This window comes from Leuconostoc fallax (assembly GCF_004354645.1).
Lineage (GTDB): Bacteria > Bacillota > Bacilli > Lactobacillales > Lactobacillaceae > Leuconostoc_B > Leuconostoc_B fallax.
The window spans coordinates 1-115,343 of record NZ_PUFI01000015.1; the positions used below are offsets into that span (position 1 = coordinate 1).

Here is a 115,343-nt window from a genome sequence, read left to right on the forward strand (position 1 = left end):
GACATAAGCCTTAGGCGCAACTTATATGCCACTATAAGTGCTCATCTCATCGGTCTTATGATTTTCTTCAACACAGTACCAGACTTTTCTCTCTGTACCTGCGCTTGATTGATCGTTGATAATCATATAAAATTAGGTTATTGAAAATAACTTTAAATTTTGATTCTTATTAATAACGTTGTCGAAGGCATTATTTTATCAATCAAGAGTATATTTAGTTTTCAATGTACTGAAACACAGCTAGTAAATCTAGTTGTGTTTTTTTGTGCTGATTTTTAATGTTAATACTTTCTTAATGAATACTCGTATTTGACAAAAAGAATAAGCACAAGGAATGTTACAGAAGTATTTCAACTCCTGTTTCACACCTTATGCTTATAAGTTTATACTTTAAGTTGCTACAAAAAACTTGTATTATCTCCTAATTACCGTCACTTTTCCAATCATATGTCCTAATTCTATATGAATATGTGCTTTTTTCATTATCCGCAAATGAGTTTTTAATTAATTATGACAAGCTTTCCAGCAACACCTCTGTAGATATCGCTCAAAAGTTTTAGAAATAATTGCTCATTTTTACCACACCAAAATATATTAGTATTAATCTATCTTAGTATTTCTATTTTTTTAATCTTCTGGAGTTCAAACATGAAAATAATTTCTTTTACAGAAAATAAAAACAGTTTAGCAATAACGACATCTGAAAAAACAATTACATACAATACTCCGTCAGATCTGGCAGTTTTACTCATCGACTTATTAGATGCAAATTTTAGTCTGAACATATCGTCTAAGTTAAACAATACAATCGAAACAATAACTGACTATATTCTTTTAACTATATACTCGTTAAACAATATAGAAAACATTGAAAAACAAGAAGATTTGATAGTTGACGATTTTTTCGACGATGAACAACAGCCTGTTCAACCTCATAAAGTGTTTATAAAAAAGCCGTTCGACGATTACATGACATATATAACTGGTTGTTACTCTAATTTATACGTCCTGCATAACTCGATGAAAAAAATAATAATGCAACAAAAATGGAACGGTACGAAGGAATTATCAAGTATCTCTGATTCAATTAAAACTTTTAAAATTATCAGGAACAAACTTTTAGTACACCCTGAAGATAACGGGGTATTACTTTATGATGATGACGGACTAGTTCGCTTGTCCCTACATTCATTAAAAAAAACAATTACAATTAATTTTGTAAATACTGAAAATGAAGTAATGGAGTTTGAACTGGCTTCGACATACAAAACCATACTTACAGATTTTTTGATTTCTTTTATAAAGATACTTCTTAATAATAACTTAAATCAAATTAATGGTTATGAGGACGAAACGATTTTCAGAACTTTGATGTAACTAAATAAATATTAAAGGAAACTTTTTCAAGATACTTTCAACTTAAAAAACAAACCTACTTTATGGCATTTTTTAATCTTTTTAACATTGAACATTGATTTTATGCAACGGTGTTTTCGTCTGAACATGAAAACGGTTCTGCAAAATAGCTATATTCTTGACTGCCAATCAAGAAAAGCATAGTCTCTTTAGAGCTACATAACGAAAGCCAATAAGCACAACTTCTGATGCTCATGGTTAGATAAAGTCCAACGGTATCGCTGTTATTTTTATCTGTCTCCACAAGTGTTTTTTTATAGCCACCTAAATAAGCCTGCAACTCTAACTTTCTAATTAATTGAGTTGCTACACCAATGCCCCTTCTAAACTGTAAGCAACATAGGCATTAGATGCTAATTACTTAAAAAAGCACATCGCATAAGTCTGCGTCTGTGCTTTTTGTCTATTGCTATTAATTAATAATTTAAACCAATACTAATTTATCTTCTACTAAATAACCATACCCACCTACAAATACGCCATCAATAACATCATCATGAGTTGTTAAATTAACAACAATTCTTGATGGATTATTAAGATTGTACCCCTGCTCAAAAATATATTGTGACTTCTTTTCCACATATTTAAATAAATAGCAGGCCAAAGCACAGTTAGATGTACCTGTTGCCGACTCTTCATCAATATCATAAAGAGGTGCAAAATTTCTACAAATTGCAGTAATTTTGCTCTCGCTCTCTTCAAGTGAAAATGCATGAACACCAACCACATTTTGCTCTTTACTCAAGGCAGTCATAGCTTTGAAATCAGGTTTTAATTCTTGAAGTGTTTTACTTGAACTTACTGGTAAAAGAATATCCCGCAATCCTGTTGATACAATCTGAATTGGTAGTTTTGAGTCAATTGAATTTGTATCTAAACATTTATTAAATGAATCTGATGTAAGCGTATTAGAATAAGTAGGAACATTTTGTTCCATAAATACAATGCCGTCTGTGTCAATTTTCATGGACAAAATACCCGATTTTGTTTCTATTGTATAGTCACTTTTCGATAATTTATTTGTCAAGTTCAGAAAAGCGAATGTTGCAATGGTAGCATGTCCACAAAGCGGCACTTCTTCCGTAGGTGTGAAATACTCTAAACGAAAGTCTGCTAATTTTGATTCGGTTATAAAAGCCGTTTCAGCATATCCCAATTCTTTGGCAATTGCCATTTTTTGAACAGAAGTTAAATCGGGTCTATCAAAAACAAGACCAGATTTATTACCGCCAGCATTATCTTTACTAAAAGCACTTACAACATGTACGTCAACCATTATTATTTGTCTCCATTCAATATTACTTCGATTGTAACTTTGTTCTGATTAGTATACGGATTTATTGAAAAAAATTACAATCACTATTGTTTAAGCTCAAAGTAATTTGTTAACTACCAGCTTCACGTAGTTGTCTTTTATCGTGATATAATTGTTCTTCAATTTTATTTAAGCCACTTTTTTTGTCTGATTTTACATTGATGCGCTCAACTACATGTATTAAATTTAAACTAAATAATAAATAAAAATTAGTTAACAGATTTTTGTCTTAAATATTCAATTATTCCAAGTTTATCCCACTGTAAACTCGAACGATTATTTGATATAAATAAACTTTTTATTTTTTTATTTAAATCTAAGTTGCCCTTTACTAACCATAATTTAGAGAGAGGCAACCACCATTTAGATTGGGATACTGTTTGCCAATTATTAATCTGTTTTACTATATAATCTTGTATTTTCCTATTTGCTTGTGAGCTTTTATTTTTTAGCAAAACAGATAATACAATTACACTAGAATTTTCTCCAACACTTTTCAGGTATTTGTTAACTACTTTATATGTTTCATGTGCGGTTCCGCAATTGGCTAAAGTATAAAAATACCAAGATTCTAAATCAGTATCAGAATAATTAGCAACGACTAATTCTATTTCTCTGAATAGTATATTCCAGACTTTATTTCGATATTTAGAACTCAAAACATTACAAATCTCATTCATTAATTTATATATTTGCATATTAATTATTGGACAAACATAAGTAGTTTTTATTAAAAATTCAATTAAAGAAGTGATTAGTGAACTATCTTTAATTTTTATTTGCTTATTTTTAATTTTTTTAGCTAATATGGTCAAAATAGACTTTGTGGTTGGTACATCCTGTTCACGTATTGCTTGTGACAAAATTTCACGAAATAACAAATAGTCATCGAAAGTAAGTTGAATATTTTTACCTCCAGTTATTCTAATAAGTCTAGGATAGTGATCTAAATGCGCTTGCTTTTGCTGTTCAAATCCTTTATAAAGTTGAATTTTACTTTCATTAAAAGATAGTTCATGCTGTCTAAATATCTTAATAAGAGTATTTTTCAGTAATTCTAAATCTTTTATATTTCTGCCGAAAAATCGATAGTCATCAACATATCTAGTAAAACTAACATCTAATTTTAATTCTGAAATTGCTTTTTCGAGCTTCTGATCTAATGATAATTGTAAAAGTTCAGCAGATATTTTTGATGATATGGGACCTTGAATTATGCTTTTTGTGTGATTATTATTAATTTTTTGGTTATATTCGTCTAACCACTTTAAATAAGTTGAAAATACTATTATATTTTTTTGTGAAATAAGGGTTTGAGGTTTAATTTGAGCAAGTAGATGTGTATAAATATTCTCAAAGTATTTGCTGATATCTAAGTGAAGTATATAAGGGTAAGTTGCTTCTATTCTGTAACGTTGTAATTTGCTTTCTTTAAAAAATTTATTTTGATTATTGTAGCCTATAAAGCCGACTGAATCCATGTGTCCTTCATCAATATCGTCAAATAATAATGGTTCAATTTCTTCATACAGCATTCTTGAAAAAAATCCATCTCGACCAATAATTGGTGATTCAGAGTGTTTAGTTACACCTTGAAGTCGATTCTCTTTATCGTACATTTGATTGAATGTTGACTTTGCAACAAGTAAATTGTTGTAGGCAAACATAACACCATGTTTAATATTAGGAATAGCCATTGGACGCCATGATTCATCAATTTTTAAAGTATAAAAAGTAATCTCCTCTGTTGCCCAATTACCTCCAAAAATATTTTCCGGTGATTTAACTCCTTTAACAAATCTAGTTAGTAAATTTGTTTTTGGATCAATTTTAAACAAATTCTCTTTCGGATACTGAGCCAATTCTTCAATCAATGCTGATGAAGATTCAGCAGATATTATCTGATTAAGCAATGGTGGTAATTGAGTTGCAAACATCCCGTTTAATAGTACATAGGCATCATCGATTTCATGTCCAAACAAAAGTGTATTGTCAAAAATAATGTTTCCAGGTATGTCATCACTTGCTTCCCAAAAATTATCATTTTTGAATAACTCAACAAGTTCGTTCAGTTTTAATATATCTACTTCATCAACTTTGTTAACAAACTTATCATATATTTCACTATTCTGTAGTAACTTTGTAATTAATTCTGGTGTATAAAGTTCTAGATGATTAATTATTTTATCTCGATCCCAGTCTCCAATGTCAGTGCGATATTTGCTTCCAAATTGATTTAGAACCCCTTTTAAATTCTCTATAATATATGGTACAGCTGACATTTTTATTCCCTCACAAATAATATTATGTTTAGATGTCGTCATTATATCATGTAATAGTTTGTGAGTTTAATCGTGTAAAACCTTTTATATTATTGTTTATGAATAATTTTTATCCATATCAATTTCGTTGAAATTATTCACCTCATTGTAAAAAGCACAGCTAGTAAATCTAGTTGTGTTTTTTTGTGCTACTTTTTAATGTTAATGCTTTCTTAATGAATAATCGTATCAAATAGTCTAAGAGTTTGATTCTTGCAATCGATGAACAACTTCATCATTTTCGATTACTAATTATTAATAGCTTTCTCAAGTATATCTCCGTATGTTTACACTTGTAATTATATGGATACGTTTAACGTTGTTTGTAAATTTGGCGTACCAAATTTAAACTGAAATCGAGAAATTATAAATTTATAAATTTGATTGAGACCAGTACATAGAAAATTCAAGCTCACCCGTCTCTGTATCAATTTGTTTTGTATTAACTACAAAACCATTCTTTTCATAAAAATGCAATGCTCTAGCGTTGTTTTCATAGACAGATAATGTCAACTCGTTATTTACTTGCTTAATATAATCAACCAGCTGTCTACCAATACCTAATCTTTGAAATTTTCTGTCTACAAATAGTCCTGCAATATAGCCATCCACTTCACCCAAAAAGCCAACTATATTTTCAGAATTATCATAGTATGCATAGATGTTACTTTGTGGCAGTAGCTTTGCCACAACTGCTATTTTACTCTGCCAATACTTCTGGGGAATAAAATCATGCCCATCAATATTCCCTTCTAACCATAAATTCAATATTTTGTCTAAATCAGAACCTTTAACATTACGCAACAATTTAATCATCATCAATCTCCAAATCTATTTTTAATACCATTATACATACTTCTATTTATTTTCTTTAGTATGTTTTGTACCTTATGTCTATTGCCACATATCTGAATAGAACACCATTTACGTCGTCCCGATTCGTCAACAAAAAGCAAAACACATTTAGGATTAGCAGGTTGTCCTAATGACTGGTTGGCACTTTTTATGGAACCTAATTTATTCTACTTCTTGACTAACACAATCATATTTCATCAATTTTTTATCAATCATTCTAATAGATTGATGTAACTATTCTTCTTATTCCAAAATGTCCTGCCTATGCTCTAGTAACATTTTTCCGCCTTAACGGCATAGTTGATATATCAAATTTCATTCGAGCGAATTGTTTTATTTTATCAATAAATACAGTAAATAATAAAATTCGAGTCCATCATCAGATAACTTTTTATGCGATATTCTATATGTGTCGCATATCTGTGATAAACTTATTTAACTCACTATTTCTAAAGGAGAAGCATCATATTAAAACTCAGTCCAATGAAACCTAAAGCGTTTCAAGAGTATATATCATTTGCAGTTAATGAATATGCCAAAGAGAAAATTGAAGTCGGGTCATGGTCAACCAAACAGGCTCAACAAAATGCTCAAATGACCTATGACCGCTTATTACCTAAAGGACTTAACACGCCTCATCATTTTTTATACTCTATTTACGATGACACAGTTATAGTTGGTTATATTTGGTTTGGGGCTGACAATGAGAATCAATCCAGGGCATTTATTTTTGATTTTGAAATCTATCACGATTACCAAAATAATGGTTTCGGATCACAAGCACTAAAACTCGTTTCAAATGAAGCCAAGAAAATGGGATTTGATACGATTGGACTACATGTTTTTGGTAATAATGATAAGGCGATACATGTATATCAAAAAAGTGGCTTTGGCATTACAGATATAAAAATGCAGAAAAAGATCTAATATAAAGGTCTTTTTTACTTTGCCAAAAGATTTAGTTAGTCTCATGCATTACCAGTTCAATAGGTGAAAGCGTTCTGGTTTTATAATAAATATCAGTAATCTCCTCGACACTTCTCGGATATTGTTCAAAAACCCAAATTTTTATGATTGAAATTGTTGAATTTAATAACAGTGTTTGCGCATACTTTTGAGGAATTGTTATATTAAACTCATTATTGGTTTGGATGAAGTCACTAATCAGTTTCTCAAATTGCTTCAAAAAGACATCATCTAAACTTACTATCTTAAAAGATTGCATATGATTAAATATAAATTCAAATATTTTGGGAATACCTTTACCTAAACCGCAGGCTACTAGATCCGAAATCAATAATTTATCAAGTTCAGCTAACAGTTCCCTTTCAACGGAAATAATGAAGTCATTAAAATCATCATAATTCAAATAAAAAGTACCTCTGTTTAATCCTGCTTTTATTGTTAATTCTGATACTGATATTTTATCCAGTGATTTTATTTTGGTTAATTCATACAAAGCAAATATCAGCTTATCTTTTGTTTTTTCTTTTATCTTCATAAATCAACATTATCATTTCTTTTGTTCATTGTTATATCACTCATATGCTATATATTATAGTTATGAAAATACTAATCATATATACCTATCCTCATCACAATAGTCTTAACGGTGCAATTTTTGATGCTGTTATACAAAACTTAAATAACGAACACGATGTTAAAATTATTGATCTTTATCAAGAGCATTTCAACCCCGTATTAAATTTCGATAAAAATAATAAGCGTCGTGATTTGTTTTTATCTACTGAAACTAAAAAGTATAGAGAAGCTATTTCTTGGAGTAATCACCTTATTTTTATCTTCCCTATTTGGTGGAGTAGCATGCCTGCAATTTTAAAAGGCTTCATAGATAAGGTATTTGCACAAAATTTTGCCTATTCTTATGATTCGAATAAAATAATACCTCACAAACTATTACACGGAAAAACAGCTAGTATTATCGTAACGCATGATACGCCACAATTTATCGCTAAGTATATACAAAAAGATTATGGGAAAATACTCAAAAAGCAAATTCTTGAAAATATGTGTGGCATTAGAGTAAACGCCTTAATATCGTTTCCCAATGTTAGAAAAAGTAGTCTAAAACGACGTGCTAATTTCTTAAATAAAATAAAAGTGTACGCCAAAAAACTCTAAAAATAAAAAAGCCAATTATGCTAATAATTGGCTTTTTGCTATGCGTTAGTCCGCTTGTCTATATATGTTTTTATTTATTAATAACAATATCAAAAATATTAAAATAAGCGTTACCGTATATAGCGGAAACACAAGTATGCGCCCGTTATGAAGCAAACTCATTATAAATGTTAGCATACTAATCAAACAATAATACATTAATCCGAATATTCCACTTGCTAAGACAATAACATCTGTGTAAGCATAAAGTGAACTTTTTAAAATAACAGGTAATGCAATATTAATACCTAGGAAAATACCAATTAACATACTTGGTTTTCTACCATATCTATCGGATAACATTCCCCATATCAACACACCTAGATCCCCAACTGAAATATTATATTCGTACATCAGATGACTATTTCATCCAACTTAAATATGTCGGCTTAAAACGTCGGCTAATTCTTCCACTTCTTCTTTTTCAACTGCTCCAAATCGATTTAAAATAGGTGAGTCAATATCAATTACACCATAAGGTTCACCATTCCGATATATTGGAACCACTAACTCTGAATTGCTATCAGCATCACAGGCAATATGCCCAGCAAATGCATGCACATCAGGCACTACAAGACTCTTGCGCTGTGAAAACGCACTACCAACAACGCCTGATTCAGGTTGAATATGCATACATGCTACTTTACCTTGAAAAGGTCCTAAATCTAACGTTTTAGTGTCTGCATTATAGATATAAAAGCCAGCCCAATTAACATCCCCATAATTATGGAAAATTAATGCAGCTGCATTGGATAAATTTGATACTGAATTGGTTTCATTTTCCAACAGTGCATTTAATTGTTGCCCAATCAATGTATTCAATTGCTTCATAAGATACCTCGCTTATTATATAATGTCCACTCACAACTGCGAATATTTAACCTGTTGTTCAATATCAGCTGAAATTTTAGGTTCTGGCTTATATTTTGCCTCCCATTCTTGTGGTTTGAGCACTTTGTTGGTGATTGGGTCGCGATGTGGCTGACCATCAGGAAATAACTTATGCATATTAGCCGAATGGATTGCTGATAACGTATGCGTTGGCTCAACGTCCATTAATACATAACTACCAAAAGCTAAATAAATGATATCTCCCAATGAATCAACCTGTTGCACAATAGGTAAGTTAGTATTATCTGCTTTATTCAATAACTTTTGTTTAGCAGAATTGAGACGCTCTGTCATCTCAGTAAAAACTTGATTTATTGATTGTTCTGTTTGACAATGACTAACGGCTAATTCTGTTAGTTCTTCTAAAATAAAACCAACACGATTCATTAATTCTTCCTGATTTAAAGCCGTTGGTTGCTCGGGTTGCCGGTCATCAAAAACTTGGTGAAAAGCTTCTGCTTGTTGATAAAGATGTTCTGTCATAAATTCCAACTCCTCATCGATAATATTCATTACATCATTCATATTATTCTAGCTTAAGATGATATTTCATACAATATTTTACACTGTGATTTGCTCATCAACATCAATCAATTCCAAGAGAGATAGTGCGACCTCTGCTCCCTTATTACCTGCCTTTGCGCCAGATCGGTGTTGTGCTTGTACCAATGTGTCAGTCGTTAACACACCGAAAACCACGGGCTGCATCGTATTGAGCCCAACTTGTAAGATGCCATTTGCTGCACCATTAATCACTAAATCATAATGATCCGTATCACCTTTAATCACTGCCCCCAGTGTGATAATCCCATCATACTTTTGCATTTGTGCTACTTTGTTAGCCATCATAGGTAATTCAAAAGCACCTGGTACCCAGATAACATCAATATTTTCTTGTTGTAAACCGTGCATGGTAAGAGCTTCTGTTGCCCCTTGAATTAATTGTTCCACAATTAAAGTATTAAATCGACTTGCAATGATTGCAATATGTCTGTTTTCATGTTGTGTTAGGTTACCTTTATAAATCATCTGATTACTCTACTTTCTTTATTATTACAGCATGTGTTTGAACTTATTTTTCTTAGTCGCCATGTATTGTTGGTTTGTATCATTGATTCCTGTGATAAGTGGCACACACTCAACGACTTCAATACCATATGCTATCAAGGCTTTCATTTTTTGTGGATTATTGGTTAATAAACGTATTTTGCTCATCCCCGCTGCCTTTAATATTTCTGCTGCTTGGCGATAATCACGTGCATCTGGTTGATGGCCTAAAGCAACATTAGCATCATAGGTATCATATTGATTTTCTTGCAAAACATATGCTTTTAACTTTTCATGCAAACCAATCCCACGACCTTCTTGACGTAGATAAACAACAGCGCCACCCTCTTGATTGATTATCTCCAATGCTTTGTGTAATTGTGGGCCGCATTCGCAACGTAATGAACCAAATATTTCACCGGTCAGACATTCAGAATGAACACGGACTAATGGTATCCCAGTGCTCAATTGACGGCTTTGCATCAGTAAATGTGGCTTACCATCTTTTCCTCGGTATTCCGTTAAATTAAAATCCCCATAAGTACTTGGTAAATGTACAGTTGTCTCCTGTTTAACTGTATATTGTGATGCGACCTGGCGATAAATTATTAAATCCTGAATTGACAACTGTGTTAAATGCTGTGTTTGTGCTAAATCAGATAATGCTTGTTCTCTCGCCATTGTGCCATCTTGAGCTAAAATTTCGATAATATAGGCAATTGGCGGTACACCGGCAATTTTAGCTAATTCTACAGCCCCTTCTGTATGTCCTTGGCGTTTTAGAACACCACCGTCTTCGGCCACTAATGGAAAAATGTGTCCAGGTGTTTCAAAATCAGCAGCTGTCGTACTTAAATTAGCTAATTGTTTAATTGTATGTGCTCGCTCATATGCAGAAACCCCAGTTGTACTACTCATGTGATCCACACTAACTGTAAACTTTGTACCAAATTTTTCTGAATTGTGTGACGTCATTTGTGCTAAGGCTAATTGTTCAGCGCGTGCTCTGGTCATTGGAACAGCTAACACGCCACGCGCAATACTTAAAGCTCGATTAATCGCTTCCGGTGTTACAAAAGAAGCTAAACCAACCAAATCACCTTCATGTTCACGATCCTGATCATCAGTCAGAATAATGAGTTCCCCCTGCTTTAATGCATTAACTGCTATCTTTACTTTTTCAATACTCTCTTCTGTCGTCATCATGCATCCCCTTTTGTTAGATATTTAGCTAAAATATCGGTTTCAATATTCACTAGGTCATTAATTTCTAACGTTCCTAAATGCGTATGAGTCACCGTATGCGGAATAAGCCCTATTTGGAAAGTGTCCTTTGATGTGTTAATGACGGTTAAACTCACACCAGAAATAGCAATCGAACCTTTAGGCACTATCTGCGACATTAAAGTCGTGTCCGCCACAAGAAAAGTAAAGTAGACTGTTTCTTCTAATCTTTTCTTTTGTATAACCCGTGCTGTTGTGTCGACATGCCCCAAGACAAAATGGCCATCAAAACGTTCTGTTGCTAAGATTGATTTTTCAAGATTAACACTTTCGCCAATCTGGTAGTGGTTAACAATTGTCGCTTTAAAAGTGGGTATCATAATGTTAAAGAATGCATGGTGTGGCTCAAATGAAGTAATGGTCAAGCAAATGCCGTCTACCATGACACTTGCACCGACCTGACTATCACTAAAATAATCCTGATTAGTAGTAATGCCTATTCGTAAAGTATGATCATGACGATGTTCGATATGATCAATTTGTCCAATTTGTTGTGTAATCCCAGTAAACATCATGACACCCCTTTTTCTAAGTGATTAAAATAACGTAACTTAACCGCATTACCAATAGTTAGCATCTCATCTGGATTTTGTTGCAATGTCACGCTTGCTAAGCCGCTGTCCAATAATAATTTATCGGTTCGATATATCAAATATTCGTTCCATAAATCTTGTGCAATAAAAGATTGAATCAAGCTGGGGCCGCCTTCAACCATTATTGATTGAATCTGCTGTTGTTGCGCGAGGTCATTAAGCACACCAATTAAGCCATTATGGCTTTCTTTAACGTACGCATGCTTTTCGGCAAATGCGTGATTTTCAGTATAAATCAACCAACGATTTGAAAAATCAAACTTAATGTTTTGTAATCTACCACGCCTATCTAACACAATGCGTAATGGTTGGGGATGATGTAATGCTAGATATCGCACGGTTAAACTCGGCCAATCAGTGAGAAAAGTCTGGCTACCAATTAGAATGGCGCTTTTACTTGCGCGCTCTTGATGCACATCAATATCAGCTTTGTGGTTCGTTAATTTGATACGTGTCTTAGCATTGTCCGACACAATACCATTCTTAGACGTCGCTAATTTAAGTTGTACATAGGGCAGCCGATGCTCAAAGTAATAGTGAAATTCAGGATTAAGTCGACGACTATGTTCTGTGTTGAGTACATCAACTTGAATACCTGCCTGTTTCAAAATGGCTACCCCATGACCATTTGTCGATGGGTTTGGGTCAATACTGCCAATCACAACACGCCTCAATCCCCACTTCGCCATTGATTGTGCACAAGAACCAACTTTTCCGTGTGTCGAACAAGGTTCTAATGTCACATACATGGTTGCATCAATAACCTGTGCAGGATCTTTCAGCTGATGAAAGGTATTCATTTCTGCATGTTCTTGGCCAAATTGATGATGATAACCTGTCGCCAAAACAACATTATCTTTCACAATAACCGCACCTACTCTGGGATTTTCAAAAGTTAAATCTTTATTGGCTTGAGCTGCTGTTTTTCCAGCCAAAGCCATGAGTGTTAAATCATTCATCTGTTTTCCTCCTTTTTTGGAGCAAAAAACCCGATGTGTTAATCACATCGGGTTTCATTATCAGATTAATTTAAAAAACTAGTCAAAAAAGCCACTAAACGCGACACTAAAAACTAGATAATTTTAAATCTTCTCCCATCCAGACTTTAACTGTCGGTCACAGAATTTCACTGTGTCAACTACATATTCAATATGTAGGTCACGGACTAAGGTAGCATTGTACCATTACCGTCGGTCGGGAATTACACCCTGCCCCGAAGATTAATTATTTAACACTTAAAAATTTAGCATTTAAAAAAATATTTGTCAAATCAATAATCATGTCAAAATAACAAGCAGTCATTCAATTATGCTTCTATCACTGCTTATCTAATGATTATATTGAAGCTTCATAAAGAGCCACAACATCAGCAACAGCCATTGGGACAAAACCATGATCCAAATGGCCCACACTCACTGCGCTTGTAGCCATTGCTTCAAAGTGTTCATTATTCTCAATGCCAACACCTGTCAATGTCATCGGTACCTCTAAACTAGAAATCCATTCTGCGGTAGTATCAATGGCTGCCTGAGCTATCGTGGCATTATCGCCATCAAGTTGCCAGACATGACGACCAAAATTAGCAAACAATGACTGAGTATCCGCATTTAATGCAAAACGCATCCAATGTGGCGTCAAAATCCCCAAACCCACACCATGCGTAATATCATAGTAAGCGGATAGCTCGTGCTCAATCGGATGAACTGTCCATTCATTCGCATTACCTGTTCCTACAAGGCCATTTAATCCCAACGTTGATGCCCACATTAAATTAGCTCGTGCATCATAGTTATTGGGATCTTTCAAAGCAACTGGCGCCCATTTAATGACTGTCCGCATCAAACCTTCAATCATACCGGATTTCACGTCATTATTTTGGGCAGTATCAAAATACTGTTCGGCTAAATGGCTGAAAATATCAATAGCACCGGCAGCTGTTTGCCATTTTGAAACTGAATATGTTAAAGTCGGGTCTAAGAATGATACTGCGGGGGTATTAGGACCAAAAGTATCTAACTTTTGGTTGGTATCAGGATTTGAAATAACCGAACCTGCATTCATTTCAGTTCCCGTCGCTGAGAGTGTCAAAATATCAACCACTGGTACCTGTGGCATTTCAAATCGCTTGCTTGAATCTAATACTAAGTCCCACGGATCTGATGCATAAAATTTTGATGAGGCAATGAGTTTTACAGCGTCAATAACAGAGCCACCGCCAACGGCCAAAATAACATCAATATCATTGTCTTTAGCAAGCTGTTGACCATCTCGTACTGACTCAATTTTGGGATTTGGTTCAATACCAGACAATTCAACAACATTTAAGCCGTCTAATGCTTTAATAACACGGTCATATAAGCCTGACTTTTTAATTGATCCGCCCCCATACGCAAGCAAAATATTCTGTCCGAATTGCGACACGGCATCACGAAGTTCACTATCTATCCGATTCGCGCCGAAACGGATGTCTGTTGCATTTTTAAATGTAAAATTTTCCATATTAAATATTTATTTAACCTTTTCTAAATGATAACCAGTATCTTGTTATTTAAAAATTCTGGTACTTATATTTTAACAGTAAATAAGACGCTGAACCATTTGTAAACAAGGTTTTATGTAAAGACATCAGGATCTTACTGTGATGATTCTGCTGATGATGCATCTACTTCCCAAAACAATGTATTCAGATCGGTTTCTAGTGCATATGCTAGTTTCAGGCACAATGCCAATGAAGGATTATATTTATCATTTTCAATTAAATTAATGGTCTGCCTAGCAACACCAATACGTTGTGATAATTCGTATTGCGACAATTTTTTCTTTTGACGATATTGTTTGATTCGATTCATAAACAACTCCAATGACATCTATAAATTACTTTTATCATATCATTATTACGCCTGTATTCATTTTTAAAGCTAATAAAAAATTACCTTTACTATGTCAAAGCAAAGGTAATTTTTGATATATCATTATTCGTATTCTTCTAACGCTTTACGTAATATTTGCAACGTAGCTGAGTAATGAGCTATGCCATAATCAACGGTTATTTTTTTGGTATCTGACATTCCTTGCTTACGCCACCCATCCAACTGAGACTCTAATTTACTCAGCTTAGATTGCTTTCGTGCTATTTCTTCTTCGATAAATTGCTTTATCGTTTGAGCATCTAAGTAATCACTAAAATACATACGCATTAAAAAGTCCGATTTTAACACATCATCTGTAGTAGGTTTTATCAATGCCTCCAAAAAAACATTTTCCCCTTGCTTTGTTATCGCATACACATTTTTGTTGGGCTTATCATGTTGTGTTATTTGTTGTTTTGTTACTAAGCCATCGTGCTCTAACTTTTTTAAAGTTGGATAAATCATACCAAAAGTACCATCAAAGAAGTGGTTTAAACGTTCTTGTAAAATATCATTAATTTCATAGCCAGTATGCGAGCTATCCTTTAGAATACCTAAGATAATCTCTTTACCTTTCATTGTCATCAATACACCTTCCATTTTTAAGTCACTAGCCATTATACACTACTATTAATGGACCCATACCCCGCTAGATATGGGAATGTAACTTTAAACAATGAAACAATATTATAAGTACTTATTTTTTAAAAATAAACTGATCAACACACCTAACAACAAAAATGGAATGGATAATAAGTACAATTTTTCAAAGGCTTTTGTTAATTGGTTCTTAGCATATTGCTCCGTCTCCAAAATATACGTTGATAATGTTTTAGGTAAATGTGATGTATCCGTGGGTAGAAAAACAGTTTGAGTCATTTTCATATTAATCGTTTTTAATATATTATCTTGATTTTTTTCTGATATATTTAATGATTTAATGCTTTGTTGAGCATATGAGATAGAATGCTCTCGAGCAGTATTCAAATTGCTATATAATCCTGTAATAAAAATAGCCACAGCCAACATTGCACCAACTTGACGCAAAACACTGGTAACACTTTGCGATGCCGTTAACAATCTACCTGTAAAGTGACCTGCTGAAATAATTAAAATAGAGCCTGTAATCATACCATAACCCATTCCCACTGCAATACCGGCTACTATCGTATCATTTTGATGACGTAATGCCCCATTTGACAACCAAAAATAGCCCAAAACCATTATTAAAAATCCAGCAGCTAGCAACCATTTAGAACTTATATTCTGTCTCATAAAACCAGATATTGGTGAAAATATAAAAATAGAAATAGATATCGGTGCAATCAAAAGAGAAGCATGTAGTGAATCAAAGTTTTCAATATTTGTAAAATAACTAGGCAAAATAACAGTTGTTGCAACCAAAAATAAATTACTCAAAATAATAATAACTGCAGAAAGACTAAATGAAGGATTAGCAAAAAGTTGTAATGGTATCATAGGATTTTTACTTGTTTTTTCTGTTATCAAAAACAGAATAAAACCACCCAAACTAATTATAAAGCACAACACTGTTGGCCAAGATAACCAGCCCCAATTTCTCCCTTGTATCATACCTAAAGAAAGACTAAACAAAAATACTAAACTCAGCACCGCACCCAAACCATCCATCGACTGTTTGGCATTCGTTTCTTTATCAAAAGTTAACTTAGCGATACCTAAAATAATAATCACAATTGTTATTGGTACATTAATCAAAAAAATCCAGCGCCAGCCCAAAAATTGTGTCACGATACCACCAATCGTTGGCCCCAAAGCTGCAGCTAGTCCCTGTGTGATACCCAAAATAGCTATCATTTTCGTTCTGCTACTTACATCTACTAAATTAATGCCCAATGTCATAGACAGAGGGAACACAAATGCCGCACCTATACTTTGAATGGCACGACCAATTAATAATATATGTAACCCACTAGCGCACGCTGATGTGAGAGACCCAATTGCAAACAAAGATACGCCGATTAAAAACCATTTGTGAATACCATATAATTCAGCAAATCTCGTTAAAGGTATCGTCAATGAAGCAAATAAAATAAGATATATGTTCAAAGCCCAGGATAGTGAATCTAACCCCGATTTTAAATGAATACTTATATTCGGTAAACTAACATTCATAATTGTTGTATCCAACATACAAATGAATATACCCAAAATAAATATTATCGGTAATGTCAATTTTTTCATTTCTTCCCCTTTTAATATAAACATCATTAATATTAATAATGTTTATATTAATTGATGGAATATATTTTGTCAACTCAAATTCTAGTGTATATATTTCTTAAATAATACGATAACAATTTAAAAAGGCTTTCCAAATTATTAATTTGAGTAGCCTTTTACAGTAAACAAAAAATCTTGAGTTGGCCCAGTGCGCATCATCACACCATGTCAATCTCAAGATTTTTATGAATCCACTAAATTATGACTTATTCAGGATCCTTTATTCATTAAATTCGTACAGCATTTCCTTTATCATCAAATGAATAATTCGTGCCATGACTACCATCTAAGTTAGATTGTTTTGTTTGAATACCCGTTACTTCATCAAAATGTTGCAAATAACCATCAATTGAAATAAATCCTTTCACACTTTGATAATTCTTATCAGCATAGTACCAGTTATCTTGGTAGTAGTAATAATCATTTTTTACAGCTGCACCTTCAGTACCATTAAAATAATAAGATAGCTGAGTATTTGGATCAGTGACAATACCATCTTTAACTTGTTCACCATTCGCATCAAAATACTTTAATTGATTATTTTGCGTGATAAAGCCTTTAACCGCTTTTCCATTATCATCAAGATATAACCATTGACCATTAGACTTTCTCTGATATTGGTTACGTAGCATCACACCATCATTACCGAAAGTATAAACTTCACCATCAATCGTTTGTACACCAGTTACAATATGCCCATCAGTAGGATCAGTGTACAATGTCTGTCCATCAATATTGAGGAAGTTGCCTTTACTCTGATGACCATCTTGATAAAAATACTTATTCATGCCATCAATCGTTCTCATACCAGTTACGGCAACACCATTAGCGTCAAAATAGAACCATTGGCCGTCCTCATTTTGCATATAGCGCTGTGTTACAAGATTACCATTACCTGATTGTAGATAATAAGCACGTCCTTTATCATCACTAATCATTTCGCCTTTAACTTGTACGCCATTTTGATCGAAATATTGCTTATGCCCATCAATGGTAGCAAAACCGTCATCTAGCATATTACCAGCATCATCAAAATAGTAGGCAATGCCATCTTGATCAACAATATATTGACTAAATACTTGTTGCCCATTCTTACCAAAATAAATCGTTGATCCATCTTCTTTTTGTAAGAAACTCTGAACCAATTCAATACCGTTTGGTAAAAAGAAGTAATTATGATTCTTAATATTTTGTAAGCCTGTAACTAGGTGTCCAGTATTATCAAAGTAATAATAATTACCATTATCATCTTGTACAAAGGCATTTTGCGCTCTATAACCGCTTAATGTGTAATAGATAATGCCTTTATTGTCATGCGTAAATCCTGTTGATGATAGATCATCTGTTAATTGTTTAGGCAAAAAGTTACCACTACTATCATTAGATGTTACCTTGTAATATGCATTAGAACCACTATCTTTCAAGACGTAGCCTTCACCCTTACCTTGAATATTAGAACCATTAAAGTATTTAGCTGACCATTCTTTGATTTTAACAGTTGGATCAATTGGTACGCCTGTTGAAATCTGTGCTGTTTTAAATAATGATGGATAAAGTGTTCGTAGTTGATCTAAGAAAGCACCACCATAACGGGCTTGATACTCACCACCACCACGGCTTTGGACAACATATAGGGCATTATCTATATCTGAGTTCGCATCATCATCCCCGAAGGAATTTGTCCGCGTTACTGTCGCTAATTCTTGTTCAGGCAAATTATAAATTTGATCTGGAACCCAATCAGCAATAGCTTGAATGCCACTTGTATGCAACGCTTTAATAGCATCACGTAATTGCTCATCAGTACCATACTTAGTTGGCGTTTTATAACCTACATCATAACGGTCAGTAAACGCATAGCCATTTTGAATGATTGAATCTAAGAAACTCGTATCCGTGCTTGAACGGTATTGTGGTGCTAATTGGAAACTTGTGATACCCCACTGTTTAAACAAGTCACCATTCTGTGCAATCACAGCGTTTGTAAACTCATTTTCCTGTGTGGCAAATGCTTGGAAATTAGAAAATCCTTCGTAAATCACTTGTGAGTCCAAGCCGGCATTGGAATGGAATACTTTACCATCAGTGCTTGCTGTTTGATCTGATGCTGTACGAGCATCTTGATTGGCATCAGCTCCTAAAGGCACCCATACAGATAAGAATCCTGAAACTTGCGGATTCTGTACACCGTAAACATCTCGGGATCCAAAAATCAAATCACCGTTGCCATCGGTATAACGTATTGGTGCACCATTATCGGTATCATAGTAATTCAAGCCAGATTCAGTGGTAGAAAGCAAGGCGCGATACGCTTGATTCTTATGCGCTGCACCCATATGCAAAATCACATTTTCACCAGTATTAAGTTTCACATCTTTATTATTGCTAACAATTGTACCGATACCCTCATTGCGTGTCTCTGAAGTACCATTATCAGCGCTAGTCATTGCGCCTTTGCCGTAGCGAACACTTGTTAGAATATCATGCTGATCAACCGACATTGACTGACCACCTGCAACATATTTAACGCGCGCTTTAAGTAACGTATTAATCGCATCAAAATATGGCGACTTTGTTGCCATGTACTGACCATCATCGGTATATAAATCACCATAATAAACACGTGGTACAGTATCTTTATTCGTTAATAACATAGCATAGGCACTAGCCATGTTATATTGTGTATACTTTTTATCAGCTAGTTTTTGATCTTCATTATAAATCTTGAAAGCTGCAGCGAGTTGCTCTTCAGTTGGTGCTAAGCTATTTTTAACATCAGGATACAAATCAGAAACGATTTGCGCAATAACTGTCTGCACCTCACTATCATGTGCTCGTACAAAACTATAATTTGGTATCGCCTCATTTTCAGTATGATCATCCTTACGATTAACCATATAATAATCAACAAAGCGTTGCATCGTGCCACGAATATCAGATGACTTTGTTAGCGACCAAATCAGTTGTGTATGCAAATAATCATCCATTGTTAACTGATTGTTTCCCTTATCGGAAACATACAATGGGTCATTGTGACTCCAGTCTTCTAAAATAGAAAGATGTTGATTAGCTGTTGCATCATTTTTATCTACGCCATAAGCTAACTTAAAATAGTCAGCAGCAATTTGGAGTAAATCAGCATCAACATTATCCACTGCATCTACTCGGATACCGTCAAAATTAGCTGTATCGTCATTGGCTGTTATTGAGCCAAAGTTCATTAAGTAGTGTAACCAATTCAATTGTTCTGCTTGAACAACAGGATTAGAATTATCAACATCGTTAGCTAACAATAGCTCGAAGCCACCTTTAGAATTATCTAAATTATAGGCTTGTGTGCCTGTCTGATTTGTTGGTGTACGATTAAGCAATCTAAAATTAGAATTAGCATCTGGTGTTAATGGGCTATTCACATATGTCAATGCACCATTTTGCAAATGGTCATTCTTAGGATCTTCACTGCTTTGATTCCATTGTGGTTGCGTCACAACAAAAGCTGAGATTGCTTCTTTTAACCAGTCGACACTCTTTTTCAAACTAATCTTAGTTTCGATTGATTTCTGAACATAATTTGCAGCTTCATTTAATGAAACTTGATCATCTGTTGTCTTAAATTGGTTATCATTACTAACCAATTTCATGTCTGACATATAATTCAAATAGTTAACTTGTGTTTGTTTATCCGGCCACCAAACGGATAGAATTGGTCGGAAATCATCTGCTTTAGATGCTTCCCAATGTGTCCCATCACGTAAAATATCAGTGGGACGGTACCATGATGTGGCCGTTAAGTAACCATCAACATTTTCAAAATCTGCTTTATCTGTACTATGCGCAGCATTGTGCTGTGTATAATCAGTATTTTGTGACACTAGGCCCTCTTTTATTTGTGAAGTATTTGCTGAAACTTCTTGCCCAGTAGCCTTATCAAAGTACAGTACTTTACCGTCAAATACACCTGAAAAGCCTTTCTTAATTTGACCAAGGCTATCAAAATAGTAATTGTGACCGTCAATAGTTTTCAAACCAATGGCTGCCTTACCTGTTTCATCTAGATAGTAAGTGGCACCATTGGTGTCTTGATAGAATTGATCTGTTACTTGTTCACCTGTGGTATTGAAAACCGCAACTTGATTATCAATACGCTGAACACCAGTGACAGCATCACCTGAATCTGGATCAAGATAATAATTCTTGCCTGCAACTGTGACAAGTTTCCCCTTAACTTGTACGCCGTTGTTATCAAAATATTGCGTATGATTATCAATTTTTGTTAAACCTTTAGCATTTTCACCATTACTAAATGCATAAGACCATTGACCATCATTTTCGACATATTTACCGTTAGTGGTTTTAGTCTGAACTTGATTGTCTGAAACTATATTCGCTGTTTTTGACTCTGACGTCACAGCCTGTTCTTTATCAGTGACACTATCTTTTGCGACTGGGGATGCTGCGTTTTGCTTATCAGCATCGGATACTTGCTTATCGCTCGTATCTTGTGCTGGTGACACAATAGCGTTTTGTGTTGCCTTTTCTAATTGTGACACATCTTTCTTTGTTACTTGATTCGAATCATTTGTTTGAGTTTTTTCTTCACCCTTAGGTGTCGTGACCGGTTCAGCAGTATCTGTTTTCTCTGTTGTAACATTTACAGCTTTATCTGACACTGTGTTATCTTGTTCTTGATTTGCTTTTACACTGATACTAGGTGTTACTGTTGCATCATCAGCGAATGCACTCTGCAAAGGTACACTCGCCATCGCTAGTGCCATGACCATCGCGGCACTTCCACCAATAACCCAACTCTTACCAGCTTTGTAAAGTTTCTTGCGTAAAACTCTCTCTCCAAATGACATATATGACTCTCCTCATAGTATTTGTGGTCTAGTCCACTTAGATAGTATACCCCATGATCTTGTTCAAAGCATAACATTTCATCATATTTTCATTAATAATTTAATTTTACTCAAAATTATCAGGAGATAACAATTTTTGTAAATAATATATGAATGGATTTATTATTAATTTTACATTAGTTTTTTAATCATCAATTTTTTATTAAATAATTAGAGTACTGTATATGTCTTTGACTATTTTAGGAATTCATTATTTCCTCTCGAATTAACATTACGGAAGCTCGTTTTATTTAAGCCACACGCTATTCCAAAGTGCAATACCGTACAGTTAGAAATACAAAAAACCAGTACTTAATGTACTGGTTTTTTCATTCATACCATCTTAAACAAAATTGCTAACAATGCCTAATACAATAATAGTTAATATCACACCAAACGATTTGAGATCCACCTTTTCCCGTAAAAAGAATCCCGATAATATAATGCTAAATAACGATGTCATGTTGAGAAATACCCATGCAATACTTGATGTTTGACTAGAGGTTGCTAACGTAAAAGTTAGTTGGGCTACTAGTGTCAATACTGCACGTGTACCATATAACATCATAACTCGGCTCCCCACCTGTTCCCGTATCATATTGGCTTGATGACGTTGGCGCAAAAAAGCTGTGAGTGTTATTAAAAATCGCAAATAAATCGTTAAAATCGTAAAAGTAATCAACGCCTCTGGCGTTTTGATATCCGCAACCAACACTGGCGATAATGCGGCCTGAAGAATTAAAAACGGACCAATTAGCCAAAAATTTTTAATCAAAATTTTAGTACTGCTATTATTTGTCCTCGCTGGTAACAAAAACAGTCCGATAACCAATATTGTAGACACAACGGAAATAAAATATGAATGCCAATTAAAATAACACGTTGTAATAAAGATAGCGATTGGAATCACAAAGTCTGTCAACTTGCTTAATAGCACGGAATCCATAACTGTTACTTGCCTAAACAAGGCACTATAGCCAAATGCCACAGCTTGAACGAGACTAGCATAAATAATGATACGCACTAATAACCACGGTGTTATGTTTAAAGCCAAACGATGTTGCATCGTCATGATTATCAAAACAACAGTTACTAATAACATACTTAATAAATTATTGAAAAAGTTGACGGTGAACACTGAACTTTTACGATATCCCATCTGATAACGATCAATAACGGTGATAATACCTCGCGATAGCGCTGATAGAATTGAAAATATGACGACATATAATGTGCTAATCACCATCGCAATCTACCATTTTTAAACACATTATCCCAAACTAACTGATTCATTGATATCCCCTACTTTTCTGATTGTACTATGCATATAAACACTTCTATCATCATAAATAGTTACAGTTAAAATGTACATACTTTTGTGAAATATTATAATTAAAAAGAGATCATTCGGTAACATTACCGAATGATCCCTCTCATGTATTGAAATATACAGATAAAAAGTAAGCTATCCATTAACTGAATCGTCATAGTCATAATCTATTCCAATAAGAAAATCACTGTAACTGCTAACTGTCTTTTTGAATAAATAATCACTATTTAATCATCTCGCCGTCGTTGATCATAAACCGATTCATCTTGGTGTCGTTTTTTGAACCATTCTTCGGCTTGATGTGTTGCAATTGAAATTGAACGCTGATCATTATAGCCATCTTCTTTCAAAGCATTCGCAATTTCAATTGCTTTGTTTCTTACAACTGGTTTCAGATTTTTAAGTGATGGTGGAAAATCATCTTTTGTCCATGGCATTATTTTTACCTCCTCATTTATATGCATTAACCGCATTAATTGTTACCTATGTTTTAATCTGTTTCATCTACTTTTTCAAAAGAATTGCTCATAATAACAATAAAAAGCATGTTTACCGGTCAACACATCGATAATCATGCTTTTATTGTTACTTTAAATTAAATCCTTGTTGCTTGGCATATGTCGTAAAATCAGCTAAATTTTGATCAGCTAATAACGATGCCCTATTGTTACTAGTCCAGGTCCGTTCTAATTCGCGTTTCTTATAATAATCTTTCATCGTTTCGTTATATAACGCAACTGTTTTTTCCAATTGTACTTGTTGATACGTATCTTTCATCCAAAAACCAGATAATGGTAGCTTAGGTTTAATGCCAGGATTTTGATCAGGGTAACCCAATGAAAAGCCCATTACCGGTTTAACATAGCGTGGCAAATTTAAATGTGCCTGATAAAGTTCAAGTGCACGATTAGTACCGGCCATCGTCACGGTTCCAATCCCCATTGATTCTGCAGCAACCTGTGCTCGACCTAGGGCAATACCAGCACTAATAATTGCACCTTCTAGCATTGAATAATAACTCAATTTATCTTCAGCTTTTTGTCTTTCTTCTGCATTCAATCCTATTAATATTTTATTATAATCAATGACAACGACGAAAAAACGCTTTGCCGTTGCAATATAATGCATTTTAACAGCATCCGTAATCGCTTGTTTCAGTGATTGTTGTGTTATTTCAATAAAAGTAACAGGTTGAAAATTACCCATGTTGGGACCAGCAACAGCAGCTGACAGAATTGTTGCTATTTGTTCATCTGTAATGACTTGATCAGTAAAAGCTCTGATTGACATATGTTGTTTTAATATATTTAAGGTTTCATTTTCCATTTTATACTCCCAAAATACACATAGTACTGACGTTGTGTATTGTATGATGCTTACGCCATTAAATATAGAGATAAAAAGGCACTACTCAGATAGTGTCTTTTGTTTTGCAGATAGTTGTTGTTGAATCTGTTTTGACGTTTGTTGCCATGTCGTCGTTTTAATGAGCTCACCTTGCATGATTACTCTACCGCGTTCTGCTGTATAATCACAAGTAATGAGTGTCACTATTTTTTTCCCGCTAACTGGATACGTTACCGCAACATCAGTTGGTTGAACCGTCTTGACTGTTGTGCAACAATAAGTATACACGTGACTTAAGTCCGTCAAATAAATCTTTTGGCCAACTTTACCTTTATAGTAAATGGGAGAAAATAACAAATCTTTATAGCTTTTGCCTTGCACAAAATGACTAGCCAAAGCATAATTACCACTACCCATTTTTTGATTTTGATATAAGGTACCCGCACCTAACGACAAATTACGATCTGTTGTACCTTTAGCTATCGGTAAATTCACACCAATTTCAGGAACAGCTACTAGGCCAATATATTGTGTATCCTTAGCGCTGGTACGTGCTGCTAAAATCTGTTGTGGTGTTAAAGCATGCACTTTTGACCAATTAAAGTTCTTTTGTTTCGTTTTTTCTTTTTTAGCAGTGGCTACTGATTTCGTGGTTAACTGCGGTTGATAATGCTTTACTGTAAAGTAAGCAATTTGTCGGTTGAAAATAAGTACCAATGATAGTACGAGTAACAAAATAATTGATAACCAAAACAAACTCGTTTTTAATTTTGAATTTTTAGTTTTTTTCTTAAGCATCGGCATATATTTACTTTCTATATCGTTTAACTGCGGCGTATACAGTCAGCGTTGATGCTAATTTAGTTAAATAATGCTAAATAACTCGCATATCCTTCAGTAGCCAACTGATCTTTTGGAATAAATTTTAAAGCTGCTGAATTGATACAATATCTCAAGCCGCCTTTATCTTTTGGCCCATCATCAAAGACATGCCCCAAATGAGATTGTGCTTCTGTTGATTTAACTTCTGTACGAACCATGCCAAAGCTGGTATCTTCATTTTCTTTTATATGGTGCGCGCTAATTGGCTGTGTAAATGATGGCCAGCCACAACCTGCATCATATTTATCCGTGGAACTAAATAATGGCTCACCACTAACCACATCTACAAAAATACCATCTTCCCACCAATTATCATACATGCCAGTAAAAGGTCGTTCAGTAGCACCTTCTTGCGTAACTGCATAAGCTTCTGCACTTAATTCGTCTCGCAATGTTTCTTTATCATATTTTGCCACATTATCACACTTTCTTGTCAGCCCAATACTTCTTTTGATAGGCTTTTCTTGGTCGCATCATAGCAGCCTCACGAATTGGATCTTTCTTATAAAAATCTTGATGATATTCTTCAGCTTCATAGAAAGGTTGTGCTGGTTCAATCTGAGTAACGATTGGATCTTCAAATCGCTTCGATGCTTCAAGCGCCAATTTCGATTGTTCCGCAATGCTTTTTTGGTATTCGTCGGCTACGAATATTACAGGTCGATAATTATCACCACGATCTGCAAATTGCCCCATGGCATCGGTCGGATCAGCAACCATCCAATAAAGTGATACTAATTCCTGATAGGAAATATACGCATCATCAAACCAAATTTTTACAGCTTCTGTATGACCGGTTGTATGTGAACTAACCGCTTCATAGGTTGGATTAACCGTATGACCACCTGTATAACCAGATCTCACTTTCAAAATGCCTGGTAATGAATCAAAAGGCTCTACCATACACCAAAAGCATCCACCGGCAAAAATTGCTGTTTTTTCTGTCATAAGCTTACACCTCAATTTATACTTTTTTCATCACTTACTAATAGTAAATTATACAGCTTTATCAATCTTAATGTTGTTAAATGCCTCACGTAACGCTTGATCATGAGCATAGATATACAGCCCTTTCCGTCCTCGTTTTAGCAGAACGTTCAAGGCATTTAACATAATGCGTTGCTTATCCTTTTCATTAAAGCAGTGCCCTTTGGTTACCCTAAACGCCGCCTTATCTTGATACCTATCCGATGTAACGATAATCTTTTGCTTATTTTTATCATAGGTTATCCCTGGACCGATAATGACTCCCGCATAATTCAAATCAAATCCTTGAATGGTATAAATTGATCCCACTTCGTGAATAGTTTCCGGTCTTAAAGCCCATGGCTCTGTTCCGACATTGAGTTGATCCCATGGTAACTTAAAATCAGCAGTCGAAACATACCATTTACCCTTACCAACTGTATAGGAATAATCAGTTGTCGCCAACATTCTGGATAGGCCATTACTAGTATTTCGTCTTTGAATTGCTTCATAAAGTTTTGCCGCACTATTATAAATCCGAAAATCAAATGTGTCTGTTTGAACATGTGGGACTATCATGCGATTCATTGTTAATGTGTTAATCCAAGACGTAACATCCTGGTACTTATCTTGTATTCGATACTGCTTTTTTAACGTCATCGTTTCATGCGTATACTGCGATAAAATATGATTCAAGTCCTCATCATACCACTGACTTTTAAACTTTAAAACTTGATGACTATCAAAAATCAAAATTACAATTTTAGCATGTTTAATAATTTCAATTAACTGATTTTCCTGATGAAATTGATTGTAATTATCCGATTCAGTTAGCAATAAATGCGCTTCATCAATGAATACAACATCGCATAGTTGGTCCAACTTATCCATTTGGTTAATAAACGGCGTTGGCTTCATAAAGTATTTTTTCTTTAGAATAGCTGATGTCTCTGATAGTTTACGATATATCTTAAGCATCTCTGCATGGTTTACTAATAAGCGATTTTCTGTTCTAAACAAGTCTGATTTTGAAGAATTTAACGCAAATGCTTGTAATTGCAAAAAAGCTTCAAACAGCACAACGCTTTTGCCTGTCCCGGCATCACCCTTAATCGTTAAAATAGCATGCTGTCGATTAATATTTTTCTGTATAAAATCCATTATGCGCTGTATAACTTGTTCTTGTTCATGCGAATAGCTATCACCGCTTTCTAATAAAAAGTTACCAATACCTTGTTCATCTAGACTCAAAATAATTCATCCTTTAGATCATGATATCTTTAGCATAACAAAAACAACCACAAATCTGTAGTCCGAAAGTTGTGGTTGCTTTTTATTCTAATGATTGAAACACTCATCTACTTTTTGCCAATTAACAATATGCCAAAATGCCTCAATATATTCAGGTCGTCGATTTTGATACTTCAAGTAATAGGCATGTTCCCAAACATCCAACCCAAGCAATGGTTTCTTGCCAGACATAATAGGTGAATCTTGGTTCGCTGTTGTCATAATTTCCAACTCATTCTCTTGATTTTTAACCAACCATGCCCATCCAGAACCAAACACGCCCGTTGCCTTCTGGGTAAATTCTGATTTGAATTGGTTAAAATCTCCCCATTTTTGATCAATAGCCTGAGCTAAGTCCGTTGGAATTTTTTGGTCAAAATCAGGTGTTAGCAACTCCCAAAACAAACTGTGGTTGGCATGACCACCGCCTTGATTACGTACTGGCGTTTGTAATGCTTCTGGAAGTTCGTGAATTTTTGTTAATAGCTTTTCCAAAGACCATTCCGAGAATTCAGGATAGTCTTTCAAAGCATTATTCAGGTTATTCACATAAGTCTGATGATGCCTATCATGGTGTACTGTCATCGTTTTGGCATCAATATAAGGTTCTAACGCATTCGCCTCGTAAGGTAATGCTGGTGTTGTAAATGTCATTTACTACTCCTTTCTAAATCAAACCAATAGAACGCTTTCACTATGTTTACCTTATCATTTATCCATTTTGACTGTCAATTAACTCGCTCACAACATGCCACCTCAATAAAAAGAACCGCAAAATATACTTTACGGTTCTTCACATGTTTAGTTTTTAAAAGAATGAATTGGTGCCGGAATGTGTCCGCCACGGTTAACAAAATCAGCACTTGATTTGTTTATGACTGGCATTACTGGAGACGTTCCTAGCAAGCCACCATAATCAACCATTTCCCCAACGCTTTTACCAACCGCTGGTAAAATACGTACAGCCGTCGTTTTATTATTTTGAACACCAATTGCTGCTTCATCAGCAATCATAGCACTAATTGTAGTTGCTGGTGTATCACCTGGAATTGCAATCATATCTAAACCAACTGAGCAAACAGAAGTCATCGCCTCCAATTTAGATAATGATAATGTGCCTTCTTGTGCTGCATCAATCATACCAGCATCTTCGGATAACGGAATAAATGCACCAGATAAGCCACCCACTCGTTGTGATGCCATAACGCCGCCCTTTTTCACAGCGTCATTCAAAAGCATCAAAGCAGCAGTTGTCCCATGCGTGCCGACCTGTTCAAGGCCGATTTCTTCCAACACTTCAGCAACCGAGTCACCACGCGCAGGTGTTGGTGCCAAACTAAGGTCTACAATACCAAATTCAACACCGAGACGCTCTGCTGCTAGTGCACCAACCATTTGACCAACACGAGTAATTTTGAAAGCTGTCTTCTTAATTGTTTCAGAGACGATATGAATGGGTTGTTGCTTCACCTTTTCTAAAGTGCGTTTCACAACACCAGGACCAGAAACACCAACATTAATCACAACATCTGGCTCACTAACACCATGAAAAGCACCCGCCATAAATGGATTGTCTTCCACAGCGTTGGCAAAAACAACCAACTTAGCCGTTGCAGTATTCGATAAAGTTGATACTTCCGTTATTGTTTCACCCATTAATTTAATGGCATCTAAATTAATACCTGCTTTAGTTGAGCCAATATTAATGGACGACATGACTAAATCTGTTTCTGTCAAGGCTTTTGGAATAGAATGAATAAGTGCTAAATCACCATTATTAAAGCCCTTTTGAACTAGTGCCGAATAGCCACCAATAAAGTCAACACCAACTGCCTTAGCCGCATCATCAAGTGCATGCGCGTAGTACAACATATCTTCCGCAGATGTATTACCAGCAATTAATGCAATGGGTGTCACACTAATACGCTTATTAGTGATGGGTATGCCATATTCACGCTCAATCTGATCAGCAACTTGCACCAAATCTTTCGCGTAATGCGTTATCTTGTTATAAATCTTCTTGGCGGCCATTTTAGGATCTGAATCTATCGTATCCAATAATGAAATACCCATTGTAATCGTCCGAATATCGAGATGTTCTTCAGCTACCATATTAATGGTTTCTTTGATCTGACTTGTATCCATGTTTTCTCCAGAAATTGTGGTTTTAGTTTTTACTATTAGACTTGTTGCATTGCCTTAAAAATCTCTTCACGTTGTGTATGAATCTCTACACCAAGTTTCTCGCCTAAAGCATTAAGATCATCTTGCAGTAAGTTAAATTGCTTATCCAATTGTGTTAAATTCACTAACATACTCATCGTAAAGATATCATCCATAATTGTTTGTGAAACATCTAGAATATTAACTTGGTGTTGTGCTAAATTAGCTGCAACACCTGCAATAATACCAGGTTTATCTTGACCTACGACAGTAACAACCGCTTTATTCATAAGTTATTCTCCGTTAAAATTTTGTATACATTACAGTATACCTTAAAATGAAATGCAAAAAGACATGTTTTCACATGCCTTTACTTCTTAACCAAAAAATCCACGTTTTTTACTTTTAGTAGCTGATTGAAATTCTTCAAGCGCCTTTTTCTGCTCTTTATTTAATTTAGTTGGCACTTCAACCTTGACACGAATAAACTGATCACCATTACCGTTACCACGCAATCGAGGTGCTCCTTTACCACGCAAACGGAAATCCGTACCGGTTTGTGTACCTGAAGGTATTTTCAACTTAACATCGCCATGGACCGTTTTAACATTAATTTCGTCACCCAATGTTGCGCTGACAAAACTAATCGGTACCTCTAGATAGACGTCTGCACCATCTCTTTCAAAACCATCTTTCGAAGCATCTACCTGGAAAACAACGAACAAATCACCTTGTGGTCCACCATTGATACCTGCTTCACCCTGCCCAGCCAGACGCATTTGTTGACCAGTTTCAACACCTGCTGGCACCGTTACAGATACTTCATGTTGCTTTGTTTGTCCATTTTCTGTCCGAGAGTACTTAATGGTTGTTTTTTTACCAAAAATAGCTTCTTCAAACGTTAAGTGCATACGATATTGCAAATCTTGACCTTTTCGTGGTCGATTTGGATCAAAGCCACCGCCAAACATTTGACTAAAAATGTCACCCAAATCAGAAAAGTCACCAAAGCCACCTTGCTGGAATCCACCACCAAAACCACCTTGGCCAGCAGCTCCTGCCGGTCCAAATTGATCATATTGAGCACGTTTTTGCTCGTCACCTAATGTTTCATAGGCCTCTTGTATCTCTTTATACTTCTCTTCGGCTCCAGGCTCGTGATTTAAGTCAGGATGGTATTTTTTCGATAGCTTCCGATAAGCCTTTTTGATTTCATCTTGGCTAGCATCTTTGCCAATACCCAAGCGATCATAATATTCAGTGTTATTCACGTCCCCAACTCCTTTTTAATATGTACGTGCATCGCGTTATTTTACGCAATGCACTTATTAATTCTAAAAATTACTTTTTGTCATCTGGATTAACTTCTTCGAAGTCACCATCTACTGTATTGTCATCTTTTTTGTCAGCATCAGCATCATCAGATTGTGGTGCATTCTGTTGATATAGCTTCATAGCTAATTCGCCTGCTACCTTTGTTAATTCTTCTGACTTCGCCTTCAAATCTGTCAAATCAGCGTCTTCAGCAGTTGCAGCTTCCTTAGCCTTCTTCAAAGCATCCAAAGCTTCTTGTGTTGGCTTCTTTTCGTCATCACCCAACTTGTCACCAACTTCTTCCAAAGTCTTTTCTGTTTGGAAAATAAGTTGATCAGCTTTATTACGTGTATCAACAGCTTCCTTCTTCTTAGCATCCGCTTCTTCGTTTGCCTTAGCATCGTTCATCATCTTTTCAATTTCTTCATCTGACAAACCACCAGCTGCTTGAATTGTAATTTTTTGTTCTTTTTGTGTGCCTAAGTCTTTGGCTGATACATTAACAATACCATTACGGTCAATATCAAATGTCACTTCAATTTGTGGTACACCACGAGGTGCAGCAGGAATATCTGCTAATTGGAAACGTCCCAATGTCTTATTATCGGTAGCCATTGAACGCTCACCTTGTAGCACATGGATATCAACAGCCGGTTGATTATCAGCAGCTGTTGAGAACACTTGTGACTTAGATGTTGGAATTGTTGTGTTACGATCAATTAACTTAGTAAACACGCCACCCATTGTTTCAATACCTAATGATAATGGTGTCACATCAAGCAATACGACATCCTTAACGTCACCAGTAATGACACCACCTTGAACAGCAGCACCAAGCGCAACGGCTTCATCAGGGTTAATTGAATGATTTGGTTCTTTACCTGTTAACTTCTTAACAGATTCTTGAACAGCAGGAATACGTGTTGAACCACCATTCAAAATCACTTGATCAATATCGTTCATTGTCAAGCCAGCATCTTTCAAAGCGTTCTTAACAGGTTCTTCAGCACGCTTGATCAAATCTGCTGTTAGTTCATTAAACTTAGCACGTGTTAATGATGTTTGCAAGTGCAATGGCCCATTAGCACCAGAGGCAATAAATGGTAGATCGATTTGCGCTTCGTTAGCAGATGACAAAGTCTTCTTGGCAGACTCTGCAGCATCTTTCAAACGCTGTAATGCCAACTTATCATCCTTCAAGTCAATACCATTTTCTGACTTGAATTGGCTAGCCAAATAATCAATAACCTTATCATCGAAATCGTCACCACCAAGATGTGTGTCACCGTTTGTTGACAAAACTTCGAAAACGCCATCTCCTAATTCAAGAATTGAAACATCAAATGTTCCACCACCCAAATCATAAACTAAGATTTTTTCATCTTTGTCAATTTTGTCTAAACCATATGCCAAGGCTGCAGCAGTAGGTTCGTTAATAATACGTTCTACTTCTAACCCAGCAATCTTACCTGCATCCTTAGTTGCTTGACGTTGCGCGTCATTGAAGTACGCAGGAACTGTGATAACTGCCTTGTCAACTTTTTCGCCCAAGTAATCTTCAGCATATCCTTTGATATATTGCAAAATCATCGCTGAAATTTCTTGCGGTGTATAGTCTTTACCATTGGCATTAACCTTATAACCAGCTTCACCCATATGAGATTTGATTGAAATAATTGTGTCTGGGTTTGTGATTGCTTGACGCTTAGCTACATCACCAACTTGACTTTCGCCATTCTTAAATGAAACCACAGAAGGTGTTGTACGGCCACCATCTGGGTTTGTAATAATCTTTGGGCTACCACCTTCCAATACGGCAACAGCTGAATTGGTTGTTCCTAAATCAATACCAATAATTTTTGACATGTTGATACTTCCTTTTCTAAATAGTTTAATCAATTTTGCTTTTTAATGAGTGGTACGTTAATAACGTTGAATCTCAAGATACTTAATACTTACTGACTAACTGCAACCATTGCTGGTCTCAAAACTCGGTCGTGTAACATATAGCCCTTCTGCAGAACTTGTGCAATTTTATCTGACTCTAAGTCAGATTCAACACTTTGAATGGCTTGATGTTTTGTTGGATCAAACGATTCACCAACAGTACCAATCGCTTCAATACCACGATCCTTCAATGCTTGTTTCAAAGTATTTAGCGTAATTTCTACGCCTTTCTTAATTTGTTGTGCAACTTCATCTTCAGCGTTAACATCTAAAGCACGCTCCAGATTATCAACGGCAGGTAAAATAGCCGCTGCTAATTTTTGACCGTCGTATTTAAGTAATGCCTGTGTTTCACGTGCGTTCCGTTGCTGAATATTTTGTATCTCAGCTTGCAAACGTAATTCTTTATCTTCAAGATTTTTGTTTGCTTTTTCAAGTTCAGTTATCTTCTCTTGTAATGGATCTACTTCAGATGTTTCTTCAGATTCATTTTTAACTTCATCAACAGATGATGTTTCTTCAATGATTTCTTCGTCTTTTTGATTTTCTTTTTGAATGTCTTCTTGTTTTTGCGTCACAGCAAGTGACCTCCTATATATATTCAATCATTTTCTGACTAAGCGCTTCACCAAATGTATCCATCAATAAAATATTACGTGCATATGGCATACGAATAGGTCCCAAAAGGGCAATTAAGCCATGAGAATTATTTGGCATAGTATAACGTCTCGTCAATAAGGTAAATGGTGCTAATAATGGTTCGCCTATTTCTTGGCTAATTTTAATCGTTACATTATCTCCAGATGTATTTGCGATACGTCTAATTGATGATGGATCGCTTAAAAATTCCAAAAGACGCTTAATATCTTTAGAGTCAGCGTGTTCGCTAAAATCCAAGACATTTAATCGGCCACCAATATGGACATGATCAACTACTGAACGTGCCAGTACATCTCCAAATAACTGTAGAAAAGCAGCCGGTGTTTGAATTAATCGCGACAATTGTGTTGGTAATTCATCGGATTGCATTAATTTCAAGACATAGTGTACTGGTTGTCCAACAATTTGATTATTAATGTAATACACCATATCATCCAAAGACGATATCGATAGCTCACGCGGCAACTTAAATGTTTGGCTTGTTACCTTGCCATCATTCGTTACAAGAACAGCAATTAACTGATGTCCCTCTAATGGTACCAAACGAAAGCCAGAAACTTTCAAATCATGTCGCTGCGGTTTTAAGATGATTGCTGTGCTATCAGTCAAGGTTGATAAAGTACGTGCACATTCATCCAATAAATCATCCATTTCATGGAAATTGCCACGAAACGACTGAATCACAGCATTGACATCTTGCTCAGTCGCATAACGTCTCACCATTAAATGATCTAAGTAGTAGCGATACCCAATATGCGAAGGCATACGTCCAGAAGATGTATGCGCTTTTTTAATGAGACTTTCTGACTCTAGTACCGCCATTTCATTACGAATCGTTGCAGAGCTCACTTTCATATTGAGTTGACTTTGCAAGGTTTTCGATCCAACAGCATGTGCAGTTTGTGTGTATTCATAAATGATCGCATTTAATATTAATTTTTGTCGTTCTGTTAACATTCCACACACCTTTTTAGCACTCTTAAGTTCTAACTGCTAACAAATATTATGATACACTATTCTAGAAAAATTGCAACCCTTTTTAGCACTCTTTTATTAGAATGCTAAAAAAGATTAAGCCATCTCTTGCTTAATCTTTTTAAAGTATGTTCGTGTAACAATTTCATCTTGTTGAAGCTGTTGGATGAGTGTCTCAACATTATCAAACTTGACTTCACCACGCAAATAATGGTGCCAACGAACGCGAACAAATTCACCATATATTTCTTCATTAAAATCAAGAATGTTGATTTCAATTGTAATCGGTCGTTTTGCACCAAAAGTTACATTTCGGCCAATTGAAGCCATGCCATAACGCCAATATCCAGCGACTAAAATTTCAACCGCATAAATACCAATACCCGGCACTAACTGTTGAATTGTCGTTTCAATATTAGCTGTTGGAAAACCTAGCTCTCGCCCTCTTGCTTCACCATGAACAACCAATCCTGCTGTTTCATAAATACGGCCAAGCTGCTGATTCGCTTCATCTACATGTCCGTTGTTTAAAAGATGACGAATCTGTCGGGAACCAACTTTTTCTGTATCATGATCAACTTTATTAACAACAATCGTGTTAAACCTATTCTGAGCATAACTCGATAAATGTTGCATGTCCGCCTGGCTATTTTTAGGACCATATAAGTGATCAAAACCGGCTACAACAGTCACTGGATTCAAACGCATCAAAACATCATCGACAAAGGCTTGCGGCTTCACTCTAGCCAATTGTGAAGTAAAGTTCATCACATACATGTAATCAATGCCAATTTCTTGTAATAGTCTTAGCTTTTCCGACAATGGTGTCAAATATTGCATGGGTTGATCAAATTTTTGGAATACAACCGCCGGATGTGGCGCGTACGTCAGTATTGCACTGGGTATACCAAGTGCATCAGCTTCAGATTTGGCTTGTTGCAATACTGCTTGATGCCCCAAATGTATACCATCAAAAAATCCCATTGCCACAACTTGGGGCATGGGTTCAATGTCTTGTTTAATTGGATAATGTAAATTAATTAGTTCTGTCATCATTACTCGTTTGAAAATACATATCGTGAACGCCACAACAATTTATCATGATCAAATACATAAACCGCCTTTAACTCACTGTTAAAATACAACATCTTCGGTTCTTCATTAGCAGGCCAATCATCAATCGAAATTTTTTGGCCATTTTTTACTTTGAACCATTCATCCTGAGATAGATTATGTTGTGACCATGTAAGCACGTCTGAAATTGGGACGACTAATTGGCGTAATTCAGTATCAGATGTTGCAATAATGTCCGCCAAATCGTGTGATTGGTCAATACCAAAACCGCTACCGCTCACTCTTTTTAAATATGACATTGTAGCTGGTATTTGTAAGACATTGCCAGTATCTACAGCCAGCGTTCGAATATACGTTCCCTTGGAAACCTGCGCTACAAAGCTGAATTTCTGAACATCATCCTCAAGTGTCGTCGCCGACGTACGATGATAATCATATATCGTCGCATCACGTTGCGGGCGTTCAACACGCTCACCTGAACGTGCATACTCGTAAAGCCTTCTACCAGCCACCTTTACCGCGGAATACATAGGTGGCACTTGAATAATATTACCATTTAAGCTTGCCATAGCGTCATCAATTTGCTGCTCAGTAAACGGTTGTGTAATGCGTACTTTTTCGACAATATCACCGTCTAAATCTTCTGTTTCCGTAGAAAACCCTAAAGATATTTCGCCAATATATGTTTTAGGTCGAGTTTGCAATTCATCAATAAGTTTTGTTGCCTTACCTAATGCAATGACTAAAACACCTTCTACACTAGGATCTAAAGTCCCAGCATGTCCCACCTTTTTTTGGCTAAACTTCTTTCTGATTTTAGCAACAACGTCAAAAGATGTCATACCTTTTGGTTTGTTAACTACCAGTATGCCATCAGTCGTCTGTTGCGGCTTCATAATCACTATCTCCGTTGATTTTCCAGATATTCTGTCCAGCATATACCGATCCGTACGTCATGCTCGGAACATTATTATTTGTCCAGATAACATATATGTCAATACCCTTTGGATAAGCAGCTAACATATTTTGATTTAAAGTACCTATTGTATCTCCAGCATGAAGTTGTTGTCCTGCTAGATATCGTGCCAAATGCGCAATACCAATATTTTCACCGCCAAACGTCAAAATCACTTCCTTATCATCGGCAGTTTTAATATTCAATTGTTCACTAGAGGAATTTGTAACAATTCCTGATACAGGCGCAATGATATTACCGCCAATTGGCCAAATCATAACACCATCACCCATCATTTTATTGCGAAATAGCTCTAAATTACTATTTATCAGTGGTTGCATTTGGCCTGTAGCCGGAGCAACTAATGCGATGTCGTGCGCGGTTTTTGCCATACGCAAAGGTTGCATATCACTGTGGTGCCGACTAATTGTCACTAATTTTGATTTTCGCAAACGCCTAAGCTTACGCCACCAATCCATGTTTATCTCTCCCGTAATTTATCAACATATTTTTTCAATCGTGCCATACCTTCTTTAAGGACATCATCCGAGGCAGCATAAGAAATACGAATGTAGGCTTTGGCGCTATCACTAAAACCAGAACCAGGAATCACTGCTACCTTACCTTCATTGGCTAATTTCAAGGCAAACGCATCACCATCTTCGCCTAGATCAGCTGGTAACTTAGCAAATACATAGAAGGCACCCTCTGGATTAACAACATCAAAATCTAATGCTTCAAGCTGTGCCACAATAAAATCACGTCGATGTTGGTAGATATCGCGCATTGCTAACGGCGTGTCTTGAACATCACGTAATGCAACGAGCGCAGCATCTTGAATTACCGTTGGCACAGCAAAAACTAAAGCACCGTGTACTTTTTGCATTTGTTGGATGACATCAGCTTGCGCCAGAATAAACCCAATACGGTAACCAGTCATCGCATGCGACTTAGAGAGACCATTAATATAGATCGTCTGTTCCGGTAATAATTCTGCTAATGACACATGCTCTTGGTTATAGGTTAGCACTGAATAAATTTCATCAGAAATAACCCATAGGTTTTCTTGCTTGAACACTGTTATTAACGCTTCTAACTCTTCACGAGAATATGTAACGCCGGTTGGATTAGTGGGATAGTTCATCAAAATAGCACGTACTGGGACTGTTGCATTTTTGACAGCTTCAATAATCATTTGCGGTGTTAATTTGAAATTGTTTGTGGCAGTATCAATGGTGATTCGTTCACCACGTGCTAACTTAATAGAAGAAAAATACGGACCATATGCAGGTTCCGGAATTAAAATACCATCTCCGGCATTGAGCAATGTATTAAACACCACGTTAATCGCTTCACTTACACCAGAAGTGACAATAACATTACGTTCATCTGTATAATTTAAATGATAAGTGTTATTAAAATAAGTAACGGCAGCTTCCCTTAAAACACGCTCTCCTTGACTTTCGGAATAATGCGAACGGTTCTGTTCTACTGCATTAATTGCAGCTTTCTTAATGCGTTCATCAACATCAAACCCAGGCTCTCCTAAGGTTAAGCGAACCAAATCAGGAATATCACGTACTTTTTCTTGAAAACCTAATAATTTATCAGGTGCCATGGCAGTAATATTAGAGTTAAGTAATGGCGTAAATTCTGTCATAGTTCCATCCTTTAATTTAATGACTTGTTACTATTCTAACACAAAAGCGATAATCTCTTGATTATCGCTTTTGAATTAATTTTCTTTATGCAATTTCTTAATCAGTTCTTCAATATGATTACCATATTGCACAGATGTATCACGAACAAATTTAAGTTCGGGGATTTTGTATACAGTCAAACGGCTACCTAATTCTTTACGAATTAAACCAGTTGCAGCCTCTAAACCATCTTGTGCCTTCTTAGCATCACTTGCTAAATCAGACAAAATAGAATAGTAAATTGTTGCACCTTGCAAATCACCCGTAACATCAACACTTGTAATCGTAACATCCTGAACACGTGGATCACGCACTCTTTTGAGCAGTAAATCCGTTACATCACGCTGAATTTCCTGACTCAAACGTCCTGCACGTTGTGGATTAGCCATCTTTGTACCTCCCAAACTTTATGATGATAACGCCTCAAAAAATTACTTAGGCTTTACTTCCTGCATAATATAAGCTTCGATTGTGTCGCCAACCTTAACATCATCATACTTTGCAATTGTGAATCCGAATTCGAAGCCAAACTTCACTTCCTTAACTGAATCTTTACCACGTTGCAATGAACCAAGTTCACCATCGTAAACAACAACATTGTTACGTAACAATCTCACTTTGGCATCATTTGTAATTTTACCTTCAGTGACAATAGAACCTGCAATTGTTCCAACCTTAGAGAACTTGAACAACTCACGAATTTCGGCTTGACCAATAACCTTCTCTTCATATACAGGTTCAAGTTGACCCTTCATTGCTGCTTCAACATCATCAATCGCATTATAGATAACATTGTATAGACGAATATCAACTGCTTCGTTATCAGCTTGTGATTTTGCCAATGGCGTAGGACGCACATTAAATCCAATAATGATAGCACCTGAAGCTTCAGCTAATGTAACATCGGATTCGTTAATTGCACCAGCAGCAGTGTGAATAATATCAACACGAACACCGTCAACTTCAATCTTCTTCAATGAGCCCGTCAAAGCCTCAACAGATCCTTGCACATCGGCCTTAACAATAACAGGAACCGTCTTCATCGCATTTTCAGCCATCTTATTAAACAATGTATCCAATGTTACAACAGAACCAGAATGACGTTCTTCTTCTTGCGCACGTTTTGCACGTTCTTCACCGGCTGCACGTGCCGTCTTTTCATCTTCCATTACAATGAAACGATCGCCAGCTTGTGGCACATCATTCAAACCAGTAATCTGAACAGGTGTTGCAGGTGTTGCCTCAGCAACATCTTGACCACGTTCATTTGTCATTGTACGAACACGACCATAAGTATTACCAACAACAATTGGATCTCCAACACGCATCGTACCTTGTTGAACCAATACTGTAGCCACTGGGCCACGTCCTTTATCAAGACGAGCTTCAACCACAGAACCACGCGCACGTGTGTGTGGATCAGCCTTAAGCTCCAAAACATCTGCTTGAAGTAAGACCATTTCCAAAAGTGCATCAACGTTTTGACCAAACTTAGCAGAGATCTTAACGAATATCGTATCACCACCATATTCTTCTGGTACAAGATCATAGGCCATTAATTGGTTCATCACATCATCAGGGTTCGCACCGGGCTTATCGATCTTGTTAACAGCAACGATAATTGGTGTCCCAGCTGCCTTAGCATGATTAATCGCTTCAATTGTTTGAGGCATCACACCATCATCAGCGGCAACAACCAAAATTGTAATATCAGTAATATTTGCACCACGTGCACGCATTTCAGTAAAGGCCGCGTGTCCTGGTGTGTCTAAGAATGTAATTAAGCGATCATTCAAACGCGCCTGATAAGCACCAATATGCTGTGTGATACCACCTGCTTCACCTTCAGTAACATGCGATTGACGTAAGTAATCCAACAATGTTGTTTTACCGTGATCAACGTGTCCCATAATTGTTACAACTGGTGGACGAGGTACCATCTTTGATTCATCTAAATGCGTATCTTCAAAGAATTTATCAATATCAGCAACGTCTTCTTGAATCTTTTCTTTAGATTCAATACCATAATCAGCAGCCAAAATTTCAATCGTATCCTGATCTAAGCTCTGGTTTTGGTTCGTTACAATACCTAATAAGAATAATTTCTTGATAATTTCTGCTGTATCACGATGAAGCAACTTAGATAGGTCCTGAACGTTCATACCAACGCGGTATTCAAGAACCTGTGGCAATGGTTGCTCTTTACGTTCTGTAACTGGGGCTGTTGAACGGCGCTTAGCAGCAATACGGCGTGATTTTTTAGAACCACGTGGACGGTCGTTACGACGTGGTGTTTGCTGGCCTGTACCTGTCGTATTACGCTTACGCGAGTTATTACGTGCTGAGTTATTGCCAGATGACAACGCACCACCAAAACGACCCGCACCATTGGCAGTAGTACCTTCAGGTTTAGCTGTTGTAGCTGGTTTTGTAGCAGCTGTAGGCGTTGCTGGCTTCTTCTTTGGTGCTGGCTTTTGTGCCGCACGCTTCTTTTCATTTTCTTCACGATACTGCTTAAGGCTGTTATCAGGCTTTGCAGAGTAATCGATTTGACCCTCACGTGGCTTCGTTGACCATGAACGCTTCTCGCGAACTGCCGGACGCCCCTGAGCGGGAGCTACACGTGATCCTGGACGAGCATTGTTGTTATTGCGTTGCTGTCCTCCTTGACCTTGTTGACGCGTAGCGCCACCACGTGTTTGTGATTTTGACGATGCATTTGCACCATTATTTGGACGACTAGTATTTGGACGTCCTTGACTATTGTTACTATTATTTGGGCGACCAGAACGCGCTGGGCGTGCTTGATTATTAACAGGCTTCGAACCATCTGCTAACTTTGCCGCATGGCGACGTTGTGAAGCAGGTAATTCCTTTCTTTCTGGAACTGCTTGCTTTCTTACGGGACGATTTGAGCTAGTAAGTTTATTTTTATCTTCTGCCATTTAGTTCCGCTCCTTTTCTAAAATTAATGCTTTTATTTTCCGACTAAATCCACGATCTGCTATTGCAAAGACAGAACGATTAACTCCAATTGCGTGAACCAACTGTTCGCGAGAGAAATTTTGAATTAGCGTCACACCATAAGTATTTGATTTATCAGCTAATTTTTTTCCCTGGCTTTTACCGCCATCACTTGGGAAAAAAGCGACGCCGACTTTTTGCAACTTGATTGCACTTAGTGTTGGTTCTGTACCCAATACTAATTTATTAGCACGCATTGCCAATCCTAAAAGATTCAATATTTTCTGATCATTATTCTGAATCATTAGCAAAAAGTTCCCGACGTGCTTGTTGGTGATCAACATAAGCAATAAGTTCATCGTAGAATTCATCGCTCACTTTCATACTAAATGCCTTATCAAGTACCTTTTTACTTTTCGCCATTTTAGCATTGTCAACATTCAGACTAATATAAGCGCCTCTACCATTCGCTTTACTCGTTGGATCTAAGCTAATTTCACCATCTTTATTTTTAACTACTCTAACAAGATCTTTTTTAGGAAACATTTCACTTGTTACAACATCTTTACGCATTGGAATTTTACGAGGTTTCATATATAGTCCTCCTTATTACATATCCATATCAGAATTTTGGTTCTTTTCTTCTGGTTGACTGGTATCTTCACGCTCGGCTACTTTTGCTAGAAAATCTGCGGCTTCGCTTTCAGATTTAATATCAATTTTAAATCCTGTTAACCGTGCGGCTAAACGTGCATTCTGCCCCTTTTTACCAATTGCCAAAGATAATTGATTATCAGGAACGATAACTGTCACCGCATGATTATTTTCAGGATCAAAGATGACATCAACAACTTCAGATGGATTCAAAGCATTAGCAATATATTGTGCTTCGTCTTCAACCCATTCAACGATGTCCATATTTTCGCCACCAAGCTCATTGACCACCGCCTGTACACGCGTACCGCGTTGTCCCACTAAGGCACCGACTGGATCTAAATCAGAATCATGTGTATAAACCGCAATCTTAGAACGGTCTCCTGCTTCACGTGCAATACTCATAATCTCAACAGTACCATCATAAACTTCAGGGACTTCTTGTTCAAATAAGCGTTTTACCAAATCTTCGGCTGCTCTTGATACAAAAATCTGAGGTCCCTTAGGACTATTCTCAACTTTTGAAACCAAGACCTTAATACGATCATGCATCCGATAATGTTCATTTGGCATTTGATCGTTTTGTGCCATAACAGCTTCTTGATTACCAGGTAACATAACATACAAGAAACGCGCATCTTGTCGTTCAACTTCTCCAGTAATGATTTCGTCTTGATATTCGGAGAACTTCTTATAAATCGCTTCTCGACCTGCTTCACGAAGCTTTTGCATAATAACTTGCTTAGCTGTTTGAGCTGCGATTCTACCAAAATTCTTTGGTGTCACATCAAAGCGAATTTCATCACCAGCTTCATAAGCACGGTTAATGGCCAATGCCTCAGATAATGGGATTTCAATCACTTCATCTTCGAAATCTTCATCAAGCACGACTGTCTTGATTTGCTTAATGGTAATACTACCATTACGATCATTGAATGTGACATCGACATTACTTTGTGTGGCGTTAAACTGTTTCTTATAAGCTGCTGCTAAAGCTAGCTCTAAGGCATCCACAACGATTTGACGATCAATGCCACGTTCGTTTTCTAATGCATCTAGTGCATCAACTAATTCTTTACTCATTAGATTAACCTCATCAATTAAAATTGTACATCTAACGATGCTTTTGCAATTTCAGAAAATGCAAGCGTTAATGTCTCATCGTCAGTTATCAAAACGATAGCATCATCATTAATCTCACTGATCTTGCCTTGCCATTTTTTACGTCCATTTTTTGCGACAAAAAGGGAAACCAAAATATTTTCATCTGCTTCTTGAGCCCATTGATAATGCCATAATGCTTTTAACGGGCGATCTGCACCAGGTGAACTAATATCCAACATATAGGTTCCTGGAATAGGATCCGGTTCACTATTGTCTAGAAGTTCATTAATTTCTTCTGTTAATTTTGTTAGATCATTCATGGTAATAAATTCATGATCAGCTTTATCAATCAAAATTCTAAGGACGCGTTGTCCACCTTCGTTACCGAAAGTCAAATCCCATAGTATATCACCATGCTCATCGATTACCGGTTTAACTAGTTGAGCTACTGTTTGTTCGACTTTACTTGCCATATTTCACTCCTTTCATTAATTCAACGCCATATTTTCATAAAAAATGAGCCGGTCCCCCATGGACCCGCCCATTCACATAATATGCAAATTAACTATAATAATTATAACTAATTTCAATATATTATGCAACTTTATGCTGTTTTACTATCCAAATAGCGTAGCAATAACGCTGCTGAGCGACGGCCTGCTTCAACAACGAACTCATCAAATGTCACATCAGAGTGCCCATCAGCTAAGTCAGAAACACTACGTAACACGATAAACGGCGTACCAAAGCGTGTTGCAACCTGTGCAACTGCAGCCGACTCCATTTCAGCTAATAGTGCCGTTGGGAACGCTGCCTTAATTTTGTCCTTTTGACTTTGTTGAATAAATTGGTCACCAGATACAATCAGACCAGTACGGGTTGTCGTCAACGCTGTAAACTCTGTCACAACCTGTGCATCTGATTCAAAATACAATGGCTGTGCAGGTAACTGACCGTATTCATAGCCAAATGCCGTCACATCAACATCATGATAAGCTAAATGTGTCCCGATTACCTCATCCCCAATCACCAGGTTTTCATCTAGAGCGCCGGCTGATCCTGTATTCACTAATAAATCGGGTGCATAATTATTGAGAAGCATGGCAGTAGCAGCACCAGCAGCTACCTTTCCAATACCCGATTCAGTCAAAACAACATCATGATTTTTATATGTTCCTTCAATGATTTCTGAACCGCCATACTGCCTAACAGTAATATTTTCTAGAGCCGCAACTAAAGACCCTTTTTCTTCAGCCATAGGCGTAATAATACCAATTTTCATAATTAATACGTCTAGCATTATATTGCTAGACGATCCTTTCCATATTCATTAATTGATAAAAAAGAAGTAAAGATACGATAAAACAATCAAGATAATTAAAAACATAATCAGTACATTGTATCGATGCTTTAATCTTGTTTCTTTACCTTTAGTTGTTAATTTACCATCACTCCCCAACTCATAACGCCCTTTACGCGTCAAGCGCATTTCTTCCCGCGTTTCTGGCGTTACAGTTGTTACTTTTGTGGGATGACTTTTAGCATATTCTCGCTCAACAGCAACACGTTGTTTTTCACGTTGCCTTTTGCTCAGACGGTCACTATGCCGTGCGCTACGACTCATTTCTTCATCTGTCATTTAATTGCCTCTAATAAATGCCCAATACAAAAATGCAGTAATCGTTTTTTGATCATTGAGTTCACCGCGTTGAAACATAGCAAGCATCTCATCATAACTGACAGTTACCAAATCCATTGTTTCACCAACATCACGCGGTAATTGTTCATCTTCTGGGACAGGTTGCAAATCATGTGCCGTATACAAATGCATATAAGCATCTGAAAAGCCAACCGTTTCATAAAATCCCATCACTTGATGGATATCATCAGTATGCATTCTCAATTCTTCATTAAGTTCGCGTCTCACAGCATGGATTGGATCATTAATATCACGTTGGTCAAGCTTTCCAGCAGGTATTTCTAAAATAAAATCACCAATTGTTGCTCGCCATTGTCGCTCTAGAATAATATGATCACTATCTTGAAACGCTAAAACCGCGATTGCTGGAACATGCCGGACAATATCTCTCTTAGCCGTTTGGCCACTGGCCAATTGAACTGCTTGTGTTTCAATATCAAAGATTGGCCCCTCATATAATACTTTAGCATCAATCAGTGTTTCTTTTTCAGCCATTAATATGAGGCTCCTTGTGAATCAACAGGTCTCACTTGAGCTGCTTGAAGGCCCTTGTAGCCTTGAACCAAAACATAGGTGACTGCTTCACCTTGATGCAGTGATTTAAATCCCGGCATATCAATGCCATTAAAATGTACAAATATATCATCGCCACCCTCATCAGGTGTGATATAACCATAACCACGATCTTGTTGCCAAATTTTTACTTTTCCTATTTTCATATTTTAATTGTATCAAAAAAACGCCACAATAGGCGTTTTCATTTTATTTACATAAATGCCAGAACCACAAAATTAACCAAAAAGAAAGCAGATACAATCAATAAAACAGGTGACACTTCTTTAAACTTTCCTAAGGTAAACTTCACAATAATAAAGAAAATAAATCCAGCTGCAATACCATACGAAATAGAGTAACTAAATGCCATAAATACGGATGTAAAGAATGCTGGCAAAGCGACTTCCAACGATTCCCAAGAAATTTTCTTGAACTCACCCATCATCATAATCCCAACTAGAATAAGTAATGGTGAAGTGGCTGCTGTTGGTACAACACCAACAAAAGGTGCAAATAAAATCATTAAGGCAAACCCAATAGCAGTCACAATATTTGCCAATCCTGTTCTTGCTCCAGCCGCAACACCAGACGCTGATTCAATAAACGTCGTCGTATTTGATGTGCCAACAATACCGGCAAAGGCTGTCGTAAATGTATCAACCAATAGTGCACGATCCATCTTAGAATTAAAACCAGTACTTGAATCAAATGCCTTTTGATCTTGCTTTGAAAAAATCCCTGTCTGATTACCAATACCAATCAAAGTACCAATTGCATCAAATAATCCTGTCAATCCCATAGCAAAAATGGTCACTAATGCTAACGACGCATGATGCCAACTATCGAATAAGCTACCCATTCCTTGTGCACCCAGTGATTGGCCAAAAACCTGCCCCAACTCACTAAATGCGTGACCAACAGAGGTACCTGCCCCAATATGCGTATTCGTAACGCCCATTGGAATACCGATTAGCGTTGTCACAATCAATGATATTAGGAAAGCACCTGGTACCCGACGCATAACTAATACAACCAAAATAATAAATCCAATAAGTGCTAACAGCGCACTTGGATGATTAAATTTTGTTAATTCTGGTGTTACGCCGCCATTTGCTAAAATACTATTAAGTGTCCCATGCGCTTCACCAGTAAAAGGCTTACCGTTCAATGTCACAATATTACCTGGATCAACAATAAAATTGATAAAACCTGCATTTTTTAAACCAATGTAGGTTACAAATAATCCAATACCACCGCCAATAGCGGCTTTTAACTCAGATGGAATCCCTTTAACAATCGCACGACGACCATGTGTTAAAGTAATGACAATATCGACAACACCCACCAAAAAGACAATGGCTAAAGCTTGCTGCCAGGTAAAACCAAAGCCAAATACAATGGTGTAGGTAAAGTAGGCTTGCATACCAATACCTGGTGCTAAAGCAAAAGGCACATTGGCAAAGAAGCCCATAAACAATGTACCAAAAACCGCAACCAGAATAGCAGCTAAAAATACCGCTTGTGTTGGCACGCCAGCCTGGCCCAAAATTTGAGGGTTTAAAAAGAAGATATAAGCCATGGATACAAATGTCGTAATACCGGCAATAATTTCACGCCGAATGGTGGTCTTATTTTCCTTTAATTGAAATAATTTTTCCATTATTTTCTCCTATACAATGCAATACTGTAACGTATTAGCTTATTGATATCTCAATACTATGGCAAATAAAAAATCGACGCACAAATGGCTATCGATCAAATAAAAACATTTATGATAGTTCCAGCATGGGTGCTGGCTAGAAACAATCGACCATTATTCGATACTATATCAGCTAAATTTTACATAGAATAGTCTAGCATTGATAGTCTTAGATAACAAGATACCGTATCCATTCAGATTAACGATGTATGACAATACGTTGATATGCTTTAGTTGTTAACGCATAAATAATCAAGTATCCGACCACTAATAATATAATCGTGACACCACTAACGGTTAGTAATAACGATAAATTATACATTGAGAATAGTGACAAAACACTTTTAAGCGCAGGCAGTGCAAACCCCAGATGAATTGTAGCACCCAATATTGGTAGCATAAAGACCAATAGCACTTGGCTATGGATGACCTGCTTTGTTTCATCTGAACTCAAGCCCACTTGTTGTAATGTCTTAAAACGCCAGCGATCAGCATAGCCTTCAGAAATCTGCTTATAGTAAATCATCAACGCTGTTGCAATTGCCATTGTCATACTGACTAATACACCAACAAAAATTAAACCACCAAATATGGCATGAAAAGTATAGCTTAAAATTGGACTTGCTGTATAACTAGCGTTATCCAACTTAAGTTGCGTTTGTAATTGTTGAGCGAACTGATAACGTTGCTTTTGGGTACCACCATACAGATTAAAGCCATTAACGCGCAACCATTTTTGTGGATTAATCGTTTGTGCTACTTGCTGATTCGCTGTAATAATGAAAATTGGCTTAAAGATGCTATGACCGTAGTTAGCTGCTAATTTGAAGTGAGCAATTGTTTGGCTATGGTAAGTATGCCCATTAATTTTAAGTGTCTGCTGATGAAAATCATCAGCTTGTGTATAAACCAATACCTCATCATCTTTTAGTTTAAGCTTCGTCCCTTGTATTTGATTATAATCTGCTAGCGTCATTGTCGAAAGCTGTGACACACCTTTCGATATATTGGTATGACTGATATACTGATTACCACTAAAATCACCAATTATCGGCGTCGTCATACTTGCCTGATAGATGTTACCAATTTTAATATCATGTTGACGCCCTAAATGTACAATTTGTTGCTCATGTTGCAACAGTGTATCTGATTGAGATAGTGTCATAATATCTAACGGATTCCACTGCTTAATCAATTGACCTTCACCAACAAATAAACTAACAGAGGCAACCATCGTCACTAAGATAGAAGCGCATAGTAAGCAAATAGAAGCTAGACTAGCCCCATTTTGCTTCATACGAAATAACATCCCCGATACGGCAATAAAATGATTGGGGCGGTAATAAAAATGAGGTCGACTTTTAAGATATTTGAGCAATGTAATACTACCCATAATAAACAGAATATAGGTCCCCACCGTCACTAAAACCACCGCAAGCATAAACTGCAATATGGCACTCAAATTTGGTTTAGTCATAACAGATATGGCATAACCAGTACCCAATAAGGCTAATCCAAACCAACTCATCAGCCAACGATTCTTGGGTGCTTTCTCAGTAGCCTGTGATTGTCGCATTAACTGAATCGGCTTAACTTGATACAATTGATAAATATTATAAATAATCAGGCAACAAAATATCACACTAAAAAGAATACAACAACTCACGATAGCACGTACTGGTAACTGTTCCACTAAGGTATTGGATCCAAGTAAGTGCTTTAATAAAAGAAAAGATAATCTAAAAAATGTTGTCCCAGCAATAATACCCATAACTATTGTTAAGAGCCACAGTATCATCTGTTCAATGATTACAATGAACCGTAAATCATGCAGTCGTAAGCCCAACATACTATAAATCGATAAATCTTGATTTCGCTGCTTATTCAAAAAATTATTGGCATATAACATAAAAATAGCAGATAAGATAATTGTAAATACCGTGCCAATAGTGGTCACTGACCGAATAGCTTCACCCATCTCTATCGTTTTTAAACCTGTGTTATTTAGAACAGCGAAAAATGTAAAATTAACTGCCATTAATACAGTACTAGCTAGTAAAAAAGGCCCAAACTGTTGGCGATGATGTATGATACCATGCCAAGCTAATCGAATATGAATCATGATTGCATCATCTCCTCATCGTCATTACTCAGCGCTTCTAAACTGGCATTAATTTTACTCATATATGCAGTTCTTGATTGATCACCACGATATATTTCATGAAAAATTTTACCGTCTTTAATAAATAATGTGCGTTTAGCATGACTCGCTGCCTTTGCACTATGCGTGACCATTAGTATAGTTTGTCCTTGTTGATTGACAGATTCAAATATTGTTAATAAACGCTCAGTGTTGTGTGAATCGAGCGCACCAGTTGGCTCATCAGCCAATAGTAAATCTGGTTGTGTAATCAGCGCCCTAGCCGCAGCAATACGTTGCTTTTGACCACCGGATATTTCATAAGGAAAACGTTTTAAAATGCCCTCAATTTCTAGTTGCTTAGCCAAGGTAGCTAGGCGCATTTTCATATCAGGAACTGATTTTTTATCTAAGACAAGTGGCAATAAAATATTTTCTTCATTATTAAAGGTATCTAATAAATTAAAATTTTGAAAAACAAAGCCCAGATGTTCGCGACGAAATTGTGCTGCATGCTTCTCACTCAGTTGCTTTAAATTCTGATTGTTAAGTATAATTTCGCCACCTGTTGCGTTATCTAAAGTCGCAATAATATTCAGCAATGTTGTTTTGCCGGCCCCTGATTCTCCCATAATAGCGACGTATTCGCCTTCATCCACATTAAAGGAAACATCTCGTAAAGCTAAAAAGCCATTCTGTTGCGATATATCGTACTGCTTTTGTATATGCTGTAAGCTTAAAATTGTCATATTCATTCATCCCCTTCAATTCATAACTTAACTATAAAAGGTTTCCTCACACTTCACTAGTTACAGAAATGCTAGAAACCTTACAGTTTGTTATATTCAACGTATATGTTGCGTACTAAATTGGATTGCCGCTATTGTTCCTTCATGTTCTATTGATGTAATAGAAATGTTCTGCTGTAAATACCCGCTAACTTTACGCGCCATATATAAACCCATCCCCGTTGCCTTTTTATATTGACGACCATTATGACCGGTAAATCCCGATTCAAATATTCGTGGTAAATCAGCTGCCGCAATCCCCACACCAGTATCGATCACTTTAAGCGTCTTAACTTGCCAACTTATTGTTATTTCACTATCATTTTTAGAATATTTAATTGCATTAAAGATGATTTGGTCCAAAACGAATGTTAACCACTTTTCATCCGTCAAAATTTGAACTGAAGCTATTTTAACGTTTACCGATATATTTTTGGCAATAAAAAATGTCGCATAACGTTGCACGACGTCATTAACAATACGTTTCAAATCGAACCATCCAAACTCAAGGTCATGATTAAAGTCAGATAGGCGCTCATAATTTAATAACAATTCTAATTGTCGTTCAATGAGTAGGACTTGTTGTCGAACCGCATGATTTGATAACAACATTTGTGAATCGGCTTGTATTTTTAAAGCTGTTAATGGCGTTTTTATGGCATGACTCCACGTCATTAAGTAATCTTGATGTTCTCGAATACTTTGATACGCATCGTTTTTTGTCGTATCACTTTTATCTTTAAACTGATGTATAACATCAATATAACTGTTTTCTACCATATTATTGGCATGATAAATATCTGGAGATACACCAGATAAATAAGATTGACATTGCTTAATTTGTTGATGCTCCTGATAAACACGGTATAAGACTAGCACTATAACTGGTAACCATGTCAAACGTGTTAAGTCCCAGCACAATTGCATGGGTAGTGCGTACAATGCGCACAATAATGCAATCAACAATAATAAGGCAATATAAAAAATAATAAATAACCGTTGATCCCAAAATAAACGCGCAATGTATAAATATTTTTGTTTAAATGTCATTTACTAAACGATAGCCCTTCCCACGTTCTGTGACGATATTTTCTCTTAATCCAAGCTGAGCTAATTTATCACGCAAGCGACTCATATTGACCATCAAAATATTTTGATCTATAAACGCGCCATTTTGCCAAATTAATTCTAATAGTTGCTGTTTTGAAACAGTTTGTGGCATATTAATAATCAACAATTTTAATATCATACTTTCCGTGGCTGTTAACTTTACCTGCTGGGACGCATTACCCAATATATTTGTCATTGCATTAAGTTGATAGTCCCCAAATTGAATACCTTGCGGTATCGTTGAATAATCAACTGTTCGCCGTAGCAAAGCCTGCATCTTAGCTAACAGAACATTCATGCTAAAGGGTTTCACAATGTAGTCATCAGCGCCAGTCTTGATAGCAATGACTAAATTAGGATCCATAGCAGAAGCTGAAATAAAAATAATTGGCACTTTGGATTTTGTACGAATACACTCTGTCCAATAAAAGCCATCATAAGTAGGTAAATTAATGTCCATCAAAATAAGCGCTGGTGTTGCCTGCCAACATTCTTGAGCAACATGTTGCCAATCTTGCACTTGGATAATATCGTACTGCCATTTGCTAAGTCCCTGACTCAATGCCAATAGCAAATCTTTATCATCTTCTACAATCATAATTTTGATCATCATCGACTCCTTAGTTATTTAATCAAATGTTTCTCAATCAGTTTGTTTGTATCATGATCTATTTCTGTTTAAAATGAAAAGTATATTGTTACAAATTAAATTGAATTGAGGATTTTTTATGTCAGATATGATAGTCATCACATCAGAACATATTGCTGGCTATAAGATAACTGAAACACTGGGTAACGTTTTCGGGCAAACTACCCGTTCGCGTAATATTATTTCGGATATTGGCCAAGGGTTAAAATCAATTGTTGGTGGTGAAATAAAGGGTTATACTCGTCTACAATATGATGCGCGACAAGAAGCCGTTAATCGTATGCGTGATACTGCAGAACAATTGGGTGCCGACGCTATTGTCATGTTTCGTTTTGATACAACATCAGGACAATTGGGAGAATCTGTTGCAGCGTATGGTACAGCTGTTAAGATAGAAAAATTATAAACTGGAGGATACATGAGATTATGGCACCAAAAGCTGATTGCTCGTCTACCGCGTCAGCAGTTACTCGGTCAGCATCGTGAATGTTGCGCATTGCGCGGCAAAGGTTGGCAACGCCCGCACCAAACGGTTAACTATGTATTTAACTACTCCCCATATAAATTATTTCAGTATCATTATCTCGTTATGGCAGAAATGATTAAACGCGGTTATCATCCAGATATGAAATGGTTTGACCCATGTTATCGCGGTCAATATATGACAGCCTATCCAGTATTAGCTCAAGTTGATATTACAGCACCTATTTATCCTGAACATAATACACAATATTACCATGCTTGTCTTGATAATCTTAAACGTAAAAACATTATCATTTAAATGATGTCAAATATCAACAAAAAAGCAAGCTCAATATGCTTGCTTTTTTGTTATTTATTTCTAATAATACAGCTATAATTAAAATTCTGTATTAATAAAGAAAGCCATAAATTGTTCGGCTGGAACCTTAACAAATGAATCATCATCTAGTGTCACGATATAAACATCATTAGAAGCAGCTTCCGTGTTTGTGATATCTAACTGACCGTTTGCTTGGATACCACCCATAAAACTGATATTAATAATTTTTGATGTAATACCATTAAATGCTTCAGGTAATACACCGCCAACTTCAAAAGTGTAATTAGACTGAAACTTCTCATTATTATTCACACTAATCAACTTTTTTATCACACTGCCACGCATTCCATACCTCTTTCAATTTTTATTTCTTTTATTATACAGCTAACCGTTATGTAATGCTAATTTTAGCGACTTTATCATTGCCATTATATTTATCATCAAGAATTAGTCGTCTATCCGACAAGATATAGCAATTAATGTTAAGATAAAGGTGAAACGTTGTTACCATTGCGTTAACTTAAAAGGAGTTGATTATTATGGATATTGCTACAACAAATAAAATATTATCGTTCGTACGCCCAGTCAATGTTATTGTTTCAGAGACAGAACCTGAAGGTCTTTCTCATCTTGCTTATGTTGATAAGTATCAGTTTACTGATGAAAATTTTGATACAAATAGCGAGTCTTTCCGAAATATTCCATTTAATTATACTGGCGAAGGCGTTGCTCCAGAGGAAGTCATTATATGTAAAGTAGATTCACCATTAGATACACTACTCAAGACATTGGCACTTGTTGATATCACAGATATTTATCAGCCCGCTCACCTTTCCGTTGACGGACTACGCGTTTATCGTAATCCAGATGCCTCATCATTGGGATTCAGTTTCAAAGATTTTTAAATAAAATTAATTTAGGAGTAATTGCTTTATGCAAAAGAAGGATCTCATTATCTCATGTATTGCTATTGTGCTTTTATTCGCATCCCTTGTTAGTTGGGTTTTGAAGAATACAGAATTAGCAATTATTACGAGTAATCTAGGATTAGCACTCCTAGCTATTTCCTACCTTTGGTTACATAAACAGTAAAAAAGGACTTAATCCGTTTAAGCCCTTTTTGTTATTGGTGCATCACAATCGCTTGATAAGGTGCTAATGATATTTGATACTCCACTGACGCTATATCATCACCATTATTCAATATTACTCGACCATCTGGCATTGGACATGTCTGTATTGTATCACTTAGGTTGACAATGATTGATATCGCATGGTTATTAAATGTATGTTGATAGCCAATAACATCATCAGGCAAGTTATGAATTACAGTGAATTTGCCATACATTAGTATATCTGAAAATTGTGGATTTTGCTTAATACGAGCCAGATGACGATAAAAATTCAATACCGATTGAGGGTCCGATTGTTCTGCTGCAACATTAATACCCGCTCTGTCATTACCCAAAGCTAACCAAGGTTTAACTTCTGAAAAGCCAGCATTTTTCGAATCATCCCATTGCATAGGTGTTCGCGCATTATCACGTGATTTTGCGTTAACCAGTCGCATGGCTTCAGCTTCACTATAGCCATTTTGTAAAGCCATATGATAATTATTCAATGATGAAACATCATTGAACTCGTTAACATGATCTCGATGGAAGTTTTTCATACCCAATTCTTGGCCTTGATAAATAAAAGGGACGCCGGGTAGAAAATAATACATCATCGCCAAGGCCTTAGCCGCCATTGGCGTTTGATTCTCCTTAGGTCTAATCAGTTTCGATAATACACGTGGCTGATCATGATTCTCTAACACATTGGCAGCCCAGCCATTAGCATTTTTTATAGCATGCTGACTACTAAATAACGCCTTTTTCAAATCATTGATCGTCCAATTTGTAGTACCACGATACCATTCATTCACATCCTTCATTTCAATATTTAAATAACTAAAATCAAAAATCATTGAAAAATAACCATTTGGGCCGATGAATTTCGGCAAGTCTTGATCTGGAACGCCGTATGCCTCACCAATGGTGACAGCATCATATTTATCAAAAGTATTTGCTTTTAATTCTTCCAAAAAGAATGCTAATCCAGGTCGATTTTGACTTTTTTCAATCACACTCACTCGACCATCTTCTCCATCGGCTGGTAAGCTTGCCCAATCTAGATCCTTCTTCAAATGAGTAATCGCATCAACACGATAACCAGCGATGCCTTTATCAAGCCACCAATTAATCATGTCATAAATTGCATGGCGTAATTCAGGATTTTCCCAATTCAAATCGGGTTGTTGTGCCGCAAAAGTGTGAAAATAATAAGTATTCGCTTCACCTGGCACTTTCGTCCAAGTAGAACCACCGAAAATAGCACGCCAATTATTCGGTACTTGCCCATCTGGTGTCGTCTTGAAAATATAATAATTACGATATGGACTATCTGGATTTGCAAGCGCTTCTTGGAACCAAGGGTGTTGATCAGATGTATGATTAACAACTAAGTCCATAATAATACGAATATTTCTCTTTTTAGCCTCTTGAACTAGTTCATCAAAATCTTGCATTGTCCCAAATTTAGGATCAATGGCTTGATAATTCGAAATGTCATATCCCATATCTACCATTGGTGATTGATAGATTGGCGAAATCCATAACATCGTCACCCCAAGAGATTGAATATAGTCCAGGCGTCGAATAATACCACGTAAATCACCGATACCATCGGCATTCGTATCCTGAAAGGATCTTGGATATATTTGATATGCTACTGCATTGTGCCACCACTTTGTCATCACAATCGTACACTCCATTTCATTAATTATTCTTTATACTGCCGATTTTACCACGTATCGCTCAATTAATGAATGCGCTTACATAGTTTGTTGAAAAATATGTCATATCGCTATACTATATTAGCAAAAGGGAAAATCATGATTAAACACTATCAAAGCGTACAATTTAATATAGCCTTGATTGAAGACTGTACCCCAGAAGATCGTCATATTTTACAAGAAAAGTTCGATATTAATCAATATGTTTTTGATTATATTGACGATGAGTATGAATTGTCTCGTGCTGAATTAATGGGTAATGAGGCACAAGCACTGTTCGTTATGCGCTTTCCTACAAATGATCCGTTCACAGCTCAGCCGCTTACTATTCTTTTAGATCATCATCAGTTATTTCTATTTGTTTTCCATCATATGGATACCCTGACACAATATATTAAAAATACAATCCGCGACTACAACGATAATAGTATTAATTTCATTCTAAAATTAATTTTTCATATTTCAGCTGAATATATTAAACTATGTACCTCCCTAAGCCAGAATATCAAACAAATTGAACAAACAACGAATCGTTTGACACAGCATTCTAATATTGAAAATTTCCAACGTATCATTCTCATTGATCGTCAAATTTTAGGTATTAAGACAGATATTCTGGATAACTTAAGATGTGTTACCGATATTAAAGAAGCCGAACCCGATGATATACGGACATTACCGTCAGTTGACCGTCAATTACTACATAGAACACATATCGAAACACAACAAGCCAGTCGAATGGTAAGAATACTAAATGAAAGAACAACGCAATTACGAGAGGTATATGATCATCTACTGGCTAATCGTTTAAATAATATTATGCGATTCTTGACAGTCTGGTCATTACTATTTTCTATTCCAAATATTATTAGTAGTTTTTATGGCATGAATATTCATTTACCCTTTGCTCATTTTCGTTATATTTGGGTTATATTGTTCTTGATTCCGGTGATCGTTATCTGGATTGGTTATACTTACTTAAAGCACAATTACACAACAAAATAATGATAATAAAAAAGCGTCTGGTCTCATCAAACCCGAGCGCTTTTTTATATGTGTTGTGTTACTCGACTAGCAAAACATTTGTCTGAGCATTTTCAGATACATAACGTGCTGTTGATCCTAGGAATATACGTGAAATTTTATTAGTACCCGTCTTACCCATTACGAGTAAATCTGGTTTTAATGATGCCACCATTTTCTCGGCAATCACAATACGCGGGTCTCCTTTTTCTAAATATACATCACACGGTACCTGAGCATCAGTGATAATTTGCTGCGCAAAATTCAAATTCTCTTGTACAGCTGTCGTCAGACTTTCAATGATGGGTCCATCAAAGCTAGCCGCCATACTATAAGGCGACATTTGACTATAATTAACTACAGATACCACTGAAATTTTGGCTTCAAACTTTTTGGCCAATACAATAGCATATTGAATGGCTCGTTTAGATGTTTCGCTTCCATCAGTAGTCAATAATATTGATGTAATCATAAGATATCCTTCCTTGCTATTAGTCACTATCCTCTTGATAATTCTAATTCTACTCTAATTATCTATTTGAATACACTGATATGTTCCGAAATAGTACCTTGATTTCATTTATTCGTTAACACATAAACTACTTATCGTCGTTTTTATGTGCGCCACGATTGAATAATAAAATAAATATCACTAATATTAAATAAATAGCAATCCCCAATAACCATTTCATCATCGTTTCCCCCTTGAAAATTTAATGAATCGACCACACTACTTGAATGTGTTAGCTTAACACTTTTTGCTGTTCAATTTTCAGTCAAATCCATTGGTTCAATCAACATAAATAGCACATTAAAAAGTATGCTGTGCACCAACACAAACATAAATCCCCTCACCTACATTTTGTCATTATAACATTGAATCAAGATTAATCATTATATCTAAATACGTTAAAATTATCTAAAGTATAAAATATTACGCCCATACTTTAAATCCTAGATGGCCGATCAAAGATGGGCACTAGGCCTGATCCAATATCCCCTCAAAAATTAGTTGCGGATTCTTAAGTCGATTTTTATACCTTGAGCAATTTATTTTAAAAGTTAATTGACAGATGTTACACTTACTTTATTCAAGTGATCAATCATTTGAATAACCGAGTTGAAGGTAATCACGCGCATAGCTGCACTCCTTAAATCCATCGTGGTTATTTTTCACCCGGTTTTTTATTGTAATTAATTTGTTCTGAAATTCAAATTATTAATACCTATTTAAAAACACCCACAATTTAGCCGGTGCTTTTTTAATTAACATAATTACTAAACTAATCACTATCTTAAGTTTTCCCTTTAATTTTATAATTAGAAATTATGGTTAGGCGTTCATTGTATAATTTAACCGGTTATTGTACATGCCACTGATTACTATCATCAAATTTTTTACAACGGGATAATTAAAAAATATGAAAAATAATATCAAAAGTATTTATTATGTGTTGGTCATCGTGCTGTCGTTATTTTCTATAACGTTAGCTGTGCTAGATATTTCAAAAATTATTAATATTAATGTGACGCCCTATATATATTTGGATCGTGGTATTTTGCTTTTTTTCTGTGTAGATTATGTTACTAGATTAATTCAATCAAATAATAAAAAACGATTTTTCAAAGAAAATATATTTGACCTATTAGCTATTATTCCCTTTGACTCTATCTTTTACATTTTCAGAACATTTAGAGTCCTTCGCCTTATCAAGTTATTACGCTTAATTCGAATAGTAGGTTTTGCGGGTAAGATTCAAAAAGATATCAAACGCTTTTTTGGAACTAACGGCTTTATTTATCTTGTTATTAGTACAATCATTTTAATCATGATTGGTGCTGAAATATACTCAGTTGCTGAGGGAGCCAACTATGTCAATTCATTATGGTGGGCAATAGCAACCACTACTACGGTTGGTTATGGTGATATATCTCCGCATACCGAAATAGGTAGGGTAATTGCTGTCATTCTCATGATTTTGGGTATTGGTTTAATTGGAAGTGTAACCAGTACTGTCACTGCATTTTTCCTTGATGAGAAAAATAATAAAGAAAAAGAAGATTTAAAACATGAATTGCATGATATCAAAACAGAATTAAAACTGTTACGGCAAGATATAAACAAAAAATAAAAACTATTTTTAATGGAAATCATTTAAATGAACAACATTATGGACAAAATTTTCATATCTTTACCTTTTCATAAATTAGTTAAACGTTTTACAGTGCTATTCTGTAATTAACTTATCAACCGATTAAATTAGTAGTTCCCCAAAATGGATAAAAACATTCACATTAAACATTCTCAAAACAACATTATTAATGCTATCTTTCTCAGCATCTGTTGCATATTCGCCACGGGTTTCTGCAAACACAAAGCACGCAACTACAAAAAGAACAACAGCGCAACAAATTAGTATTAATAACGTGCATCATCCACGCTAAACTGTTTGAGAGATTAAATGAGAAAAATGAATAAACTATTTCGGAATGTAATAACCGTTGTTGCTACTTCTGTTATTGCAAGCAGTACATTTGCGTCTACCTTAACGGTATCAGCTAGTAGTTATCGTGCAAAAAATGTAAGTGGTGCTGTCCAACGACCATTACAGTATCAGGATAAAAAACAGCTTGTATTGGCTAATCAAGATAACAAAAAGCGAGCTGTTGATGCACATATTCAGCTCAGTTATTCTGAAAAGCCAACTACCAAGCGAAATGCCAAATTAGAGTTCAATCCAGTTGGGTGGCACAACTATCGTTTTAAATATCAAAAAAGTAATGGTTCTATCAGTAAATCTTGGCTATTCAATCGAGGCCATCTTGTTGGTTATCAATTCAGTGGATTAAACGATGAAGCTCGTAACTTGGTACCAGAAACAGCATACCTTAATACCGGTGCCCTCAAAAGCATGAATTCTGGCAATAAGAAAAGCATGCTCTACTATGAAAGCCATTTAGCCTCATGGTTAAAGTCCCATAGGACTTATCGTTTAGATTATCAAGTAACACCTTTGTACAACGCACAAGAATTATTACCTAGACAAATCCGTTTAGCTTATGTTGGTTATTCTAAAGGCGGAAAAGAAGTTGCTATTCATTTTAATTCTTCCCGTGAAGAAAAAGGTACCGATGGTGCAACTGTTGTTTACCTAAACAATGACAGTCCTAATGCAATCATTAACTATACTGATGGAACAGCTAAAAATACCCTCAATAAGAAAAAGACAATTGCAGCGGCAGAATCTGCATCAAGATCCAGTTCAGAATCCTCTAGCGCCTATAAAGAATATAGTGAAAGCTCTTCAAGATCCGCTGAATCAGAAAGTCAAAGCCGTGCATCTTCACAAGCTGTAAGTGAATCTAAAGCCATCGCTGATTCTCAATCTTCTGAAGCAAAGTCTCAGGCCCTTGCACAATCACAAGCTGCAGAAGAACAATCTAAAGCAGCAAGTCAATCATCCGTTGAATCGTCAGTCGTGACAACAGATAATAATATCAATTCAACAGATCATTATAAATGGGCAATACAAGACGGCTTTAATTGGGATAATAGAAAAGGACATTCCACGCGAATTGCTCCTGGACAACCTCTGCCGGCTGGTTACCATTGGCAAGTACAATGATAGTTCAAGCACTCACTTGAGTGCGTACATAATGAAACGACAGTAGTTAACTCGCTTTATCCCCTTGCTCTGTTTCATAATACGATACAAATTCAGAATACTTGTACATAAATACAAATAATTATATTTTTTATTTGGAAACGAAATACCGCTAGGTAGTCATCATATTATTAATCATTACCACGCTTTGAACTGGACTGACTTGTTTCAATACACATTGCCCTGCCCCGTTCTAATACCGTTGCTCCCCTTTAGCCTTCAGTGTATAACACGGATTACATATCACTGCTAGGTTATTAATATCTGCCTTGCCACTTGGCACAAACTTCATCGGGATCAATAGTCGGTATTTATCATATTGTAACTGTTTATGTCTCGGATGTCCTACTTGCATGTTTCTACCTTTTAATCTAATACAAAGCGCAGCCAAAGCCAAAAACACAACTAATCCAAACATAAATATCACACCACTCCAAATTGCATTAATCATTTTAATTACCCTCTCGCTTTCTTAATTTTATGCAAAATAAAAAGCGCTTATGCGCTATTCATAATATTTATATATTTTGTTGGATAAAATTTCTAGCATCTCTTTGTAATGAAAGAAACATGCTTTATACAGACCAGCTATATGCCTAAAAAGCATAACCTCATCACTTCTATCTTCAGCATCATTATAAATGTTATTTATCTGTTCAGATAACATATCAAAATCTGTTTCCAAACGTCGGAGATTTTTATAAATATTTGAATCTCTCAGTTGAGGCATCATTTGAATGTCTAGCATCAGTTCACCTATGACAACAAAAATTTCAACTTTACGGAGGCTTTCTTCTGATCTCTCTAACTGGAACTCCAAATCCTCACTATTCTTGATATCAACTTTTTTTATTTTATCAAATTCATTATTTAAAAACGCTAAGTTAGTCCGCCCATAGTGAAATACTGGATCTAATTTTCTAATCTTATTGTTTATTTGAAATAAATCCTTGACGTGTCTTTCTTGTATGGAGCTGGTTTTATTTTGTGTATTATCATTATCTATCTGCATTTTTGCAACAATATATGCAATTAAGCCAGAAGGTATGATTCCAAGATAACTACCCCAAAATCCAATCCAGTTAGATGAATCAGGAAACCTAAAATTCCATGATTTCATTCTAGAAACAATGTTAAAAATTCCAAATAAAATTTGAATTACCATTGGAAATCCTATTATAAATATCAGTAATACAACTTTGTGATTATCCCAAAGTTGCTTGGCTTTTTCTTGTATACTATCTTCCCATCTTCTCACATCTGTAACCTCCAATAGCAATGATTATACTACTCATATTTTGACCATATCCTATATAAATAAAAAAGCCCGACATAATCGTCTGACCTTCTTTACCATCACATCTGAACCTTTAATATCTCGTTGGTTTCCTTGTCACACACCAGATGATAACCATTCCTTCATAATACGAAGTTGCCGAAATAAAGCTGGTAACTCATAACCGCTTTCGTAACAAATCAACATATCATCCAGATGACGAGCGTGCTTGATTTGTGCACGACCACTGCCAACATTTTCATCAGCGGCACCACGAGGAGTATTCTATAATGTCGTCAATATATTTTAAAAGCAAATAACCCCCCCACTGTAATGGGGTTTAAACTTACTTTATCTATACATTACACAACACCCAAAAGGTGCCACGGAGATATCACCCACCTCTATAAATATCTGTGTATCAATGTCCCTAGCAACAAAAATATATTTTTGAATTTCACTATGCCCCAAACGACCGTACATAGTTTAAATATTTATATTTGATTTATTATCATCTTCACGTATATAAAATAAATAAAGATTACAGCTATACCAATTAGGGAGTACAGATAAACTTTTTACTTCAATAGAAAAATATAACTGAGTAAGTCCGTTAAATTTTTTGTATTTATTTTTATTATTTCCTACCCTTAAATATAGGACAACCACCATACTATATTTATACTAATTTATTTAATATGTTTTGATTTTTCTAACCACAAATTCACCATATCTTTTGGAAAATCAATTGGTATTGCTAAGTCTGACTCCTTATATATGTTAATCAACTTCTTATTATTATTTTCTTTTATTTCCGTGCTATACATTTTATTCCTCCGAAGACAACTCTTTTACGTTTATACCATAGCCTAATTCTTTTAAATACTTATTGAAATCATTTTCTAAATTAAACTTTTGAAATAATGGCCATGTTAAATATATATCAATTAATTCTCTTTTATTTTTATCAGTTTTCGCCGCCAAATTATGTTTTAAATGATTAAGAGCACTGTCAAAATCATCTAGTAATAATGCCTTGCACATCAAAAATATATCGTTTGTCGATGAGAAATCCATATTTTCTATATGCTTCTCAACATATTCTTGATCTCCTCGCCATTTATATGTTTGGCATAAATTTATTTTTATCATGAATTGGTCACTAGTGTTCAAATCTTTTTCCCGTTCAAGTATAAGTAAATAAATTTTTTCGGCTGAATCATATTCCTTAGCATTCAAAAGATCAAAAGCAAAACCCTGATATTTTTCATTTATATCAGTAATCTCTCCATGAAAACAAGTTTCATACACATACCAATATAATTTTAAACCAATTATGCGAAAATTAGAAATTTTATTAATCAAATAATTATTTGTGACTTCAATTTTTTCTCCTTTTACCAAACCTTCTTTATATTTAGCACTAACATTATTTAAATAATAAGTGTTTATCACTCCCCCATTATGAATTACTATATTCCTTCGTTGGAAAAATTCCACTACCTCTGCTTTTTCATCATCTAAATTAAATATTTTCTTATTTATAGCTCCTAAATTCTTAAACCAGTCATTGGCTGATTTTTTCATTAAATCATTAACAAATTCTTCTAGTATCATTTCTCTAGCTTCTTCTATGCCACCGATTTGGGATAGTACACTAAATTTAATAGGTCGATCACTAATATTTGAATCATTAGAAGATTCATTATAGTTTAAGTTGGCTAAATACATTTTTGATATTAAAAGCTCAAAAGAATTAGCAAGCGTAATAAGTGAAGAAGAGTATAACTGGTTCAAGTTCTCGTCAACTTTTTTTATATTATTAATATTATTAATAATTGAATTACGTACATCCCCTTTTTTAAAAATTACCAATATTTTCAAGTTGTCATCAATCCGTAATGAAAAATCTTGAAGCACATTCCTCAAATCTTTAAATACTCTTTCGAGTTTTTTTTGTCTTTCTTCTTGCTTCTCCTTTTCAACATCTTCATTTTCAGTATCTTTTAAAACCCCTAAAATCTTTATCAATTGATCATAACTAATTTCCTCATTTTTATGAGTAGCCAACTCATACACTTCACCATAGTTTCTAGCCTTACTTTCTAGTAAATGAGCAACAAGGTTCATGTTAGTAAAATTTCTAAAAGTAGCATTTTTAAAGAACAAACTTTTCCGTTTATCTTTTAATATTTTTTCAACAGATTTTAAATATTCCATTAGACTATCTAAACGCGAAATATAAGATTCGATAATTCCAAGAACTTCAGCATTTATTTTTAATTCATTTTTCAATGGTAATACTCCTATAAATATGTATTTTTTAACCAAGATAAAAACTAATTTATATATTAAATATACCACTGTAACCAAAACTAATAATATAATTTTATATAATAACAAAAAGCGCCTCGCAATTAAGCGAGCCGCTTTTTGTTTTATAATATTACTTATGAGATTGAAGAAAAATAATATACTTTAACTGTTAAAACCCAGCGACTGGCCTTTATTGTTATATTTCATATCAATCAAATTTATAAGTAATTTTTTGGAATCAATATTGTGTGTTAACTGTATTGTCGAAAAATCGGCATCTTTATTCACATAAGAGTTATCTTTTATTTTTTCTATTTGGTCAATCAAAATGTTTCTCATAACCGGATTTTTTGGAAAAATATTATCCAGCATTTTCAGTATTTGTACGTCAGTGGCTATTTGTTCTCCAATTTTTTTATCAGGAATTTTAGCTCTTTGTTCAAGTAGTTTATAAAGGTCTACCATCATTTTATTAGAGAATACCGAAACTGCCGATATAAGATTATCCGTGACATTATCAACACCAATTAAATACTTTTTGATAACATCACGGCTCAATAACTCTTGTTTATCTTTATTTTTTGTGCGGTTCAATTTAGCAGAAAGACTTTTAAGCTCCTTGGCAGCTTCATTGCTTATTTCAAAATCTTTCTCTATTTGTGAAGTCTTATGTTGATTAATCTTGATTACTTCTTTATACAGGCTGTCATTAATTATTTGATACATCAGTTCAGACTTAGCTACTTTTTTGCTCGGCAACCACCCTGTAAAAGATTCCAACAATATCTTGTAAGTTAAATATTTATCTTGAACAAACACAAATATTACCGTAAACACCGTTCCTATTAGAATTAAAACAAGAGCGACTAACAACAAAGTAAAATTAATCATTATTCACACCCTTCTTTGTAGTGACAGCATTTCTTACACGTGCATCCGATATTAATTTTATAAATACTTTATCAAAAACGCCAATTATAAAAACAATTATATCGACGATAGCAACAAAATTAATATTAAATATTGAAAAGTGATAATATGAACTCACTAGCGCTAAAACCATTAAGACAAACGCTGACCAGAATAAAAGTCCATATATATTAATTACAATTAGTATACCTCTTTTAGATTTTCTAACATAATTTTTAACTGTTGGATAAATGCTATTCAGATAAGAAAATGAAGGAATCATTATTGGTACTAATAATACTGCTTGACCGTAATAAGACCATTTATCGCCTAAATTTGAAAATAATACAGCACATCCTGTGATAACAATAAACCATAATATTTGAAACTTAAATAAAAAACCACTTGAATTTTTTAAGTTTGCAATCAAAGTAGTTCTATCATTATTTTCTAAAAACATGGAATCAAAGATTCCAACCTCTTTATTATTCATAATATTCTCCGTGAATAGATTTATTGTAACATAATAAATTTACTCGTATTCTATTTATTCTAGAAGATATACCCTAATTTATTCAGCTTTTCAATTCACTAACCTTATCTTGTGCATTGATTAGTGCTTGTTGTGCTTTCGCTAGATCATCATTATCCTCTTGCTATTTTTCTGTTACTTGTAGATAGATAGCGTCGATATTATCAATGAGCAAGTTATACCTAGACTGGATAAAAACTGGTTCACCAGCAACTTCAATCTCCATTGTGTCGCCGTAATGATGCAATACCTCATAGTGCCCATTCATGCGGAAGTATTCACGCTGTGGGCTACCAATCTGTGCATATTGATTAGACAACTTCTTACCGTGCTTATCAGTCATTGTAATTGCTGATAATGGAATGTAGTTGTTGTAATCTGTCACAGGAATACTCAATCCCTCGTTAATGGCGTCCCACTTACCATTCCAGTAATCGTAGTATGAAACTTCAAACGTACGGTTAAAGTGAACGGTCTTAGCTTTTGAACTGCTTGTGTTGACTTGGTTGGTGTCTTGGGCCCCACATAACGATAAACGTAGTTGTAAGGGTAACCGTCTAGACTAGCAAAGTAGTTATAATCTAAGTCTGTACCATCAGTACCATTACGTGAGTCGTACATTGAGTAAGTTGCTACCCCTATGTGGGTCAAACAACTGTACGACACGGTCTTGATCAATCGTTTTATTATGTTTCGTTGCTACACTCACGTCAGCAAATGGCAATGAAAAAGTGACTGCCACTATTACAACAATCACTAAGTGCTTTAATTTATTCAATTTTAAAATCTTCCATTTATCATGTTTCTCCGTTTCTAATCTAATGAGCCATATCTCATAGCAATCCGTGATACTATTTAATATTTTGACACCCGTATTTAATTTCACATAATCTCTAAACTAATACCACCATGTTGTTCGTTGAAACCAGACTCCAATACCATAATTATGCTACTAGAATAGCTCAAACATAAGTATTCTTGTAATCCACTAACCTTGTTACGATCAGTTGTTCTCTGAATTAATGATACGCAAATAAAAAGAGACACACATTTTTGTCTAACTCTTTTCGACATTACTAACGCCCTCAATATATTTTAAAAGCAAACAAAAACCCCGCTGTAACGGGGTTTTAGCTTACATTATCTATACGTTATACAACGCTAGAAAACATACAAAAAAGGTACTACGGGGATTCGAACCCCGGCGCCCGCTCTACACGGGTTCGGCGGATTTCGAGTCCGCTGCATTACCACTCTGCCATAGTACCATCATGTTGCAACAGCAACACTCAATATTATACGTAAAATACTGAACAAATTCAATATTATGCGTTCAAAATACGTTGAATTTCATTTAACTCATCTTCACTAAATGATAAATTATCAGCAAATTTCAAATTATCTACTAGGTGCTCAACTTTACTTGCACCAATCACAACACTCGCTACACGACGATCTTTCAATAACCAAGCTAAAGCCATCTGTGATAACTTTTGTCCACGATTACGCGCAATGTCATTCAAGCCATTTAACTTAGTAACCAAAGCGTCTTTACCATTTTTGAAAAGCACTTCGTTCGTTCGGTGAATTGGATAATCATCTGGAATATTTTTTAAGTAACGATCCGTCAGCAGCCCTTCCGCCAAGGGACCGTACGCTACTAGTCCTGCATGATGATTGTCTAATACTTCAAACAGGTTCTCTTGCTCAGCCGTGCGATTCAACATATTATATGACACTTGATTACCAATAAATGGTGTACCCAATGACTTGAATATCTCTGCAATTGCCGCTGTTTGTTCCGCATTATAGTTCGAAACACCCACATACAATGCTTTACCTTGCTTGACAATCAAATCCAAAGCACGCGCAGTTTCTTCAAGACGTGTATTAGGATCCCAACGATGCGCATAGAAAATGTCAACATAGTCTAGACCCATACGTTTCAAGCTCAAGTCCAACGCAGCAACTAATGTCTTCTTACCTGAAAATTCACCAAGTGGACCAGGCCACATATGGTACCCGGCTTTTGTTGTAATCACTAATTCATCTCGGTAAGGTTTCAAATCTTGACGATAAACTGCACCAAAAGTTTCTTCCGCTGTACCATTACTAGGCCCATAATTCGATGCATTATCAAAAGAAAAAATACCGTTATCAAAAGCAGATAGTATCACTTTACGCGAATTTTCTAGTGGCATTTGATCACCCAAGTTACGCCACAATCCAAAACTAACGGCAGGTAAAATTAATCCAGAATCACTAACACGACGATAAGGAATTTTTTCATAACGTTGTTCATCTGCTGCATATACCATAATTATTTCAATCCTTTCAATTCTTCCAAAATAAATGTTGCGGCACGGCGATGCTCATCTTCATTCGGGTGTACTTGATTTGGCGATATTTGCCAGTCGGCTGTTGAAATTAAAGTAATATTGCTAAATCTTTTCATCTCTTGTTCAAAGATATTTTTAAAGCAACCGTTAAATGGTACTAATATAATAATTTTAGCTTCGTGGAATCGTTTAACCAATTCCAACAAATACATTCTTAATCCAAAGCTAAAATTCTGTTCTGTAGCACCATAATTTGCATCATTTGTACCATAGTTAACAATCACCATATCTGTACGCACTCGTGGTCGCTCAACTTCATAAGCAACTTGCCATAATGCTTCAATAGGTGCCGGTACTTGATACGGGGCAAACGGTGTTAGCCCTGTCCCACCATAAGAAATATTTACCAACGGTCGTCCCAATGCCTGCGCCACTAAAAACGGATAAGCTAATTCTGGGTGGTGTCCATCCAAACGAATACTTTCACCAACTGTGATAGAATCCCCTACAAAAGTAATTGGCATTTTCGTAGAATGGACTGGCAATAAGCTGCCATCAGTTTCAATTGCTGTTAACGTTACAGGATTATGCCAAAAATCAAAATAATCACGATCAAACGTCTGAACCATCAATGTATATTGATGTAGATCCTGATTGGTTAATGGTAAACGTACAATCTTTCGCTGCGTGGTTAGATTTTGCCATTGCGTCTGATCATCCCTTCGCCAAATCAATTGTAACTTTGGATAATCCTTTTCAAAGTGGAGGTCAATGTATGTTGCATTTTTTGACTGAAAAGTAATTGTAGCGCCAAACTGTGTTGTTACATATTGACCATCAACAGCGGCCCATTCGGGCGAGAAAAAATCTTGCATTAATGTTGTCATTATAAAATAGCTTCTTTATTGTCAGGACTTCTTAATACATCCTCAATACTCTCAAATGCGTTAATTCTTTTAATCGCTTGTGCAAATAAATTAGCAACAGACACCTGTTCTAATTTATCGAGCCCAACAATATGATCTCCTTCGATAGTATTCGACACAATGATATGATCAACTGGGGATTTTTCAAGACGTGCAACGGCATTATCAGACAATACTGGATGCGAGGCAACAGCATAAATTTCTGTAGCACCAGCGGCCTTCAAAGCTTCACTTGCTAATTGAATACTCTTTCCGGTATCAATAATGTCATCGATGATAATGGCGCGTCTACCTTTGACTTGTCCAATCACTTGATAAGGCTTGTCTGGCACTAAATTATCCAAGCGTCGGTCAATCATAGCCCAATCAGCATGTAACAACGTAGCAAATTTACGCGCTTCCGCTGCACCAGAATGATCTGGTGCCACAACGACCAAATCATCCCCCAATAAATCATATTCATAGAAATAGTGACCCAAAACAGGTAAGGCTGAAAGATGATCTAATGGAATATCAAAGAACCCTTGTACTTGGCTAGCATGTAGATCCATTGTGATCACGCGTTTCACACCCTGAGATTCTAGCATATCTGCTACCATTCGTGCTGATATCGGTTCTCTAGAACGTGCTTTACGATCAGAACGAGCATAACCAAAATACGGGATGACAACATTGACACTATTGGCAGAAGCACGACGTGCAGCATCAATAAAAATCATCAAGCGCATAAAATTATCGTTAACAGGATTACTGATACCTTGAATAACATACACATCACGACCACGCACCGTATGTTCAATACGTTCGTAAATTTCACCGTCTGCGAATTGATTCATAATAATATTGGATAGTGGGACGTTTAACGTCTCGGCAACTTCATGAGCAAGTTGATCATTACTGCCTAGATTAAACAATTGGTAAGCTGGAGATTCCATATAATTCCTCTTCAAATTAACATAGCATTTACATATAGCAACTCTATTATATCAAGAAAGTAAAACTATCCGTCACTCTCATTGAAATTTTATAACTTCTCTTGATATTCAAAATCAATTGGTTTTAAATCATCCATACCAATCATGGGGTCAATATCTTGATGACTGATAAGTTCCCCTGTTAAAACAAAATGATCAATTGATGAGTGATAGGCAGCCGTTAAATCGGATAATTCATCTTTTACATCAGCATTTGCTACTATCTTTTGATGATTAGTACTTATCTTATCATCAGATTGTAATCGTTCTAGTAAATGTGTCGCACGTAATGGTACCGCTGTCTGTGCTGCTCTTTTAAAAGCACTATGTTCACCAATTAAAATCAATGCTTCTTTAGCTCGCGTCACACCTGTATATAATAAATTACGATTAAGCATAATACCAAAGCTAGAGGTTAAAACCATTAAGACAAGCCTAAATTCATTGCCCTGTGCTTTATGAACAGTTGTCGCATAAGCTAATGTTAATTGATTTAAATTCTTTTTGGGATATGAGAGCTCCTTATCATCAAAAGCAACGATTAAGCGGTCTTCATTATCATCATTACTGGGATCATTCTTATACTGAACAGCAATAATTTTACCCATATCCCCATTATAAACATCGCGCTCGCCATCATTTTCCAATTGCAAAACTTTATCGCCACGACGATAAATAATATTGCCAAACTGAATGGCTTTTTGCTTTGCTTTAATCGGATTAAAAAGTGCTTGTGCCATTTGGTTGAGACGATTGACGCCTGCTGGCGTTTTGTACATTGGCGTCAAAATTTGTAAATCATCTTGTGTATAGCCCTTTTTCATAGCTGCGTTAACAACTTGCTCAATAGCATCAGGTACTTTATCAGGTGGTATCATGAATGTCGATCGGTCTGGTTGATTTTCTAAGAAACTCTCTGGCAAATCACCATGTTTAATATTGTTTGCTAAAGTTGTGATACTGCTACCTCGGCCTTGCCGATAGATAATCTCTAAAGCAACATGATCCACAACACCGCTATTCACAAAATCAGCTAAAATATTGCCCGGACCAACAGATGGTAATTGGTCTGAATCACCAACAAAAATTAATTTCATACCATTAGGTATTGCTTGCAGTAGTTTAGCTGTTAACTCAACATCTAGCATCGATGCTTCATCAACAATTAATAATCCACCACGCAGTGGATTATCAGCATTAAACTCAGCTTCGTCTAAATCAGCGATTCCTAAAAGACGGTGTATGGTCGTTGCTTCATACCCGGTAACCTCGGTCATCCTTTTGGCTGCCCGGCCAGTTGGTGAGGCCATTCTGACTGTATACTGTTTTAAAAAATCCTGTTTATCACCTTCAACAAATTGTGATCGCTTTTGAACTAATTGCTTCCAACTTGCCACAATACTTCGAATAATGGTGGTTTTGCCAGTACCAGGGCCACCCGTAAGTAAGAAAAATTGAGCCTGTAACGCTGACTTAACTGCCTGAATTTGGTTATCATCTAAATCAATCTTGCCGGGTGCTGTGTAGGCTTTTTCAATATCATCATGACCTACATCTAAGGGTGATGGGCTATGCAGTAACCTTTTAACGTCTTGAGCAACCTGTACTTCGGCTTCGTATAGTGATTTAGGATAAATACGATCATCATCAGCGACTAATATACCGTCATTGAGTAGCGTATCTGTTGCCTGCGTTATCTCTGCTGTCAACATGCCACTGGCATCTTTTAGATTATGCCCAACAGCTTGTAATAATTGAGATTTGGTTAAAAAAGTATGCCCCGATTGGAAGGTAACATTCATGATTGCCGAATAAACTGCTGCTTGTAGCCGTCGCTCATCCAAAGGCAAAACACCATTTTGTTGACCAATCGTATCTGCCTTTTTAAAACTAATCCCTTCAAACTCAAAAACTAAACGGTATGGGTCTTGTGTCAAAATATCCTGTGCTTCATTACCATATTGATCGTATAGACGACCAGCTATATCAGCCCCAATGCCGAATTGATTACCAATTTGAAATAAACGTTCCAAACCTAAATTAAGCTGTAGAGTTCTGGCTAATTTCTGAGCTTGCTTTGGTTTTAAACCAATACTTTCAAGTATTTTAGCATTATCCAATATTAAATCGACGGCGTTTGTACCCAAATTTTGAACAATCTTTTCTGCTGTTTTTTTACCAATACCAGAAAATTGACCACTCGCAAAATATTTGATTAGTCCAGCTTCATCAGGCGGTAAGTCATTCTCATAACGTTCAACTTGGAATTGCTTACCATACCGAGGGTGTTTGACAACGTGACCGTAAAAAGAATACACACTCCCGTCTTGAACATCAGCAAACGTACCGGTAACAATAATTTCTGATGCATCCCAATTATCTAATGTCGACTCTTCAATATTAATCAGCAATATTTTAAAGTAACTATCTGAACTAGCAAAAATAACGGTCTGCAAAGTACCTGTCACTTTATCTAATTGTAACGCGTCATTTATCAAGAATTCTCGTCCTTAAATTGTTGTTGTTTCATCCGCAACCTTATTGAGGTAGCTAATATCATTCCATTTTTTTACTGTATAATGCTGGGCATCTGAAGTTGTTAGAATTGTTGTTGATGTGTTACTGAGGCCACCACGTTCACGAATACTCATTCGTGGCTGTTGTAGTAACGCATTGATACCAAATGATAAAGCCATACCATGTGAAACGATCAAAATCTTATCATTAGGGTATTGTGCTGCCAAACCATTAATAAAACGCGCAAAACGCTGCGCAGTATGTGTGTACCCTTCACCATCGAACCCTTGTCCCTCAAAGTGATCTAAATCATGCCGGTATGTATCATAAGCTTCAGGGTATTTTTGTTGGACATCACGCACAAGCATACCTTCCCATTGCCCTAAACCAACTTCACTTAAAGCAGAGCGCACCGACACATTTTGAATTGGCTTTAAATATTTAGATACGCGATTAGCTGTTACTAAAGCACGTTTCAAAGGGGATGAATAGATGTGATCAAAATGAACAGGTGCTAAATAGCGACCCAACCGTGCCATATCATCATAACTTGACGGCAGTAACGCTGAATCCCCACTACCACCTTGAAAACGTCTTTCAAGATTCCACTCAGTTTGCCCATGTCGTACAAAATAAAAATCTGTCATTGTCCACTTTTCCTAATTAAAAAAATTTAAATAAAAATAAATGCAACGTAGCTATCACTGCAATTTTTCTAAAACACCACGTTGTATGAGTTCATCAATAAAAAAATGATATTGTGTGATTAACGCATCTGCTTTTTGATGTTTAAAAATATCGACTCGAGTGACATCACCCGCTGACACTGTACTCAACTTAAAACCATCCAGTGTTTTGTTAATTGTGACTTTGAGCTGAATGGCGTTGTTCAGTGCCTTATCGGGTTCTAAAGCGCGATGCAAAACATAACCACCCGCATTATTTTGAATGAATCCTAAATCTCCCAATGTATACTTTTTGATATTTGAACTTAATTGGTAAGTCCCATCATTTGAGATTGTTACTACTTGATTAAAAGCCATTTTTTTCTCCAAAAATATAATTCAAGCTCATTATATCATGTTCAAAACGCCAACTTCTATTCTACAAAGGAAAAAGTGCACAAACGTCTCAATATTCAAAGCATTTATTCCAGATTTAATGACCAATGTATGTTACATTAACTGTGTATATAATTCAGTAATAAAAAGTACCAGAAAGGTAGTTTCATATGCAAATTTATTTTATTTCAACCAACGATTCATCTCGCAGCAAAATGGCTGAAGGTTTTGCTAAAGTCATTCTACCTACTTCTTGGATTATTAAAAGCGCTGGTGTTTCAGCGGATAAAATTAGTCCCTATGCAATCCAAGTGATGTCTGAAGTTGGTATTGATATCGCCGAAGAACCCTCTCAAAGTATTGACGATACAATCTTAACAAATAGTGATGTAGTGGTGAGTTTAAGTCGAGATGCAAAAAGTAAAACTTTAGCACTCCCTACCTCTGTCCAAGCAGTTCATTGGCCACTCAATGATCCAGCCATGGCAACCGGTAGTGAAAAACAAAAAGTCGCTGCATTTCGTGAAATACGTGACGAAATTAAACAGTACGTAACGAATATTCGTGACGAATATCGACAGTAATAAAAAAGAGAGGTGCTCTGATTATCGAGCGCCTCTCTTTTACATAGTATTTACTGATTTAGCATATTTTTAACTTTATCAGCAACTGTTTTACCATCAGCCTTACCTTTAACTTGTGGTGTTACAACGCCCATGACTTTTCCCATATCGCGTGGTGTCGTTGCACCTGTTTGTTCAATAGCAGTCTTAACAATTGCTTCGACTTCTTCATCTGATAATTGCTGAGGTAAATAATTATTTAGAATTTCAAGTTCCAGACGGATACCTGCAGCTAAATCTTCACGATCACCTTTTTCATACTCTGATAGTGATTCATTACGCTGCTTGACTTCACGTGACAGGACTGTCAATTCTTCTTCTTCTGTTAAATCATGTCCCAAATTAATTTGTTCATTCATAGCGCTAGACTTAACCATACGAATCACCGAGAGTGCATCCTTATTTTTATCTTTCATCGCTTGCTTCATATCTGCGTTTAATTGCTCTAATAAACTCATCTTTTTCCCTTTCGATAACCAATAGTCTTATTTTAACATTATTAGGATAAAATAAAAACGCCACCAAGGTGACGTTGCGAATAACCAATTAACGGCTCTTCTTTTTGTTGCGCTTACGGGCAGCTTCTGACTTCAACTTACGTTGTACAGATGGCTTGATGTAATATTCACGCTTACGGTATTCTTGGAGAGTCCCGTCCTTAGAAACACCACGCTTAAAACGACGCAATGCATCATCCAAAGATTCGTTCTTACGTACGATAACCTTTGCCATTTCGATTCCCTCCTTTCTCGCATTTTATTTCGATAATCGACATGCAGTTAAATACTTATACATTCTACCAGACTAGCACCCATGCGTCAATATATTTCGTTAGAGACACAATCATTAAGTTCAAGTCAGACATTTGATATAATATACCTAGGAGGTGTATGATGTCACGACAACGTAGTCATGTAGCAGATAATCAAATAGTAATGCCTGTTTTGATTAATAAATTCGCCCGTTTCTGGTCCTTCGTTGGCTTTGTTTTCACTTTAGGTTTTGCATCAGGTCCACGCCGTGCAATTACTGAAAAAGCTTGGGTTCGAGAAGCGAGCATTGAATTGCGATACGGTTTAATTCTTCACACACATCCAACAGTATCCCTTCGCAATATTAATGATATTCAAATTAAAGATACTTTAATGGGCAAAATATTTGGTTGGCAATTATTAGATATTCAAAGTGGTGACGAACAAATTATTTTAAAAAATGTTCAGAACGCTCAGCGTGTGAAAGATACCATTTATGGTTTACAAAATCGTCTATAAAAAAAGAGATAGCGTTGACTATCTCTTTTTTATTATCTCATTGAAAACATCTAATTGACGAATACGTTTAGCTGCCTCAAGCAAACGCTTAACTTCAACCGTTAAACCAATACGGACATAGCCTTCACCCAAACTACCAAAACCATTGGCATCAGCAACCGCAACATCAGCCTCATTTAACAGCAAATCAGTGAATGAAGCACTAGTATAACCTGCTGGTACAGGCATCAAAATATAAAATGCCCCCTTTGGTACAATGGGTTCCCAACCAAATTCACGCACAGCTGCAATAAATTGATCACGACGCTCTTGATAAAGATTCTGTAGCTTGCTTATTGCAATTTTTCGTTCACTCTTGTTATTTAAAGCAACGGTTGCAGCATGTTGAATTGCTGGAAATACCGATACAAAAAGGTGATCTTGGATTAAATTAATTGCCTCAATCATATCTGCATTACCAACCGCAAAACCAATTCGCCACCCCGCCATATTGAATGTCTTTGAAAAAGTGTAAAATTCAATGCCTACGTCCTTTGCATGTGGCGTTTGTAAAAAACTAAGTGGTTTTTGTTGGTCAAATCCAATAGCGCCGTAAGCCAAATCAGATACTACACCAATATGATACTGTTTGGCAAAACTAACTGTTTCTTCATAAAATGCCGGTGTAGCTATAGCCCCCGTTGGATTATTTGGATAATTAAGATACATCAACTTTGCATTGTTCTTGTCTTGTTGATTGATTTGACAGTAATCTGGTAAGAAATTATTTTCTGCTTTTAAAGGTAAGTCAACAACTTTCACTTGTCCTAAAGCCGCTCCGGACAAGTAATCAGGATATCCAGGATTAGGTAAAAGGACAGTATCTTTTGGATTTGTTAATGAAAAAATCAATTCAACCAGTCCTATTTTAGAGCCACCCAAAATAGCTACTTCTGTTTCAGGATCTAGTGTGACTCCATATTCATCTTGATAAAAATCCGCAATAGCGCTTTTGAGTTCTGGTAAGCCGCGAAATTGAGCATATTTATGGCTTTGTGGATCGGATATACTATTATGCATCGCTTCTAAAATATAATCCGGTGTTGGTTGATCTGGATTACCTTGTCCCAAATTTATAACATCATGTCCCGCTGCTATTTTGGCGTTCACCTTTTGAACAAGATGCGCAAAAAATTGATCAGGTAAGTTTTGTAGTAATTCTGATTTTTCAAATGCCATATACATACTCCTTATTTTAACGATATAAATGTGGTTTCCTATCCAAAAAAATAGGCATTTGACCACGAATATTATCAATCTGGGCAAAATCGATATCTGTAACGTATATTTCCTCTTTTTCAGCTGAACCTTTAATCATAATATGTCCCAAAGGATCAATGACTAATGAGCGGCCACCAAAAGTATTATCATCGTCGGCACCAACGCGATTAACAGCAACAACATAAGCTTGATTTTCAATAGCGCGCGACTGTAACATCACTTGCCATTGCTCGATACGTTGAATTGGCCACTGAGCAACAACATACAGTACTTTAGCTGGAATTTGTGCCATATTAGTTCGTACCCATTCAGGAAAACGGATATCATAGCAAATCACACCCGCACTTGGTGTACCTGCTAATTCAAAAGTATTAAGATGGCTACCCGCCGTCATATAGCGATCTTCATGCATCAGCCCAATTAAGTGAACTTTATCATACTCACTAAGGCATTGACCATCATTGCTCACAACATACATCGTATTATAAAATTCTTGTCCTTTTAACGTCGCTACTGAGCCACCAACAATGTTAATATCATATTCTTTTGATAATGATTGGAGCAATTGTTTCGTTCGAGTACCTCCAACGTCCGCAACTTCCTTTAGACGTTGTAAAGCATAACCACTATTCCACATTTCAGGTAACACCACAACATCAGCTTCTTGGTCCGCTGCTTGTGCAACAGCTTGCATGATACGTTGTTCATTCTTATCTACATCTGCTAATTGAATATCAATTTGTGCTAGTGCTACCTTCATCGTTTAGTTATCTCCTATTTGATAGATATCTGTATAAATTTTATTCATAAAGTCCAACCAATATTGTGGATTCAGTTGCTCACCAGTCGCCTCTTTCAAAATATCAGCTGGATCCTTAGCGCCACCGAATTGCCAAATATGTTGCGCACGCCACGAAAAGATAGGTTCATAATCTCCACTTTCAAAAATGGCTTGAAAATCCATTTGTTGTGACATCGCATGATAAAATTGTGCAGCATACAAATGGCCTAGTGCGTAGCTGGGGAAATAACCAAAAGAACCTCCAGCCCAATGGATATCTTGCAATACACCAGTTAGATCATCTGGCACCTCTAAACCAAGGTACTCTTGATATTTTTCGCGCCACAACTCAGGAATTTTTTTGACATCAAGATGATCATTGAAAATGGCTTTTTCTATTTCATAACGAATAATAATATGTAATGGATAAGTTAATGGGTCAGCTTCTGTTCGAATTAACGTTGCCTCTGTTTTCATCCAAGCTGCATAGAATTGATCAAATGTAATATCATCCCAAATACCATGAAAATCTTTTTGAATTTTTGGGTATTCTATTCGCCAAAAAGCACGCGTTCGCCCAATCATCACTTCATTAAAAAGAGATTGGCTTTCATGAATGCTCATTGAAATTGGTAAAACTGCACGTACCCAATCATATTTTGAATTCACATTTTGTTCAAATAAACCATGCCCAGCTTCATGGAAAATGCCTAATATCGCCATTTGTGCTTGATTCTCTGCCCATCGCGTTGTAATTCTAGCATCATCACGATTCAAGGCTTCCATAAATGGGTGAATCGTGTCATCCAAACGTCCCTTATCCAAATTATAACCGAGCCGTTGTACAGCATTTAGTGCATATTGCTTTTGATCTTTTTTAGTAATATGTCGTTGCAAAAAACTAACATCAATTTCAACATCCGATGTCATAATTTTCTTACGCAACGTCATGATACCTTTTTTCAAAGTGTCAAATACTTGGTCTAATTTTTCAACGGTTAGCCCAGGTTCATATTGGTTCAATAAGACATCATAAGGCGTTTTTTCATCTTTTTGCCAAAGCGGGATAAATTGTTTTTCGTATTGAATCAATTGCTTGAGATACGGCTCAAAGATGGCATATTGATTTTCTTGACGTGCCTGTGCCCAATAATTTTGTGCCAGAGACATTGTTTTATTAAAATCAACATAATCTTTTTGCGGTAATACCGCGAAACGTTCATACGCTTTTTTTACTTTCGGAAAAATTTCACGTCCCAAATCAGATAACTCATTTAAACGATCATCAAAATAAGCTAGCATATCCCGCCGTTTTGTCTGGGTTGCAACTAAAAATTGCTTCTCAGCTAAATAAGCATCAACTTCAGATCGAAAATGACCACTATCCTGAGGCATCCCCGTCAACGCATCCCAACCGGATAATGCTGAGAGCTGTTCAAGTATGGTTTCTTCCTTTAAACTATCCAATAAGTCTTGTTCTTTATATTTCATACAATTCCTTTATATTTCTAAAGTATATATTTAGTTAAATTAGCTTAATATTAGCATTCTTATAAAACGATTTCAATTAAATGTTGTAAACTCTTATAAAGAGCATCATCATAACTAGGAGGCTGGTGATTCATGGAAGAAAAATTACAAGAATTAATTAATATATCCCAAAATTTAACGAATATGGTCAATCACAACGCAACTTATCAGCATTTACTAGATACCAGCGCTGATATTTTAGACGCCGCCATTATTTTTCTAGATTCCCATTTTAAAGTGCATTATGCGAGTTCTCAAATTTTATCTCGCCGAGAACTAATGACCGAATATCTTCGAAAAGATGCAGATATTGATTACCTTAACTTAACGGATACAGTCAAAATTAATTTTAATCAATCAGAAATTCATATCTTCCCGATATTTTCGCCTTTCAATGAAAATAAGGCTTTTGTTGGTATCATACCGCATCAAAAACAATTGAATGCATTTGATATTTTAAAACGTCAGCAAGTGCTCAATGCCCTAGGACTCGTTAATGCACGTACTGATTTATTTAATGAAACTGCTTTTAGAAATCAATCAGACTTTTTTCTAAATGTTGTACAAGGTAACTTAACTGAAAAAGCGATCAATCAGTATTTAACTGCTACACAAATAGATCCCAAAACGACCTATACTGTTGCCATTCTAAACTTTCAGCAAAAAGCATTTGATCCCAATGACCATTTATTTGATAAGCGACAACAAGTTATCCGCTGGTTTATTGAAGAATATCATTATCCGGTATTGCTATTTGCTTACCAACGTCAGTTCATCCTTTTAATACAAAGTCAACGTGTCTCTATCCATGAATTTTTACACCGGCTATATCAATTCATGGCCAAGCAGGGGCATACACTGACCACTGGCTTTTCCAAAAATGCACTTCCCATTAAAGAACTCGCTGATATGTACAACCAAGCAAATGACGCTTTACAAGTCACTAGTCCATCACACCCTATCATGCAATTTCACCCTAAAAATGCAAAAGAATTGCTACAATTGCTACCATCTTCAGAATCTGACAAGTTTATCAAAAATACATTGGGGCCGATTTTGGAAGATGAAGAATTGCTCAAAACATTATCCACTTATATCCTGTCCAAACAGAACATTTCTGAAGTTGCTCACCTATTATATGTCCACCGTAATACGATTAATTATCGGCTTAAAAGTATTTCTAAACTACTGCAAGTTGATATTACAATGCCAGATGTCTTAGCAGACATCCGCCTTGCTCTATTACTAAAACAATAAAGTACACGTTTTTTAAAACGTGTACTTTTTACTAAAATAAAAAGAACTCTAATGAGTTCTTATAATTCCGGTTCATAAAATCGACCAACGGTATGTTCTATTTTCCATGTACTAGAAAATGCATGTTCATCAGCTTCATGCATTGCTTCTCGCAGGTCAAAACGTTCTTGCTGCGTAATCACTGTTAACAATACAGCACGTTGATTCCCTGTGTAACCACCTTTGGCTTGATCAACTATCGTAACACCACGTCTTAAGCGACGATAAATTGCATGAACCATTTCATCAGGTTTAGTTGTAATAATCATAACTTGCATCTGTTGTTGACGCGTAAAGAAAATATCGATCATTCTGGAACTAATAACAATACCAACGATTGAATACAAAGCATATTTCCAACCATAAGCTACGCCTGCTCCAATCATCAAACATGCATTAAATCCGAGATTGACAGGACCCATCTTGAAGCCAAATTTTTTTCGTGCCAACATACCAACAATGTCTAGGCCACCTGTTCCAACCCCATAACGTAAAGCAATACCGACGCCCATACCATTTAAAGCACCACCAAACATGGCATTAACCAATGGGTCGGTTGTCAAAAATGTTTTGGTTTGCAAAATGGGCATCAAAAGCGCGCCTAATAGTACCGCAACACTCGTAAATAACGTAAAGCGCCAAGATAACTTTATCCAAGCCAAAATCAACATTGGTAAGTTAATCAGTGCCAGAGCCAGAGGAACAGATATTTTACCTCCAGAAAGCGTATCAATCAACTGAGCTAGTCCGGTAAAGCCAGATGAATAGATGTGCCCAGGTCGCCAGAAATAATTCATCGCAAATGCCACAATAATGGCATAAAATACGGCACCCCCTAGGCGACTTGCATACTGATTCTTCATGAAATTATGGAAAGCTTTTTGCATGTTAATTCCTTTAAAATAGCAAAATCAATTGTGGGTAATTATATAACAACACTGAATGTCGTGATATTCTCATCTACTGCTGCTAAACTTAGTCAGCCATATCTTCTGATGTAAACAAGCCAAGTTCCAACAATTGCTTTTGTTCAACACGACTTGGTGCTTTCGTCATCGGTTCTGTTGCCCGTGAATTTTTAGGGAAAGCAATCACTTCACGAATATTTTCTTGACCAGCTAATAGCATGGCTAAACGGTCTAATCCAAGCGCAATTCCGCCCATTGGTGGGAAACCATATTCCATCGCTTCTAGCAAGAAGCCAAATGCTTCATGCGCTTTTTCTTTTGAGAATCCTAATGCTTTTAACATTTTCTCTTGAATATCCATACGATGGATACGAATTGAACCAGATCCTAATTCAAAGCCATTCAAAACGAGGTCATAACTTTGCGCATGAGCTTTGTGTGGATCTTCACCCTCATCCAAATAATGCAAATCTTCTTCATTAGGCATCGTGAAGGGATGGTGTGCTGAAATCCAACGATCAAAGTCTTCAGAATATTCAAATAATGGCCAATCCACAATCCAAGCGAATGCCCATGGATTAGTATTATCTACCAAATTCAAATCTTTAGCTGTTTGACGACGCAAATAATCTAATGTTGCCGATACAACATCAAAACGACCAGCACCAAACAAAATCAAGTCACCAACTTGGGCTCCAGCTGCATCAATCACCTGCTGTGCATCCTCAGCGAAGAACTTCGCAATAGGTCCACTAACACCTTCTGAGGTTACCTTTAACCAAGCTAACCCCTTAGCACCAAAGCGTTCGATATATTGCGCCATTTTATCAATATCTTTTCGTGAATAATGGTCTGCACCACCAGGCACGCTAATAGCTTTAACAACACCACCATCTTTAACAGCATTAGCAAAAACACCAAATTCACTTTGTGCAACTGTTGCGGATAAATCTTGAATTTCATATGCAATGCGCAAATCTGGCTTATCAGTACCAAAACGATCCATCGATTCTTGCCAAGTTAATGTTGGAATTGATTGTGTGTCTAAGTCAAAGTCGACAACTTCTTTCATCATCACTTTAACCCATTCGTTAACAAGATGACGAATTTCGTCCGCTGACATAAAACTTGTTTCAACGTCCATTTGTGTAAATTCAGGTTGACGATCACCGCGCAAATCCTCATCACGGAAAGCACGCGCAATTTGGAAATAACGATCGAAACCAGCACCCATTAATAATTGCTTAAACAATTGTGGTGATTGTGGTAAAGCATAAAATGATCCAGGGAAAATACGCGAAGGCACAAGATAATCACGTGCACCTTCTGGTGTTGATTTTGCTAAAATTGGTGTTTCGATATTAATAAAATCATGTGTCGTCATGAAGTGCATGGCACTAGACATGATTTTTGAACGAATACGTAAATTCTTCTGCATTTCTGGACGGCGCAAATCCAAATAACGATATTGAAGTTTGAGCTCTTCATTAGCATTAACATTATCTTCAATGTAAAAAGGTGTGGTCTTAGCTGAAGCTAGAATTTCAGCATCAGTGACTTCGATTTCGATTTTACCAGTCTTGATGTTGTTATTTTCTTGACCTTCACTACGCAAATGAACAACACCAGTGACTTCAATGACATATTCACTACGCATTTCTTCAGCAACTTTAAGTGCCGCTGCATTGGTTTCGTTAAAGGTAAGTTGTACAATACCCTCACGATCACGTAAATCGACGAAAATCAAGCCACCAAAATCACGGCGCTTTTGCACCCAGCCAGTCAAAGTAACCGTTTGATCAAGATATTGTTCATCCACTAATCCAGCATAAGTTGTTCGTTTCACTTTATTCTTCCTCCGCTTCCGTTGTAATTATTGTTGGTAAATCAGTATACAAATCAGCCAATTTAACATCCAATTGTTGCCCTGTTAGCATATTCTTTAATTTAGCAGAATGGTTGGCCAATTCTTGCTCACCGATAGTCACCACAAACTTAGCATGCCCTCTATCAGCAGATTTAAACTGTGCTTTGGGTGAGCGTGCAAGATAATCACGTTCAGCCATATAACCATAACTGCGGATAGCTTGTACAATTTGTGTCGCAATCGTATCTGTGTCATCACCAATGTTCACAACATAAAAATCTAAATCATTATCATTTTTAAATGTCACATGTTGTGCTTCTAGTAAGCCAATCAAACGTTCAACACCAATACCAAAACCAACGCCAGGTGTTTCTGGACCACCAAACTGTTCAACTAATCCAGAATAACGGCCACCTCCGGCAATCGTGGCTGACCCCTTAAGACTTTCGTCTGCTGTCATAATTTCAAAAATAGTATCATTGTAATAATCCAAGCCACGCACCATGCTGGTATCCACTTCAAAATCCAAATCTAGTGCCGTTAGTAATTCTTGTACACGTTGCCAATGGTTTTGAGATTCCGGTGTCAAATAATCCAAAATAGATGGTGCATCTGCAACGAAAATTTGATCTTTGGGATCCTTAGAATCCAGAACACGTAATGGGTTCTTTTCTAATCTTTCTTGTGAATCATGACTCAATTCATCAAAATGTGGTTTAAGATAATCAATAAGCGCCTGCCGATAAGCATCACGCGATGTTTTATCTCCTAAAGTATTAATAGCCACTTTTAAATTCTTTAAGCCTAGTGTTTTAAAGAAATCAACTGCCATAGCAATAATTTCAACATCCAATGCTGGGGATACTGCGCCAAAAGCTTCAGCACCGATTTGATGGAATTGACGGAAGCGACCTGCTTGAGGTCGTTCATAACGAAACATTGGACCAATATAAAATGCCTTATATGGTTTATCAAATTCTGGGCCGTATAATTTATTTTCGACGTAAGCACGTACAATACCGGCTGTCCCTTCCGGACGCAATGCCATATGACGATCACCCTTATCATAAAAATCATACATTTCTTTAGTTACAACGTCACTTGTATCACCCGCTGAACGACTAAATACGTCAAAGTTTTCAAAATGTGGGGTTCTAATTTCTTTAAAACCATAGTCGCCAAAAAGTAAACGCGCAATTCCCTCAACATGCTGCCACTGTTCAGTTTGCTGTGGTAATAAGTCTGCTGTTCCTTTGGGACGTTGAAAAATAGGCTTTGCCATAATATCAAAATATAAAATACGTTAAAACATATCTTATATCTTTCCTCCTAATATTATTATATTCATCAAACATATTTTGACATTGCCTAATAAAAAAGCACCCTTACGAGAAAATCTCGCTAAGGGTGCTTTTGGCACGGTACCACCTTAGATATGCCTACATTTTTAAAAATCAGACATGCTCAATTGCTTAACGCGCAACACACGAACTATTTTACTAGTTACCTCCAAGGTGTCTGAAGCTAGGTTTTTGTTTTGCTTTCAGCCTACACAAAATCTCTGAGGTGTCCATTACCTAACTTCGCCAATTCATCGGTCAAAATATACTATTAGTTTAGCACACAGTAAACTAAAGTCAACTATATAAATGTTAGAATATGGTATAATTTTAAGATAAAAAATTTGATTTGATGGTCATAAACATGATAAAAAAATGGTTACTCAGCAATCTCATTGGCATCATTATGTCAGTTGTCATATTAATTTTCACTTTTGGTCTTTTATACTCACTCTTACACCGCAATGAAATCATTACCGAACCGCAAAATATCCCACTGCGTACTGGCCCAGGTATAGCCTATTCACAGAAAGAAAAACTTAAGCGACACACAAAGTTACATATTTTAAGCAAACGTCACGGCTGGTATAAAGTAAGATGTAGTGATAACGAAAAAGTTGGTTGGATTGCGGGTTGGTTACCAGAAAATCAGTCACTTCAAAAAATAACACCGCTTTCTGAATCAACTATTGTATTGGATGCTGGTCATGGCGGTAATGATACTGGTGCACTTAGTAATGATAACAATCATTATGAAAAGACCTACACTTTAAGTACAGTTAAGAAAATCCAACAACAATTAGTCCAACAAGGTGCGCGTGTTATTTTAACTCGTAAAGATGATACGCTTGTCCCTTTGCTGCATATTCCCACACCAGCACAAAAACAACAGGCCGATGCTTTTATTTCAATACACTATGATTCATCTTCTGAAGACAATACAGCAAGTGGTATTTCTCAATACTATTATCATCAGTCTAATGGTTCTAAACAATTAGCAGAGTCCTTAAGTCAAAAATTCAATGATTTACCCTTACATAATCGCGGCGTAGATACGGCGGGTTACATCGTGATTAAAAATAATTCACGTCCAGCAGTTCTACTTGAGATGGGTTTTATCAATAATGATGATGATTTCCAATATATTCGAAGTCAAGATTATCAACAAAAAATTGCTCAGCGTATTACTTCCGGTATAGACAATTACATTCGCAAACAAATAGCTGATTAAGATGAAAAAAGCATACCTATAAGGCATGCTTTTATTTATTTTGTGTATCAAATATAATCGTCACTGGTCCATCATTTGTAAGTGAAACTTGCATATCAGCACCAAATTCACCTGTTGCAACGGTAATACCAGCTGTACGTAACGCTTGGTTAAATGCATTGTACATTTGCTTAGCAAAATCTGGTTGCCCAGCATCCGTGAAGCTTGGACGATTACCTTTCTTAGTATTAGCATATAAAGTAAATTGTGATATCGACAAAATACTACCACCGATATCTAATAAACTAAGATTCATTTTGTGCTGATTATCTTCAAAAACACGTAATTTTGAAATTTTATTCACTAAATAGTCAATATCTGCTACTGTATCTTGATCATTAACAGCAACTAACAAAACATATCCCTGTCCAATTTGGCCAGTAACGGTACCGTCGATGGTAACCATTGCATCAGATACACGTTGCAATACAATTTTCATACATACCCCAATTCATTCAAGTACCATTTAGTGGAATGCTCGTTCCACATCATAAACAGCTGGCAAATTATTCAACGCATCTAAAATAGCTTCCAACTGTTGTCTATTTTTAACACCCAATGATAGAGAAACTTGTGCCATACCATTTTTGATTACACGACCATTTACCGAATTAACGTACTTTGTTCTGGCATTCACCGTTCTTAAGACATCATTTAATAAACCTGTACGATTCTCACCACTCACTGTCACATCTGCATCATAATTAGGCTTCAAGCCGTTTTCATCTTCCCACTGGACATCAACCAATCGTTGCCCTTGTGCTTCAGCTGCTCGAATATTAGGACACCCGATACGATGGACAGAAATACCACGCCCTTTTGTAATGTATCCTTTTACCTCATCCCCTGGTACTGGCGTGCAACAGCGGCCTAATCGTATTAACAAATTATCAACACCAGCAATAACAATATCATCTGTACCACTACGCCGGCGCTGAGAAAGTGCTACTTCATTACGTTCAATTGCATGGCCTTCTTCTAATAGCTCACGCTGTAGGTTCTCGTTGGCCTGCTTTTCACGTGCTTCTCGGATATCTTCTGTTAATTTATTAGCTACTCCTGGTACTTGAACATCACCAAAACCAATAGCTGCTAACATATCATCAGCCGAGTGATAATGTAACCTTTCTGCACCTTTAGCTAAGTTTTCAGTTGTTAATAATTCATCCGAATTAAAGCCATTTTCACGTAAATGATGCGCTAGTAAATCTTTAGCAGCAATAATATTATCTGCACGATCAAGTTGCTTGAAATACTGTTTAATTTTATTTCGTGCACGTCTTGTCGCAACAAGATTCAACCAATCTGGACTTGGTTTTGCCGTCGCACTTGTAATAATTTCAACAATATCGCCTGTTTTAATTTTATAATCTAACGGTACAATACGACCATTGACCTTTGCACCGGTAGTTTTAATCCCGACGTTTGTGTGAATCGAGAAAGCCATATCCAATGGCTGTGCTCCTTTGGATAATTCAAAAACATCACCACGTGGAGTAAAAGCGTATACACGATCACTAAATAGATCACCTTGCACACTATCCATAAAATCTTCAGCATCCTTGGCACCTTGTTGTAATTCCAAGATACCTTGAATAACATTGAGTTTTTGCTCAGTTTGATCTTTAATCTTAGCTTCTTGATCAGACCCTTTGTTCTTTTTATATGCCCAATGTGCTGCTACACCAAATTCAGCGATTTCATGCATGTCATGTGTTCTAATTTGAACTTCTAGAGGGCGGCCTCCAGGACCAATAACTGTTGTATGTAAACTTTGATAACCATTGGCTTTTGGTAACGCAATATAATCTTTGAAGCGACCCGGAATTGGTGTCCATTTCGAGTGAATGGCACCTAAAATAGCATAAGTATCCGGTATCGTATTAGTTAATATACGAACAGCTGATAAATCATAAATTTCTTCAAAATTCTTATTTTTATCGACCATTTTACGGTATATGGAATAAATATGTTTTGGTCGACCATACACTTTAGTATTTTCTAACTTTAAATCCTGAATAGCATTTTCAATCTCATTGACGGCATCATCCACATAATGAATACGTTCTTCACGTCGCATATTCATCAAAGATGCAATATGATGATATTCTTCGGGATTCAAATAACTTAATGATAAGTCTTCTAATTCCCATTTCATTGCACTAATACCCAAACGATCAGCCAACGGTGCATAGATATCCAACGTTTCATTCGCAATTCGTTGTTGCTTGTCGGGACGTAACGCACCAAGCGTCCGCATATTATGTAAACGATCAGCCAACTTAACGATGATAACTCGAATATCTTGTGACATCGCTAATAATAACTTACGATGATTTTCGGCAAGTTGTTCTTGGGAACTTTTATATTTAATTTTACTGATTTTTGTCACGCCATCAATGATACGCGCCACTGTATCCCCAAACTTGTCCTCAACATCTTCTAAGGTGGCTGGTGTATCCTCAACGACATCATGTAAATAGCCTGCAACTACTGTCGCCGTATCCATTTTTAAATCAGCTAGAATACCTGCAACTTGTATTGGATGAATAATATAAGGTTCGCCCGATTTACGGAGTTGTTCTTTATGTAAATCCGCTGCCCATTCATAAGCCGCTTTAACAGAAGCAGCATCTTGCTGCGACATATAATCTTTAACTAGGTCGAGTACTTCTTGTGCTGTATATATTTTTTGTTTTGCCATAAGCTTCTTCACACTATTATATTAGTAAACTATCTGTTGCCAATACGAACCAATATAATATTTCCTTTCATTTAATGATTGGAAAATATAAATATCAAACTTTGTGCAACAATTTTGTTCTTTATCGCTGTCGTTATACTGTTAATTTATTATATTAAAGATTATCCGTTTCTACAAGATAATCCGAACAATAAAAAAGCCCGCAATTAAGCGGACTCACCCAGACAAGCATCTGTAGGCCATGTTTTGTTCCAGTAATAGCGGGTACTATTACCTTCGGTAATCATCTATCTAAGCGTATAACGCCATACCAACCATCGTTTCGAATTCACTAGGTTAGCCGCCCCTACCAAAAGTTTGGGTTGCCCGCTTGTGGGGTTTACCGCGTTCCAAATACTAATTTTCATTAGCATATCGTCTCTGTGGCACCTTCAAGTTTACTATTGCATAGTACAAGACCTTAGCAATTTCAACCGCCGTCACATTTAGTCTAAGCTAAACGCGCCCGAGCTTATTTTTTATCTCGGCACAAACACTACCAGCATCACAGCTGGTGCGAGCATGGACCTTCCTCACGTGAGAATTATCACGCGCAATTACCCAATGCTTGTAATGTATTAAAACTCTTATTTTAAATCAGATATGATGGTGTCGTGATCTCTACCAAAAACTGCACGTTCTAAATTAGCAACACGCTTAATCAAGTCTAAGTTAGTAACAGGTTGTACTGTTTCTGACTGTGTTGGTGCTGCATCAAATGATGGTTCTGCACTCACTTGACTTGATGTTACATTAGTCGCTTGACTTTTTGCAACTGTTAACTGATCCTGTGCTTGCTTCAAAGCGCTTTGTAGCTTCGAAACTTCGCTTTGTAACTGATCAATTCGATTACTAAACGCACCGTAATCCTTGATAATATCATCTAAAAAGCTGTCGACATCCGCAGGATCATATCCTACGCCCATGCGCTTTTGCTTGAAAACACGATCAAGAATATCCTTCTGTGTGTACTTCACTTGTTCCAAAAGGCACACCTCACATTTCAATTTACTCTATATATAATACCAAATTTTTATCAAAAACACAAAAATATTGTACAAGATATCTCTAAAAATTGTCTTGTTGCAATGCATCATATTCTGTAGCATAGTCCTGCAAATCTGCCATGGTCACTTGCTGCATAGGATAAGGTGAACGATTTTGAAACTGTTTAATGGCTTTAAAGTCGTATTGTGTTTTACCTTCAAATTCTTCATCATAAATCAGCAAACAACTATCCGTATGTGACAACATAAAATTCTGGTAATTAATGAGTTGTCCAGGACTGTTATACGGTTGACTAGAAACACTATCGGAAAAATCACTTTGACCAATGATTTGTGCTAATTGTGCCTGATTATCTTCATTCCATTGGCTGCCAAACGCTTTGAATGGTAGCATCACCGCAATTTTAAAGTCAGGATATTCCTGCTTTAATTCTTGAGCGACCTCAACACTCCACTGTTCTACACCTAATTGTCCGCCAGTAATAAGCCATTCCAAGCCCATTTCTAATTGTTCTTTTAATAGACGCTTTAAAGCAAACTTTAGAATCTTTATTTTAGCATCTTTACCACTAAACACGCCTAATTCATAGCTACGATAGCCCGTTATCCAAACCCGTGACATATTTTTCTATCCTAAATTTTGAACTTTGTTATAATATATAGGATACCACTTCATTGATAGGAATATTATGACTATTCATTATCCAAAAGGCATGCATCATACATCACAGGTTACTAATATGATGCGCACCGGAAAAACAACTAAAAAGGCTCTGACATTCAGTCGCCGAGGTATGGGATTAGAGGAAGAAATTAACGTTGCAAATGATTTTTATCTTGCTAACCGGCTGGCCGTTATCCATAAAAAACCGACACCGATTACCATCGTTAACGTTGATTACCCTGCAAGATCAGCAGCTAAGATTACCGAAGCTTACTTTAAACAAGCTTCTACAACCGACTATAACGGTGTCTATCAGGGCCATTACATTGATTTTGATGCTAAGGAAACGAAAAATAAAACCTCTTTTCCTTTAAAGAATTTCCATCAACATCAAATCGATCATCTAGCCAATGTCTTATCGCAAGGCGGACTCGGATTTGTTATCATTAAATTTACAAGTTTAAATGAAAACTATGTCTATCCCGCAAGTCATCTCATATATGAATGGCAATTACATAAAGGTAAACAGTCCATCTCTTATGAAACTATTGTGACGCATAGCTATCGTATTCCAGAAAGTCTAACACCTTCGTTGGATTACTTAGTTGCGCTTGATGAATGGTTAGCCCATATCAATAAATAAGGTGAATGTTTTCAAAATATGAGGAGCTTAAAAATATGAACGAGAACAGTACAAATGGTTCACGTGTTAATCGGAACCAAAAACTGTATGATCAACATCCTTCCAAGAAAAAAAATCGAAAGCCACGTAAAAAGCGTCGAAAATGGTGGTTAATTATCCTCGTATGGCTGTTTATACTTGGATTCATTGGTTCTTTAGCCGGCGCAGCAGTTTTCTTTACTTACGCAAATGATGCACCAAATATTACGGAAGCTGATTTAGCCTCAGAAAATTCTAGCGAAATTTTAGATAATCAAGGTAAAGTCATTTGGACCATGTCAACGCAGCAGCGTGACTACGCTTCTAACAGTGACATTCCAAAACAACTTAAACAAGCCATAACGTCTATAGAAGACCGTCGTTTTTATAAGCACAATGGTGTTGACCCTATCCGTATATTAGGCGCAGCACTTGCTAACTTCAAAGGCTCTTCACTGGGTATGCAAGGTGGCTCAACCTTAACGCAACAACTCGTTAAACTATCTGTTTTTAGTACCTCGTCTTCTGACCAGACATTAAAACGTAAAGCACAAGAAGCTTGGTTGGCTATGCGTGTTGAAAAGAATTTTAGTAAAAATCAAATTCTAAACTTCTATATCAATAAGGTTTATATGGGTCATGGTGTGTATGGCATGAAAACTGCCTCAGAATATTTTTATGACAAACCTCTGACGCAACTTTCATTGGCACAATTAGCATTATTAGCTGGCTTGCCACAGTCTCCAACTAACTATGATCCCTATAGCAGTGATACTTCTGCTGCTAAAGCACGTCGTAATTTAGTTTTACAGTCAATGGCAACGAATAACATCATTACACAAAAGCAAGCTAATGAAGCTAAAAAGGTATCCGTTACTGAGGGTCTAAAAAGTCTAGATTCGAAGGCTGAGTTAGCCAATGCTAATCGCAAAGTTGTGGACGCCTACGTTTCTTCCACACTTTCTGAAGTTAAAAAATTAGGTTATGACACAACTAAGTCTGGCCTAAAGATTTACACCAATATGGATTCTAATCTACAACAAAACTTGTATGATACAGTGAACGGTACAAGCGTTGCTTTCCCTAGTGACCAAACACAAGTAGGTGCTACAATGACTAATCCTGAAAATGGTCGCGTAGTCGCACAAATTGGTGGCCGAAATGTTTCCACAACCTTAGCACTTAATCGTGCCACACAAACAACACGTTCTTCTGGTTCATCAATCAAGCCATTGTTAGATTATGGTCCAGCTATTGAATATCTAAATTGGCCTACTAACCGTACCGTTGTAGATAAGGCTTACAAATACACTGGAACAAATATTTCATTGAATAACTGGGATGGTAAGTTCATGGGTAACATCACAATGCGAACAGCCCTTACCCAATCTCGAAATACCCCTGCCGCACGAACACTTGAAGAAGTTGGTGGTACCCGCGCTGGTGAATTTGTTAATAGTCTTGGTATCCCCACTTCAGAAACGCCTGGAGGCTCTGCTGCTATCGGTATCGATTTCTCTTCTGAACAAGCAGCTGCAGCCTTTGGTGCTGTTGCCAACGGTGGCACATACTATAAACCAAGCTATGTTAAGAAAATCACCACAGCAGATGGTACAACACATAATTTCAATACATCAGGTAAACGTGCTATGAAGTCCAGCACTGCCTTTATGTTAACGGATATGATGAAAGGTGTCATCAAACCAAATGCCTCTGCTGCCGACGCTGAAATTACCGGTCTGCATCAGGCCGGTAAATCTGGATTAGTATCTTATGCAGAAGATGCGGGGATGCCTGATCGAGCTATTCAAGATTCTTGGTTTACTGGTTATACACGCTCCTACGCCCTATCCGTTTGGACAGGATATGACCAACCTAAAGAAAATTATATTCCATGGGAATCACAAGACTTACCTGCTCAAATTTATCAGCACGTCATGTCATATGCGATGTCTGATAAAGAAAATAAAGATTGGGTCGCTCCCGACACTGTCACACCGGTTGTCAAAGGAAATATTGTTGAATATGAAGTTAAAGATGCTTCTTGGAGCAATGGCGGTTTACCAACCGTAAATTCAATTTCTCAATCTGGTGAAACACCGGCTGAAGCTGGTATCAGCTCTGGATCAGCTAGTGTTGGTTCTAATAACTAATCATTATAAAAAGCATGTACTCAAATGTCGAGTACATGCTTTTTATTAGCTATTTAATTCAATATATCATAACTGTTTCGCCAATATTCAAGACGCCTTAAATATCATCACTTTGAAAATCATGTTCAATTTGAATCATATCTTCATCAGGATCATCACGTGTATCACCAAAAAATGTAAATAGACCAAGAATGAGGTATAAACCACTAAAGTAGAATCCGTAATCTGTTGATACTGCTTGCCATAGTAATGTGGCAAGTACGCTGAATCCTAAGGGTAAGACAACCAATATAAAAGGTGTTAACCCTCTTTTCCTTGTATACAAACCAAGATAAAGCATATAGACACCATTAATCAAAAAATAAACCAAAGCAAGACGCGTCAATTCATTGAATCCTAGTAATCTACTAAAATAAGGCGAAAAAACACCCAAAAATAGTGATATTAGAATATGATAAACATAGCTTTTATTAAGATTGTTTTTTACCATAAGTTTACCAACTTCCAAATGTATATAATGTATTTTAACGAATTATACCAATTCGCACAATAGGCTAACAGCAGATAAAGCGTATAATGGCGCCGTTTCCGCACGTAATATTCTTGGGCCTAATCCTGCTGACAGAAAATCATGATGGCTTAAATCTTGGATTTCATTTTCTGTTAATCCACCCTCTGGTCCAAATAACATCGCTAATCTGCTATGTTGGTGATGGTTAACAACCGACACTAGCGCCGCATGTTCATTATGGCGTGCTGATTCTTCCCATGCCACAATACCAGCATCTTTTGGCACTTTGAGAATATCTTGCCAACTCATAAATACAATCTCAGGTATTTTTAATCGATGGGATTGTTCCGCAGCAGCTTTAGCAATTTTTTGTAATCGTTGTTGTTTTTTTGGTAACTGTCGATCCCAGTTAGCTACTGTCCGTGTCATCTTAGTAAAAATAATTCGATTGGCACCTAATTCCGTAGCCTTTTGAACCAACCAATCGGAGCGATCATTCTTTAAAGGTGAAACGATTAAATCAATACTAATAGGTAACTCAATGTCTCCTGCATCTTTTTCATCAATAACACGCAGCACCATTTCATGACGATCCAATGTTTCAACTTCAGCAATATAAATCACTTTCTGAGATGGGGTGACGAACTCTGCTTGACTTCCAATCTTAGCACGTAATACTCTACCAAAATGTTGAAAGGCATCAGCATCTGATGTTAATGTGAAAGTTTCTGATATTTCATTGTTTAAAAAGTATCTCTGCATACTATGCTATTTCCTCATCGACTAGTTTTTGAACAATAAAACTATGCCAGTCTCCCATTTGATTATGTTGAATGACTTGGTAGCCAGCGTCAGTGAATTGATTCAAAATATGATGTGCATTCGCCTCGATAATACCAGATACCATAAAGTAACCACCTGGTTTTAAATAGCCCCAAATCTGTGGGATCAATAACTCAATCACATCTGCTAAAATATTAGCCACAATTAAATCAACAGGCGCTGAATCAACACCTGCCATCAAGTCACTAACAATAACCTTAACATCTTGTGCTATCGGATTAACAAGTAAATTATCTCGAGCAACTTGGACCGCATCGTCGTCAACATCTGTTGCTAAAATCTGTGCCACGCCCAACTGTTTCGCTGCAATCGATAATACGCCTGATCCAGTACCAATGTCTAACATGGTTTCTCCACCACGAACGACTGTTTCCAAGGCCTGCAACATGAGCTTGGTTGTAGGATGTGTTCCTGTTCCAAAAGATAGTTCAGGATTCAAAAAGATAGGATACTCATGCTCTTGCTGTGGCAAAAACGATTCCCAAGCTGGTACCACAGTGAGATGACGTGTGATTCGTGTCGCATGATAATAAGCTTTCCAGTTATCAGACCAATCTTTTTCGCTAATACCTGCAATATCTAGTGTTGCAGGCGACGCATTGATACCATATCTTTCTAAGCTTGCTAATGCTGTTTTTATCGTCTGAATAATATGACGGATAGCAGCATTATCTTCAAAGTAAGCTGTAATTTTTACGGGTGTCACTTGATCATTCACTTGAACGCCCTCTGCACCAGCACCATCCATTAAAATGGCAGAAACTGCCTCGATGGCTTCATCACTGGTATTGACAGTAATCGCTTGCCAATTCATTATATTTCCTCATTATGTCGCACAACAACTTTTCCAATCATTCGGCCACTTTCCACGTCTTGAGTTGCTTGCCGAATATTTTCAGCTGTTAACCCATGATAGGTTTTGGTTAATGTCGACTTAATTTTTCCTTCTTCTAATAGTTGACTAATCTTAGATAATGCTTGCCCTTGTGTTTCCATGGCAATACCATAGTTTGCCTTAGCAAACATAAATACCCAGCTAAATTGAACGCCTCGATTTTTCAAAGGTGCCATATCAATTGGCGCTGTCGTTTCTACAATTGAAACAATATGTCCAAACGGCTTAATCGTTTGCAGAACAAGAGACCAATAGGCATTTGTATTCTGTAAAATTGCAATATTATCTACCTGATCATGTCCAATCTTTGTAAGTTGTACTTGTAAATCTTGATGATAGTCAAGGATGTAATCAGCACCTAAAGATTTAACCCATGCGACTGATTCTGGACGAGAGGCTGTCGTAATAACAACCATCCCCATATATTTAGCTAATTGAATTAAAGTTGAACCAACACCTCCAGCACCATTCACAATAAAAATCGTATGTCCTTGCGCGCTGTTACTATCAATCTGGTAGCCCATAGCATCCCCTAAAATTTCTGAGGCAGTAATTGAGGTTAACGGCATTGCAGCTATTTCTTCATCACGCAACGTCTGGGGTGCTAATGCGACTAAACGTTCATCAACTAATTGATATTCCGCATTAGATCCCTGTCGCATCTGTGCGCCCGCATAAAATACTTTATCACCAACTTGAAAGTCTGTAACTTGAGATCCCTTACTGATTACTTCACCCACAGCATCAAAACCGAAAACACGAAATTCACCATTATTTTTGTAACTTTCTCGCATTTTAATATCTACTGGATTAATAGCGCTTGCCAATACTTTAATTAATAAATCTCGACTGGTAGCGGATGGCCGTGCAATTACTTTGGCAGTAAAAGCACGAGCGTCTTGGCTAGGCAAGAATTGATCTACACCAATAGCCGTCATTTTCACTTGACCAAATGGCCAAAATTTTTTAATTTTGTCAATAACTGATATTGCCATACCCAACCTCTTTCTTGTTCGACACGTTTTCAATTTACTGAAATAGCACTTCTATCACTATCTTAGCACCATAAACAAAAAAGTGAATCAGTAACGATACGACTAATTACCACGTGAGTATTGTTCGTCATCATCTGTATTCAATACTGCCATAAATGCTTCTTGTGGAATATCCACAATACCAACAGCCTTCATACGTGCTTTACCTCTTTTTTGCTTGTCCAATAATTTAGCACGTCGATCTGGATCACCAGTATGAATTTTAGATGTCACATCTTTGCGATAAGCCTTAATATTAGTACGTGCAATAATCTTAGAGCCAATCGCTGCTTGAACTGGAATTTCAAAGTTTTGACGTGGAATTAACTCTTTCAATTTAGCCGTGATAATGCGACCGCGTTCAGCAGCAAATGTACGATGAACAATGAAACTCAATGCATCTACTTTCTCACTGTTAAGTAAAATATCAATCTTAACTAAATCACTTTGTCGCATACCACTAATTTCATAATCTAATGATGCATACCCACGTGTATTAGATTTTAAGCGGTCAAAGAAATCAAAAATGATTTCTGAAAGCGGAATATAGTATTTAACGTTAACCCGTGAGGCATCTAAATAATCCATCGTGTCAAATTCACCACGTTTACGCTGGGCTAATTCCATCACTGCACCAACATATTCATTTGGCACCATAATCGATGCATGGACGTAAGGCTCTAATATAGATTTAATTTGACTAGCTTCAGGTAATTCTGATGGGTTTTCAATTTCAACAACTTCATCGTCGCTCTTGGTTACTTGATAGGTTACTGACGGTGCTGTAGTTACTAAGTCTAAATTAAATTCACGCTCTAGACGCTCTTGAATCACATCCATATGCAGTAATCCAAGGAATCCAACACGGTACCCAAATCCTAGAGCCTGTGATGTCTCAGGTATAAACTCCAATGCCGCATCATTCAACTGCAATTTTTCTAAGGCTTCACGTAAATCTGTATATCTCGCGTTGTCTGCTGGATATAATCCTGCATATACCATCGGCGTCATAGGGCGATAACCAGGCAAAGGTTCTTCAGCTGGATGAGTAGCCAATGTTACTGTATCCCCTGAATGTGTGGTCGTAATATCTTTAATAGATGCTGTTAAATAGCCAACATCTCCAGCCATCAAATAATCACGTTTTTGTGCATCTGGTGACATGACACCAACTTCAGTCACGTCATATTCCGCTCCTGTATTCATAAGTCGAATACGGTCGCCAGGCTTAACGATACCTTCTTTAATTCTCAAGTTCAGTACGACACCACGATAAGCGTCATATTCCGAATCAAAAATAAGTGCACGTAAAGGTACTTCTAAATCCCCTTGTGGTGCTGGTAAATCAGTTACAATTCTTTCAAGTAATTCAGGAATACCGATACCTTGCTTTGCCGATGCTAATACTGCTTCCGATGCATCAATACCAATAACATCCTCGATTTCTTGTCTGACTTTTTCAGGATCAGCAGCAGGTAAATCAATTTTATTAATGACTGGCAAAATTTCTAAGTCATTATCCAAAGCTAAATAAACATTGGCTAATGTTTGTGCTTCCACGCCCTGTGCTGCATCCACAACTAAAATTGCGCCTTCAGCAGCGGCCAAAGAACGTGATACTTCATATGAAAAATCAACGTGTCCTGGTGTATCAATCAAATGAAAAATATACGTCTCGCCATCTTTTGCATCATAATGGACCTCAACAGCATTTAACTTAATTGTGATACCACGTTCTCGTTCTAGCTCCATCGTATCAAGTAATTGATTTTGCATATCACGTTCAGCAACAGTATGCGTCTGTTCTAAGATACGATCAGCAATTGTTGACTTACCGTGGTCAATATGCGCAACAATACTAAAGTTACGAATATGTTTTTGTCTTTCTTTTAAAGCGTTAATATCAATATTAGGCATAATTTTCTAGCGCATTATCTCACTACAATGCGTTTTCTTTCTTTATATATACACTCTTATTTTACCAATAAAAAAGCGCTGGATAAACCCGCGCTTTGCATTATTTTAATCATTATATATCGCTTTATTTTGTTACAATTTGATTCAAATCACCTAATTGCATAATTAAACGATTAATTTGGCTTAATTGTGTCAAGCGGTTGTTTTTAATTCGTTCATCATCAACCATCACCATTGTATTATCAAAGTAATCTTGAATTGCTTGTGTCAAATTAGCTAGAGTCGTATAAACAACTTCAGCCCCTTCGTTCACCAATACATCAAGATTCAATTCATGTGTCAAACGATATAATGCCTGTTCAGCGTCGTTTTCTAATAGCTCCACTTGAACTTCCCCTTGTGCGACGTATCCATGCGCTAATTTTTGAACACGTGTCAAAGTTTCCATAACTTCTCGGAAATTAGCATCATCCTGTGCATGTTGTGCTAAAACATGCACGCGTTCATCAATATACACAATATCTGATATTGACTTCATTTGTGTTCCTGCTGCAATAATGTCTGAGCGAATACCTTTATCACTCTCAATTTTACGCACTCTATCCAATATGAAATTCAAAATCGTCTGTAGATCAGCACCCTCTGTTGCTGAATTCTTTGGTATAAATGTTGCTAAAACATCAGCTAAGGCGATGTGCCACTTTTTGTCTTTCAAAATGCGCACAATACCTGTTGCAGCACGACGCAACCCATAAGGATCATTTGATCCACTTGGAATTAACCCAGCAGCGAAGAAAGATATAATACCATCTAACTTATCAGCTAAGGCCAACACTGCGCCAACATCACTAACCGGCAAATCACCATCTGCACTAACTGGCAAATAATGTTCTTTAATAGCAGCAGCTACGGCATCACTTTCACCAAAGCGTTTAGCATAATGCTCACCCATAATACCTTGCAATTCATCAAATTCGCCAACCATACCAGTCATTAAATCAAACTTATAAATATCAGCACTGCGTAAGAGATCTTGCTGCTGTTGTGTTGTGAAATCAAATGATTCTGCTAATTGCGCTGCAAGTTGTTTAACACGCTGCATGTGTTCATAAACACTACCAATTTTTTCGTGGAAGACAAGCTTTTTAACTTTTTCCATATAATCAGCAATTGTCTTTTGCTGATCTTCTTGATAAAAGAAGACTGCATCTTCCAAGCGTGCAATCAAGACCTTTTCATTTCCGGCAATCACATTTTGTAAGTGATTAGCGTCACCGTTTCTTACGGATACAAAATAAGGCAATAAGTGCTGATCTTGATCTGTCACAAAAAAGAAACGTTGATGCTCACGCATTGAAGTGATTAAAACTTCATCAGGAACAGCTAAATATTTCTCATCGAAGCTACCTGAAAAAGTTGTGGGCCACTCAACAATATTATTCACTTCTTCTAGCAGGTCTTCATCAACATGCAGCACCCATTGGTGTTGTGCTGCAATATCATCTAATTGCTGGCGAATTTTTTGTTTACGTTGGTGCGCGTCCGCCACAACATGCGCTAATGCCAATGTTTCTTCATAACTTTGAGCATTTAAAATGTCGATGTTGTCCGAACTCAAGAAGCGATGTCCTCGTGTCGTGCGACCAGAACGAACATCTAGAACTGAAAAATCAACAATGTCACTGTCAAATAGCGCAACTAACCAACGTATTGGACGGACATAAAGAAAATCAAAATTAGCCCACTTCATGTAAGTTGAAAACTTCATTTGCTCAACAACTTCACTACCAATATTAGCTAAAATATCGATGGCAGGTACTCCTGAAATATGTTTTGAAACGAAAACATACCCATCTTTTTCAACGAAATCATCTGGCGTGGCCCCTTTTCCTCGGGCAAACCCCTGTGCAGCTTTACTCCAATTACCGGTGTCGTCTTTTGCAATTTTTAAAGATGGACCACGATATTCTTCATCAATCGATGCACTATTTTCTGCAACATCAATGAGTTGGACAGCTAATCTTCTAGGTGTTGAATAAGACTTAATTTCTGCAACATCTAATCTGTGTTGCTCAAGAAAAGCTTGTGTCCGCTTGACTAACTGTTCTGCCGCACCTGTTACAAGATGTGCAGGTACTTCTTCTAAACCAATTTCTAATAAAAATGTATGTGCCATTTGCTTTGTACTCCTATATTTGCTCAATAATGTTTGGTGTATCAATGAATAATGCGATTATTTTTCATCTTTATTAGGCACATACTTGCCATTTTCACCTAAATATTTCTCACGTAGTACTTCATCTTTTAACAATGGGAAACCACGCTTAGCACGTTCTTCAATAAAGACATGCGACACTTTACGTGCCATTGCACGAATACGATGTAAGTATCCTGCACGTTCAGTAACAGATACGGTCCCTCTAGCATCTAATAAATTAAAAGTATGTGAAGACTTTAGAATATAATCATATGCAGGATGTACAAGTCCGAGTGCCAATAGACGTGTTGCTTCTTTTTCATAATCATCAAAATGCTTTAACAAAAGTTCTTGATCTGATTCATCAAATGCATAAACAGAGTGCTCATATTCTGGTTCTTTAAAGATATCACCATATAATACACCGTTTCCCCATTCTAAATCGTACACTGTTGGCACTTCTTGAATGTATGATGCTAATCGTTCCAAGCCATAAGTTACTTCTGCAGTGACAGAATCTACTTCAATACCACCAACTTGTTGGAAATAAGTGAACTGCGTTACTTCCATCCCATCTAGCCAAACTTCCCAACCAATACCAGCGGCACCCATTGAAGGGTTTTCCCAGTTATCTTCCACGAAGCGAATATCGTGTTCTAAGGCATTGATACCTAGTGCTTCTAGGGAACCAAGATATAGCTCTTGTATATTTTCTGGTGAAGGCTTCATCACTAATTGAAATTGATGATGTTGGAACATACGGTTTGGATTATCACCATAACGGCCATCGGCTGGACGTCTAGAAGGCTGAACATATGCTGCATTCCAAGGCTCTGGACCATTGGCACGCAAAAAAGTATAAGGGCTCATCGTACCAGCACCAACTTCATTATCATATGCTTGCATTAAATTAGCACCTTGCGCACTCCAATACTTCTGCAAAGTTAAGATGATATCTTGTAAAGATAATTTCTGGGACATATCACATTCGACTCCATTCACTTATTTTGGGTTTAAATTAGATTCATTAGCACACAAAAAGCGCCCTAATGTCAAAATGACATCAGGACGCTCTTCGCGCGGTTCCACCTGATTTCCGGATATATTATCCGACACTCGAGTATTCCAATTCTTTCGGTGAACGCCACTTCACGTCATTAAGAAATTGCAATATATACCATGTTATTATGCACCGCAGGACGGCGTTCGTCAAGAAATAATTAGATAGTTAATAATTCTTCTTCTTTTTCTGCTGCTATTTTGTCAATAGCCTTTACATTCTCATCTGTCAATTTTTGAGCTTCAGTTTCGGCCTTGTGCATATCGTCTTCGTTAAGCGCATCATCTTTTTTGATACTATCCATAACATCGCGTCGAATGTTACGGATGGCGACTTTAGCTTTTTCACCTTCAGCTTTAACATCTTTAGATAATTCCTTACGACGTTCTTCTGTCAATTGTGGAATTACCAAACGAATGGCATTACCATCGCTAGCAGGATTCAAACCTAGGTCAGAAACATTAATTGCATGCACAATTGCATCCAATGCTGTTTTATCAAAAGGTGTTACTAATAAAATACGTGCTTCTGGTACTTGAATTGATGCCACTTGATTAAGTGGTGTCATCGCACCATAGTATTCTACTTCAACACGATTAAGTAATGCTGGATTAGCACGTCCCGCACGGATACCAGCTAATTCACGTTGTAAAGCATCTTGGGCTTTTTGCATCCGTGCCTTTGCGTCTGAAAAATCAAAACTCATTATTCTGCTCCTTTAACTGTGGTACCAATATTTTCACCACGAACAACACGCTTAATGTTTCCTGGTGTATTTAAATTAAATACAACGAGTGGCATATTATTATCCATAGATAATGAACTAGCCGTTGAATCCATCACTTTCAAACCTTTTTTAAGGATATCGAGATGGGTCAATTCTTCAAACTTTACTGCATCTTCATGTGTTCTTGGGTCTGCTGAATAAACACCATCCACACCATTTTTAGCCATCAATATCGCATCAGCATTAATTTCATTAGCACGTAAAGCTGCTGTTGTATCAGTACTGAAGTAAGGTGAACCTGTACCAGCCGCAAAAATAACAATTCGTCCTTTTTCTAAATGGCGAATCGCACGGCCACGAATATAAGGTTCAGCAATTTGACGCATTTCGATAGCTGTTTGTACACGTGTATCAACACCCGTGCGTTGCAATGCATCTTGCAAAACTAATGCATTCATTGTGGTACCAAGCATACCTGTGTAATCGGCACGAGAACGTTCCATACCTACTTTAGCTGCTGGCTCACCACGCCACAAGTTACCGCCACCAACAACAATGGCAATTTGTACACCCAAATCGTATACATCCTTTAATTCTTGTGCGATTGATGAGACCGTCTCTAAGTCAATACCACTTTCCTTGTCGCCAGCCAACGCTTCACCAGATAATTTCATTAATACACGTTTATACTTTACGCTATTACTCATTATTTGCCTCTTCTACCTTTGCTTGTTTAATTATACCAAAATGCTTGGCTTTTCAGTAAAACGTCTCAAAAAAAGATGCGCCAACAAAACAGCGCATCTTCATGCTAAATTAGCCTAATTGTGCAGCAACTTCAGCAGCTAAATCCGTCACCTTCTTTTCGATACCTTCACCAACTTGGTAACGAACAAATGACTTTACTGAACCATTCTTACTTGCTACGAATTGAGCAACTGTTTGGTCCCCATTTTTAACGAAATCTTGATCCAACAAAGTAATTTCAGCCAAGAACTTCTTGATACGTCCTTCGACCATCTTTTCTTTGATGTTGTCTGGCTTACCAGCAAGATCTTCAGATTTCAATTGTACTTCTTTTTCATGCGCAATAACTTCAGCTGGCACTTCAGAATCAGCAATATACTTAGGCGCAATAGCAGCAATATGCATTGCAACATCCTTAGCAGTACTTTCATCTGCACCTTCTAACACAGCCAACGCAGAAATAGAACCACCCATGTGTGAGTAAGCACCGAAGTTTTCTGCATCAGTCTTTTCGATTACCGCGAAACGACGCAACGTAATCTTCTCACCAGTAATTTGTGTTGTGTGAATAATCACATCGTTCAAAGTTTGTCCATCTGCAACTGGTAATACAAGTGCTGCTTCAACATCCTTAGGATTTGCTTCAACAATTGTCTTTGCAACTGTACGTAGCAATTCGTTAAATTCTGCATTACCTGCAACGAAATCAGTTTCTGAGTTCAATTCAACGATTGCCGCTTTGTTACCTTCAACAGTAACATAAGTCATACCTTCAGCAGCAACACGGTCTCCCTTTTTAGCTGCCTTAGCCATTCCCTTTTCGCGCAACAAATCAATTGCCTTTTCCATGTCGCCATCGGCTTCAACCAAAGCCTTCTTTGCGTCCATCATACCAACGCTTGTCTTATCACGTAATTCCTTCACTTGTGCAGCAGTAATTGCCATTATTGTGCTCCTCTAAAAATAATTTAGTTTTATTATAACAAATTGCATTAAAAAATGCCGCTTCACGTCCCAAACAGGTCCGCGTGGAACGGCATTTAGTATAATTAATTACTTGTTGCCTTCTTCGACAATGTTTGTAATTTCTTCAATTGATTCAACGTTGTCATCACCTTCAACGAAAGCATCTTCTGGTGCTGAATCTTGGCCTTGACGACCTTCGATCACAGCATCAGCCATCTTTGAAGTAATCAAACGAACTGCACGAATAGCATCATCGTTAGCAGGAATCTTAACATCAACAAGGTCAGGATTTGAGTTTGTATCGATCATTGCAACAACAGGAATGTTCAAAGAACGGGCTTCCTTAATTGCAATCTCTTCTTTGTTAGGATCAACAACAAACAATACGTCAGGCAAACCTGGCATATCCTTGATACCACCCAAGAACTTTTCCAACTTGGCATGTTGCTTGTTCAACAAAACAACTTCCTTCTTTGGCAAGGCATCAAATGTACCATCTTCAGCCATCACTTCAAGATCCTTCAAACGTTGGATACGTGTCTTGATTGTGTTCCAGTTTGTCAAAGTTCCACCCAACCAACGATGGTTGATAAAGTATTGACCTGCACGTGTTGCTTCTTCAGCAATAGCATCAGCTGCTTGCTTCTTTGTACCAACAAACAAAATGTTAGCACCATCAGTAGAAGCATTACGCACAAAGTTATAAGCTTCGTCAGCTAACTTCACTGTCTTTTGTAAATCGATAATGTGGATACCATTACGCTCTGTAAAGATGAATTCGTCCATCTTTGGGTTCCAGCGACGTGTTTGGTGTCCGAAATGAACTCCTGCTTCAAGAAGTTCTTTCATTGAAATAACTGCCATGTTCTAATCTCCTAGGTTTTGCCTCCGGTAAATTCTGCATTCATAATGACATTTCTGCACCTATGTGAACTCATCTACCGTGTGTATTTATTGCTTATGCAACCCTTACATTTTACATGATTATAAACTACCAGTCAATAGCGTGTTCATGTAAGAAATGTTCTTTTTGTGTCCGAGTGAGCTTTTTAAAAGCAGCCTCCGCCTTTAATGCATCACTTTTGGTTGTAAAAGCTTCTGCATAGATTAATTTGAGTGGATGTCGAGACTTTACTCTAGTGAATTTTGCACCTTTGAAAGCTTGATGAACAGCAAAACGTTTACCCACATCATCTGTGAAACCGGCATAGAAATAATCATCAGCAGTGTGTAAAACATAGAAATAATAAATTTTGCTTATTTGTTCCATACGTCACCATAAAGTATCTCATGCACTTGCGACGTATATGCATTATCTTCGGTATAAGCGATAATTGGTGGTAAAATTCGTACGCCTCCAGGTTTACCAGCCTTTATAGCTTCAACTAATACCATATTGGCTTCCCGACCAGCTTTGCCATATACAAATTGCACACGTTTAATCATCAACTTACGTTCAGCAAACGCGGCAAAAATATCTGTTAGACGTTCTGGTCGATGTACCATGTAAAATTTACCATTATTTTTTAATAGTTTGTTTGCAATCTGTGCAAGTTTAGGTAAGTCAATGGTCAATTCATGCCGAGCTAATTCATAATGTCTATCAATATTCGTTTTTGTAGTCGCATTCAGTGGGAAATATGGTGGATTACTTAACACAGTTTCCACACTCCCTGGTTTAATATCATCAAAAATTGTATTCATATCGCGATTAACCACACTCACGCGCTCCTGCAAATGATTAGTGACAATACTGCGTTGTGACATTTCTGCGAGCTCTGGCTGAATTTCAACGAGTTTAACAATTCCAGTAATTTTGGGCGCATAAAGCAAACCCACTGCGCCTGTACCGGACCCAAGATCAACCGTTATGCCACGTCCCTTACCTTTAGGTTGCGCAAAATACGCGAGTAAAATAGCATCTAATGAATATGAAAACATATCTGGATTTTGAATAATATAAATATTTTGCGACGAAAGGCCATCCAATCGTTCGCCTGGTTTAAGATGAGTTTCTATCATAATATTGCGTTTCTTTCTATTAGTTGAGATAATACTAAGGATTATAAATGAGGTGTATTATTTAATGAAATTTTATGATTTTTTAAGAAGTGTAGCTGTCGGTATCATCTGGACAATCAATGGGCGTATCCACTATATGGGGAAGGACAACCTACCAGACGATAATTATGTTTTAGTTGGACCGCACCGTACCTGGTGGGATCCCGTTTGGTATGCAATTGCAGCCTACCCCAAACATTTTATTTTTATGGCAAAGATCGAATTATTTCGATTCAAACCACTCGCATGGCTTATCACCAAAGCCGGCGCCTTTCCCGTTGATCGTCATAATGTTGGACCAAGCGTGATTAAGACACCAGTCAACGAACTCAAGTCAGGTACGCGTTCCCTTGTCATGTTCCCTTCTGGATCGCGTCATTCATCCGAGCTCAAATCTGGTGCCCTAGTTATTGCAAAATTAGCTGGTAAACAAATTGTACCTGCAGTTTATCAAGGCCCTGTGACGTTTGGGCAACTTTTCCGTCGTAATAATACAACTGTTGCTTTCGGTAAACCTATCAATATTGACCGTAAAAAAAGGCTTACAGATGAAGTTATTGCGGATTATGCACAACAAATGCAAGCTGCTTTTGACCAATTAGATCATGATATCAACCCTGATTGGCATTATGAAGACCCAAATCCCAAAAATAATCAGAATCACTCATGAAGAAAAGCCTGAGCATAGTTGCCTCAGGCTTTTTAAATTATCCCATCATTAGCAACGGCCGCTGTAGACTAAGTTGTCTAAATCGATGGCTATTTCATTTGGTATATTAAGGGATAGTAGAATAAATTACTTTTTTTGTTGCTGTTGCTTCATTTGTGCCATCATCTGATTCAATTTCTTTTGTGATGGCTTTTGTCCCATCGACATCATCATTGATTTCATCATTTCTTCAGAAATTGGTGGGTTCTTTTGTAAGTAGCTCTTCATTGAATTACGTGCTAGGAAGAAACCACCAACCAATCCCACTGCTAAAGCAATAACTGCAACTAATACCATCATTAAACCTGTACTCATCTTGTTAAATCCCCTTAATTAGTCTGTAAACATTTTATCAGAGTTAACAAGCTTTTACCATAAAAGCGGATAAGAAACATTTAATAATTTAAAAAAATCTAAATAATTACGAACATATGTTTGAACTACGAACAAAAATTCGATATACTGAAATTAATTTATAACGAGTAGGATAGAAATGGCAAGCCAAGAAAGTAAACAAATACAAGTTTTACGTTTCATACATGAAGCGCAAACCAATAAAGGATATCCACCGACTGTACGAGAAATTGGTGAGGCAGTTGGCTTATCTTCATCTTCTACAATTCATGGACATATTGAGCGCCTCGTGAAAAAAGGCTATCTAAAAAAAGATACTAAAAAGCCTCGTGCCCGCGCCATCGAAGTCACAACTAGCGGCTTGGAAATTCTAGGGGTTTCAACAACACCTGGCCGGATTCCCGTATTGGGTGTGGTCACTGCGGGGCAACCCATTTTAGCAGTTGAAGAAAATGCAACTGAATTTTTCCCTATCCCAGATGATTTAGCACAGTTTGATGGTGACCTTTTTATGTTAAATGTTCGTGGTGATTCTATGATTGACATGGGTATTCTTAGTGGTGACAAAGTCATTGTCCGTAAGCAAGATAATGCGGATAATGGCGAAGTTGTTGTTGCTATGAATGAGGACAACGAAGTAACGGTCAAACGCTTTTTCAAAGAAGCGGACCACTACCGATTACAGCCAGAAAACACAACTATGGCGCCGATTATTTTACAAAGTGTAACTGTTCTTGGAAAAGTTGTTGGTTTGTATCGTGACGCTATTTATTAAAAATAGAATCAAATGAAATACCCCCAAAGTTAAAGTTCGAACTTTAACGCTGGAGGTATTTTTTATGACACTTATCTTAAAAGATTTCGCCAGAGAATGGTACAGTTTTCAATTCATCAAAATTATAGTGTTGAATATCTTCGATATTTGTAAAATAAGCCTGTAATGGCACACCCATCATCAAATTTACAGCACCCGATTTCTCTTTTAACACAATAACCGGAATACCCTTGGCGACAGCATAGCCAAATTCCCATGCTGTTCCTGGATCCACTTGATTATCTTCATAATCAATAACGGCAACTAATACGTCTGCCGATTCAATCGCCTTGACATCACCTGCATACGTTGCTTGACGCCAAGGTTCGCTGAATAATTCAAATTCTTCATGTTGATTTAAGCGTGGTGAAAAAAACGATGCAACAGTGTCGTTTGCTGCCAAAGCTGATTCCACTTGTTTAACGCGATTAATCTGTTCATCATCAAAAAAAGGGCTTGCTAAATAAATCTTTTTGGTCATCAAAATACTCCAATCCATTAATAATATTAGTTTAACATGGATTAAATCGCTTAGCTCAAGAACTCCCAATAGGATATACTAATACCATGACAAAAAAATACCATTTATCTTTTCCATTATTTATAGGTGCTATATTACTATTCATCACTTTAACTTACGGTGTTATTAACAACGCCACCTGGCTTCAGCAATTTGACCATACCCTGCAACATATCCTCATCCAACGTAACACAGTATTAGATTTTATTTTTATCAATGTTACACAACTAGGCAATAGTTCGACAATAGCCATTCTGTTAATGCTTATCTGCTTACTATTAGGTAGACTAAAAAACTATCGGGCAATGGTATTACTCTTAGTTAACACCATTATTTTTTCAGGATTAGTAACAATCGTTGTCAAACAGATTATTATGCGTGCACGCCCCACCCCACAACTCATTTTAGAGCATGGCTTTAGTTTCCCTTCTGGTCATGCCATGGTATCAATACTATTTTACGGTACGTTATTTTTAATTATTTATCGTGAATATCGTGTATTATTAATCAAACGCTTTCTATTGACACTACTTGCTATGCTCATGCTGATAATTCCCATTAGCCGTGTCTATATTAACGTGCATTATCCCAGTGATATCCTTGCAGGCATATCGTTAGGCTTCATTTTGCTTTATATTTCCAGCCATTATTTATTTAAATTACCAAGAAAACTTTTGGAGGATAATAACCATGCTACCATCTAGTCATAGCTTTACACATTATATTTTCGAACAAACTATTCAGGTTGGCGATACTGTGATTGATGCTACAACTGCTAACGGTGATAATACGCGCTTCTTGGCAACTCGTGTTGGCGCTACCGGTCATGTTATAAGTTATGCATTAACTAAGGATAATGCAAATAGTGCTGTAACCTCTCTTTTTATGAGTGGTTTATCAGAACGTGTAACCCTACTGGGTAAATCTTTAGATAGCGATTTTGTTCAAGAAATGGGTGCACAAGTTCAAGCATCAGCTATCATATTTGATTATTCAGATGATGTTGATAATCAAGACGCTCAGCCCAATGACTATTTAAATCAAATCGAGCGTACATTATTACGTTTAACACACGGTGGTATTTTAATTGCTAAATTTAATCATGTGCCTGAAAATTGGCAGCCTTTTAGAGAAAGCTTATTATCCGCAGACTTTAAACAAGCACTTTTCCAAACAGATAGTATTTCTGTATTTATGATTGAAAGAGTATAAAAAATGAAAAAATATTTACCACAAATTAGTATGGGTATCGTCTTACTGATCATCATCGCCGTTGCTGTGTTGTGGACTCGCCAACCACAACAAACTGCTACCGAAAGTACACAAAAGAAAACCAAAAAGCAACTCGATCAACTCACCCTACCACAGCTTTCTAATACTATTGCTAAAAATGAAAGTCTAGTACTCATTAAGACAAGTTCTGGTAATATCAAAATTAAGCTGTTCAATCACTACGCACCACTTGCCGTTGAAAATTTCTTAACACATGCCAAACAAGGTTATTATAACAACACGACATTTCATCGTGTTATAAAAGACTTTATGATTCAAGGTGGCGATCCTAAAGGCGATGGTTCGGGCGGTGAATCAATTTGGAAGAATAAGAATAGTAAAATAGATAGTGGCAATGGCTTTAAAAATGAGATATCCACATCTTTATATAATATTCGTGGTGCACTTTCAATGGCTAACGCGGGTACTGATACAAATGGTAGCCAATTTTTCATTGTTCAAAATGGTGATGATCAATCCAGTAAGTTAGATACTAATAATTATCCAAAAAAGATTATTGATGCCTACAAGCATGGTGGTTATCCTAGCCTTGATGGTCAATATACAGTTTTTGGTCAAGTGATAAGTGGTATGGATATTGTAGATAAAATTGCTAATGCTAAAACAAAAAATAATCAGCAAAAAGAACAATCCCAACCAATCAATCCAGTTAAAGTGACAAATATAGATATTTTACAGGAAGCAAAATAAAAAGACATGCTCTTAGCAGCATGTCTTTTTATTAATCTCTATCAAGCGTTCTTGCAACTAAAACATCTATCTCAGATGTCTTCGTGACAAAGGCAGGTACTGTACCGGACATGGCACGCTGCATCCGATTCATACCAGTTTCACCCACAACAATTAAATCATTGTGATGATCTTTAATGAATCCCCGAGAAATAACTTGTTTAGGAGAACCAAAACGAATATGAATGTCAACATCTTCATGACCCAAAGCTTTAGCATACTTGTAGGCCTTATTAATGTACTCCTCAGCTTCTTGCTCCAGCTGATAGATAATATCGCTATTCATAACAATCGTACCAAAGTAGCCACCGCCAGTTGTGTCCACAACTGTTAGAATATCAATATGTGCTTCAGGGGCAAAATTATGTGCAACCTCAATTACTTTATTCGAGATATCTGAACCATCAATAGCAACTAAAACATTCTTATAAACTGTCATAATATTCTCCTACCTGTATCTCTTATTTAATTCTATTCTACAACTTTGAAAGCAAATTTGAAAGCGTTTCCATAAAAATTACACTAATTTGTGAAAAAATGTTTATAGAAGTGTTTATTTATCAATTTTCCCTATACTTGCAGTATACTAAAAATCAAAAGCAAAGTGAGTATTTATATCGAGAAGGAGAAGTAATTATGTCTACACAGAATATTCCTGAAATTACAACAGAGTTAAAAAAAGACATTGTTAAAGTCCCTCCGGTCATCAGACAAGCCAGTGGCATTAAAATTTTTGGTAAAAAAATACGATCTATTATATTTACCACAGACATCGCTATCATTCGTAATACTGATGCAGATGCTGTTATTGCCGTTTATCCTTTCACACCACATCCCGCTATTACTAAAAGTATTATCGAAGCAGCTGATATTCCTGTCTTTTCCGGGGTCGGCGGTGGCTTAACTAATGGTTCTCGATCAGCATTTATGAGCTTATTTGCTGAATCACAGGGATCTATTGGGGTTGTCATGAACGCACCCACCCCACTGGAAACTATTCGCCAAGTGGATACAACAGTTGATATCCCCATTGTTAGCACTGTAACATCTATTTATACACCAATTGAAGATAAGTTAAAAGCAGGTATCGCTATTATCAATATTAGTGCAGGCAAAAAGACAGCCGAAACCGTTCAACATTTTCGAAATATCTATCCTGATTTACCAATTATTGCAACTGGTGGACCGACAGATGAAGATATAACGAGCACTATTGCTGCTGGTGCTAATGCAATCACTTATACACCACCTACTAACGGACAATTATTTAAAGAAAAAATGGAGAGTTACCGTAAAAAAGAGTTACCTCATCAATAAAAAAGCTACCTTTTCTAAGGTAGCTTTTTTATTTGTATTTATTTTCCAAATTACTCATCCATTTACCCAATACGATACCTAAAATAAATAATACAATACTGATGATAATTGCCAAAAAGTCAAAGCCACTATAATCAGCAATTGGTGGTAATACAATAAGCACAGTTGATGCTACGACAATACCTAAAATAAAATGTGATACTTTAGAAAAGAAACGCTGATATAAGAAACTCATAATTTTTGAAAAGAAGGCCATGGTCAAGATACCACCAATAGCAATGGGAATAAATACGCCTAAGTCTGCTCGCTTGAACCCATTGAGCATTGGATTGAATAATCCCAAATATAACAATAAGTTAGATGGACTTAATCCTGGCACAATAACACCTAGTGCAATAAGCCCACCTGCTAACATCCACGAAAAAAAATTAACGGGTAATTGTCCGAACAAATGTGTCATATTGTATAAAAATAAGCCACTACCGATAGCCGTTCCAATCAACCAAAGCCAATCGCTCTTTTTCCGACCATCACGCCCACTATCTTTAAACATAGTGGGTAATGTACCAACAATAGCGCCCGCAAATCCCCACAAAACCATTGCTTTATAATGGGTTAATAAATATTCTAAGGGGCTACTTAGTAAAATAATACCGACAATACCACCTAAGCCAACCGGTAAGAAGAAACGAAAATCATGCTTAAAATTTTGGCGGAAATGAGCCAAAAAATTCAACATTCTTTCGTATAATCCTAAGATTGCTGCTAAAACGCCACCAGAGACTCCTGGTAAAATAAAACCCAATGCGATAAAAACACCTTTAATAAATCGAATTAACCAATTTTTAACTACTTTTTGTCTCATTTTGTCCTACCTTACTTATATGACATACTGCTACATCATATGTATTGATTGCGTACTATTTAATAGCAAAACGTAATCCCTTAGGATAAAAGTTTTTAATTTGCCCATTAACATACTTACCAAATCCAGCACCATTCCCATTCATTGTCATGAGAACCCATCCCTTTTTGAAATCCCCTTCGACATTCAAAACATCTCCATGAACAAATTGGCGCCACTGCGCATCATTCATTTCATAATACTGTTGGAACTGATGTGGTGCTAAAGCCAATGCAAGCGCATGAGCAGGCTCAAAACGCTTTGTCTTAAAGCTACCTAGCTCTAGTCCAACACGTAAAATACGCATGCCTTTAATACTAGGCGCCCCAGTGGGTGCTAGGTAAACATGGTCACCAAATAAAATAAGCCTATCTTCAGCTAACTCAAAATCAATCAGCGTGTCTTTAATAAATGCTGTCAATAAGTCACGTTGTTGTGCCGTTAAACTGGATGATTGTATTGTTGTAACGTTGGCATCACTCGTCACTGTATCTGTTGACAACTTTAATTTAGCAACAAAATGTCCCTCACCCTCTAAAAGGTGTGGCCATAATCGTGCGGTCCCTTTTAATTCAGTCATATGCGTTGTTTGGCTATGGTCAGAAATTCCTGAAACATACTGACTATCTGCCCATTCTGGACGGCCATCAGCTATGCCATTAACTTTCTCAATCGGCACAACACTGAAATCAGGATATTCCGATAATAGCCAAGCAATCATCTGTTCATCTTCTTCTGGTGCAAAAGTACATGTGGAATAAACAAGTTCGCCACCTGGCTTCAACATTTTAACTGCTTCAGCCAAAATATCACGCTGTCTTTGTGCGCATTCTGCTGGATAACTTTCAGACCAATAGCTTATCGCATCGGGATCTTTTCTAAACATGCCTTCACCAGAACAAGGCGCATCAATTAAAATTTTATCAAAAAATTGTGGTAATTTCGCACTCAATTCTTCAGGCTTTTGCGAACTAACAATACTGTTGTAAATACCCATTCTCTCGATATTTTCATTCAATATTTTAGCTCTGTTGAGAAATATTTCATTGGTCCACAATAAACCATCTTGTTGCATAAAAGCTGCTAAATGAGTCGATTTACCACCCGGTGCAGCAGATAAGTCCAGAACTTTTTCGCCTGGCTGAGGTTGCACAACCTCACCGACAAATTGCGCCGAAGGTTCCTGAGAATAAACGACACCATTAGTATGGTCAACGCTGCGTCCTGAAACAGACCCAAAATGTCCCCATTTACCATACGGTACCTGACCATTATCTGGTGTGGTATACAATTGTGTTTGATTTTTTAAAGGATTAACACGATAAGCCTTCTGTGTTGAATGTGTGAAGCTCGCAAAAAAAGCTGTTGCTTCATCACCTAATAAGCGTTCATATTTATTTTTATAGCTTTGTGGCAGTGTCATTAAAATTATCTACCTCTTCATAAGTCGGAATCGATGGTATTGCCCCTGCACGTGTTACAGCTAAAGCACTCGCATACGTTGCCCGAGTTACTGATGCATCAATATTTGTAAAATCTTTATTTAATACATTAGCTAGTGTACCAATAAACGTATCTCCTGCCGCAGTTGTATCTTGTGCTAATACTTTTACAGGATCAACAAACCAGCGTTTCGTTCCTTCCGCAACAAACGATCCAGCACCACCTAGTGTGATAATCACACGTGGTACGCCAGTCGCTAATAGTTTATCAGCAACGCGGTTTAAGACGCCCTCATCTGGTATTACTTTGATACCAGAAAGTAATTGCGCTTCCGTTTCATTTGGTACAATCACGTCAGTTAATGCAGCTAATTCTGGTGTGATACTGTATACTGCTGGTGCGGGATTTAAAATTGTTTGAACATTATAGGCTTTAGCCATAGCAAAAGCCGCTGTAATCACCGCCAAAGGTACTTCAAATTGTGCAACTAAAATATCAGCTTTTGCAATAATATCTCGTGCTGCTTCAACGTGATCCAGTGTCAGGGCCTGGTTGGCACCACCATGAATCATAATAGTATTTGCACCGTTTTCTTGCAACATAATATAAGCAGAGCCAGTAGGCACATCACTTTTAACCGCCACTTGATCAACATTCACCCCATTTGTCAGCAAGGTTGTCTTCATAAATTGACCATTTGTGTCATTTCCAACGGCACCAACAAAAAAGACATTGGCGCCCTGTCGAGCAGCTGCAACTGCTTGATTGGCGCCCTTGCCACCTGGCGCGGTGGTGACATCTTGTAGTGCCATTGTTTCGCCTTCAAATGGCATTCTTGGCATTTTTAAAATGTTATCGACATTTAAGCTGCCGAGTACAACGATATTCTTAAGCATAGCGTCCATCCAAATTGATTATTAACCTTACTATCATATCATGTTTCGAAATAAAACTGGATACGTAAGCTTATATTATGTACAAATAAAAAACAGGCATTATGCCTATTCTTTTTGTGTATTTAATACTTCTAAAATGGTATTCAATACACCATCATGTTCGTTATCACTAACTGCAACATTAAAGTCGTGATCAAATAATGCAGGATCACTATTTGGCATTGCATAAGGATGGCCTACAAAATCGAGCATCTCCATGTCATTTAGGCCATCCCCAAAAGCCATAATTTCATCTGGTTCAATGGATAGCTTGTTAGCAAGATATTGTAAAGCATTTGCTTTATTAACATCAATATTAACAATATCGATAGCACCATACCCAGACGTCGTCACATGTACTTGATGGGGTAACATCAGTCGTACGGCCTGCATAAATTCTGGTGTTTCTTCAGGTTGAACAACAACTGTTGCTTTTAATACTGGCACATCAATTTGCTCAATACGATCTACCACAATCAAATTTTCAAAAAAGTCATTGGCCTTTTTGACAATTGCTGGATCCTCTGGTGCTTGTGATGCCAGCATGAACGATCGATCAGCTGCTGTATAAACAAGCCCCATCTGTGGCGCGGTTTTGAGTTGCTCAACTAAGCTTAAAATAACACTTAAACTGTGTTCTGGCAGACTTTTAACATTCTGGATAATACCGTCTAATACCACTTCCGCACCATTATTTGCGATAAGTTGATACTGTCCTGAAAAGTTAGCAAAATAGGTTGCAACACGTTGCACATGGTTACCTGTTGCCACAACAAAATAGCCATCAAATGTCTTTAACTTAGTTAATACAGTGCTTAATAAGTCTTCGTTAAAAGTTTTATCAGCTCTTAAAAACGTTGCATCTAAATCAGTTGCGATT

The 115,343-nt window shown here is 36.6% G+C and carries 120 protein-coding genes, 1 tRNA gene, 1 other RNA gene and 1 riboswitch (1 of these 123 running past the window's edge); of the genes, 22 read left to right on the top strand and 100 right to left on the bottom strand.

Going from position 1 to position 115,343, the window contains the following annotated elements; translation table 11 throughout:
- Positions 1-648: 648 nt before the first annotated feature.
- Positions 649-1,377 (top strand): hypothetical protein, encoded by a 729-nt coding sequence (locus tag C5L23_RS06595; protein ID WP_133264514.1) that lies wholly within the window; start codon positions 649-651, stop codon positions 1,375-1,377.
- A 463-nt stretch (positions 1,378-1,840) separates the two neighbouring features.
- On the opposite strand, the gene C5L23_RS06600 is transcribed toward C5L23_RS06595, so the two are convergent.
- The 4 genes from C5L23_RS06600 to C5L23_RS08665 all read right to left on the bottom strand — a co-directional run bounded on the left by C5L23_RS06600 (position 1,841) and on the right by C5L23_RS08665 (position 6,059).
- On the bottom strand, positions 1,841-2,692 hold the full coding sequence (locus C5L23_RS06600; protein WP_010007044.1) for a PhzF family phenazine biosynthesis protein: 852 nt from the start codon (positions 2,690-2,692) through the stop codon (positions 1,841-1,843).
- A gap of 248 nt (positions 2,693-2,940) precedes the next feature.
- Positions 2,941-5,013 (bottom strand): RNA-directed DNA polymerase, encoded by a 2,073-nt coding sequence (locus C5L23_RS06605; protein ID WP_170168016.1) that lies wholly within the window; start codon positions 5,011-5,013, stop codon positions 2,941-2,943.
- 411 nt (positions 5,014-5,424) lie between these two features.
- Positions 5,425-5,871: a GNAT family N-acetyltransferase gene (locus C5L23_RS06610; protein WP_133264516.1), complete on the bottom strand. Its 447-nt coding sequence runs from the start codon at positions 5,869-5,871 to the stop codon at positions 5,425-5,427.
- Positions 5,871-6,059, bottom strand: coding sequence for a CGNR zinc finger domain-containing protein (locus C5L23_RS08665; protein ID WP_133264668.1), 189 nt, complete (start codon positions 6,057-6,059; stop codon positions 5,871-5,873). Before C5L23_RS08665 ends, C5L23_RS06610 begins: the two co-directional genes overlap by 1 nt.
- Before the next feature lie 313 nt (positions 6,060-6,372).
- On the opposite strand from C5L23_RS08665, the gene C5L23_RS06620 reads away from it, so the two are divergent.
- Positions 6,373-6,834, top strand: coding sequence for a GNAT family N-acetyltransferase (locus tag C5L23_RS06620; RefSeq protein WP_029508598.1), 462 nt, complete (start codon positions 6,373-6,375; stop codon positions 6,832-6,834).
- A 31-nt stretch (positions 6,835-6,865) separates the two neighbouring features.
- Here C5L23_RS06620 and C5L23_RS06625 read toward each other — a convergent pair whose 3' ends face one another.
- The gene (locus tag C5L23_RS06625; RefSeq protein WP_133264517.1) at positions 6,866-7,408 is read right to left on the bottom strand and encodes a TetR/AcrR family transcriptional regulator; all 543 of its coding nucleotides are present in this window, start codon (positions 7,406-7,408) and stop codon (positions 6,866-6,868) included.
- Between the two features lie 62 nt (positions 7,409-7,470).
- Here C5L23_RS06625 and C5L23_RS06630 point away from each other — a divergent pair, with 62 nt between their 5' ends.
- Complete coding sequence (locus C5L23_RS06630; protein WP_029508599.1) at positions 7,471-8,049, top strand: NAD(P)H-dependent oxidoreductase; 579 nt, start codon at positions 7,471-7,473, stop codon at positions 8,047-8,049.
- A 414-nt stretch (positions 8,050-8,463) separates the two neighbouring features.
- Here C5L23_RS06630 and C5L23_RS06640 read toward each other — a convergent pair whose 3' ends face one another.
- From C5L23_RS06640 to C5L23_RS06855, 44 genes are all read right to left on the bottom strand, one after another.
- Positions 8,464-8,919: a GAF domain-containing protein gene (locus C5L23_RS06640; protein ID WP_010007056.1), complete on the bottom strand. Its 456-nt coding sequence runs from the start codon at positions 8,917-8,919 to the stop codon at positions 8,464-8,466.
- Positions 8,920-8,949: 30 nt separating this feature from the next.
- Positions 8,950-9,462, bottom strand: coding sequence for a pyrophosphohydrolase domain-containing protein (locus C5L23_RS06645; RefSeq protein ID WP_010007057.1), 513 nt, complete (start codon positions 9,460-9,462; stop codon positions 8,950-8,952).
- A gap of 78 nt (positions 9,463-9,540) precedes the next feature.
- Positions 9,541-10,008, bottom strand: coding sequence for a 6,7-dimethyl-8-ribityllumazine synthase (gene ribH, locus C5L23_RS06650; RefSeq protein WP_010007059.1), 468 nt, complete (start codon positions 10,006-10,008; stop codon positions 9,541-9,543).
- A 24-nt stretch (positions 10,009-10,032) separates the two neighbouring features.
- A complete protein-coding gene (gene ribA, locus C5L23_RS06655) occupies positions 10,033-11,229 on the bottom strand; it encodes a GTP cyclohydrolase II (RefSeq protein ID WP_193617331.1) in 1,197 nt (398 codons plus the stop codon).
- Complete coding sequence (locus C5L23_RS06660; RefSeq protein WP_010007062.1) at positions 11,229-11,822, bottom strand: riboflavin synthase; 594 nt, start codon at positions 11,820-11,822, stop codon at positions 11,229-11,231. The genes ribA and C5L23_RS06660 overlap by 1 nt, the downstream gene beginning before the upstream one ends.
- Positions 11,822-12,862, bottom strand: coding sequence for a bifunctional diaminohydroxyphosphoribosylaminopyrimidine deaminase/5-amino-6-(5-phosphoribosylamino)uracil reductase RibD (gene ribD, locus C5L23_RS06665; protein WP_010007063.1), 1,041 nt, complete (start codon positions 12,860-12,862; stop codon positions 11,822-11,824). The genes C5L23_RS06660 and ribD overlap by 1 nt, the downstream gene beginning before the upstream one ends.
- Before the next feature lie 123 nt (positions 12,863-12,985).
- Positions 12,986-13,128, bottom strand: a riboswitch (FMN riboswitch).
- A 110-nt stretch (positions 13,129-13,238) separates the two neighbouring features.
- The gene (locus C5L23_RS06670; protein WP_010007064.1) at positions 13,239-14,402 is read right to left on the bottom strand and encodes an iron-containing alcohol dehydrogenase; all 1,164 of its coding nucleotides are present in this window, start codon (positions 14,400-14,402) and stop codon (positions 13,239-13,241) included.
- Between the two features lie 134 nt (positions 14,403-14,536).
- The gene (locus tag C5L23_RS06675; RefSeq protein ID WP_010007065.1) at positions 14,537-14,752 is read right to left on the bottom strand and encodes a helix-turn-helix transcriptional regulator; all 216 of its coding nucleotides are present in this window, start codon (positions 14,750-14,752) and stop codon (positions 14,537-14,539) included.
- Positions 14,753-14,875: 123 nt separating this feature from the next.
- Complete coding sequence (locus C5L23_RS06680; protein WP_240034437.1) at positions 14,876-15,430, bottom strand: PadR family transcriptional regulator; 555 nt, start codon at positions 15,428-15,430, stop codon at positions 14,876-14,878.
- A gap of 69 nt (positions 15,431-15,499) precedes the next feature.
- Positions 15,500-17,035, bottom strand: a complete 1,536-nt coding sequence (locus C5L23_RS06685; protein ID WP_010007067.1) for a DHA2 family efflux MFS transporter permease subunit — start codon at positions 17,033-17,035, stop codon at positions 15,500-15,502.
- A 266-nt stretch (positions 17,036-17,301) separates the two neighbouring features.
- Positions 17,302-21,933 carry a glycoside hydrolase family 70 protein gene (locus C5L23_RS06690; RefSeq protein ID WP_010007068.1) on the bottom strand — a complete coding sequence of 1,544 codons (4,632 nt, stop codon included), beginning with the start codon at positions 21,931-21,933 and terminating at the stop codon, positions 17,302-17,304.
- A gap of 382 nt (positions 21,934-22,315) precedes the next feature.
- The gene (locus C5L23_RS06695) at positions 22,316-23,218 is read right to left on the bottom strand and encodes a hypothetical protein (RefSeq protein ID WP_010007069.1); all 903 of its coding nucleotides are present in this window, start codon (positions 23,216-23,218) and stop codon (positions 22,316-22,318) included.
- Between the two features lie 311 nt (positions 23,219-23,529).
- Positions 23,530-23,739 carry a DUF2188 domain-containing protein gene (locus tag C5L23_RS06700; protein ID WP_010007072.1) on the bottom strand — a complete coding sequence of 70 codons (210 nt, stop codon included), beginning with the start codon at positions 23,737-23,739 and terminating at the stop codon, positions 23,530-23,532.
- A gap of 148 nt (positions 23,740-23,887) precedes the next feature.
- On the bottom strand, positions 23,888-24,628 hold the full coding sequence (locus tag C5L23_RS06705; protein WP_133264519.1) for a nitroreductase family protein: 741 nt from the start codon (positions 24,626-24,628) through the stop codon (positions 23,888-23,890).
- A gap of 81 nt (positions 24,629-24,709) precedes the next feature.
- Positions 24,710-25,447, bottom strand: coding sequence for a class A sortase (locus C5L23_RS06710; RefSeq protein ID WP_240034438.1), 738 nt, complete (start codon positions 25,445-25,447; stop codon positions 24,710-24,712).
- A gap of 62 nt (positions 25,448-25,509) precedes the next feature.
- Positions 25,510-25,947, bottom strand: a complete 438-nt coding sequence (gene msrB / locus C5L23_RS06715) for a peptide-methionine (R)-S-oxide reductase MsrB (protein ID WP_010007079.1) — start codon at positions 25,945-25,947, stop codon at positions 25,510-25,512.
- 4 nt (positions 25,948-25,951) lie between these two features.
- On the bottom strand, positions 25,952-26,479 hold the full coding sequence (gene msrA / locus C5L23_RS06720; protein ID WP_133264520.1) for a peptide-methionine (S)-S-oxide reductase MsrA: 528 nt from the start codon (positions 26,477-26,479) through the stop codon (positions 25,952-25,954).
- Positions 26,480-26,527: 48 nt separating this feature from the next.
- Positions 26,528-27,748, bottom strand: a complete 1,221-nt coding sequence (locus C5L23_RS06725; protein ID WP_010007083.1) for a DUF2075 domain-containing protein — start codon at positions 27,746-27,748, stop codon at positions 26,528-26,530.
- A gap of 87 nt (positions 27,749-27,835) precedes the next feature.
- Positions 27,836-28,441, bottom strand: coding sequence for a superoxide dismutase (locus C5L23_RS06730; protein ID WP_010007084.1), 606 nt, complete (start codon positions 28,439-28,441; stop codon positions 27,836-27,838).
- Between the two features lie 147 nt (positions 28,442-28,588).
- Positions 28,589-29,932, bottom strand: coding sequence for a PFL family protein (locus C5L23_RS06735; protein WP_010007085.1), 1,344 nt, complete (start codon positions 29,930-29,932; stop codon positions 28,589-28,591).
- A 35-nt stretch (positions 29,933-29,967) separates the two neighbouring features.
- Complete coding sequence (locus tag C5L23_RS06740; RefSeq protein WP_010007086.1) at positions 29,968-30,240, bottom strand: ACT domain-containing protein; 273 nt, start codon at positions 30,238-30,240, stop codon at positions 29,968-29,970.
- An 87-nt stretch (positions 30,241-30,327) separates the two neighbouring features.
- Positions 30,328-31,221: a DnaJ C-terminal domain-containing protein gene (locus C5L23_RS06745; RefSeq protein ID WP_133264522.1), complete on the bottom strand. Its 894-nt coding sequence runs from the start codon at positions 31,219-31,221 to the stop codon at positions 30,328-30,330.
- A gap of 70 nt (positions 31,222-31,291) precedes the next feature.
- The gene (gene dnaK / locus C5L23_RS06750; protein ID WP_133264524.1) at positions 31,292-33,130 is read right to left on the bottom strand and encodes a molecular chaperone DnaK; all 1,839 of its coding nucleotides are present in this window, start codon (positions 33,128-33,130) and stop codon (positions 31,292-31,294) included.
- An 89-nt stretch (positions 33,131-33,219) separates the two neighbouring features.
- The gene (gene grpE, locus C5L23_RS06755) at positions 33,220-33,789 is read right to left on the bottom strand and encodes a nucleotide exchange factor GrpE (protein WP_010007087.1); all 570 of its coding nucleotides are present in this window, start codon (positions 33,787-33,789) and stop codon (positions 33,220-33,222) included.
- A gap of 13 nt (positions 33,790-33,802) precedes the next feature.
- Positions 33,803-34,828, bottom strand: coding sequence for a heat-inducible transcriptional repressor HrcA (hrcA, locus tag C5L23_RS06760; protein WP_010007088.1), 1,026 nt, complete (start codon positions 34,826-34,828; stop codon positions 33,803-33,805).
- 114 nt (positions 34,829-34,942) lie between these two features.
- Positions 34,943-35,899, bottom strand: coding sequence for a riboflavin biosynthesis protein RibF (ribF, locus tag C5L23_RS06765; RefSeq protein WP_029508602.1), 957 nt, complete (start codon positions 35,897-35,899; stop codon positions 34,943-34,945).
- A 2-nt stretch (positions 35,900-35,901) separates the two neighbouring features.
- Positions 35,902-36,816 (bottom strand): tRNA pseudouridine(55) synthase TruB, encoded by a 915-nt coding sequence (truB, locus tag C5L23_RS06770; RefSeq protein ID WP_240034440.1) that lies wholly within the window; start codon positions 36,814-36,816, stop codon positions 35,902-35,904.
- Positions 36,794-37,354: a PTS glucose transporter subunit IIA gene (locus C5L23_RS06775; RefSeq protein ID WP_010007092.1), complete on the bottom strand. Its 561-nt coding sequence runs from the start codon at positions 37,352-37,354 to the stop codon at positions 36,794-36,796. The genes truB and C5L23_RS06775 overlap by 23 nt, the downstream gene beginning before the upstream one ends.
- Before the next feature lie 2 nt (positions 37,355-37,356).
- A complete protein-coding gene (locus C5L23_RS06780) occupies positions 37,357-38,535 on the bottom strand; it encodes an aminotransferase class I/II-fold pyridoxal phosphate-dependent enzyme (RefSeq protein WP_010007093.1) in 1,179 nt (392 codons plus the stop codon).
- Between the two features lie 75 nt (positions 38,536-38,610).
- On the bottom strand, positions 38,611-38,964 hold the full coding sequence (rbfA, locus tag C5L23_RS06785; RefSeq protein ID WP_010007094.1) for a 30S ribosome-binding factor RbfA: 354 nt from the start codon (positions 38,962-38,964) through the stop codon (positions 38,611-38,613).
- Between the two features lie 42 nt (positions 38,965-39,006).
- Positions 39,007-41,520 (bottom strand): translation initiation factor IF-2, encoded by a 2,514-nt coding sequence (infB, locus tag C5L23_RS06790; protein WP_010007096.1) that lies wholly within the window; start codon positions 41,518-41,520, stop codon positions 39,007-39,009.
- Positions 41,521-41,844, bottom strand: a complete 324-nt coding sequence (locus tag C5L23_RS06795) for a L7Ae/L30e/S12e/Gadd45 family ribosomal protein (protein WP_133264528.1) — start codon at positions 41,842-41,844, stop codon at positions 41,521-41,523.
- Positions 41,831-42,133 (bottom strand): RNase P modulator RnpM, encoded by a 303-nt coding sequence (rnpM, locus tag C5L23_RS06800; RefSeq protein ID WP_010007098.1) that lies wholly within the window; start codon positions 42,131-42,133, stop codon positions 41,831-41,833. Before rnpM ends, C5L23_RS06795 begins: the two co-directional genes overlap by 14 nt.
- Before the next feature lie 15 nt (positions 42,134-42,148).
- Positions 42,149-43,276 carry a transcription termination factor NusA gene (gene nusA, locus C5L23_RS06805; RefSeq protein ID WP_010007099.1) on the bottom strand — a complete coding sequence of 376 codons (1,128 nt, stop codon included), beginning with the start codon at positions 43,274-43,276 and terminating at the stop codon, positions 42,149-42,151.
- Between the two features lie 17 nt (positions 43,277-43,293).
- Positions 43,294-43,770 carry a ribosome maturation factor RimP gene (rimP, locus tag C5L23_RS06810; RefSeq protein ID WP_010007101.1) on the bottom strand — a complete coding sequence of 159 codons (477 nt, stop codon included), beginning with the start codon at positions 43,768-43,770 and terminating at the stop codon, positions 43,294-43,296.
- A gap of 131 nt (positions 43,771-43,901) precedes the next feature.
- Positions 43,902-44,579 carry a 5'-methylthioadenosine/adenosylhomocysteine nucleosidase gene (locus C5L23_RS06815; RefSeq protein ID WP_029508603.1) on the bottom strand — a complete coding sequence of 226 codons (678 nt, stop codon included), beginning with the start codon at positions 44,577-44,579 and terminating at the stop codon, positions 43,902-43,904.
- 48 nt (positions 44,580-44,627) lie between these two features.
- Positions 44,628-44,936: a hypothetical protein gene (locus C5L23_RS06820; protein WP_010007105.1), complete on the bottom strand. Its 309-nt coding sequence runs from the start codon at positions 44,934-44,936 to the stop codon at positions 44,628-44,630.
- Positions 44,937-45,491, bottom strand: coding sequence for an NUDIX hydrolase (locus C5L23_RS06825; protein ID WP_010007106.1), 555 nt, complete (start codon positions 45,489-45,491; stop codon positions 44,937-44,939).
- Positions 45,491-45,715, bottom strand: coding sequence for a cold-shock protein (locus C5L23_RS06830; RefSeq protein WP_010007107.1), 225 nt, complete (start codon positions 45,713-45,715; stop codon positions 45,491-45,493). Before C5L23_RS06830 ends, C5L23_RS06825 begins: the two co-directional genes overlap by 1 nt.
- A 47-nt stretch (positions 45,716-45,762) precedes the next feature.
- Complete coding sequence (locus C5L23_RS06835) at positions 45,763-47,211, bottom strand: NCS2 family permease (protein WP_010007108.1); 1,449 nt, start codon at positions 47,209-47,211, stop codon at positions 45,763-45,765.
- A gap of 238 nt (positions 47,212-47,449) precedes the next feature.
- Complete coding sequence (locus tag C5L23_RS06840) at positions 47,450-49,372, bottom strand: FtsX-like permease family protein (RefSeq protein ID WP_133264530.1); 1,923 nt, start codon at positions 49,370-49,372, stop codon at positions 47,450-47,452.
- Positions 49,369-50,139 carry an ABC transporter ATP-binding protein gene (locus tag C5L23_RS06845; RefSeq protein WP_029508605.1) on the bottom strand — a complete coding sequence of 257 codons (771 nt, stop codon included), beginning with the start codon at positions 50,137-50,139 and terminating at the stop codon, positions 49,369-49,371. Before C5L23_RS06845 ends, C5L23_RS06840 begins: the two co-directional genes overlap by 4 nt.
- Positions 50,140-50,235: 96 nt before the next feature.
- Positions 50,236-51,228, bottom strand: a complete 993-nt coding sequence (locus C5L23_RS06850) for a sensor histidine kinase (RefSeq protein ID WP_133264532.1) — start codon at positions 51,226-51,228, stop codon at positions 50,236-50,238.
- Positions 51,218-51,901, bottom strand: coding sequence for a response regulator transcription factor (locus C5L23_RS06855; RefSeq protein WP_237697869.1), 684 nt, complete (start codon positions 51,899-51,901; stop codon positions 51,218-51,220). Before C5L23_RS06855 ends, C5L23_RS06850 begins: the two co-directional genes overlap by 11 nt.
- A gap of 115 nt (positions 51,902-52,016) precedes the next feature.
- On the opposite strand from C5L23_RS06855, the gene C5L23_RS06860 reads away from it, so the two are divergent.
- Together C5L23_RS06860 and C5L23_RS06865 are read left to right on the top strand one after the other, a co-directional pair.
- A complete protein-coding gene (locus C5L23_RS06860) occupies positions 52,017-52,343 on the top strand; it encodes a heavy metal-binding domain-containing protein (RefSeq protein ID WP_010007116.1) in 327 nt (108 codons plus the stop codon).
- 12 nt (positions 52,344-52,355) lie between these two features.
- Positions 52,356-52,718, top strand: a complete 363-nt coding sequence (locus C5L23_RS06865; RefSeq protein WP_010007117.1) for a TIGR02328 family protein — start codon at positions 52,356-52,358, stop codon at positions 52,716-52,718.
- A 78-nt stretch (positions 52,719-52,796) separates the two neighbouring features.
- On the opposite strand, the gene C5L23_RS06870 is transcribed toward C5L23_RS06865, so the two are convergent.
- Complete coding sequence (locus C5L23_RS06870) at positions 52,797-53,084, bottom strand: hypothetical protein (RefSeq protein ID WP_010007123.1); 288 nt, start codon at positions 53,082-53,084, stop codon at positions 52,797-52,799.
- 194 nt (positions 53,085-53,278) lie between these two features.
- Between C5L23_RS06870 and C5L23_RS06875 the strand changes: the two genes are divergently transcribed.
- Positions 53,279-53,644, top strand: coding sequence for a hypothetical protein (locus C5L23_RS06875; protein ID WP_010007124.1), 366 nt, complete (start codon positions 53,279-53,281; stop codon positions 53,642-53,644).
- A 28-nt stretch (positions 53,645-53,672) separates the two neighbouring features.
- Positions 53,673-53,831: a hypothetical protein gene (locus C5L23_RS08530; protein WP_010007125.1), complete on the top strand. Its 159-nt coding sequence runs from the start codon at positions 53,673-53,675 to the stop codon at positions 53,829-53,831.
- A gap of 31 nt (positions 53,832-53,862) precedes the next feature.
- On the opposite strand, the gene C5L23_RS06880 is transcribed toward C5L23_RS08530, so the two are convergent.
- Positions 53,863-55,542: an alpha-glucosidase gene (locus tag C5L23_RS06880; RefSeq protein WP_133264676.1), complete on the bottom strand. Its 1,680-nt coding sequence runs from the start codon at positions 55,540-55,542 to the stop codon at positions 53,863-53,865.
- A gap of 132 nt (positions 55,543-55,674) precedes the next feature.
- On the opposite strand from C5L23_RS06880, the gene C5L23_RS06885 reads away from it, so the two are divergent.
- On the top strand, positions 55,675-56,580 hold the full coding sequence (locus tag C5L23_RS06885; RefSeq protein WP_010007127.1) for a magnesium transporter CorA family protein: 906 nt from the start codon (positions 55,675-55,677) through the stop codon (positions 56,578-56,580).
- 58 nt (positions 56,581-56,638) lie between these two features.
- Here the strand turns inward: C5L23_RS06885 and C5L23_RS06890 are convergent, their stop codons facing one another.
- A complete protein-coding gene (locus C5L23_RS06890; protein WP_010007128.1) occupies positions 56,639-57,070 on the bottom strand; it encodes a universal stress protein in 432 nt (143 codons plus the stop codon).
- Between the two features lie 949 nt (positions 57,071-58,019).
- Between C5L23_RS06890 and C5L23_RS06895 the strand changes: the two genes are divergently transcribed.
- Positions 58,020-58,730, top strand: coding sequence for a potassium channel family protein (locus C5L23_RS06895; protein WP_133264534.1), 711 nt, complete (start codon positions 58,020-58,022; stop codon positions 58,728-58,730).
- Positions 58,731-59,069: 339 nt separating this feature from the next.
- Complete coding sequence (locus C5L23_RS06900; RefSeq protein ID WP_010007133.1) at positions 59,070-60,224, top strand: DNA/RNA non-specific endonuclease; 1,155 nt, start codon at positions 59,070-59,072, stop codon at positions 60,222-60,224.
- Between the two features lie 232 nt (positions 60,225-60,456).
- Here the strand turns inward: C5L23_RS06900 and C5L23_RS08585 are convergent, their stop codons facing one another.
- From C5L23_RS08585 to C5L23_RS06975, 15 genes are all read right to left on the bottom strand, one after another.
- The gene (locus C5L23_RS08585; RefSeq protein ID WP_010007134.1) at positions 60,457-60,714 is read right to left on the bottom strand and encodes a hypothetical protein; all 258 of its coding nucleotides are present in this window, start codon (positions 60,712-60,714) and stop codon (positions 60,457-60,459) included.
- A 54-nt stretch (positions 60,715-60,768) separates the two neighbouring features.
- Positions 60,769-61,521 (bottom strand): hypothetical protein, encoded by a 753-nt coding sequence (locus tag C5L23_RS06910; protein ID WP_133264536.1) that lies wholly within the window; start codon positions 61,519-61,521, stop codon positions 60,769-60,771.
- Between the two features lie 846 nt (positions 61,522-62,367).
- A complete protein-coding gene (locus C5L23_RS06915; RefSeq protein WP_133264538.1) occupies positions 62,368-63,834 on the bottom strand; it encodes a hypothetical protein in 1,467 nt (488 codons plus the stop codon).
- 183 nt (positions 63,835-64,017) lie between these two features.
- The gene (locus tag C5L23_RS06920) at positions 64,018-64,746 is read right to left on the bottom strand and encodes a hypothetical protein (RefSeq protein ID WP_133264540.1); all 729 of its coding nucleotides are present in this window, start codon (positions 64,744-64,746) and stop codon (positions 64,018-64,020) included.
- Positions 64,739-65,257 carry a hypothetical protein gene (locus C5L23_RS06925; RefSeq protein ID WP_133264542.1) on the bottom strand — a complete coding sequence of 173 codons (519 nt, stop codon included), beginning with the start codon at positions 65,255-65,257 and terminating at the stop codon, positions 64,739-64,741. The genes C5L23_RS06920 and C5L23_RS06925 overlap by 8 nt, the downstream gene beginning before the upstream one ends.
- A 163-nt stretch (positions 65,258-65,420) precedes the next feature.
- Entirely contained in the window at positions 65,421-65,681 is a 261-nt protein-coding gene (locus tag C5L23_RS06930) for a hypothetical protein (RefSeq protein ID WP_133264544.1), read from the bottom strand.
- Between the two features lie 8 nt (positions 65,682-65,689).
- Entirely contained in the window at positions 65,690-65,917 is a 228-nt protein-coding gene (locus tag C5L23_RS06935) for a hypothetical protein (protein ID WP_010007150.1), read from the bottom strand.
- Complete coding sequence (locus C5L23_RS08535; RefSeq protein WP_158004497.1) at positions 65,901-66,074, bottom strand: hypothetical protein; 174 nt, start codon at positions 66,072-66,074, stop codon at positions 65,901-65,903. The genes C5L23_RS06935 and C5L23_RS08535 overlap by 17 nt, the downstream gene beginning before the upstream one ends.
- Before the next feature lie 401 nt (positions 66,075-66,475).
- A tRNA-Ser gene (locus tag C5L23_RS06945) sits at positions 66,476-66,564 on the bottom strand.
- A gap of 57 nt (positions 66,565-66,621) precedes the next feature.
- Positions 66,622-67,614, bottom strand: a complete 993-nt coding sequence (locus C5L23_RS06950; protein WP_133264546.1) for an aldo/keto reductase — start codon at positions 67,612-67,614, stop codon at positions 66,622-66,624.
- 2 nt (positions 67,615-67,616) lie between these two features.
- Positions 67,617-68,522, bottom strand: a complete 906-nt coding sequence (locus C5L23_RS06955) for a GDSL-type esterase/lipase family protein (RefSeq protein WP_133264548.1) — start codon at positions 68,520-68,522, stop codon at positions 67,617-67,619.
- Positions 68,522-69,496: a ribose-phosphate diphosphokinase gene (locus C5L23_RS06960; RefSeq protein ID WP_010007153.1), complete on the bottom strand. Its 975-nt coding sequence runs from the start codon at positions 69,494-69,496 to the stop codon at positions 68,522-68,524. Before C5L23_RS06960 ends, C5L23_RS06955 begins: the two co-directional genes overlap by 1 nt.
- Before the next feature lie 89 nt (positions 69,497-69,585).
- Positions 69,586-72,033 (bottom strand): SF1B family DNA helicase RecD2, encoded by a 2,448-nt coding sequence (recD2, locus tag C5L23_RS06965; RefSeq protein ID WP_133264550.1) that lies wholly within the window; start codon positions 72,031-72,033, stop codon positions 69,586-69,588.
- Positions 72,034-72,045: 12 nt separating this feature from the next.
- Positions 72,046-72,699 (bottom strand): histidine phosphatase family protein, encoded by a 654-nt coding sequence (locus C5L23_RS06970; protein WP_010007154.1) that lies wholly within the window; start codon positions 72,697-72,699, stop codon positions 72,046-72,048.
- Positions 72,700-72,753: 54 nt separating this feature from the next.
- Positions 72,754-73,095: a cysteine desulfurase gene (locus C5L23_RS06975; protein WP_133264551.1), complete on the bottom strand. Its 342-nt coding sequence runs from the start codon at positions 73,093-73,095 to the stop codon at positions 72,754-72,756.
- A 188-nt stretch (positions 73,096-73,283) separates the two neighbouring features.
- On the opposite strand from C5L23_RS06975, the gene C5L23_RS06980 reads away from it, so the two are divergent.
- Positions 73,284-73,697, top strand: coding sequence for an arsenate reductase/protein-tyrosine-phosphatase family protein (locus tag C5L23_RS06980; protein ID WP_133264553.1), 414 nt, complete (start codon positions 73,284-73,286; stop codon positions 73,695-73,697).
- A 50-nt stretch (positions 73,698-73,747) separates the two neighbouring features.
- On the opposite strand, the gene C5L23_RS06985 is transcribed toward C5L23_RS06980, so the two are convergent.
- Together C5L23_RS06985 and rpsU are read right to left on the bottom strand one after the other, a co-directional pair.
- Positions 73,748-74,194: a GatB/YqeY domain-containing protein gene (locus tag C5L23_RS06985; protein WP_010007158.1), complete on the bottom strand. Its 447-nt coding sequence runs from the start codon at positions 74,192-74,194 to the stop codon at positions 73,748-73,750.
- Between the two features lie 88 nt (positions 74,195-74,282).
- Positions 74,283-74,468 carry a 30S ribosomal protein S21 gene (rpsU, locus tag C5L23_RS06990; RefSeq protein WP_010007159.1) on the bottom strand — a complete coding sequence of 62 codons (186 nt, stop codon included), beginning with the start codon at positions 74,466-74,468 and terminating at the stop codon, positions 74,283-74,285.
- A gap of 158 nt (positions 74,469-74,626) precedes the next feature.
- Here rpsU and C5L23_RS06995 point away from each other — a divergent pair, with 158 nt between their 5' ends.
- On the top strand, positions 74,627-75,007 hold the full coding sequence (locus tag C5L23_RS06995; protein ID WP_081458700.1) for a PH domain-containing protein: 381 nt from the start codon (positions 74,627-74,629) through the stop codon (positions 75,005-75,007).
- Positions 75,008-75,025: 18 nt separating this feature from the next.
- Here C5L23_RS06995 and C5L23_RS07000 read toward each other — a convergent pair whose 3' ends face one another.
- From C5L23_RS07000 to C5L23_RS07010, 3 genes are read right to left on the bottom strand one after another with little or no spacing between them, the layout of a single operon-like run.
- The gene (locus tag C5L23_RS07000) at positions 75,026-76,225 is read right to left on the bottom strand and encodes a pyridoxal phosphate-dependent aminotransferase (RefSeq protein ID WP_029508608.1); all 1,200 of its coding nucleotides are present in this window, start codon (positions 76,223-76,225) and stop codon (positions 75,026-75,028) included.
- Positions 76,226-76,241: 16 nt separating this feature from the next.
- Complete coding sequence (locus tag C5L23_RS07005; protein WP_133264556.1) at positions 76,242-77,027, bottom strand: carbon-nitrogen family hydrolase; 786 nt, start codon at positions 77,025-77,027, stop codon at positions 76,242-76,244.
- Between the two features lie 3 nt (positions 77,028-77,030).
- A complete protein-coding gene (locus C5L23_RS07010; RefSeq protein WP_133264558.1) occupies positions 77,031-78,539 on the bottom strand; it encodes a carboxypeptidase M32 in 1,509 nt (502 codons plus the stop codon).
- 132 nt (positions 78,540-78,671) lie between these two features.
- Between C5L23_RS07010 and C5L23_RS07015 the strand changes: the two genes are divergently transcribed.
- Positions 78,672-79,835, top strand: a complete 1,164-nt coding sequence (locus tag C5L23_RS07015; RefSeq protein ID WP_010007162.1) for a PucR family transcriptional regulator — start codon at positions 78,672-78,674, stop codon at positions 79,833-79,835.
- A 59-nt stretch (positions 79,836-79,894) separates the two neighbouring features.
- Here the strand turns inward: C5L23_RS07015 and C5L23_RS07020 are convergent, their stop codons facing one another.
- The 3 genes from C5L23_RS07020 to hisS form a co-directional block, all read right to left on the bottom strand.
- Entirely contained in the window at positions 79,895-80,761 is an 867-nt protein-coding gene (locus tag C5L23_RS07020; RefSeq protein WP_010007163.1) for a YitT family protein, read from the bottom strand.
- Positions 80,762-80,849: 88 nt separating this feature from the next.
- Positions 80,850-82,628: an aspartate--tRNA ligase gene (gene aspS, locus C5L23_RS07025; RefSeq protein ID WP_010007164.1), complete on the bottom strand. Its 1,779-nt coding sequence runs from the start codon at positions 82,626-82,628 to the stop codon at positions 80,850-80,852.
- A 1-nt stretch (position 82,629) separates the two neighbouring features.
- Positions 82,630-83,931, bottom strand: coding sequence for a histidine--tRNA ligase (hisS, locus tag C5L23_RS07030; RefSeq protein ID WP_010007166.1), 1,302 nt, complete (start codon positions 83,929-83,931; stop codon positions 82,630-82,632).
- 422 nt (positions 83,932-84,353) lie between these two features.
- On the opposite strand from hisS, the gene C5L23_RS07035 reads away from it, so the two are divergent.
- The gene (locus C5L23_RS07035; RefSeq protein WP_010007169.1) at positions 84,354-85,220 is read left to right on the top strand and encodes an N-acetylmuramoyl-L-alanine amidase family protein; all 867 of its coding nucleotides are present in this window, start codon (positions 84,354-84,356) and stop codon (positions 85,218-85,220) included.
- Between the two features lie 31 nt (positions 85,221-85,251).
- On the opposite strand, the gene dtd is transcribed toward C5L23_RS07035, so the two are convergent.
- The 5 genes from dtd to C5L23_RS07060 all read right to left on the bottom strand — a co-directional run bounded on the left by dtd (position 85,252) and on the right by C5L23_RS07060 (position 89,631).
- Positions 85,252-85,698, bottom strand: coding sequence for a D-aminoacyl-tRNA deacylase (gene dtd, locus C5L23_RS07040; RefSeq protein WP_010007170.1), 447 nt, complete (start codon positions 85,696-85,698; stop codon positions 85,252-85,254).
- 27 nt (positions 85,699-85,725) lie between these two features.
- Positions 85,726-87,963, bottom strand: a complete 2,238-nt coding sequence (locus C5L23_RS07045) for a RelA/SpoT family protein (protein ID WP_010007171.1) — start codon at positions 87,961-87,963, stop codon at positions 85,726-85,728.
- Between the two features lie 230 nt (positions 87,964-88,193).
- Positions 88,194-88,571: RNase P RNA component class B (gene rnpB, locus C5L23_RS07050), an RNA gene on the bottom strand.
- Positions 88,572-88,589: 18 nt separating this feature from the next.
- Positions 88,590-88,988: a DivIVA domain-containing protein gene (locus C5L23_RS07055; protein ID WP_010007173.1), complete on the bottom strand. Its 399-nt coding sequence runs from the start codon at positions 88,986-88,988 to the stop codon at positions 88,590-88,592.
- 82 nt (positions 88,989-89,070) lie between these two features.
- The gene (locus C5L23_RS07060; RefSeq protein WP_010007175.1) at positions 89,071-89,631 is read right to left on the bottom strand and encodes an SLOG family protein; all 561 of its coding nucleotides are present in this window, start codon (positions 89,629-89,631) and stop codon (positions 89,071-89,073) included.
- 67 nt (positions 89,632-89,698) lie between these two features.
- On the opposite strand from C5L23_RS07060, the gene recU reads away from it, so the two are divergent.
- Together recU and C5L23_RS07070 are read left to right on the top strand one after the other, a co-directional pair.
- On the top strand, positions 89,699-90,316 hold the full coding sequence (gene recU, locus C5L23_RS07065; protein ID WP_010007177.1) for a Holliday junction resolvase RecU: 618 nt from the start codon (positions 89,699-89,701) through the stop codon (positions 90,314-90,316).
- 35 nt (positions 90,317-90,351) lie between these two features.
- The gene (locus C5L23_RS07070) at positions 90,352-92,487 is read left to right on the top strand and encodes a transglycosylase domain-containing protein (RefSeq protein WP_133264560.1); all 2,136 of its coding nucleotides are present in this window, start codon (positions 90,352-90,354) and stop codon (positions 92,485-92,487) included.
- A gap of 97 nt (positions 92,488-92,584) precedes the next feature.
- Here C5L23_RS07070 and C5L23_RS07075 read toward each other — a convergent pair whose 3' ends face one another.
- The 13 genes from C5L23_RS07075 to C5L23_RS07135 all read right to left on the bottom strand — a co-directional run bounded on the left by C5L23_RS07075 (position 92,585) and on the right by C5L23_RS07135 (position 105,406).
- The gene (locus C5L23_RS07075) at positions 92,585-92,977 is read right to left on the bottom strand and encodes a hypothetical protein (RefSeq protein ID WP_133264562.1); all 393 of its coding nucleotides are present in this window, start codon (positions 92,975-92,977) and stop codon (positions 92,585-92,587) included.
- 42 nt (positions 92,978-93,019) lie between these two features.
- Positions 93,020-93,760: an RsmE family RNA methyltransferase gene (locus C5L23_RS07080; RefSeq protein WP_133264564.1), complete on the bottom strand. Its 741-nt coding sequence runs from the start codon at positions 93,758-93,760 to the stop codon at positions 93,020-93,022.
- A 1-nt stretch (position 93,761) separates the two neighbouring features.
- Complete coding sequence (gene prmA / locus C5L23_RS07085; protein ID WP_010008060.1) at positions 93,762-94,655, bottom strand: 50S ribosomal protein L11 methyltransferase; 894 nt, start codon at positions 94,653-94,655, stop codon at positions 93,762-93,764.
- Positions 94,655-95,725 (bottom strand): zinc-binding alcohol dehydrogenase family protein, encoded by a 1,071-nt coding sequence (locus C5L23_RS07090; protein WP_029508679.1) that lies wholly within the window; start codon positions 95,723-95,725, stop codon positions 94,655-94,657. Before C5L23_RS07090 ends, prmA begins: the two co-directional genes overlap by 1 nt.
- Positions 95,726-95,833: 108 nt before the next feature.
- Positions 95,834-97,687 (bottom strand): translation elongation factor 4, encoded by a 1,854-nt coding sequence (gene lepA / locus C5L23_RS07095; protein WP_010008058.1) that lies wholly within the window; start codon positions 97,685-97,687, stop codon positions 95,834-95,836.
- A 124-nt stretch (positions 97,688-97,811) separates the two neighbouring features.
- A complete protein-coding gene (glyS, locus tag C5L23_RS07100; RefSeq protein WP_010008057.1) occupies positions 97,812-99,863 on the bottom strand; it encodes a glycine--tRNA ligase subunit beta in 2,052 nt (683 codons plus the stop codon).
- Positions 99,864-99,920: 57 nt separating this feature from the next.
- Positions 99,921-100,865: a glycine--tRNA ligase subunit alpha gene (glyQ, locus tag C5L23_RS07105; RefSeq protein WP_010008056.1), complete on the bottom strand. Its 945-nt coding sequence runs from the start codon at positions 100,863-100,865 to the stop codon at positions 99,921-99,923.
- 239 nt (positions 100,866-101,104) lie between these two features.
- Positions 101,105-101,650: a ribosome recycling factor gene (frr, locus tag C5L23_RS07110; RefSeq protein WP_010008054.1), complete on the bottom strand. Its 546-nt coding sequence runs from the start codon at positions 101,648-101,650 to the stop codon at positions 101,105-101,107.
- Entirely contained in the window at positions 101,650-102,378 is a 729-nt protein-coding gene (gene pyrH / locus C5L23_RS07115) for a UMP kinase (protein ID WP_010008052.1), read from the bottom strand. The genes frr and pyrH overlap by 1 nt, the downstream gene beginning before the upstream one ends.
- Before the next feature lie 109 nt (positions 102,379-102,487).
- Positions 102,488-103,363, bottom strand: coding sequence for a translation elongation factor Ts (gene tsf, locus C5L23_RS07120; protein ID WP_010008050.1), 876 nt, complete (start codon positions 103,361-103,363; stop codon positions 102,488-102,490).
- Between the two features lie 108 nt (positions 103,364-103,471).
- Positions 103,472-104,248 (bottom strand): 30S ribosomal protein S2, encoded by a 777-nt coding sequence (gene rpsB / locus C5L23_RS07125; protein ID WP_010008048.1) that lies wholly within the window; start codon positions 104,246-104,248, stop codon positions 103,472-103,474.
- A 127-nt stretch (positions 104,249-104,375) separates the two neighbouring features.
- Positions 104,376-104,654, bottom strand: coding sequence for a GIY-YIG nuclease family protein (locus tag C5L23_RS07130; protein WP_010008047.1), 279 nt, complete (start codon positions 104,652-104,654; stop codon positions 104,376-104,378).
- Entirely contained in the window at positions 104,642-105,406 is a 765-nt protein-coding gene (locus C5L23_RS07135) for a tRNA1(Val) (adenine(37)-N6)-methyltransferase (RefSeq protein ID WP_010008046.1), read from the bottom strand. The genes C5L23_RS07130 and C5L23_RS07135 overlap by 13 nt, the downstream gene beginning before the upstream one ends.
- 64 nt (positions 105,407-105,470) lie before the next feature.
- Between C5L23_RS07135 and C5L23_RS07140 the strand changes: the two genes are divergently transcribed.
- Positions 105,471-106,115, top strand: a complete 645-nt coding sequence (locus tag C5L23_RS07140) for a lysophospholipid acyltransferase family protein (RefSeq protein WP_133264566.1) — start codon at positions 105,471-105,473, stop codon at positions 106,113-106,115.
- A 126-nt stretch (positions 106,116-106,241) separates the two neighbouring features.
- Here the strand turns inward: C5L23_RS07140 and C5L23_RS07145 are convergent, their stop codons facing one another.
- A complete protein-coding gene (locus C5L23_RS07145) occupies positions 106,242-106,454 on the bottom strand; it encodes a YneF family protein (RefSeq protein ID WP_420813011.1) in 213 nt (70 codons plus the stop codon).
- A 193-nt stretch (positions 106,455-106,647) separates the two neighbouring features.
- Here C5L23_RS07145 and lexA point away from each other — a divergent pair, with 193 nt between their 5' ends.
- The gene (lexA, locus tag C5L23_RS07150; protein ID WP_010008042.1) at positions 106,648-107,283 is read left to right on the top strand and encodes a transcriptional repressor LexA; all 636 of its coding nucleotides are present in this window, start codon (positions 106,648-106,650) and stop codon (positions 107,281-107,283) included.
- 76 nt (positions 107,284-107,359) lie between these two features.
- On the opposite strand, the gene C5L23_RS07155 is transcribed toward lexA, so the two are convergent.
- Positions 107,360-107,803, bottom strand: coding sequence for a nucleoside 2-deoxyribosyltransferase (locus C5L23_RS07155; RefSeq protein ID WP_133264570.1), 444 nt, complete (start codon positions 107,801-107,803; stop codon positions 107,360-107,362).
- An 86-nt stretch (positions 107,804-107,889) separates the two neighbouring features.
- On the opposite strand from C5L23_RS07155, the gene C5L23_RS07160 reads away from it, so the two are divergent.
- The 3 genes from C5L23_RS07160 to C5L23_RS07170 are packed head-to-tail and all read left to right on the top strand — an operon-like array spanning position 107,890 to position 109,825.
- Positions 107,890-108,546 carry a phosphatase PAP2 family protein gene (locus tag C5L23_RS07160; protein ID WP_133264572.1) on the top strand — a complete coding sequence of 219 codons (657 nt, stop codon included), beginning with the start codon at positions 107,890-107,892 and terminating at the stop codon, positions 108,544-108,546.
- Complete coding sequence (locus tag C5L23_RS07165; RefSeq protein ID WP_010008039.1) at positions 108,533-109,054, top strand: hypothetical protein; 522 nt, start codon at positions 108,533-108,535, stop codon at positions 109,052-109,054. The genes C5L23_RS07160 and C5L23_RS07165 overlap by 14 nt, the downstream gene beginning before the upstream one ends.
- Positions 109,055-109,057: 3 nt before the next feature.
- Positions 109,058-109,825: a peptidylprolyl isomerase gene (locus tag C5L23_RS07170; RefSeq protein ID WP_133264574.1), complete on the top strand. Its 768-nt coding sequence runs from the start codon at positions 109,058-109,060 to the stop codon at positions 109,823-109,825.
- A gap of 31 nt (positions 109,826-109,856) precedes the next feature.
- Here the strand turns inward: C5L23_RS07170 and C5L23_RS07175 are convergent, their stop codons facing one another.
- Positions 109,857-110,303, bottom strand: a complete 447-nt coding sequence (locus C5L23_RS07175; protein ID WP_010008036.1) for a universal stress protein — start codon at positions 110,301-110,303, stop codon at positions 109,857-109,859.
- 197 nt (positions 110,304-110,500) lie between these two features.
- On the opposite strand from C5L23_RS07175, the gene C5L23_RS07180 reads away from it, so the two are divergent.
- Positions 110,501-111,181 carry a hydrolase gene (locus C5L23_RS07180; RefSeq protein ID WP_133264576.1) on the top strand — a complete coding sequence of 227 codons (681 nt, stop codon included), beginning with the start codon at positions 110,501-110,503 and terminating at the stop codon, positions 111,179-111,181.
- A gap of 28 nt (positions 111,182-111,209) precedes the next feature.
- On the opposite strand, the gene C5L23_RS07185 is transcribed toward C5L23_RS07180, so the two are convergent.
- The 4 genes from C5L23_RS07185 to C5L23_RS07200 form a co-directional block, all read right to left on the bottom strand.
- The gene (locus tag C5L23_RS07185; RefSeq protein WP_133264578.1) at positions 111,210-112,046 is read right to left on the bottom strand and encodes a DUF368 domain-containing protein; all 837 of its coding nucleotides are present in this window, start codon (positions 112,044-112,046) and stop codon (positions 111,210-111,212) included.
- Between the two features lie 55 nt (positions 112,047-112,101).
- Positions 112,102-113,508 (bottom strand): RsmB/NOP family class I SAM-dependent RNA methyltransferase, encoded by a 1,407-nt coding sequence (locus C5L23_RS07190; protein WP_010008030.1) that lies wholly within the window; start codon positions 113,506-113,508, stop codon positions 112,102-112,104.
- Positions 113,486-114,424, bottom strand: a complete 939-nt coding sequence (gene rbsK, locus C5L23_RS07195; RefSeq protein ID WP_010008029.1) for a ribokinase — start codon at positions 114,422-114,424, stop codon at positions 113,486-113,488. The genes C5L23_RS07190 and rbsK overlap by 23 nt, the downstream gene beginning before the upstream one ends.
- 105 nt (positions 114,425-114,529) lie before the next feature.
- Positions 114,530-115,343 carry the 3' portion of a Cof-type HAD-IIB family hydrolase gene (locus C5L23_RS07200; RefSeq protein WP_010008028.1) on the bottom strand. 11 nt of this gene lie beyond the right edge of the window, so 814 of the gene's 825 nt are visible here — the last part of the coding sequence; the start codon falls outside the window, past its right edge — the gene reads right to left on this strand; it ends in the stop codon at positions 114,530-114,532.

Coding starts and splice junctions, on each gene's coding strand:
- C5L23_RS06595 (WP_133264514.1), top strand. CDS start 649: ATGAAAATAATTTCTTTTACAGAAAATAAAAACAGTTTAGCAATAACG.
- C5L23_RS06600 (WP_010007044.1), bottom strand. CDS start 2,692: ATGGTTGACGTACATGTTGTAAGTGCTTTTAGTAAAGATAATGCTGGC.
- C5L23_RS06605 (WP_170168016.1), bottom strand. CDS start 5,013: ATGTCAGCTGTACCATATATTATAGAGAATTTAAAAGGGGTTCTAAAT.
- C5L23_RS06610 (WP_133264516.1), bottom strand. CDS start 5,871: ATGATGATTAAATTGTTGCGTAATGTTAAAGGTTCTGATTTAGACAAA.
- C5L23_RS06625 (WP_133264517.1), bottom strand. CDS start 7,408: ATGAAGATAAAAGAAAAAACAAAAGATAAGCTGATATTTGCTTTGTAT.
- C5L23_RS06630 (WP_029508599.1), top strand. CDS start 7,471: ATGAAAATACTAATCATATATACCTATCCTCATCACAATAGTCTTAAC.
- C5L23_RS06640 (WP_010007056.1), bottom strand. CDS start 8,919: ATGAAGCAATTGAATACATTGATTGGGCAACAATTAAATGCACTGTTG.
- C5L23_RS06645 (WP_010007057.1), bottom strand. CDS start 9,462: ATGACAGAACATCTTTATCAACAAGCAGAAGCTTTTCACCAAGTTTTT.
- ribH (WP_010007059.1), bottom strand. CDS start 10,008: ATGATTTATAAAGGTAACCTAACACAACATGAAAACAGACATATTGCA.
- ribA (WP_193617331.1), bottom strand. CDS start 11,229: ATGACGACAGAAGAGAGTATTGAAAAAGTAAAGATAGCAGTTAATGCA.
- C5L23_RS06660 (WP_010007062.1), bottom strand. CDS start 11,822: ATGTTTACTGGGATTACACAACAAATTGGACAAATTGATCATATCGAA.
- ribD (WP_010007063.1), bottom strand. CDS start 12,862: ATGAATGATTTAACACTCATGGCTTTGGCTGGAAAAACAGCAGCTCAA.
- C5L23_RS06670 (WP_010007064.1), bottom strand. CDS start 14,402: ATGGAAAATTTTACATTTAAAAATGCAACAGACATCCGTTTCGGCGCG.
- C5L23_RS06675 (WP_010007065.1), bottom strand. CDS start 14,752: ATGAATCGAATCAAACAATATCGTCAAAAGAAAAAATTGTCGCAATAC.
- C5L23_RS06680 (WP_240034437.1), bottom strand. CDS start 15,430: ATGGCTAGTGACTTAAAAATGGAAGGTGTATTGATGACAATGAAAGGT.
- C5L23_RS06685 (WP_010007067.1), bottom strand. CDS start 17,035: ATGAAAAAATTGACATTACCGATAATATTTATTTTGGGTATATTCATT.
- C5L23_RS06690 (WP_010007068.1), bottom strand. CDS start 21,933: ATGTCATTTGGAGAGAGAGTTTTACGCAAGAAACTTTACAAAGCTGGT.
- C5L23_RS06695 (WP_010007069.1), bottom strand. CDS start 23,218: ATGGTGATTAGCACATTATATGTCGTCATATTTTCAATTCTATCAGCG.
- C5L23_RS06700 (WP_010007072.1), bottom strand. CDS start 23,739: ATGCCATGGACAAAAGATGATTTTCCACCATCACTTAAAAATCTGAAA.
- C5L23_RS06705 (WP_133264519.1), bottom strand. CDS start 24,628: ATGGAAAATGAAACCTTAAATATATTAAAACAACATATGTCAATCAGA.
- C5L23_RS06710 (WP_240034438.1), bottom strand. CDS start 25,447: ATGCTTAAGAAAAAAACTAAAAATTCAAAATTAAAAACGAGTTTGTTT.
- msrA (WP_133264520.1), bottom strand. CDS start 26,479: ATGACAGAAAAAACAGCAATTTTTGCCGGTGGATGCTTTTGGTGTATG.
- C5L23_RS06730 (WP_010007084.1), bottom strand. CDS start 28,441: ATGACATTTACAACACCAGCATTACCTTACGAGGCGAATGCGTTAGAA.
- C5L23_RS06735 (WP_010007085.1), bottom strand. CDS start 29,932: ATGGATACAAGTCAGATCAAAGAAACCATTAATATGGTAGCTGAAGAA.
- C5L23_RS06740 (WP_010007086.1), bottom strand. CDS start 30,240: ATGAATAAAGCGGTTGTTACTGTCGTAGGTCAAGATAAACCTGGTATT.
- dnaK (WP_133264524.1), bottom strand. CDS start 33,130: ATGTCAAAAATTATTGGTATTGATTTAGGAACAACCAATTCAGCTGTT.
- hrcA (WP_010007088.1), bottom strand. CDS start 34,828: ATGTTAACAGAACGACAAAAATTAATATTAAATGCGATCATTTATGAA.
- ribF (WP_029508602.1), bottom strand. CDS start 35,899: ATGACAGAACTAATTAATTTACATTATCCAATTAAACAAGACATTGAA.
- truB (WP_240034440.1), bottom strand. CDS start 36,816: ATGAAGCCGCAACAGACGACTGATGGCATACTGGTAGTTAACAAACCA.
- C5L23_RS06775 (WP_010007092.1), bottom strand. CDS start 37,354: ATGGATTGGTGGCGTAAGCTTAGGCGTTTGCGAAAATCAAAATTAGTG.
- C5L23_RS06780 (WP_010007093.1), bottom strand. CDS start 38,535: ATGACAGAATTTACGCCATTACTTAACTCTAATATTACTGCCATGGCA.
- rbfA (WP_010007094.1), bottom strand. CDS start 38,964: ATGGCTAATCCACAACGTGCAGGACGTTTGAGTCAGGAAATTCAGCGT.
- infB (WP_010007096.1), bottom strand. CDS start 41,520: ATGGCAGAAGATAAAAATAAACTTACTAGCTCAAATCGTCCCGTAAGA.
- C5L23_RS06795 (WP_133264528.1), bottom strand. CDS start 41,844: ATGATTCAGAATAATGATCAGAAAATATTGAATCTTTTAGGATTGGCA.
- rnpM (WP_010007098.1), bottom strand. CDS start 42,133: ATGAAACCTCGTAAAATTCCAATGCGTAAAGATGTTGTAACAAGTGAA.
- nusA (WP_010007099.1), bottom strand. CDS start 43,276: ATGAGTAAAGAATTAGTTGATGCACTAGATGCATTAGAAAACGAACGT.
- rimP (WP_010007101.1), bottom strand. CDS start 43,770: ATGGCAAGTAAAGTCGAACAAACAGTAGCTCAACTAGTTAAACCGGTA.
- C5L23_RS06815 (WP_029508603.1), bottom strand. CDS start 44,579: ATGAAAATTGGTATTATTACGCCTATGGCTGAAGAAAAAGGGTCTTTA.
- C5L23_RS06820 (WP_010007105.1), bottom strand. CDS start 44,936: ATGACAGATGAAGAAATGAGTCGTAGCGCACGGCATAGTGACCGTCTG.
- C5L23_RS06825 (WP_010007106.1), bottom strand. CDS start 45,491: ATGGCTGAAAAAGAAACACTGATTGATGCTAAAGTATTATATGAGGGG.
- C5L23_RS06830 (WP_010007107.1), bottom strand. CDS start 45,715: ATGAAAATAGGAAAAGTAAAAATTTGGCAACAAGATCGTGGTTATGGT.
- C5L23_RS06835 (WP_010007108.1), bottom strand. CDS start 47,211: ATGGAAAAATTATTTCAATTAAAGGAAAATAAGACCACCATTCGGCGT.
- C5L23_RS06840 (WP_133264530.1), bottom strand. CDS start 49,372: ATGATTCATATTCGATTAGCTTGGCATGGTATCATACATCATCGCCAA.
- C5L23_RS06845 (WP_029508605.1), bottom strand. CDS start 50,139: ATGACAATTTTAAGCTTACAGCATATACAAAAGCAGTACGATATATCG.
- C5L23_RS06850 (WP_133264532.1), bottom strand. CDS start 51,228: ATGACATTTAAACAAAAATATTTATACATTGCGCGTTTATTTTGGGAT.
- C5L23_RS06855 (WP_237697869.1), bottom strand. CDS start 51,901: ATGATGATCAAAATTATGATTGTAGAAGATGATAAAGATTTGCTATTG.
- C5L23_RS06860 (WP_010007116.1), top strand. CDS start 52,017: ATGTCAGATATGATAGTCATCACATCAGAACATATTGCTGGCTATAAG.
- C5L23_RS06865 (WP_010007117.1), top strand. CDS start 52,356: ATGAGATTATGGCACCAAAAGCTGATTGCTCGTCTACCGCGTCAGCAG.
- C5L23_RS06870 (WP_010007123.1), bottom strand. CDS start 53,084: ATGCGTGGCAGTGTGATAAAAAAGTTGATTAGTGTGAATAATAATGAG.
- C5L23_RS06875 (WP_010007124.1), top strand. CDS start 53,279: ATGGATATTGCTACAACAAATAAAATATTATCGTTCGTACGCCCAGTC.
- C5L23_RS08530 (WP_010007125.1), top strand. CDS start 53,673: ATGCAAAAGAAGGATCTCATTATCTCATGTATTGCTATTGTGCTTTTA.
- C5L23_RS06885 (WP_010007127.1), top strand. CDS start 55,675: ATGATTAAACACTATCAAAGCGTACAATTTAATATAGCCTTGATTGAA.
- C5L23_RS06890 (WP_010007128.1), bottom strand. CDS start 57,070: ATGATTACATCAATATTATTGACTACTGATGGAAGCGAAACATCTAAA.
- C5L23_RS06895 (WP_133264534.1), top strand. CDS start 58,020: ATGAAAAATAATATCAAAAGTATTTATTATGTGTTGGTCATCGTGCTG.
- C5L23_RS06900 (WP_010007133.1), top strand. CDS start 59,070: ATGAATAAACTATTTCGGAATGTAATAACCGTTGTTGCTACTTCTGTT.
- C5L23_RS08585 (WP_010007134.1), bottom strand. CDS start 60,714: ATGATTAATGCAATTTGGAGTGGTGTGATATTTATGTTTGGATTAGTT.
- C5L23_RS06920 (WP_133264540.1), bottom strand. CDS start 64,746: ATGATTAATTTTACTTTGTTGTTAGTCGCTCTTGTTTTAATTCTAATA.
- C5L23_RS06925 (WP_133264542.1), bottom strand. CDS start 65,257: ATGAATAATAAAGAGGTTGGAATCTTTGATTCCATGTTTTTAGAAAAT.
- C5L23_RS06935 (WP_010007150.1), bottom strand. CDS start 65,917: ATGTACGACTCACGTAATGGTACTGATGGTACAGACTTAGATTATAAC.
- C5L23_RS06950 (WP_133264546.1), bottom strand. CDS start 67,614: ATGGTATATGCAGCAGATGAACAACGTTATGAAAAAATTCCTTATCGT.
- C5L23_RS06955 (WP_133264548.1), bottom strand. CDS start 68,522: ATGACAACATTAATGCAAGATTTTTTCTCGCCCGAATGGGCCGCTGTT.
- C5L23_RS06960 (WP_010007153.1), bottom strand. CDS start 69,496: ATGGAATCTCCAGCTTACCAATTGTTTAATCTAGGCAGTAATGATCAA.
- C5L23_RS06970 (WP_010007154.1), bottom strand. CDS start 72,699: ATGACAGATTTTTATTTTGTACGACATGGGCAAACTGAGTGGAATCTT.
- C5L23_RS06975 (WP_133264551.1), bottom strand. CDS start 73,095: ATGGCTTTTAATCAAGTAGTAACAATCTCAAATGATGGGACTTACCAA.
- C5L23_RS06980 (WP_133264553.1), top strand. CDS start 73,284: ATGCAAATTTATTTTATTTCAACCAACGATTCATCTCGCAGCAAAATG.
- C5L23_RS06985 (WP_010007158.1), bottom strand. CDS start 74,194: ATGAGTTTATTAGAGCAATTAAACGCAGATATGAAGCAAGCGATGAAA.
- rpsU (WP_010007159.1), bottom strand. CDS start 74,468: ATGGCAAAGGTTATCGTACGTAAGAACGAATCTTTGGATGATGCATTG.
- C5L23_RS06995 (WP_081458700.1), top strand. CDS start 74,627: ATGATGTCACGACAACGTAGTCATGTAGCAGATAATCAAATAGTAATG.
- C5L23_RS07000 (WP_029508608.1), bottom strand. CDS start 76,225: ATGGCATTTGAAAAATCAGAATTACTACAAAACTTACCTGATCAATTT.
- C5L23_RS07005 (WP_133264556.1), bottom strand. CDS start 77,027: ATGAAGGTAGCACTAGCACAAATTGATATTCAATTAGCAGATGTAGAT.
- C5L23_RS07010 (WP_133264558.1), bottom strand. CDS start 78,539: ATGAAATATAAAGAACAAGACTTATTGGATAGTTTAAAGGAAGAAACC.
- C5L23_RS07015 (WP_010007162.1), top strand. CDS start 78,672: ATGGAAGAAAAATTACAAGAATTAATTAATATATCCCAAAATTTAACG.
- C5L23_RS07020 (WP_010007163.1), bottom strand. CDS start 80,761: ATGCAAAAAGCTTTCCATAATTTCATGAAGAATCAGTATGCAAGTCGC.
- hisS (WP_010007166.1), bottom strand. CDS start 83,931: ATGGCAAAGCCTATTTTTCAACGTCCCAAAGGAACAGCAGACTTATTA.
- C5L23_RS07035 (WP_010007169.1), top strand. CDS start 84,354: ATGATAAAAAAATGGTTACTCAGCAATCTCATTGGCATCATTATGTCA.
- dtd (WP_010007170.1), bottom strand. CDS start 85,698: ATGAAAATTGTATTGCAACGTGTATCTGATGCAATGGTTACCATCGAC.
- C5L23_RS07045 (WP_010007171.1), bottom strand. CDS start 87,963: ATGGCAAAACAAAAAATATATACAGCACAAGAAGTACTCGACCTAGTT.
- C5L23_RS07060 (WP_010007175.1), bottom strand. CDS start 89,631: ATGTCACGGGTTTGGATAACGGGCTATCGTAGCTATGAATTAGGCGTG.
- recU (WP_010007177.1), top strand. CDS start 89,699: ATGACTATTCATTATCCAAAAGGCATGCATCATACATCACAGGTTACT.
- C5L23_RS07070 (WP_133264560.1), top strand. CDS start 90,352: ATGAACGAGAACAGTACAAATGGTTCACGTGTTAATCGGAACCAAAAA.
- C5L23_RS07075 (WP_133264562.1), bottom strand. CDS start 92,977: ATGGTAAAAAACAATCTTAATAAAAGCTATGTTTATCATATTCTAATA.
- C5L23_RS07080 (WP_133264564.1), bottom strand. CDS start 93,760: ATGCAGAGATACTTTTTAAACAATGAAATATCAGAAACTTTCACATTA.
- prmA (WP_010008060.1), bottom strand. CDS start 94,655: ATGAATTGGCAAGCGATTACTGTCAATACCAGTGATGAAGCCATCGAG.
- lepA (WP_010008058.1), bottom strand. CDS start 97,687: ATGCCTAATATTGATATTAACGCTTTAAAAGAAAGACAAAAACATATT.
- glyS (WP_010008057.1), bottom strand. CDS start 99,863: ATGGCACATACATTTTTATTAGAAATTGGTTTAGAAGAAGTACCTGCA.
- glyQ (WP_010008056.1), bottom strand. CDS start 100,865: ATGTCCCAGAAATTATCTTTACAAGATATCATCTTAACTTTGCAGAAG.
- frr (WP_010008054.1), bottom strand. CDS start 101,650: ATGAGTTTTGATTTTTCAGACGCAAAGGCACGGATGCAAAAAGCCCAA.
- pyrH (WP_010008052.1), bottom strand. CDS start 102,378: ATGAGTAATAGCGTAAAGTATAAACGTGTATTAATGAAATTATCTGGT.
- tsf (WP_010008050.1), bottom strand. CDS start 103,363: ATGGCAATTACTGCTGCACAAGTGAAGGAATTACGTGATAAGACAAGC.
- rpsB (WP_010008048.1), bottom strand. CDS start 104,248: ATGGCAGTTATTTCAATGAAAGAACTTCTTGAAGCAGGAGTTCATTTC.
- C5L23_RS07130 (WP_010008047.1), bottom strand. CDS start 104,654: ATGGAACAAATAAGCAAAATTTATTATTTCTATGTTTTACACACTGCT.
- C5L23_RS07135 (WP_010008046.1), bottom strand. CDS start 105,406: ATGATAGAAACTCATCTTAAACCAGGCGAACGATTGGATGGCCTTTCG.
- C5L23_RS07140 (WP_133264566.1), top strand. CDS start 105,471: ATGAAATTTTATGATTTTTTAAGAAGTGTAGCTGTCGGTATCATCTGG.
- C5L23_RS07145 (WP_420813011.1), bottom strand. CDS start 106,454: ATGATGGTATTAGTTGCAGTTATTGCTTTAGCAGTGGGATTGGTTGGT.
- lexA (WP_010008042.1), top strand. CDS start 106,648: ATGGCAAGCCAAGAAAGTAAACAAATACAAGTTTTACGTTTCATACAT.
- C5L23_RS07155 (WP_133264570.1), bottom strand. CDS start 107,803: ATGACCAAAAAGATTTATTTAGCAAGCCCTTTTTTTGATGATGAACAG.
- C5L23_RS07160 (WP_133264572.1), top strand. CDS start 107,890: ATGACAAAAAAATACCATTTATCTTTTCCATTATTTATAGGTGCTATA.
- C5L23_RS07165 (WP_010008039.1), top strand. CDS start 108,533: ATGCTACCATCTAGTCATAGCTTTACACATTATATTTTCGAACAAACT.
- C5L23_RS07170 (WP_133264574.1), top strand. CDS start 109,058: ATGAAAAAATATTTACCACAAATTAGTATGGGTATCGTCTTACTGATC.
- C5L23_RS07175 (WP_010008036.1), bottom strand. CDS start 110,303: ATGACAGTTTATAAGAATGTTTTAGTTGCTATTGATGGTTCAGATATC.
- C5L23_RS07180 (WP_133264576.1), top strand. CDS start 110,501: ATGTCTACACAGAATATTCCTGAAATTACAACAGAGTTAAAAAAAGAC.
- C5L23_RS07185 (WP_133264578.1), bottom strand. CDS start 112,046: ATGAGACAAAAAGTAGTTAAAAATTGGTTAATTCGATTTATTAAAGGT.
- C5L23_RS07190 (WP_010008030.1), bottom strand. CDS start 113,508: ATGACACTGCCACAAAGCTATAAAAATAAATATGAACGCTTATTAGGT.
- rbsK (WP_010008029.1), bottom strand. CDS start 114,424: ATGCTTAAGAATATCGTTGTACTCGGCAGCTTAAATGTCGATAACATT.